The following is a 109,502-nucleotide window of genomic DNA, read 5'->3' on the forward strand; positions in this document are numbered from 1 at the left end:
AAGAGCAGTGCAACGCGGCTTTCGCTCACCGTTGCGAGGTGGCGTATATTACGCTTTCCTCTTTCAGAGTCAACCCGTTATTTTCACTTTTCTCTGTTGGCGTTCATCTCTGAACCCCGCTAACCCGGCGGCCTGTAAGCCGTTGTTCCGTGTCAGTGGAGGCGCATTATAGGGAGTTCTCAGACGTTGACAACCCCTCTTTTAAAAAAAACTTTCAACCGTCTCTTTTTTGCTCAAAACCGTGCTACAGCGCCAGTTTTTCGAGCGTTTCAAAGCCATAACGGCGTAAAACGGGTAAAAGTTGCTCAGTCTCTTTCGTGATAGCCATGCAAAATGCGATATTTGCATCGGTAGATTTCGCATCCGGCGCTTCATGCTCCAGCAGCCAGGCCGTACGACGGGCGATCGCCGCACCAGAATCCACCAGCCGCGTCCCCTCCGGAAGCACTTCTAATAGCTCTTCCTGCAAGAGAGGGAAGTGGGTGCAGCCCAGCACAACCGTATCCGGTGGTTCGGGCATCCGCAGCCACGGACGAAGAATACGACGCAGCTCTTCGAGCGATACCGTCTCGCCGTGCAGTTTCGCTTCCGCCATCTCCACCAGCTCTGCGGAGCCAAGCATTGCAATCTGGCATTCGTTAGCAAAACGGTCGATCAGCTCGCGGGTATAAGGACGCTTCACCGTGCCACGCGTAGCCAGCAAGCCCACGATACCGTTCGCCGTCAGGCGCGCGGCAGGCTTTATGGCAGGAACAACGCCCACAACCGGGAACTGGAATTTTTCACGCAGGGCGGGAAGAGAAACGGTGCTCGCCGTATTACAGGCAATGACCGCCAGCGCAAGGGGATAGCGCTTTTGTACCGCGGTGACGATTTCAACCACGCGCTCAACGATAAAGTCCTCACTCTTTTCCCCATACGGAAAAGCGACGTTATCGAAGGCGTAGATGTAATGGAGATCCGGCAGGAGATGCCGAATCTCATCGTAGACCGAAAGCCCACCAACGCCGGAATCAAACACCAGCACGGTAGGGCGCGGATTAGAAGGTGTAGCTGCCAGACAAGGTATATTCCCGTCCTGCAGTTTGGTAGCCATAAACTGTCTCGTAATCTTTATCGAACAGGTTGGCTATTTTACCACGAACTGTGAGGTGTGAGGTGACCGGATATGAAACTGCGACATCCCACAGGCTCACACCGTCCATTTTCACTTTTTCTGACGGATAAGAACCAAAATCAGTGTCGTAACGCGTGCCGAGATAATGATACGTCAGGCTCCAGTCGAAATCATAGATCTGCGTATCGAGCTGATATTTCACCTGCTGCTTAGCACGCCGGTCCAGAAGTTCGTTGGTCGCCGCATTTCGGGCATCCACATAGTCGTAGCCAACGGTATGCGTCAACGGACCTGTATCAAACGACGCCGTCGCTTCCACACCCTTAATGCGTGCTTTACCGACGTTGTAATATTCCTGAAGGTTATTATTGAAGTCGATGAGATTATCAACGTCATTACGATAGCCGGACACGCGCCAGCTCACGCCTGCCGTCAGGCCTTCAAACGCCCCTTCCCACTGCTTGCTCTCTTCAGGATCAAGATGGTCATTGCCATAGAAGCCATAGAGTTGACCCAGATTCGGGGCCTTATAGGCCGTACCATAAGAAGCAATGAAGCGGTAACCGTCCACGAACTCCCACGCTGCACTGCTTTGCCAGGTGCCATGGCGACCAAACTGAGAGTTGTCATCGCTGCGAACCGCCCCTTCCAGAGTGAAATCGCCCAGCTGCTGCAGCCCGGTCAGGTAGACGCCGGTGTTACGCAGGTCGTAGCCGTTGGTCACGTAGTTTGTACCCGGCTCGGTGCTCTGCTTCTGCCAGTCAACGCCCGCACCAATGTTCCCGTGCCCCACATCAACGGAATTGATCCACTGAACGTTGTACTGTTTGATTTCATCCAGCGTGGCCGTCGAATCGTAACGGCCCAAATTAGGGTCGTAGTTATAGTCTTTGCTGTGGCTATAGCTGGTGAGCAGCTGTGAATGGAATATATCCTCGTTGAAGCGTAATCCTGCGTCCCAGGTCTGGCTATAGAGCTGGCGGGTATCGACCAGTACGTCAGGAGTAAATGAGCTGTAATAACCGTCATAGGCCGTACGGTTGCTGTAGCCAAAGCCGCGAACAAATCCGCTCCACTGGTCTGAGAATGCGTGATCCACCGCACCGTAGAGCGTTTTATTCATAAAGCCGTCGCGATCGGTCTGGGCAAGGCCACCATTGTTGCCGTCCGCAACCACATCGAAACCTTTGGTATAGGTGTAATCCCCCGCCAGCGTGACGCGCGTGCTGTCGCCCAGCGTTTGCTGGGTACTGCCGCCATAATTCTGATAACCGTGCGACCCTACGCCGGCATTCAGCGTCGTACCGTCCTTCGCGCGGGTAGTAATAATGTTGACTACACCGCCAATCGCATCCGAGCCGTATACCGCCGAACGCGGTCCACGCACATATTCGATACGCTGCACCAGGGAGATCGGGAACTGGCTGAGATCGGACGACCCCGTGACGCCCGCCTGGTTAAGGCGGATGCCGTCAACGAGAATCAGGACGTGGCTGGAGTTGGTGCCACGGATAAAGAGAGAAGAGAGTTGCCCCATCCCGCCATTTTGCGCCGTGTCCACGCCGGGCAGGCGACGCATAACGTCCAGCACCGAGGTTGACTGCCAGCGGTCAATATCGGCACGCGTAACCACCGACGTTGCTGCCAGAATAGTTTTTTCAGGTTGTTCAAAACGATTTGCCGTCACCACCAACGAGTCAGCGCTATCCTGCGCCCAGCCCGAAAATGCCGTGACGGACAGCGCCGTCAACAGCGATACTTTTTTAATCATTGTTAAAGCATCCACAATATAAGAAGGATGCCGCAGGCCTCATCTATAGCACGCGATGATGAAACCAAATGCGACGTGATCCCGGCAGGTCTTCGGGCTAGGTGGCGTTATACGGATGAAGACTTCCCATTTTCACAGTGTCTACAGCTCTCATCCCGCCAGTCTTTACCGCTGCGCGTCAGCTCCAGATTTTCACTGGATTCCCTTTTCACTCTCAGGAGACCGGAAACAGAATGCTACAATTAGACACGTATAGATGTCCAGACAGCTATTGGCCATTAAATCTGGACATCCCCTGAACAATCCCTACAATCCCCGCGTAATTCTTTATCACTCAGGACGCATCATGACCCCAGAACACCTCCCGACAGAACAGTACGACGCGCAGCTGGCCGAGAAAGTTGTCCGCCTGCAAAGTATGATGACGCCTTTCAACGCGCCCGTTCCCGAGGTGTTCCGCTCCCCTGTCAGCCACTACCGCATGCGCGCCGAGTTCCGCATCTGGCATGACGGCGACGACCTGTACCACATCATTTTCGATCAGCAGACCAAATCGCGCATTCGCGTGGACAGCTTCCCGGCAGCGAGCGAGCTTATCAACCAGCTGATGACGCTGATCATTGAAGGCGTGCGCAACAATCCGGTGCTGCGCAACAAGCTGTTCCAGATTGACTATCTGACCACGCAAAGCAATCAGGCGATTGTCTCTCTGCTGTACCACAAAGCGCTGACCGACGAATGGCGCGAGCAGGCCGAAGCCCTGCGCGATGCGCTGCGTGCGCAGAACATCAACGTGCACCTGATTGGCCGCGCGACCAAAACCAAAATTATGCTGGATCAGGATTACGTCGACGAGCGTCTGCCGGTGGCGGGTAAAGAGATGGTTTACCGTCAGGTGGAGAACAGCTTCACCCAGCCGAATGCCGCGATGAACGTGCAGATGCTGGAGTGGGCGCTGAAGGCGACGGAAGGGTCTAAGGGCGATCTGCTTGAGCTGTACTGCGGTAACGGCAACTTCTCGCTGGCGCTGGCGCGTAACTTCGAACGCGTGCTGGCAACGGAAATCGCCAAGCCGTCGGTAGCGGCCGCGCAGTACAACATCGCCGCTAACCATATCGATAACGTGCAGATCATTCGCATGGCGGCAGAAGAGTTCACCCAGGCCATGAACGGTGTACGCCAGTTTAACCGCCTGGAAGGGATCGATTTGAAGAGCTATCAGTGTGAGACGATTTTTGTCGACCCGCCGCGTAGCGGCCTGGACAGCGAAACCGAGAAGATGGTGCAGGCGTACCCGCGTATTTTGTACATCTCCTGTAACCCGGAGACGCTGTGCAAGAATCTGGAAACATTAAGCCAGACGCACAAGGTTGAACGTCTGGCGCTGTTCGATCAGTTCCCGTATACACACCATATGGAGTGCGGTGTACTGCTCACGGCGAAGTAACTAGTCGGCGTTTTCGGCAGGTGGCGCTTCGCTTACCTGCCCTACTCAGACCTCATTACTCTGGCAGTTGGCTCTTGCGGCTACGCATGCGCGAGCCAATCCAGAACACCAGCGCCACGGACAGTACCGCAGGGAAGAAGTTAGAGCCGATATCCGGATACTCCGCGCGCACCACGGTGCTATACAGCAATACGCCCAGAATAAAACAGGCAGCGGCCAGCCCCGGTAACCCAACCGGCATCGTACGGTTCAGGTAACGCTGATGCAGGCAGTAGACCGTCAGCACCAGCGCAATAAGCGGGAAAATCGAAAATGGCACGATGGAGCTAAAAATAGCGGCAAACGTGCCATTAATGGATAAGCCAGCGATCAATGCCAGCAACAGCGTCCCTTTATCCTGACCTGACTGTTTCATTACTCACCTTCACTCTTCGGTTTGATGTGCCAGTTTCTCTTGTTCACGGCGATACCAGTAGTACGCGCCTTTGGAGATCATCCTGAGCTGCAATACCAGTCGCTCTTCAAGCTGCTTGCGTTGTTCAATGCTGACGTCCAGCGCTTCGGCACCCGCGCTGAACACAATCGTCACCATCGCCTCGGCCTGTGCTTCAGTAAAGGCACGCGGCATATGGTTTTCGAGTTCAAGATAGTCGGCAAGTTCCGCGATGAAGTGCTGAATTTCCCGCGCGACGGCGGCACGAAACGCTGCCGATGTGCCCGAACGTTCGCGCAGAAGCAGACGAAACGCGTTGGGGTTATTGCCGATAAATTCCATAAACGTCGACACGGAGGTGCGGATCACGCTGCCACCTTTGGCGATACGCTGACGCGCCTGGCGCATCAGCTGGCGCAGCATCAAACCGCTCTCGTCGACCATGGTCAGGCCCAGTTCATCCACATCACGGAAGTGACGATAGAAGGACGTTGGCGCAATCCCGGCCTCGCGTGCGACTTCGCGCAGGCTCAAACTGGCAAAACTCCGCTCAGCACTCAGTTGACTGAATGCGGCTTCCACCAGCGAACGCCGGGTTTTCTCTTTTTGTTGTGCTCTTACGCCCATCACGATAGTTGAATCCTTCCAAAGGCCTGATGGCACTATACCAGAGAATAAAATTAATCTGTTTGCTCAGCTTTGTGAATGATTGTTTACGTGCGGTTTGTGCTCCACTGCCGGAAAAAAGCACAACGATAATTGGGTTACCCTGGCAATGATGTTATGATTCTGTTGCTTTTATGTATAAGAACAGGTAAGCCTTGCCATGCCACATTCCTACGATTACGACGCAATAGTTATTGGTTCCGGCCCCGGCGGCGAAGGTGCTGCTATGGGTCTGGTGAAACAGGGAGCCAGAGTAGCGGTCATCGAGCGCTACCATAATGTCGGCGGCGGTTGCACCCACTGGGGCACCATACCATCGAAAGCCCTCCGCCACGCCGTTAGCCGCATTATCGAATTTAACCAGAACCCTCTTTACAGCGACCACTCCCGACTTCTTCGTTCCTCCTTTGCCGACATCCTGAATCACGCGGATACCGTCATTAACCAGCAGACGCGCATGCGTCAGGGCTTTTATGAGCGTAACCATTGCGAAATCCTGCAGGGCAACGCGCATTTTGTGGATGAACACACCCTGGCACTCGAATGCCACGACGGTTCGATTGAGACGATCACCGCTGAAAAATTTGTTATTGCCTGCGGTTCACGCCCTTACCATCCGGCCGACGTCGACTTCTCACACCCACGCGTCTACGACAGCGACTCCATTCTGAGTCTGCACCATGAACCCCGCCACGTCATTATCTATGGCGCAGGGGTCATCGGCTGCGAATACGCGTCGATCTTCCGCGGAATGGATGTCAAAGTTGACCTGATTAACACCCGCGATCGCCTGCTGGCGTTCCTCGATCAGGAAATGTCAGACTCCCTCTCCTACCACTTCTGGAACAGCGGCGTGGTGATTCGTCACAACGAAGAGTACGAGAAAATAGAAGGCTGCGATGACGGTGTGATCATGCACCTGAAGTCCGGTAAGAAGCTGAAAGCCGACTGCCTGCTGTACGCCAACGGCCGTACCGGCAATACCGATTCACTGCGGCTGGAAAATATCGGGCTTGAAACAGACAGCCGCGGTCAGCTGAAGGTCAACAGCATGTATCAGACCGCGCTGCCGCACGTATACGCGGTGGGCGACGTAATTGGCTACCCGAGCCTGGCCTCCGCCGCTTACGATCAGGGCCGCATTGCCGCTCAGGCGCTGGTGAAAGGCGAAGCGACGGCGCATCTGATCGAAGATATCCCGACGGGGATCTACACCATTCCGGAAATCAGTTCCGTGGGAAAAACCGAGCAGCAGCTGACGTCAATGAAGGTGCCTTACGAGGTAGGTCGTGCGCAGTTTAAACATCTGGCGCGGGCGCAGATCGTGGGGATGAGCGTAGGTACGCTGAAAATTCTGTTCCATCGCGAGACGAAAGAGATCCTCGGGATTCACTGCTTTGGTGAACGCGCGGCGGAAATCATTCATATCGGCCAGGCAATCATGGAGCAGAAAGGTGGTGGTAACACCATTGAGTACTTCGTTAACACCACCTTTAACTACCCGACCATGGCAGAAGCCTATCGGGTAGCCGCGCTGAACGGCTTAAACCGCCTGTTTTAACGCGCTGTCGAAATGGCCATCCATCGCACCGCGGATGGCCTCTGCCAGCTGCTCATAGCGGCTGCGCAGCGGTGACCCTGGGCGATACACCAGGCCAATGGTGCGACGCGGCTCCGGCTTAATGCACGGCAGGTACACCACGCCATCACGCTTACGCTCGCGCGGTACGGCCAGCGCAGGCAGCAACGTAATACCGCTTCCCGCCGCCACCATATTACGCAGCGTTTCCAGACTGGTTGCGCGGAAGTGGGTATCTTCGTCAGCGCCCGCTTCGAAGCAGAAGCCCATCGCCTGATCGCGCAGGCAGTGACCGTCTTCCAGCATCAGCAGCTTTTCACCGGCCAGATCGGCCATCGGCACGCGATCGCGGTTCGCCCACGGGTGATCTTCATAGATCGCCAGCATCATCGGCTCATCGAACAGCGGTACTTCAATAAACGCTTCGCTCTCTTTTACCAACGCCAGAATGGCGCAGTCGAGCTTGCCGCTGTCCAGCTGCGCCAGCAGCTGATGGGTTTGCGCTTCGTGCAGGTACATTTCGAGTTTCGGGAACGTCTGGTGCAGCATTGGAATGATGTGCGGTAACAGGTACGGGCCAACGGTTGGGATCAGGCCAATATGCAGCGGGCCGGACATGGCCTCTCCCTGCTGGCTTGCCATTTCCTTGAGCACTTTGACCTCGCGCAGCACGGTGCGCGCCTGATCCACCAGCAGAAGACCGGCCTGGGTGAACAGCACCTTACGGCTGGTGCGCTCCAGCAGCATCACGCCCAGCTCGTCTTCCAGCTTGCGGATCTGCCCGCTCAGCGTCGGCTGGCTGACGTGGCAGGAATCTGCCGCGCGGCGAAAGTGACGATGCTCGGCTAACGCTACCAGGTATTCAAGATCACGAATATTCATTATTCATCCTCCGTCGCCACGATAGTTCATGGCGATAGATAGCATAGCAATGAACGATTATCCCTATCAAGCATTCTGTTGAATAATACACCACATAGACGAGGCGGCCGTGTTTGACCCTTGACGTCCCCGCACCGTCAGCGAGTTTCTCTCAAAACTCGAACAACTAAAGCCAACGTGAACTTTTGCGGACCCCGTGGTCCGCTTTTTTTTTTGCATAAAAAAGCCCGGCACCAAGCCAGGCTCCGTTTTTCTCCCTCTCCCGGTGGGAGAGGGCCGGGGTGAGGGCACCAGCCCGCACGGTTCAAATCAGGCGGTTTTTCGCATCCGCAATCGCCTGCGCCACCTGCTTCGGCGACACGCCGCCTTTCGCCGCACGTTTATCCAGGCAGGACTGCAGCGCCAGAATCGGATATACATCCTCCCCGATCGCCGCGCTGAATTTTTGCAGGTCGGCAAGCGCCAGCTCTTCAAGGGCTTTACCCTGACGAATCGCTTCCACCACCGCTTCGCCCACAATATGGTGCGCTTCACGGAACGGTACGCCCTTCGCGACAAGGTAGTCCGCCAGTTCGGTAGAGTTGGCATAGCCCTGCTGCGCCGCTTCCTGGCAGCGCGGACGTTTCACCTGAATGCCGTCCAGCACCAGCGCGCCCATGTGCAGGCAGTCAAGCCAGGTGTCGAGCGCGTCGAACAGCCCTTCCTTGTCTTCCTGCATATCTTTGTTATACGCCAGCGGCAGCCCTTTCAGGGTCATCATCATGCCGGTCAACGCGCCCTGCACGCGGCCACATTTCCCGCGGATCAGCTCCAGCGCGTCCGGGTTTTTCTTCTGCGGCATCAGGGATGAGCCTGACGTCACGCGATCGGACAGCTCAACGAAGCCCGCTTCGCCGGAGTTAAAGAAGATCAGATCTTCAGCAAAGCGCGACAGGTGCACCATCCCGATAGAGGCATTGGAGAGCAGCTCCAGCACGTGGTCGCGGTCAGAGACGCTGTCCAGGCTGTTGCGGGTGGCGGAAGCAAAGCCCAGCCATCCTGCCAGCTGCTCGCGGTCGATTTCATACGCCGTACCGGCCAGCGCACCGCTGCCCAGCGGGCTGACGTCCAGACGCTTCAGGGTATCCTGCAGACGGCTTTCGTCACGCGCCAGCATCTCAACGTAGGCCAGACACCAGTGCGCAAAGGTCACCGGCTGCGCGCGCTGCAGGTGGGTATAACCCGGCATCACCGCGTCCTGATTGTTCTGCGCGGTCTCTACCAGCGCACTTTGAAGCTGACGGTTGGCCGCCAGCAGTTCGCCAACGGTCTCTTTACACCACAGCTTAAGGTCGGTGGCGACCTGGTCGTTACGGCTACGGCCGGTGTGCAGCTTTTTACCCAGCTGGCCGACTTTGTCGATCAGCTTGCCTTCCACCCAGCTGTGAATATCTTCGGCATCGCTCTGCAGGATTTGCTGCGGATCCAGACGCACCTCTTCCAGCAGGTTGTTCAGCGCCTCTTCCAGCTGCTGCTGTTCGTCTGCGGTCAGTACGCCAACGGTCACCAGCGCTTTGGACCAGGCCACAGAGCCGACAATATCCTGTTCGGCCAGGCGGTAGTCGAAGCGCAAAGAGTCGTTGAACTGTTTGAACCGCTGATCCGCTGCCTGTGTAAAACGCCCACCCCAAAGTGCCATAACATCGTTCCTTTATTCGTTAGTTCCGCCGGGTGCGCTTCGCTTACCCCGGCCTACGGTCATTCAATAAAAAACTTACGCTAAAATACGCGTGCCAATCGGCGTGCCGTTAAACAGCGCCGGGAGCTGCTCCGCGTGACGCCAGGAGGCGATATCCACCGGGCGGCCCAGCGTGCGCGCCGCATCCAGCGCAGCGTTCACTTTGACGATCATGCCGTCGGTAATAATGCCCTGAGCGATCAGCTGCTCGGCTTTGGCGGCGGTCATTTCCGCTATGCGCTGGCCTTTACCGTCGAGAATGCCGCTCACGTCGGAGAGCAGGATCAGGTCTGCGCCCAGCGTGGCCGCCAATGCGGTTGCCGCCTGGTCAGCGTTAACGTTCATCAGCTCGCCCTCTTCGGTCACGCCGATAGAGCTCACCACCGGCAGGAAACCGCCTTCCAGCAGGGTGTTAATCAGCTTAGGCGAACCCGGCTGCGCCAGTCCAACATGGCCGAGCGCTTCGTCGAGCTGGGTCACTTTTACGCTGTCACCGTCGCCCAGGTAGAGGCCAACGGACGCAATATGGTGTTTCTTCGCCCATGCCAGCAGCGTTTTGTTCGCCGTGCCCGCCAGCGCGCCGGTAATGATGTCAATCTGGTCAGCAGGCGTGACGCGCAGGCCATTTTTCTTTTTCACCGGCAAATTCAGCCCTTTCATCAGCTCATCCACCACGCAGCCGCCGCCGTGCACAATCACCAGCGGACGCTGGTGCGATTCGCGATAGTTCACCAGCGCGGTAAACAGGCGCGCCAGCGCTTCTTCGCTGTCCAGCAGTACACCACCGAGTTTGATAATTAATGGGTTCATCATCACACCTTAAATAAGAGCCTGCGTTTCAGGGAAGCCGAAACGAATATTTGCACACTGCATTGCCTGTGCGGCAGCGCCTTTGAGTAAGTTATCTTCTGCGGCGACCACAATCAGATGCTCGCCCTGTACGGCAAAGCCGATATCGCAGAACGGCAGGCCAACCACGTTTTTGAGCGCCGGCACGCCTTTGTCGTACAGACGCACCAGCGGCTTATCCGCATACGCCTGCGAGAAGGCCTCGCTCACCTGCTCTTTCGTCACGCCCGACTTCAGGCGACAGGTGATGGTTTCGAGGATCCCGCGCGGGAAGCTACCCAGGTGCGGGGTAAAAATCACCTCCGCGCCCAGATGGGTGGTGATTTCAGGATGATGGCGGTGATTAAACACGCCATACGGCTGAAGGCTCACTTCGCAGAAGCTGTTGGAGATAGCGGCCTTGCGCCCCGCACCGCTCACGCCGCTGGTGGCGTTGATCACCGGCCACTGGCTCAGATCCAGCAGACCGGCGTCGATCAGCGGCTTCAGGGAGAGTTGCGCCGCCGTCGGGTAGCAGCCAGGCACGGCAATCAGGTTCGCTTCTTTCAGTTTATCCGCACTCCACTCCGCCAGGCCGTACACCGCTTTTTCAAGCAGATCCGGATGCTGATGAGTGAAGCCGTAATATTTTTCGTAGAACGCGCCGTCGTTAACGCGGAACGCGCCGGAGAGGTCGAAGACCACGCAGCCGGCCGCCAGGAACTGCGGCGCCAGGTCGTGGCTGACCTCGTGCGCGGTGGCTAAAAACACCACGTCGACGCCGTCGGTAAACTCGCTGATGTCAGACATCGGCTGCAGCGGCAGATCGACCATGCCCTTAAGCTGCGGATGCAAATCGGAAATTAACTTTCCTGCATCATTGCTTTGCGCTGACACGGTCAAAGCGGTTATGGTCATATGAGGGTGGCGATTTACGTAGCTTACAAGCTCTGCGCCCGCATAACCGCTAGCGCCTACAATCAGCGTATTCAACATCGGGTTCCTTTATGCTCAACGTTAATGTATTTTTATTCACATTTATTGCATGAATATTGATACTATCACGACCTAAGGTGTGTCAACAATGAAAATGAACTTACCGCCATTTATCGAGATCTACCGCGCCCTGATTGCCACACCGTCCATCAGTGCGACCGAAGAAGCGCTGGATCAGAGTAATGAGTCTTTAATCAATCTGCTGGCGGGTTGGTTTAGCGATCTTGGGTTTAACGTTGAGGTTCAGCCCGTCCCCGGAACACGCCACAAATTTAACCTGCTCGCCAGCACCGGAACCGGCGCGGGCGGTCTGCTGCTGGCCGGCCATACCGACACCGTACCGTTTGACGATGGCCGCTGGACGCGCGATCCGTTCACCCTGACCGAGCATGACAACAAGCTCTACGGTCTGGGCACCGCCGACATGAAAGGCTTCTTCGCCTTTATCCTCGACGCGCTGCGTGACGTGGACGTGACGAAGCTGAAAAAACCGCTCTACATTCTGGCAACCGCCGATGAAGAGACCAGCATGGCGGGCGCACGTTATTTCTCTGAAAACACGTCGATTCGTCCGGACTGCGCGATCATCGGTGAACCGACCTCTCTGCAGCCGATTCGTGCGCACAAAGGCCATATTTCTACCGCGGTGCGCGTGCTGGGCCAGTCCGGTCACTCCAGCGATCCGGCGCGCGGCGTGAACGCCATTGAGCTGATGCACGACGCCATTGGCCGCATTATGACCCTGCGCGACGACCTGAAAGAGCGGTATCACTACGAGGCATTCACCGTGCCGTATCCGACGCTGAACCTCGGTAGCCTGCACGGCGGCGATGCGTCCAACCGCATCTGCGCCTGCTGCGAACTGCATATGGATATACGTCCGCTGCCGGGCATGACGCTGAGCGATCTGGATGGCCTGCTGAATGAAGCGCTGGCCCCGGTGAGCGAGCGCTGGCCGGGACGCCTGACGGTCTCCGAACTGCATCCGCCAATCCCGGGCTACGAATGCCCGCCAGACCACCAGCTGGTTCAGGTGGTGGAAAAACTGCTCGGCGAGAAAACCGACGTGGTGAACTACTGCACCGAAGCGCCGTTTATTCAAACGCTTTGCCCGACGCTGGTCCTCGGCCCTGGCTCCATTAATCAGGCCCACCAGCCGGATGAATATCTTGAAACCCGCTTCATCAAGCCCACCCGCGAGCTGATTACCCAGGTTGTGCATCACTTCTGCTGGCATTAAAACCGCACCGAATAGTCCCCTCTCCCACGTGGAGAGGGCAACAAATCGCATGATCGCCGTCACATTTCCATAAGCATCTCTTATCTGACGCAATGCGAATTAAATTTCGTAAATTGCCCGCATTTATTCGTTTGCTGAACCGTTTTCGCAGCAATTGACGACGGGGGTTTTACGTGGCTTTATAAAGGGAGATGACAAAATAATGTCCAGAAGATTTTCGCCTGGGCATAAACAAAAATGATGGGGTGACTGGGTTTTTATGAACGAACAATATTCCGCGTTGCGTAGTAATGTCAGCATGCTCGGCAAAGTGCTTGGAGATACCATCAAAGACGCGCTGGGGGAGAACATCCTCGACCGCGTTGAAACCATCCGCAAGCTGTCTAAATCTTCCCGTGCCGGTAACGAGGCCAGTCGTCAGGAGCTGCTCACCACCTTGCAGAACCTCTCTAACGATGAGCTGCTGCCCGTTGCCCGCGCCTTCAGCCAGTTCCTGAACCTGGCAAACACCGCTGAGCAATACCACAGCATTTCGCCAAACGGCGAAGCGGCCAGCAACCCGGAAGTCATTGCCCGCACCCTTCGTAAACTGAAAGACCAGCCAGACCTCAACGAAGCCACCATCAAAAAAGCGGTGGAGTCCCTTTCGCTGGAGCTGGTGCTGACCGCACACCCAACCGAAATCACCCGTCGTACGCTGATCCACAAGATGGTGGAAGTAAACAGCTGCCTGAAGCAGCTGGATAACAAAGACATTGCCGACTACGAGCGCAACCAGCTGATGCGCCGTCTGCGCCAGCTGATTGCCCAGTCCTGGCATACCGATGAAATTCGTAAGCATCGCCCAAGCCCGGTCGACGAAGCCAAATGGGGCTTTGCGGTGGTGGAAAACAGCCTGTGGGAAGGGGTACCAAACTACCTGCGCGAGCTGAACGAACAGCTGGAAGAAAACCTGGGCTATCGTCTGCCGGTAGACTTTGTGCCGGTGCGCTTCACCTCCTGGATGGGCGGTGACCGCGACGGCAACCCGAACGTGACCTCGGAAATCACCCGTCACGTCCTGTTGCTGAGCCGCTGGAAAGCGACCGACCTGTTCCTGAAGGATATTCAGGTGCTGATCTCCGAGCTGTCGATGGTTGAAGCGACGCCGGAACTGCGCGCGCTGGCCGGTGAAGAAGGTGCCAGCGAGCCGTACCGTTTCCTGATGAAAAAGCTGCGCGGTCAGCTGATGGCCACCCAGGCGTGGCTGGAAGCGCGCCTTAAAGGCCAGCGCCTGCCGAAGCCGGAAGGTCTGCTGAGCCAGAACGAACAGCTCTGGGAGCCGCTGTACGCCTGCTATAAATCACTCCAGGCCTGTGGCATGGGCATCATCGCCAACGGCGAACTGCTCGATACCCTGCGCCGCGTGAAGTGTTTCGGCGTACCGCTGGTGCGTATCGACGTGCGTCAGGAAAGTACCCGCCATACTGAAGCGCTGGGCGAGCTGACCCGCTATCTCGGCATCGGCGACTATGAAAGCTGGTCAGAAGCCGACAAGCAGGCGTTCCTGATCCGCGAATTGAACTCCAAGCGCCCTCTGCTGCCGCGCAACTGGGAGCCAAGCAACGACACCCGCGAGGTGCTCAACACCTGTAAAGCGATCGTCGATGCGCCGAAAGGATCGGTGGCCGCCTACGTGATCTCCATGGCGAAAACCCCGTCCGACGTGCTGGGTGTTCATCTTCTGCTGAAAGAAGCGGGCATCGACTACGCCCTGCCAGTCGCCCCGCTGTTTGAGACCCTCGACGACCTGAACAACGCCAACGACGTCATGACCCAGCTGCTTAACATCGACTGGTATCGCGGCTTTATTCAGGGCAAGCAGATGGTAATGATTGGCTATTCCGACTCCGCGAAAGATGCGGGCGTGATGGCGGCGTCCTGGGCGCAGTATCAGGCTCAGGATGCGCTGATCAAAACCTGCGAGAAAGCCGGTATCGAGCTTACCCTGTTCCACGGTCGCGGCGGCTCCATTGGCCGCGGTGGCGCGCCTGCTCACGCGGCGCTGCTCTCTCAACCGCCGGGAAGCCTGAAAGGCGGCCTGCGCGTCACCGAGCAGGGCGAGATGATCCGCTTCAAGTATGGCCTGCCGGAAGTGACCATCAGCAGCCTGTCGCTCTATACCAGCGCGATCCTGGAAGCGAACCTGCTGCCACCGCCGGAGCCAAAAGAATCCTGGTGCCGCATCATGGACGAGCTGTCAGACATCTCATGCGATCTGTACCGCGGCTACGTGCGTGAAAACAAAGACTTCGTGCCTTACTTCCGTTCAGCAACGCCTGAGCAGGAGCTGGGTAAACTGCCGCTGGGCTCGCGTCCGGCCAAGCGTCGCCCGACCGGTGGCGTTGAATCCCTGCGCGCCATTCCATGGATCTTCGCCTGGACGCAGAACCGCCTGATGCTACCCGCCTGGCTGGGTGCCGGTGCCGCGCTGCAAAAAGTGGTGGAAGACGGCAAACAGAACGAACTGGAAACCATGTGCCGCGACTGGCCCTTCTTCTCTACCCGTCTTGGCATGCTGGAGATGGTCTTCTCGAAGGCCGACCTGTGGCTGGCGGAATACTACGACCAGCGGCTGGTGAAACCAGAGCTGTGGGCGTTGGGTAAAGAACTGCGCGAGCTGCTGGAAGGCGACATCAAAGTGGTGCTGGATATCGCCAACGACTCCCACCTGATGGAAGACCTGCCGTGGATCGCCGAGTCAATCCAGTTGCGTAACATCTACACCGACCCGCTGAACGTTTTACAGGCTGAACTGCTGCACCGTTCCCGCCTGGCGGAAGAGGAAGGTAAAGAGCCGGATCCTCGCGTTGAACAGGCACTGATGGTGACGATTGCGGGCGTTGCGGCGGGTATGCGTAACACCGGGTAATGCTTTATGCCGGGCAGGCGTTTTTAGCGCCGCCCGGCACGTTTCGGTAGTCTTCTCATGTATTCCGATATCACCCAAATTTTGACTGACCTGGTGAACCGTACGTTACCGCTGGGCCAGATTCATTTCTCAGCGCTGGCTGAACAGCATCCCCGAACATCTCCCTGCCTCGTCATTACACTTGCTACCCCCTGTGAGGCGATATTTTCATCCTTTGGACACATCACGCTTCCACCGCCTAACGCCCTGAGCATACATTTCGGTAAGCAGCAGCTGACTCTCGATTTACAGCGTGACAACGCGTTTTTGCAGCAGCTACAGGTTCCCCGGCGTGGCCCGCGAACGGGTGCTTTTCTTCTGCAAGCGCTCACCGAATTACAGATGCAGCCAGACGAGCAAGACACAGCCATGCTGGTGGTATTAAGCTTGCTCAGCCACTGCCGGGATCTGCTTGGCAGTGACATCCACACCGCTAACCGCAGCCGGGCACTATTCGAAGCCGTTCGTAACTATATCGAAGAAAATTACGCCTCTTCGTTAACACGCGAATCCGTGGCACAGGCGTTCTACATCTCGCCGAATTACCTTTCCCATCTCTTTCAGAAGATCGGCCACGTGGGGTTCAACGAGTATCTGACGCAAACGCGGCTGGAACATGCACGCCAGCTGCTGAAAGGCTACGATCTCAAAATTAAAGATATTGCCTCACGCTGCGGATTTCCTGACAGCAACTACTTTTGTCGCCTCTTTCGCAAGCACACCGAGCGTTCCCCTTCCGAATATCGTCGCCAGTATCACAGCCAGCTTATCGCCAAAAAATAGCATTGTGATCGCTATCGCACTTCGCTAAGGACATTACATTTCTCCAGTATTTGGCAAAATTGACCTGTATCCGCCGCACTCAGCCGGGCCTTATCCTTTATTCAACCTTTCTGACTTAAGGAAAAATAATGGAACTGTATCTGGATACCGCGAACGTGGCGGAAGTGGAACGCCTTGCACGCATCTTCCCCATCGCGGGCGTCACCACCAACCCAAGCATCATTGCCGCCAGCCGTGAATCCATCTGGGACGTGCTGCCGCGGCTGCAAAAAGCCGTCGGGCCGAACGGTACGCTGTTTGCACAAACCATGAGCCGCGACGCCGAAGGCATGGTGGCGGAGGCCAAACGCCTGAGTAACGCCATCCCGGGTATTGTGGTGAAAATTCCGGTCACCGCGCAGGGGCTTATCGCCATTAAAGAGCTGAAAAGAGAGGGTATTACCACGCTGGGCACCGCCGTTTACAGCGCCGCTCAGGGTTTACTGGCCGCGCTGGCAGGCGCGAAATACGTTGCGCCGTACGTCAACCGCGTCGACGCACAGGGCGGCGACGGTATTGGCATGGTACAGGAGCTGCAGTCCCTGCTGGAATTGCATGCGCCGGAAAGCATGGTGCTGGCTGCCAGCTTTAAAACACCGCGTCAGGCGCTGGACTGCCTGCTGGCCGGATGCGAGGCAATCACGATCCCCTTAGACGTAGCGCAACAAATGCTCGGTACCCCAGCGGTAGAGTCGGCCATAGAAAAGTTCGAGCAGGACTGGAAAAACGCGTTTGGTAACCTCAATCTCTAAGGGAGAAGAGGTTCGCAAAAAGAACTCGAACGCCTGAAAAAGCGGGTGGCAGCTACGCCTTACCCCGCCTGGATGACTGGCAAAAAAATCCCCGCCGTGGCGGGGATTGCTTTTACTTCACGTCAAACCGATCCAAATCCATCACCTTCGCCCATGCGGCAACGAAGTCACGGACAAACTTCTCGTGCGCATCGCTGCTGGCGTAAACCTCGGCCAGCGCGCGCAGGACGGCGTTCGAACCGAAGACCAGGTCGGCGCGGGTCGCGGTGTATTTCACTTCACCGCTGGCGCGATCGCTACCGGCAAACAGCTCGTTTGAATCGTCGGTCGCTTTCCACTGCGTGTTCATGTCCAGCAGATTCACGAAGAAATCATTGCTCAGCACGCCTTCGCGGTTGGTGAACACGCCGTTCTTACTGCCATCAAAGTTCGTGCCCAGCACGCGCAGGCCGCCGATCAGCACCGTCAACTCAGGTGCGGTCAGGGTCAGTTGCTGGGCTTTGTCGATCAGCAGCGACTCGGTGGTAGACACATCCACCTGTGCGCGATAGTTGCGGAAGCCGTCGGCAATCGGTTCGAGCAGGTTAAACATCTCGATATCCGTCTGATCCTGACGTGCATCCACACGGCCCGGCGTGAACGGCACGTTGACGTAAACGCCCGCGGCTTTCGCCGCCTGCTCAACGCCCACAACGCCCGCCAGCACGATGATATCCGCCAGCGAGGCTTTATTGGTGGTGCGCTGAATTGCTTCCAGAGCCGGTAACGCACGTACCGCCGCGGCGTTCACATCCCAGTCGCGCTGAGGCGCCAGCGCCAGACGCGCGCCGTTGGCGCCGCCGCGCTTGTCGCCACCGCGGAAGGTCGATGCAGACGCCCATGCCACTGAAACCAGCTCGCTCACGGAGAGGCCAGAGGCCGCGATTTCCGCTTTCAGGCTTTCAATGTCTTCCTGCGTCGGATGGAACACCGGCTGAGGCAGCGGATCCTGCCAAATCAGATCTTCTTTCGGCACTTCCGGGCCGATGTACCGCGCTTTTGGCCCCATATCACGGTGGGTCAGTTTGAACCACGCGCGCGCGAAGGCTTCGTTAAAGGCCTGCGGATCGTTCAGGAAGCGACGGGAAATTTTCTCGAATTCCGGGTCGAAACGCAGCGTCAGGTCGGTGACCAGCATGGTTGGCTTACGTTTTTTCGACGGGTCAAACGGGTCTGGCATGATTTCCGGCGCATCCACGGCTTCAAACTGAATCGCGCCTGCCGGGCTGCGGGTCTGCACCCATTCGTATTTGAACAGGTTCTCGAAGAAGTAGTTGCTCCACTGGGTCGGAGTTTGCGACCAGATGACTTCCAGCCCGGAGGTGATGGCGTCAGCGCCAATACCGGTGCCGTGCGTGCTGGCCCAGCCTAAGCCCTGCGCTTCAATCGGCGAGGCTTCCGGATCGGTACCTACGTGCGTGGCTTCACCCGCGCCGTGGGTTTTACCGAGCGTATGGCCGCCGGCAATCAGCGCGACGGTCTCTTCGTCGTTCATACCCATGTTGCCAAAGGTGGCGCGGATTGCCGCAGCCGCAGACAGCGGTTCACCGCTGGCGTTTGGCCCTTCCGGGTTCACGTAAATCAGCCCCATTTCGGTGGCCGCCAGCGGGCGCTTCGCCAGAGCTTCCGGGTCACGGTGGGTCAGCCAGGCTTTTTCATCACCCCAGTTCACGTCCAGATCCGGTTCCCAGACGTCTTCACGACCGGCGCCAAAACCAAAGGTGCGGAAGCCGGAGTTCTCCAGCGCCACGTTACCCGCGAGAATAAACAGGTCGGCCCAGGAGATTTTTTGTCCGTATTTTTGCTTGATTGGCCACAGCAGGCGGCGCGCTTTATCCAGGCTGACGTTATCAGGCCAGGAGTTCAGCGGCGCAAAGCGCTGTTGGCCGCGTCCGGCGCCGCCGCGTCCGTCAACGGAGCGGTAAGTACCGGCACCGTGCCAGGCCATGCGAATAAACAGACCCGCGTAGCTGCCCCAGTCGGCAGGCCACCACGGCTGTGAATCGGTTAACAGGGCTTTGAGATCGCCCTTGAGGGCGGAATAGTCGAGCTTGCTGAATTCTTTGCGGTAGTCGAAGTCTTCACCCAGCGGGTTCGAACGGTTGGAATGTTGGTTTAGAAGATCGATGCGGAGTTGTTTAGGCCACCACTCTTTGCTGCCGGTACCTGCGCCCGCGCTGTGATCGACGCCGCCCTGATGGAACGGACATTTGCCGGCGGATGCCGCGTTATTGGTCTCGTCTGACGTGCTCATCGCTATGCTCCCTTTACAGTGATACCGTTACGATATACACCACTAGCAATAAGATATAGTTGAATTAATCCACAGATTCGATAGTTAATACCTTTTAACTTTTTATCTGATTAAAAAGAGCTCACTTTATGAGGGCTTTTTGCTGATTACGCTGGACGAACGCCCAGCGTATGACAAATGGCGTAGCTCATCTCCGCGCGGTTAAGCGTGTAGAAGTGGAAGTCTTTCACCCCTTCGCGGCTTAAGATCTTAACCATGTCCATCGCGATATTGGCCCCCACCAGCTTGCGGGTTTCCGCGTCATCGTCCAGCCCTTCGTACATTTTGGACATCCACAGCGGAATGCGAACGTTGGTCATATCGGCGAACTTCTTCGCCTGTTTGAAGTTAGAGACTGGCAGAATGCCCGGGATAATTTCGACGTCGATACCTGCCGAGACGCAGCGGTCGCGGAAGCGCAGATAGCTTTCCACGTCAAAGAAGAACTGGGTGATGGCGCGGTTGGCACCGGCCTCCACCTTACGCTTCAGGTTAAGCAAATCCGCCTGGGCGCTTTTCGCTTCCGGGTGGACTTCAGGGTAGGCGGCCACGGAGATATCAAAATCAGCAACGTCTTTCAGCAGCGCGACCAGATCGGTAGCGTACATGTCCGGCTTGCCGCTTCCCGGCGGCAGATCGCCACGCAGGGCAACGATATGGCGAATCCCGTTGTTCCAGTAGTCCTGGGCAATGGCGCGCAGCTCATCGCGGGTGGCGTCAATACAGGTCAAATGCGGCGCTGCTTCCAGACCGGTTCTGTCCTTAATGCCTTTAATAATGCTGTGCGTGCGGTCGCGCTCGCCGGAGTTCGCACCGTAGGTTACGGAGACAAACTTCGGCTTCAGGCTGCTCAGGCGATCGATAGAGCTCCACAGGGTTTGCTCCATTTCACTGGTGCGCGGCGGGAAAAATTCAAAAGAGACGTTAATCTGGCCGTTTACTTCGGCCAGGCTCTGATTCAGTGCTTCCCGCTGGTTGGCGTGAAAAAAGCTCATACCTTACCTCTATCTTTCGCGTGTCATTGTCTGTTGTGTTGTGAACTTCTATACGTTTAGACGTCCAGATGTAAAAATGACGGAAAAGCGGCGTGACGTCAACAGAAATAATCACAATAACGGTGAGGTTTGCTCAGGGAAGATGAAGGGAGTTCATGATGGGGGTGAGCACGGTCTGATGCCCTCACCCTAACCCTCTCCCACAGGGAGAGGGAAATTCAATTTTTACAGCAGCTTAGCCAGACGGTTAATATCGGACTGGATAGCCCCAGCGGTGACGTCGCGCCCCGCGCCCGGGCCGCGGATCACCAGCGGGTTATCGCGGTACCAGCGGCTTTCAATGGCGAAGACGTTATCGCACGGCAGCAGGGCCGCCAGCGGATGGTCAGGACGCACCGCCTCGACACCCACGCGCGCCTTACCGTTCGCCTCGAAACGCGCCACGTAGCGCAGCACCAGCCCCATCTCGTTTGCCGCTTCCAGACGCTGCACCATCTGGTCATTCAGCTCGTCGCCGTTTTCGAAGAAGTGGTCAACAGAACCTTCTTCGCAGCCTGCAGGCACCAGCGACTCGACGCGGACGGAATCCGGCTCGATGTCATAACCGGCTTCACGCGCCAGGATCACCAGCTTGCGCATCACGTCTTTACCGGAGAGGTCAACGCGCGGATCGGGCTCGGTTAAGCCCTGCTGCCACGCCTGATCCACCAGGTCGGTGAACGGTACGGTGCCGTCAAACTGCAGGAACAGCCAGGAGAGCGTGCCGGAGAAGATCCCGCTCAGCGCCAGAATGCTGTCGCCGCTTTCAATCAGGTCACGCACGGTATGGTTAACCGGCAGGCCCGCGCCAACGGTGGCATTGTAGAGCCAGTGGCGGCCCGTTTTTTCAAACGCGTCGTGGATCTGACGGTATTTATCGGTGCTGCTCGCCCCCGCCAGCTTGTTGGCGCTGATGACGTGGAAACCGTGGCTGGCGAAATCCAGATACTGATCGGCAAGCTGTTCGCTGGCGGTGACGTCCAGCACCACCAGATCGTCATACGGGTGCGCGCGCATCCACAGGAACAGCGACTCTTCATCCTGCTCAACCGCTTCATCGTTAAAGAAGGCAAGCGCCCGGCTGGCATCCAGCCCTTCGTAGTTCAGCAGGCTGCGGCGGCTATCCACCACGCCCGCAAGAATAAATTCAAACCCGGTACGCGCCGAAAGCGTGACCTGTTCGCGGGCGAACAGCTCCAGCCAGCGGGAACCGATGTTACCCTTGCCAAACAGCACCAGGCCGATACGTTTTTCCGCGCGGAACAGCGAGGTGTGCAGACCCTGAATCAGGCTTTCGGTTGGGCCTTTACGCAGCACGGCGACCAGGCTGATGCCCTCTTCCGACTGCCAGGTGAACTCCACCGGCTGGCCCTTCAGCTGCTGCCAGAAGCGGTGGCAGTGCAGCGGGTTACGGGTGACGCCCGCGCCGACCATCGCCACCAGCGCCAGCCCCTGACGCAGGCGAAGCTCGCCCGGCAGGCCCGCTTCGTCGAGAATTTTCAGCGCGCTGTCCGCCACTTCGGCGGTATAGCAGAACTGCAGCAGCTGGCGATCGTTATGCACGCCAACGGCCAGCGGACGCACCTGGGCGCGTTTCAGGATCGTGTCGATATCTTTATGCGCCAGCCTGAAGTCCTGACCCGCAGGGACCTGGAACTCAATCAGGCAGATGTCGTCGTGGCTGGTGACAATGCGCGCGCCCGTGCCGGACGCCAGCACGCGCTCAATACGGGTAGACCCCTGATCCGGCGTATAGCTACAGCGCAGCTGCAGGTCAATATCGCTGCCGGAAACCGGCTGCAGCGTACGGGCGTGCAGAACCGGTGCCGCCAGACGCGCCAGCTCGCTCGCTTCGTCGAGACGCAGCAGCGGAAGCAGGCAGGCATCTTTCACTTTACGCGGGTCCGCGCTGTAGACACCGGCCACGTCGCTCCAGATGGTAACGCGGGACACGCCCGCCAGGGCACCGATCTGCGTTGCCGAGTAGTCCGAGCCGTTACGGCCCAGCAGCACGGTTTCACCGGCGTTGCTGCGGCTGATAAAGCCGGTGACGACAATACGTTTGCCCGGATGCTGCACCAGCAGCTGTTGCAGCAGCGGATAGGACAACCCTTCGTCCACCTGCGGCTGCGCGGCGCGTTCCGCACGCAGGAAATCACGCGCGTCGAGCCAGGCCGCGTCTACGCCCAGGTGTTGCAGTACGGCGGCCATCAGGCGCGCGGACCACACTTCACCGTGGCCCACCACTTCGGCATACACCGCGTCGGTAATCCCGCTGTCCAGCAGAGCAGCCAGACGCTCAAGGTCATGGGTGAAGGCGCTGATCAGCCCATCCGCCACGTCCGCAGGCAGCAGGCCGGCAATCAGCTCGCTCTGGTAACGACGTAAGGACTGTTGCACCTGATGCGCAGAAAGGCGATCGGTCTGGCTCAGTTTCAGCCAGCTAATCAACTGGTTGGTGGTGCTGCCCGCCGCCGAGACAACCATCATGTCACCCGGCTGTGAATATTCGGTCATGATCCCTGCGACGCGCAGATAACATTTCACATCAGCAAGACTACTACCACCAAACTTGTGCAGCTGACGACCCTTCGCCCCTGCCTGCGCTATCACACTCATGATTACCCCTTGGCTGCGACCCGGAAGCCATTTTCCAGATCGGCAATTAAATCTTCAGAATCTTCAATACCGGTCGAGATACGCAGCAGCGTCTCGGAAATCCCGGCGGCGGCACGTGCTTCCGGTGCCATACCTGCGTGCGTCATGGTCGCGGCGTGGGAGATCAAGCTTTCAACCCCACCTAAGGATTCCGCCAGCGTAAACAATGACAGCCCGCTCAGTAAGCGACGCAGCGTTTGCTCGTCACCGTCCAGTTCAAAACTTAACATCGCGCCAAATCCCTTCTGCTGGCGCGCGGCAATCTCATGCCCCTGGTTTTCCGGCAGCGACGGGTGATAAAGCTTCTTCACCAGCGGCTGGGTTTTCAGGAAATCGACAATCGCCTGGGCATTACGCTGCGCCACGTCCATGCGCGGCGACAGCGTGCGGATGCCGCGCAACAGCAGGTAGCTGTCGAACGCGCCCGCGGTGACGCCGATGTTATTAGCCCACCATGCCAGTTCCGTGACAACGTCGGGATCTTTTGCAATCACCACGCCCGCCACCACGTCAGAATGGCCGTTCAGATATTTAGTGCATGAATGCAATACCAGATCCGCACCCAGTGCTAACGGGTTCTGAAGGGCCGGACTGAGGAAGGTATTATCCACTACACTTATCGCTCCCGCATCCCTTGCGAGCTGACAAATTTTCGCAATGTCGACAACGCGCAACAATGGGTTGCTTGGACTTTCCACCAGAACCAGCTTCGGCTTCTCTGCCAGCGCCTGTTTCAGCGCCTGTTCGTCGTTTTGATCGACAAACAGCACGCGGTAGCAGCCGCGCTTTGCCAGGCTATCAAACAGACGATAACTACCGCCATAACAGTCATGCGGCGCAACCAGCAGATCGCCAGGCTTCAGGAACACCGTGGTCACCAGGTGAATGGCAGACATACCGGTATTGGTTAATACCGCACCCGCGCCGCCTTCCAGTTCCGCCAGCGCGCGCTGGGTTACATCACGCGTAGGGTTGCCGCGACGCGAGTAGTCATGCGCGCGCGGTTCATTAAATCCGGTGAAATTGTAGGTGCTGGAAAGATGAATGGGCGGGACAACGCAGCCGTACTGCTCGTCATCATTTAATCCGCTACGCACTGCGATCGTGGCCTGTTTACGCGTCATGGTGAGGGCTTCCTGGCGAATGAGGTGAAAAGTCAGCCACCAGAGTAAACATTGAAAGTATGGACGTCAATACATCTGGACATCTAAACTTCTTTGCGTATAGATTGAGCAATGCGCAAATAGCCGTTAAAATTATATGCTTTAGTGCACGCTGCAGCGGCAATATCCGTGCCACGGTATCGTCTCTACGGTAAACTACGCAAGATTACGGTTCAAAACGGGCAGTGACCGGTTTGCACCTTTAGATTAATGACTGAGAGGATTAAAGGTATCTCATGGCTGAATGGAGCGGCGAATATATCAGCCCATACGCTGAGCACGGTAAGAAGAGTGAGCAAGTAAAGAAAATTACGGTTTCCATTCCTCTGAAGGTGTTGAAGATCCTCACCGATGAACGTACGCGTCGTCAGGTGAACAACCTGCGTCACGCGACCAACAGCGAACTGCTGTGCGAAGCGTTCCTGCATGCGTTTACCGGCCAACCGTTGCCGAACGATGACGATCTGCGCAAAGAGCGTAGCGACGAAATCCCGGAAGAGGCGAAGGTGATCATGCGTGAACTGGGTATTGACCCGGAGACGTGGGAATACTGAGAAGCGGATACAAAAAAGGCACCTTGCGGTGCCTTTTTTTCGGGAAACTTATTTAGCGCCCGGGATGCTGAAACGCTTGTTGAAGCGGTCAACACGGCCACCGGTTGCAACATCACGCTGCTTACCAGTGTAGAACGGGTGGCATTTGCCGCACACGTCCAGGTTCAGATCGTGACCCACGGTAGAGCGGATCTGGATAGAGTTACCGCAAGAGCAGTTTGCAGTAATCATTTCGTATTTCGGGTGAATATCTTTTTTCATGGGAGAACCTCAGTTAAGGCCGCGTCGCTCTTCCAGCCCTAACGCCAGACACCACGCGATGTTGAATGTAAGTTCTTTGGCGTAAAGTACACCAAAGGCGGCGAATCATACAGAATTTAACCAACGTATGCAAACTGATCCGCACGCCGCTTTTACTAATGTGTATACTAACGCGCCACTTTTCAAGTCAGGAAGATTCGATGCCCGTCGCTCACGTTGCCCTGCCCGTTCCGCTTCCCCGCACCTTTGACTACCTGCTGCCCGACAGCATGAGCGCCAAAGCGGGCTGTCGCGTGACCGTGCCGTTTGGCAAACAGCAGCGCGTGGGGATCGTCGTCTCCGTCAGCGATAAAAGCGAATTGCCCCTCAATGAACTGAAATCGGTGGTTGAGGTGCTGGACAGCGAGCCGGTTTACTCCACCAGCACCTGGCGACTGCTGCTGTGGGCGGCAGATTATTATCATCACCCGATTGGCGACGTCCTGTTCCACGCCCTGCCGATCCTGCTGCGCCAGGGCAAGAGCGCCAGCCACGCCCCGATGTGGTACTGGTTTGCCACCGAACAGGGGCAGGCCGTGGACATCAACAGCCTGAAGCGTTCGCAGAAACAGCAGCAGGCGCTGGCGGCGCTGCGCCAGGGAAAAATCTGGCGGCACCAGGTCGACGAGCTTGAGGTCAGCGAAACGGCGCTACAGGCATTAAGAAAGAAAGGGTTGAGCGAGCTGGCCAGCGAAGCGCCCGCCCTTCACGACTGGCGCGACGGCTTCTCCGTCTCGGGCGATCGCCTGCGCCTGAATACCGAGCAGGCTACCGCGGTAGGCGCTATTCATAGCGCCTCGGACCACTTTTCCGCCTGGCTGCTGGCGGGCGTGACGGGCTCCGGCAAGACCGAAGTCTATCTGAGCGTGCTGGAAAACGTGCTCGCGCAGGGCAAACAGGCGCTGGTGATGGTGCCGGAAATCGGCCTGACGCCGCAGACCATTGCCCGCTTCCGCGAGCGCTTTAACGCGCCCGTTGAGGTGCTGCACTCCGGGTTGAACGATAGCGAGCGCCTCAGCGCCTGGCTGAAAGCGAAAAACGGCGAAGCGGCGATTGTGATCGGCACCCGCTCGTCGCTGTTTACGCCGTTTAAAAACCTCGGTGTCATCGTCATCGACGAAGAGCACGACAGCTCCTATAAACAGCAGGAAGGCTGGCGCTATCACGCCCGCGATCTGGCGGTCTACCGTGCGCACAGCGAGCAAATCCCTATTATTCTCGGATCCGCCACGCCTGCGCTCGAAACGCTGCACAACGTGCGCCAGCGTAAATACCACATGCTGCGCCTGACGCGCCGCGCGGGGAATGCCCGCCCGGCCATTCAGCACGTGCTGGATCTCAAAGGCCAGCAGGTGCAGGCCGGCTTAGCGCCCGCCTTGATTTCCCGCATGCGCCAGCATTTGCAGGCGGGGAACCAGGTCATCCTGTTCCTGAACCGTCGCGGATTCGCCCCCGCCCTGCTGTGCCACGACTGCGGCTGGATTGCCGAGTGCCCGCGCTGCGACCACTACTACACCTTCCATCAGGCCCAGCGACATTTGCGCTGCCACCACTGCGACAGCCAGCGTCCCGTGCCTCGCCAGTGCCCGTCATGTGGTTCCACGCATATCGTGCCGGTGGGGCTGGGAACGGAACAGCTGGAACAGGCGCTTGGCCCTTTCTTCCCGGACGTGCCTATTTCCCGAATCGACCGGGACACCACCAGCCGCAAGGGGGCGCTGGAGCAGCAGCTGGCGGAAGTGCATCGCGGCGGCGCGCGCATCCTGATAGGCACCCAGATGCTGGCCAAAGGGCACCACTTCCCGGACGTGACGCTGGTCGCCCTGCTCGACGTCGACGGCGCGCTGTTCTCGGCAGATTTCCGCTCCGCCGAGCGCTTCGCCCAGCTTTATACCCAGGTTGCCGGGCGTGCCGGACGCGCGGGTAAACAGGGCGAGGTAATACTGCAAACGCATCACCCTGAGCACCCGCTGCTACAGACTCTGCTGCACAAAGGTTATGACGCCTTTGCCGAGCAGGCGCTGGCCGAACGCCAGACCATGCAGCTGCCGCCGTGGACCAGCCACGTCATCATCCGCGCGGAGGATCATAACAACCAGCAGGCGCCGCTTTTCCTGCAACAGCTGAGGAATCTCCTGCAGGCCAGCCCGCTGGTGGATAACCAGCTGTGGATCCTGGGCCCGGTGCCGGCGCTGGCACCAAAACGCGGTGGACGTTTCCGCTGGCAAATTTTGCTTCAGCACCCCTCGCGTATTCGCCTGCAGCACATCGTCAGCGGCACGCTGGCGCTCATCAATACCCTGCCGGAAGCGCGTAAAGTGAAGTGGGTACTGGACGTCGATCCCATCGAAGGCTGAAGACGGATCGAAAAATTTAACGCGCCTCACACTTTTTATGAAAATTCTGTAACCGATTCCATTAACTATCTGTAAAAATGGTGATGTCCGCAGTTCGGTGTTCAGGCGAGGAGAAGACGTTGAAGTCCAGGAAAGAGGTTGCCACGGCGACCATGAAAGACGTTGCCGAGAAAGCACAAGTCTCAACGGCAACCGTGTCCCGCGCATTAATGAACCCGGATAAAGTCTCCCAGGCGACCCGTAACAAGGTTGAACAGGCGGCGCTGGAAGTGGGGTATTTCCCGCAGGCGATGGGGCGGAACGTCAAGCGCAATGAATCTCGGACCATCCTGGTAATAGTGCCGGATATCTGCGATCCCTTCTTCAGCGAAATCATTCGCGGTATCGAAGTGACGGCGGCGGAGCAGGGCTATCTGGTGCTGATTGGCGACTGCGCTCACCAGAACCAGCAGGAAAAAACCTTTATCGACCTCATTATCACCAAGCAGATTGACGGCATGCTGCTGCTTGGCTCGCGCCTGCCGTTTGATGCCAGCATCGAAGAACAGCGCAATTTACCGCCAATGGTAATGGCCAACGAATTTGCGCCTGAGCTTGAGCTGCCGACGGTCCACATTGATAACCTCACCGCCGCGTTCAACGCCGTAAACTATCTCCAGGAGCTGGGACATAAGCGGATTGGCTGCATTGCCGGGCCGGAAGAGATGCCGCTGTGCCACTACCGCCTGCAGGGCTATGTTCAGGCGCTGCGCCGTACCGGTGCGATTGTCGATCCGCACTATATTGCGCGCGGTGATTTTACCTTTGAAGCGGGCGGACAGGCGCTGGAGAAACTGCTGGCGCTGCCGGAACCGCCAACGGCGGTGTTCTGCCACAGCGACGTGATGGCGCTGGGTGCGCTTTCACACGCCAAGCGCCGTGGCTTACGCGTGCCGAAAGATTTGTCGATTATCGGATTCGATAACATTTCACTTTCAGAGTTTTGCGATCCACCGCTCTCCACCGTTTCACAACCGCGCTATCAGATTGGCCGCGAAGCGATGCTGCTTCTGCTGGATCAGCTGCAGGGTCAAACGGTTAGCAGCGGCTCGCGTTTGCTGGACTGCGAGCTGATTATTCGCGGCTCTACCCAGGCATTGACTTAAAGTAAACGCCTTTCGGACACCCTTATCTGGTCAAAGCCCCGCCGCTTAAGTAACATGGCGGGCTGACGAACGAATAAATACAGCGAAACGATAGTGGCACAACGAGATTATGTACGTCGCGGCCAGCCGGCACCTTCGCGACGCAAAAAGAGCAGTTCAAAAAGCAAGCAGCGTAATCTGCCTGCGGTCTCGCCAGCAATGGTCGCTATTGCTGCGGCCGTGCTGGTGGCCTTTATTGGCGGCCTGTACTTCATCACGCACCATAAAAAAGAAGAGTCCGAGGCCCTTCAGGGCAACAAAGTGGTGGGAAATGGTCTGCCGCCGAAACCTGAAGAGCGCTGGCGCTATATTAAAGAGCTGGAAAGTCGTCAGCCCGGCGTGCGTGCGCCTACTGAGCCCTCAGCCGGTGGCGAAGTGAAGAATGCCGATCAGCTGACGGACGAGCAGCGCCAGCTGCTGGCACAGATGCAGGCCGATATGCGCCAGCAGCCGACGCAGCTGAATGAAGTGCCGTGGAATGAACAAACGCCAGCGCAGCGTCAGCAAACGTTGCAGCTGCAGCGTCAGCGCCAGGCACAAATTCAACAGCAGCAACAGCAGCAACAGCAGCAGTGGACGCAAACTCAGCCGGTACAGCAGCCGAAGGCCCAGCCATACCAGCAACCGCAGCAGCAGACGCGTACGGTGCAGTCGCAGCCTGTTCAACAGCCAAAAGCGCAGCCGCCAAAGCAAGCGGCGCAGCCGTATCAGGATCTGCTCCAGACGCCAGCGCATACCACCGCGCAGCAGCCGAAAACGCAGCAGGCCGCGCCGGTGACCAAAGAGACCGAAGCGCCGAAGCAGACGGCAGAGAAAAAAGACGAGCGCCGCTGGATGGTGCAGTGCGGTTCGTTTAAAGGTGCCGAGCAGGCGGAAACGGTACGTGCTCAGCTGGCGTTCGAAGGATTTGATTCACGCATTACCACCAATAACGGCTGGAACCGCGTGGTGATCGGCCCGGTTAAAGGCAAAGAAAACGCAGACGGCACCATTTCCCGTTTGAAAGTGGCTGGGCACACAAACTGCATTCGACTCGCCTCCGGGGGTTGAAACCCCCAAAATCCCCCCCATCTATCATTTAATTCAGCCCTGAGCACAGGCTCAGGGCTTCTGTTTCCCGAATCTGTAACCAGGGGGTCTGCTCGTGACAACAATAGTAAGTGTACGCCGTAACGGCCAGGTGGTAATTGCCGGTGATGGCCAGGCCACGCTGGGTAATACCGTCATGAAAGGCAACGTGAAGAAAGTCCGTCGTCTCTACAACGACAAAGTGATCGCCGGTTTTGCAGGCGGCACGGCGGATGCCTTCACGCTGTTTGAACTGTTTGAACGCAAGCTGGAAATGCACCAGGGTCATCTGGTGAAAGCTGCCGTTGAGCTGGCAAAGGACTGGCGTACCGACCGTATGCTGCGCAAGCTCGAAGCGCTGCTGGCGGTCGCGGATGAAACCGCTTCGCTTATCATCACCGGTAACGGTGACGTGATTCAGCCGGAAAACGACCTGATTGCCATCGGCTCTGGCGGCCCTTATGCCCAGGCTGCAGCCCGCGCGCTGTTGGAAAATACCGACATGAACGCGCGTGATATCGCGGTGAAGGCGTTGGATATTGCAGGTGATATCTGCATCTATACCAACCACAACCACACCATCGAAGAATTGACCTCCAAAGCGTAAGGATCTCCCATGTCTGAAATGACCCCACGCGAAATTGTCAGCGAACTGAACAAACACATTATCGGCCAGGATAACGCCAAGCGCTCCGTGGCCATCGCGCTGCGTAACCGCTGGCGTCGTATGCAGCTTGACGAAGAGCTGCGTCACGAAGTCACCCCGAAAAACATTCTGATGATCGGCCCGACCGGCGTCGGTAAAACCGAAATCGCCCGTCGTCTGGCGAAGCTGGCGAACGCGCCGTTCATCAAAGTTGAAGCCACCAAGTTCACCGAAGTGGGCTATGTGGGTAAAGAAGTGGACTCTATCATCCGCGACCTGACCGATTCTGCGATTAAGATGGTCCGCGTCCAGGCGATTGAGAAAAACCGCTACCGCGCGGAAGAGATGGCCGAAGAGCGTATTCTCGACGTGCTGATCCCACCGGCGAAAAACAACTGGGGCCAGGCTGAACAGCAGGCTGAGCCTTCAGCCGCGCGTCAGGCGTTCCGCAAAAAACTGCGTGAAGGCCAGCTGGACGACAAAGAGATTGAGATCGACCTCGCGGCCGCGCCGATGGGCGTGGAAATCATGGCGCCTCCGGGCATGGAAGAAATGACCAGCCAGCTGCAGTCCATGTTCCAGAACCTGGGCGGCCAAAAGCAGAAAGCGCGTAAGCTGAAAATCAAAGACGCGATGAAGCTGCTGATTGAAGAAGAAGCGGCGAAGCTGGTGAATCCGGAAGAGCTGAAGCAGGACGCTATCGACGCGGTTGAGCAGCACGGTATCGTGTTTATCGACGAAATCGACAAAATTTGTAAGCGCGGCGGCAACAGCTCTGGTCCGGACGTGTCCCGCGAAGGCGTACAGCGCGATCTGCTGCCGCTGGTTGAAGGCTGCACCGTCTCTACCAAGCACGGCATGGTGAAAACGGACCACATTCTGTTTATCGCTTCCGGTGCATTCCAGGTAGCCAGCCCGTCGGATCTGATCCCCGAACTGCAGGGTCGTCTGCCTATCCGCGTTGAGCTGCAGGCGCTGACCACCGAAGATTTCGAGCGCATCCTGACGGAGCCAAACGCCTCTGCTACCGTACAGTACAAGGCGCTGATGGCGACCGAAGGCGTGAACCTCGAGTTCACCGAAGACGGTATCAAGCGTATCGCCCAGGCCGCATGGCAGGTCAACGAAACCACCGAGAACATCGGTGCGCGTCGTCTGCACACCGTGCTGGAACGCCTGGTAGAAGACATCTCATATGACGCGAGCGACCTCAACGGTCAAACCATTACCATCGACGCAGACTATGTGAGCAAACATCTGGATGCGTTAGTGGCAGATGAAGATCTGAGCCGTTTTATCCTATAATCGCGGTTACTGCATTCTCATCACTGTTAATGGGGGCTAAGGCCCCCATTTTTATTGGCTAAATTACTATGACTGATATCAGCCGTACTCAGGCGTGGCTCGAAAGTCTGCGCCCTAAAACGCTTCCTCTGGCTTTTGCCGCCATTATTGTCGGCACCGCGCTTGCCTGGTGGCAAGGGCATTTCGATCCGCTGGTGGCAGGTCTGGCACTCATTACCGCCGGGCTGCTGCAAATCCTCTCTAACCTCGCGAACGATTATGGCGATGCGGTAAAAGGCAGCGACAAGCCTGACCGTATCGGGCCGCTGCGCGGGATGCAAAAGGGGGTGATCACCCAGGCACAGATGAAGCGTGCGCTGACTATCACCGTGGTGCTGATTTGCTTATCTGGCCTGGCGCTGGTGACGGTCGCCTCGAAAACTACCAGCGATTTCATTGGCTTCCTGGTGCTGGGCCTGCTCGCCATCATCGCGGCCATCACCTACACCGTCGGCACGCGCCCTTACGGCTATATTGGCCTTGGGGATATCTCTGTGCTGGTGTTCTTCGGCTGGCTGAGCGTAATGGGGAGCTGGTACTTACAGGCGCATACGGTGATCCCTGCCCTGTTCCTCCCGGCGACCGCCTGCGGCCTGCTGGCGACGGCGGTACTCAATATCAATAATCTACGCGATATCGACAGCGATCGTGAGAACGGTAAGAACACGCTGGCGGTGCGTCTGGGGCCGGTGAATGCGCGCCGCTATCATGCCTGCCTGCTTATTGGCGCGCTGGTTTGCCTGGCGCTGTTTAACCTAATTTCCCTGCACAGTCTGTGGGGCTGGCTGTTTGTGCTTGCCGCGCCGCTGCTGGTTAAGCAGGCCCGCTTTGTGATGCGTGAACTCAGCCCGGCAGCCATGCCGCCGATGCTGGAGCGAACGGTAAAAGGCGCGCTGCTGACTAACCTGTTGTTCGTCATTGGGATTGTGTTAAGCCAGACGCTCAGTTAGCTGATAAATATCAATTAACAATTGATGATTTTGCCAACAACGCATTTCGCACGATATACTGAACACATTCGCAGCAACTGAGCGTTAAACCTATGAAATACGATACCTCCGAGCTTTGTGACATCTACCAGGAAGATGTCAACGTCGTTGAACCGCTGTTCTCCAACTTTGGTGGGCGGTCGTCGTTTGGCGGTCAAATCGTCACGGTGAAATGTTTCGAGGACAACGGGTTGCTGTACGATCTGCTCGAACAGAACGGCCGTGGCCGCGTACTGGTGGTTGACGGCGGCGGGTCCGTGCGTCGCGCACTGATTGATGCTGAACTGGCCGGCATTGCCGTCCAGAACGAGTGGGAAGGCATCGTGGTGTACGGCTCCGTGCGTCAGGTGGACGATCTCGAAGACCTGGATATCGGGATTCAGGCCATCGCGGCCATACCGGTAGGGGCCGCGGGTGACGGTATCGGCGAAAGCGACGTGCGCGTTAACTTCGGCGGCGTGACCTTCTTCTCAGGCGATCATCTCTACGCCGATAATACCGGCATTATCCTTTCTGAAGATCCGCTGGATATCGAGTAATAAAACCATAAGCGTGAACCATAAAAAAACCGCCAACAGCAATGTGGCGGTTTTTTTGTCCCTCGGGATTCGCGGTCCATTGGGAAGTCTTACAGACTAACACCAAGGAACTTCATCATACTCTCGTCTAACCTTGGGCAATCCCTTAGAACCTTTATAAAATCCTAATTGTGTTCGCGATAAATATAAAAAAGCCGGGTGGCGGCGTCGCCTTACCCGGCCTGTTCAGTTCATCCCCAGTGGGAATCAGACTTCTTCCATACGTCCCAACAGAGCCTGCAGGCGATCCTGCCAGCCGTTCTGCTGTTCACGCAGCTGGTTGTTTTCGCGCTCCAGTTCTTCGCGGCCGTGCTGAGCGTTCTGAACTTCCTGCGCCAGGCTGTTGTTCTTCTCTTTCAGCTCTTCAATTTCCATCTGCAGCAGCGTGATGGTGTCAATCGCCTGCTGTACTTTCGCTTCCAGTTTCTCAAACACTTCTAAAGACATGATCCTACCTCTCCTGAATTGCAAGGCGACGCTTTAACGTAAACGCGCACAACATATGTTCCGATTGTATGGAGCGCAGTCGCCCCTGTCCAGCGGCATGCCACGCAGATCGCGGTTTGCAACACTTTTCGGCCTCGTCCTGGTGCGTTCGCGGCATATACCTCTAAGTTGTTAACCCATTCGTTAAAAAAATGATTCAGCTCACCGTGCGCGACTGATGCAAAAACGCGCTTTATGGCGCGAAAACGCTCATTTTATTGACACAGACCACACATTTTAATTTCGATATTTCTCGTTTTTGCTCGTTAACGATAAATTAACACTATGTCTACAGGGCATCGTGGCTGTCACGGGCGGCCACGCTAACAATAAACATCAATTTCTTCAGGATTCCGATTATGAGTCAGACATCAACCTTAAAAGGCCAGTGCATTGCCGAGTTCCTTGGTACCGGGTTGTTGATATTCTTCGGAGTGGGCTGTGTCGCTGCACTGAAAGTGGCGGGTGCCAGTTTTGGTCAGTGGGAAATCAGTATCATCTGGGGTCTGGGCGTGGCGATGGCCATCTACCTGACTGCAGGGGTCTCTGGCGCACATCTTAACCCGGCGGTGACTATCGCACTGTGGCTGTTCGCGTGCTTCGACGGACGCAAAGTTGTTCCCTTCATTATTTCTCAATTTGCCGGCGCGTTTTGCGCAGCGGCGTTAGTTTACGGGCTTTATTACAATCTTTTCATCGACTTCGAACAGACGCATCATATGGTGCGCGGCAGCGTCGAGAGTCTGGATCTGGCAGGCATCTTCTCAACCTACCCTAACCCGCATATCAATTTTGTGCAGGCGTTCGCAGTTGAAATGGTGATTACCGCTATTCTGATGGGCGTCATTATGGCTTTGGGCGATGATGGTAACGGCATTCCGCGTGGCCCGCTGGCGCCATTGCTGATTGGCCTGCTGATCGCCGTCATCGGTGCGTCCATGGGGCCGTTAACAGGGTTTGCGATGAACCCGGCGCGTGACCTGGGTCCAAAAACCTTCGCCTTCTTTGCAGGATGGGGCGACGTGGCTTTCACCGGCGGCAAAGATATTCCTTACTTCCTGGTACCGCTGTTCGGACCAGTCGTAGGGGCGGCACTGGGTGCATTTGGCTATCGCAAATTAATTGGTCGCCACTTACCGTGCGACACCTGTGTGGAAGAGGAGAAGGAAACGACTTCTACCGCACAACAAAAAGCTTCGCTGTAATCTGACTACGGGACACATACCATGACCGAAAAAAAATATATCGTTGCGCTCGACCAGGGCACTACCAGCTCCCGCGCTGTCGTAATGGATCATGACGCGAATATCGTCAGCGTGTCACAGCGCGAATTTGAGCAAATTTATCCGCGTCCAGGCTGGGTAGAACACGACCCGATGGAGATCTGGGCGTCACAAAGCTCCACGCTGGTGGAAGTGCTGGCGAAAGCCGATATCAGTTCCGACGAGATTGCCGCTATCGGTATTACCAACCAGCGTGAAACCACCGTGGTGTGGGAACGCGAAACCGGTAAGCCTATTTACAACGCCATCGTCTGGCAGTGCCGCCGTACGTCAGAGATCTGCGAACAGCTTAAGCGTGACGGGATGGAAGAGTACGTGCGTAGCGCCACCGGCCTGGTGGTTGACCCGTACTTCTCCGGCACCAAAGTGAAGTGGATCCTCGACCACGTAGAAGGTTCACGCGAGCGTGCAAAACGCGGCGAGCTGCTGTTCGGTACCGTCGATACCTGGCTTATCTGGAAGATGACTCAGGGACGTGTCCACGTTACTGACTACACTAACGCCTCGCGCACCATGCTGTTCAACATCAACACCCTGGAGTGGGATGACAAGATGCTGGACGCGCTGGATATTCCGCGCGCGATGCTGCCTGAAGTGCGTAAGTCGTCTGAAGTCTACGGCCAGACCAACATCGGCGGTAAAGGCGGCACCCGTATTCCTATCGCCGGTATCGCCGGTGACCAGCAGGCGGCGCTGTTCGGCCAGCTGTGCGTCAAGGAAGGGATGGCGAAGAACACCTACGGCACCGGCTGCTTTATGCTGATGAACACCGGCGAGAAAGCGGTGAAATCAGAAAACGGCCTGCTGACCACCATCGCATGCGGGCCGCGCGGCGAGGTGAACTATGCCCTGGAAGGTGCGGTGTTTATGGCGGGCGCATCTATTCAGTGGCTGCGCGACGAGATGAAGCTGATCAGCGATGCGTTTGACTCCGAGTACTTCGCGACCAAAGTGAAAGACACCAACGGCGTGTACGTGGTGCCAGCGTTCACCGGTCTGGGCGCACCGTACTGGGACCCGTATGCCCGCGGCGCAATTTTCGGCCTGACGCGCGGTGTGAACTCAAACCACATCATCCGCGCCACCCTGGAATCCATCGCCTACCAGACGCGCGACGTGCTGGAAGCGATGCAGGCTGACTCCGGCATTCGTCTGCACGCCCTGCGCGTGGACGGTGGCGCGGTGGCCAACAACTTCCTGATGCAGTTCCAGTCCGATATTCTGGGCACCCGCGTTGAGCGCCCGGAAGTACGTGAAGTGACGGCACTGGGCGCGGCGTATCTTGCGGGTCTCGCGGTCGGCTTCTGGCAGAACCTGGACGAGCTGCAGGAGAAAGCGGTCATCGAACGCGAATTCCGCCCTGGCATCGAAACCACCGAGCGCAACTACCGCTACAGCGGCTGGAAGAAAGCGGTGAAACGCGCCCTGGCGTGGGAAGAGCACGAAGAGTAAGCCAATATTCCCTCTCCCCTGGGGAGAGGGTTAGGGTGAGGGGCTCCAACAGCACCGGTCCCCTCCCCCTTCCCCACTCTGTGATAAACTTCGTGCAATTCCTTTTGATTGTACGAGTCCCTCATGAAACGTGAACTTGCTATCGAGTTTTCCCGCGTCACCGAAGCAGCCGCCCTTGCAGGCTATAAATGGCTGGGTCGTGGCGACAAAAACACCGCAGACGGCGCGGCCGTCCACGCCATGCGCATTGTGCTTAACCATGTCAACATCGACGGCACTATCGTCATCGGTGAAGGCGAGATCGACGAAGCGCCGATGCTCTACATCGGTGAAAAGGTCGGGACCGGCAAAGGCGATGCGGTGGATATCGCGGTGGACCCGATCGAAGGCACGCGCATGACGGCGATGGGCCAGGCCAACGCCCTGGCGGTGCTGGCCGTGGGCGATAAAGGCTGCTTCCTCAACGCGCCGGACATGTACATGGAAAAGCTGATTGTCGGCCCTGGTGCGAAAGGTGCAATCGATCTCAGCCTGCCGCTGGACGCCAACCTGCGCAATATCGCGGCGGCGCTGGCTAAACCGCTCAACGAACTCACCGTGACCATTCTGGCCAAACCGCGCCATGACGCCACCATCTCTTATCTGCAGGCACTCGGCGTGCGCGTGTTTGCCATTCCGGATGGCGACGTTGCCGCCTCTATTCTGACCTGCATGCCGGACAGCGAAGTCGACGTGCTTTACGGCATCGGCGGCGCGCCGGAAGGCGTGGTCTCTGCGGCGGTGATCCGCGCGCTGGACGGCGATATGCAGGCGCGCCTTCTGCCGCGCCATGAGGTGAAAGGCGACAGCGACGAAAACCGTCGTATCGGTGAGGACGAGCTGGCGCGCTGCGCAGCGATGGGCATCGAAGCCAATAAAGTACTGGCGCTGAACGACATGGCGCGCAGCGATAACGTCGTCTTCTCTGCAACCGGCATCACCAAAGGCGATCTGCTGGACGGCATCACCCGCAAGGGCAACATGGCGACCACTGAAACGCTGCTGATCCGCGGTAAATCGCGCACCATCCGACGCATTCAGTCCATTCACTATCTCGACCGTAAAGACCCGGACGTGCAGACGCACATTCTGTAAAACCGTTTGATCGATAGAGCTTTCCGGCCCGAAGGGGCTGGAAATGTTTCCCACAAGTACGGAAGATAGAACAGAGAAACAGCACAGGAGAAGATCATGGCGGACTGGGTAACAGGTAAAGTCACAAAGATAGAATTCTGGACCGATGCGCTATTTAGTCTCACCCTGCATGCTCCCGTTCACCCGTTTAAGGCCGGGCAATTTGCCAAGCTGGGTCTGGATGTCGACGGCGAGCGCGTGCAGCGCGCCTACTCTTACGTTAACGCGCCGGATAACCCGGATCTCGAGTTCTATCTGGTCACCGTTCCTGACGGTAAGCTCAGCCCGCGCCTTGCCGCCCTTCAGCCCGGCGACGATGTGCAGATTGTGAGCGAAGCGGCAGGCTTCTTTGTGCTCGAAGAGATCCCTGACTGCGACACGCTCTGGATGCTGGCAACCGGCACGGCCATCGGTCCGTATCTCTCTATCTTGCAGTACGGTAAGGATCTGGAGCGCTTCAAAAACATCGTGCTGGTGCACGCCGCACGCTATGCCGCAGATTTAAGCTATCTCCCGCAGATGCAGGCGCTGGAACAGCAGTACGGCGGAAAGTTAAAGATTCAGACGGTAGTCAGCCGCGAAACCGTAGCAGGAGCGCTTACCGGTCGCGTACCGGCGTTAATTGAGAGCGGCGCACTGGAAGACGCGATGGGTTTACCGATGACGGCCGAAACCAGCCACGTCATGCTGTGCGGTAACCCGCAGATGGTCCGGGACACGCAGCAGCTTCTGAAGGATACCCGGCAGATGACGAAACATCTTCGCCGCCGGCCGGGCCATATGACCGCCGAACACTACTGGTGATCAGCGGTATTTCACCTCGACGGTATCTTTACCGTATTTATTTTCGCTCTGGGTGCCGATAAACGCGCCCAGATCGACAATCATCATCACGAAGATGACCGACGGCAGCAGCCTGCCCACGACCCACGGCAGGATGGAAGGCAGCATCGCCCAGTTCCCTGCCACCAGCATCCACGCCAGTATGATCAAAAATGCCCACGCGCCTGAGCGGCCGCGATCGTGCAGCCGTTTCACGACGACAGCCGCCGTTGGCCATAGCAGGCAGACCAGTGCAAATGCCGCCGTTTGCGTGCTCAGCCAGGCGTTATAAGCAACGAAAAAAAGAAGCAGCATGGCGACGACCCACGTCACCATCCAGACCCAGAAATCACGGCGTCCAATACGCCCTTTGAATGAAAACAGCCACTGCTGTATGGTCATGTAAGGTTCCTTATTATCGTTTAGCCCGCATTTTACCCTGGAGTTGTGACCTTTTGACAAGCCGACCAGATATCGTTTTAATCATGAGCACTTACGGCCAGGTGCAATGTTGATGAAAAATTCGGCACATTCTCTTTTCCTGTGTTTAGCGATGCTCGGCGCGGGTTTTCCGCTGCACGCCGCCAACACCGCGGCCCCCACCACTGCGCCGTATTTGCTGGCGGGCGCACCGTCTTTCGATCAGTCCATCAGCCAGTTTCGCGAAGCTTTCAATCAGGCCAACCCAGGGCTGCCGCTGGATGAGTTTCGCGCCATTGATAGCTCGCGCGATACCCCTACACTGACCCGTGCAGCGAGCAAGATTAACGAGAATTTGTATGCTTCCACGGCGCTGGAGCGCGGTACGTTAAAAATCAAAAGTATGCAAATCACTTGGCTGCCGATTCAGGGGCCAGAACAGAAAGCGGCTAAATCGAAGGCGCTTGATTACATGAGCGCGGTGCTGCAGGCGTTTACGCCTGCGCTGACGAAAAAGCAGAGCCAGCAAAAGCTGCAAAAGCTGCTGGCCGCCGGTAAAAACAAGCGGTACTACGCCACAACCGAAGGCGCGATTCGCTATGTAGTGGCGGATAACGGCGAAAAAGGACTGACCTTCGCCGTTGAACCGATTAAGCTGGCGCTATCTGACACTCTTGGCGGGGCCAATTAATGACAAAAAGCAAAGCCTTTCGAGGGAAAATCTCTATACTGATTCACAGACCATGCTGCCCGACAGGGCGGCCATATTCCTTAATTCGCTTATTTAGCGTGGAGAATTGAAATGCGACATCCTTTAGTGATGGGTAACTGGAAACTGAACGGCAGCCGCCACATGGTAAACGAACTGGTTGCAAACCTGCGTAAAGAGCTGGCTGGCGTGACCGGCTGCGCGGTTGCTATCGCTCCGCCGGATATGTACCTGGATCTGGCTAAACGTGCCGCTGACGGCAGCCACATCGTGCTGGGCGCGCAGAACGTTGACGTTAACCTGTCTGGCGCGTTCACCGGTGAAACTTCCGCTGAAATGCTGAAAGATATCGGCGCGAAATACATCATCATCGGCCACTCCGAGCGTCGCACCTACCACAAAGAATCTGACGAGTTCATCGCGAAGAAATTTGCCGTGCTGAAAGAGCAGGGTCTGATCCCGGTTCTGTGCATCGGTGAAACCGAAGCGGAAAACGAAGCGGGCAAAACCGAAGAAGTGTGTGCACGTCAGATCGACGCCGTGCTGAAAACGCAGGGCGCGGCAGCGTTCGAAGGCGCGGTTATCGCTTACGAGCCAGTCTGGGCGATCGGTACCGGCAAATCTGCTACCCCTGCGCAGGCTCAGGCAGTTCACAAATTCATCCGTGACCACATTGCTAAAGCCGACGCGAAAGTGGCTGAGCAAGTGATCATCCAGTACGGCGGCTCCGTAAACGCCTCCAACGCTGCTGAGCTGTTCACCCAGCCAGATATCGATGGCGCGCTGGTTGGCGGTGCATCCCTGAAAGCGGACGCTTTCGCGGTGATCGTTAAAGCGGCAGAAGCGGCTAAACAGGCGTAATGCTGTTGTGGCGGGGGGCGCTTGCGCTTACCCGCCGCTACAAACGCCCTAACACGCTAAACCACAGATAATCCAGCGGCAGCAGCACCAGATACGTCGCAATCGCCAGCGCCAGGCAGAGCACCATCCCCGCCCTTGCAGGCACCTTTCCTAGCCCCATCGCCACCACAATCGGCGACGCCTGATACGGCAGCAGCGGCGTGGAATAGCCCAGTACCTGAATCATGATCACCGACAGCAGCGGGAAACCGGTCGCATCCGAGAAGCTCTGCGCCAGCGTGGTGTACAGCGCCGGAACGCCGTTGGCAGTCATAATGAAGTTGAGTGCCGTAGTCATTCCGGTCAGCGCCAGGAAGCTGGTGAATGGTTTGTCCGCATCCAGCGGCATTATGCGCAGCAGCGCCTCGCCTACGGCCGCTCCGATACCCGTTTGCGTCACGACGATCGCCAGCCCGAGAATACCCGCAACGTAAATGCAGGTGCGCATATTTACCCCCGCCGAGAACTCCTCGCCGGTGATAAAACCAATGCGCGGCAGCATAACGATAATCGAGGCCGCCAGCCCCGTCCACGCCGGCCCCACGCCGTGCCAGCTCTCCGTCACCCACATCATCAGCACCACCACCAGCAGCCAGGCGAGTCGTTTTTCGTCACGCCCCATCGGTTCAGACAGCGTGAAATCCTTCGCCGGTTTCGGGCTGCCGGGGAACAGCCAGCAGATGAGGCCAATCAGAATCAGGCCTTTGAGAATACCGAGTACCGGCGTGTGCAGCAGCAGATACGGGACATAGTTCAGGTGAATGCCGTACGAGCCTTCCGCCGCGCCGCTCATGACCAGGTTAGGCACGTTGGCGGGCAGAATGGTGGCCGAGAGCTGGAAGGTACCGAAGCCGACTGCCAGCGCAAGGCCGAACCAGGCGCGGGAGCCGTCGGCGATACCGGCGCGTTTCGCCATCGCCGCGACAATGGGCATCAGCAGCGCAATACGCCCCATGTTTGACGGCATCACAAACGCCAGCGCGTAGCTGAGCAATACCACGCTCGCCACCATCAGCATCCAGGAGTCGGTGAGCTTTGCCGACAGCGCCCGGGCGGCCCTGTCCGCCAGACCGGTTTTACGGATCGCCACGCCGAGCACAAAGCCGCTGAAGACCAGCCAGAAAGCCGACGAGGCAAAACCGCCAAAAATCACCTCCGGCGGGGCGATTCTGGCGGTCATCGCCGCCGTGAAAAACAGCAGCGCGGTGATAAATTCCGGCAACAGCGACGTCGCCCACAGCACGATGGTGACGCCGACGATCAGCGAGGGCAGCAGCAGAGGATGCGTTAACCAGAGCGACATACCTGTCTCCTGTAGATTTTTTCAGCAAGTCTACGGTGACAGGCAGCCTGAGTAAACGCGATTTATAGTGGGGTTACTTCAGGATAGCGCATTGATGATCCTGCAATTCCTCTGCCGACGCGCGGTTAAGCGTGAGCAGGTTACGCTCGGTCGCCAGCAAAACAAACGAACCATCCGACTGCTGTGCCATCGCCAGCGCGAAGCGTCCCATATGGTCGCGCGCCTCCGGCAGCTCTTCCGCCAGCATCATAAACGGACTGCGCTGGACCAGTTCATTCTCCGTCACCCGGCGTGCGAGGTACTCATGCCCTTCCAGCCCACCCGGGAACGGTAGCCACTGGGTGCTGATGTCTCCCTGCGCCGCGTTGAGCTTCTCGCGCACGTCCGGGCGCAGGCAGGAGATATGGATATGGAAATGGTTTTGCGTGCGTCCGGTCGGTGAGTTAATCGTCAGCGAAATAGCGCTGTCCGGCACTTCAGAGCCACGCTTCAGGGTCATAAAGCTGCGCGACTGCCACGCCAGCCAGAAGAAGTTTGGCGTATGAGGCTCGGTCAGGAGCGGGCTTTCGGTGCCGTTGATGCGGTACGTTGGCATCAGCAGATACTGCAGCGGCCCGTTGCGGTCCTTGAATACCACATAGCCCGCGTCAGGCTTCACCTGCGCGCAGGGTGCCGGGTTACGGTGTTGCAGCTGATTAGGCAGACACTGGTCGAGGACGATATGGCGCAACGCATTCGGATTACCCGCTTTTATCCAGTACACGCCGCCTGCGGCAAGGGCGATGACAATCAGGATCAATAAGATAATTTTTTTCACAACGCGTTCCCTGTTTTCAATAGAGGCAAAAGAGTAACGCAAAATGATGACCAAATAAAAAACCCGGTGGATTTCTCACACCGGGTCGCCGTGTCGTTTGCTAACCGTTAGCGCTGGCTAATCTGGTCGAAGGTGCCGCCATTAGAGAAGTGCTCTTTCTGCGCTTTCGTCCAGCCGCCGAACACATCATCAATGGTGAAGAGCTTCAGTTTCGGGAATTCGCTGTCGTATTTCTTCGCGACAGCCGCATCGCGTGGACGATAGAAGTTCTTCGCCGCGATTTCCTGGCCTTCAGGCGAGTAGAGATACTTCAGGTAGGCTTCCGCCACCGCTTTGGTGCCTTTCTTATCAACGACCTTATCGACCACGGAAACGGTCGGCTCGGCGAGGATGGATTCGCTCGGAGTCACGATCTCAAACTTGTCTTTACCCAGTTCGTGGGTCGCCAGCAGGGCTTCGTTTTCCCAGGCAATAAGCACGTCGCCAATTCCGCGCTCGACGAAGGTGTTAGTGGCACCGCGCGCGCCGGAGTCCAGCACTTCAACGTTTTTGTACAGGGATTTGACGAACTCCTGTGCTTTAGCCTGGTCACCGTTGTTGTGGTGCAGCGCGTAGCCCCAGGCCGCCAGGTAGTTCCAGCGTGCGCCGCCGGAGCTTTTCGGGTTCGGTGTAATCACAGAAACGCCAGGTTTGATCAGGTCGTTCCAGTCCTTAATCTGTTTCGGGTTGCCTTTACGGACCAGGAAAACGATGGTCGAGGTGTAGGGTGCGGAGTTATCCGGCAGGCGCTTGATCCAGTTTTTGTCGATACGGCCGCGCTCGGCGATAGCGTCGACATCATAGGCCAGCGCCAGGGTAACCACGTCGGCTTCAATACCGTTAATCACAGACGTTGCCTGCTTACCGGAGCCACCGTGCGACTGACGAACCACCACGTTATCGCCGGTTTCCTGCTTCCAGTGCGCCGCGAAGGCTTTGTTGTATTGATCGTACAGCTCACGCGTCGGGTCGTACGACACGTTGAGAAGTTGAATGTCCTTTGCCAGCACGCTGGTCGATGCCAGCAATAATGTTAACCCCACGCCCCATTTATTCATCGCCCAGCTCTCTTGTTTAGTGTTTTGATGAATGCAGCGTGCCAGAAAGCGAATCGATGATTAAAGAATAAAAAAAGATTGGCTATAACGTGAAGGAATAAAAGCCCTCTTCAGAAAGAAGAGGGCTCGAAGGATCAGTACAGTTTTTTCGCGCAGTCCAGCCAGTCACCTTTGAACGGACGCTTCATGTTTTCAATTGCGTCGATGATGTCATGGTGAACCAGCTGTTCGTTCTGAATACCGACGCAGCGGCCACCGTGGCCCTGCAGCAGCAGCTCGATAGCGTACGCGCCCATGCGGGACGCCAGAATACGGTCGTACGGGCCAGGGGAACCGCCGCGCTGGATGTGGCCCAGAACGGTCGCGCGGGTTTCGCGTTTGGTTTCGGTTTCGATGTACTTCGCCAGCTCGTCAACGTCACAGATGTGCTCGGTGATAGCCACAATCGCGTGTTTCTTACCTTTCGCGATACCGGCTTTGATCTCAGCAACCAGATCTTCGCGGCTGAATTCCACTTCAGGAACCACCACAAACTCACAACCACCGGCGATAGCCGCTGCCAGGGTCAGGTCACCGCAGTAACGGCCCATCACTTCAACGATAGAGATACGCTGGTGAGAAGAAGAGGTGTCACGCAGGCGGTCAATGGCTTCCACAACGGTGCCCAGCGCGGTGAAGTAACCGATGGTGTAGTCAGTGCCTTTGATGTCGTTGTCTATGGTGCCCGGCAGGCCGATGCACGGGAAGCCCATTTCGGTCAGACGTTTTGCACCCATGTACGAGCCGTCACCGCCGATAACGACCAGCGCGTCCAGACCACGCTTTTTCATGTTCTCGATAGCCACTTCACGGATGTGTTCGTCACGGAATTCCGGGAAGCGCGCAGACCCAAGGAAGGTACCGCCACGGTTGATCATGTCAGACACGCTGTAGCGGTCGAGCTGAACCATACGGTCTTCATACAGACCCAGGTAACCATCATAGATACCAAAAACTTCCAGACCTTCCGTCAGCGCTGCACGGACAACCCCACGAATTGCCGCGTTCATGCCCGGCGCATCACCGCCGCTTGTCAACACACCGATTTTCTTAATCATGACTACCTCTGAACTTAGGAATGCAAAATTGAAATCTGTTGCCGGAAGAAACTTATCGACCAACGAATACTGCAAATAGTATATCAATCCCTTCTGGCTGAATTGATTCAGGTCAGACCAAATGGCGGTAATTTATACACAAAATGCTGGCCTGGCTCACTTTTTTACAACGAATTACGAAAGCCCAACATGTCCGGGTACAACCGAGCAGGGATCCTGGTGAATGATGACGTCTGAACCAGGAAAACGCTGCAAAATCGCCTGCTCGACCTGCTCAGCAATAACGTGAGCCTGTACCAGTGGCAGGTTGTCTTCCATTTCAATATGAATCTGAATAAAGCGGGTCGGCCCTGACTGCCGCGTTCGAAGATCGTGTGCACCGCTGACGCCGGGCCAGGAGGTCACGATAGAAAAAATTTCGTTACGTTCTGAGTCCGGAAGAGCGCGATCGAGCAGTGATTGCACCGCGTCATACCCCATCCGCAGGGCGCTATATAAAATATAGATACCAATCCCTAACGCAAACAACGCATCGGCCCGATGCCAGCCATACCAGGCCAGACCGAGCGCAATAAGAATAGCCCCATTCATCATAACATCAGATTGATAATGAAGCATATCCGCCCGTACAGCCTGACTTTGCGTTTTGCGAACGACCCAGCGCTGGAACGTTACCAGAACAAGTGTGCTTATAAGTGCAATGACCGTGACGACCACGCCGACACCGGGATTGTTCATCGGTGAAGGTGAAACCAGATGCTGGATACCGGTCAAAAACAGGAACAGTGCAGAGCCAGAAATGAACATACTTTGCGCCAGCGCCGCAAGCGATTCCGCCTTGCCGTGCCCAAACGTGTGCTCTTCATCCGCCGGCTGCAGCGAGTAACGTACCACCAGGAGGTTGGTCAGCGAGGCGGCGATATCGACCAGTGAATCCACCAGCGCCGCCAGAATACTGACCGAGCCGGTATACCACCAGGCAAAGATTTTGATCAGCAGCAGGCCAGAGGCCATGACGGTCGCCGCAATGGCAGCCCGGCTTACCAGCCTTCCATAGGATTGATTCATAAACGCTCCTGTCATGTCATGCCGCTAGTATAACGGAAGCATGGGGAGGCAAAGGATGAATAAACGGTTAACAAATCAGAATGCGGGGCAAAAAAAACCCCCACATCATGTGGGGGAAGACAGGGATGGTGTCTATGGCAAGGAAAACAGGGTTTACTGGTTACTACGGGTACTGCTATTGCTACTGAAAAACGTCGCTTCTGAGCTTCGCTGCATCCGTGCAACCTCACGCAGCTGGTCCATACGCTGCTGATGTTTGGCATTCAAAACCGCTTGCTGCTCGGGCGTTAGCAGGTGGAACATCTGGTTGCGGACCTTCGCCATTTCTACCTGGCGGGCAACCTGTTCCTGTGCCATTTTTTCGGCCTGAGCGCGAACAGCGCTTTCGTCAAAATTTTCTGCGGTGACAAGGCGATGCATTGTCTCCATTTCGCTAACATTAACAGGGGGCTGGTCGTGTCGTGCCCTCTGCATCAGATCTCGCATCTGTTGACGCTGATGTTCGGTTAAACTTATGCCGTCAAACATATGGCTTTGGCTGCTGTGCTGCGTTGCGCCCTCTTGCGAGGAACCGTTATCGCCGATGATAGCTACAGCAGCCTGGCTAAACGCACTGAACGCCAGCGTTGAGGCCATGACGGCAGCGGTAACTTTGCGCATCACTTGCTCCCAAAATCTTTCGTGTCGCGATTCAACGAGAGACAGTCTACGATTCAGGCTGCAAACATGCGTCAGGGGGTGTAAAACAACGTAAAGTCATGGATTAGATAGCCTTGATGTCGTAATTTCTGCCTCGGAGGTATTTAAACAATGAATAAAATCCTGTTAGTTGACGATGACCGAGAGCTCACATCCCTTTTAAAGGAGTTGCTCGACATGGAAGGTTTCAACGTCCTGGTTGCCCATGATGGCGAGCAGGCGCTGAGTCTCCTTGACGACAGCATCGATCTACTTTTGCTCGACGTAATGATGCCAAAGAAAAACGGTATTGATACGCTGAAAGAGCTTCGCCAGACACACCAGACCCCCGTTATCATGCTGACCGCCCGCGGCAGCGAGCTTGACCGCGTTCTCGGCCTTGAGCTGGGTGCGGATGACTATTTACCGAAGCCGTTCAACGACCGTGAACTGGTGGCCCGTATTCGCGCGATCCTGCGCCGTTCCCACTGGAGCGAGCAGCAGCAGAATACCGACAACAGCTCGCCAACGCTGGAAGTGGACTCCCTGAGCCTGAACCCGGGCCGTCAGGAAGCAAGCTTCGACGGCCAGACGCTGGAGCTTACTGGCACCGAGTTCACACTGCTGTATCTACTGGCGCAACATCTTGGCCAGGTGGTATCGCGTGAACATTTAAGCCAGGAAGTGCTGGGCAAACGCCTCACGCCGTTTGACCGCGCCATCGACATGCACATCTCTAACCTGCGCCGCAAGCTGCCGGAGCGTAAAGACGGTCACCCATGGTTTAAAACCCTGCGTGGTCGCGGTTATCTGATGGTTTCTGCTTCATGATAGGCAGCTTAACCGCCCGCATCTTCGCCATCTTCTGGCTGACGCTGGCACTGGTTTTAATGCTCGTTTTGATGTTGCCAAAACTCGACTCACGCCAGATGACGGAGCTGCTCGACAGCGAGCAACGTCAGGGCGTGATGATCGAGCAGCACGTGGAAGCGGAGCTGGCAAACGATCCGCCGAACGATTTAATGTGGTGGCGCAGGCTGTTTCGCGCTATCGACAAGTGGGCGCCGCCAGGACAACGTCTTTTGCTGGTTACCAGCGAAGGCCGCGTGATTGGCGCCGATCGCAATGAAATGCAGATCATCCGCAACTTTATTGGCCAGGCGGATAACGCCGATCACCCACAGAAAAAGAAATATGGTCGGGTAGAGATGGTCGGCCCTTTCTCGGTACGGGATGGGGAAGATAACTACCAGCTCTACCTGATTCGCCCTGCGAGCAGTTCCCAGTCCGACTTCATCAACCTGCTGTTTGACCGTCCGCTTCTGCTGCTGATCGTCACGATGCTGGTCAGTTCCCCGCTGCTGTTATGGCTGGCGTGGAGCCTGGCGAAACCGGCGCGTAAGCTGAAAAATGCGGCGGACGAAGTGGCACAAGGCAATCTCAGACAGCATCCGGAGCTGGAATCCGGGCCGCAGGAGTTTCTGGCCGCCGGCACCAGTTTTAACCAGATGGTCAGCGCGCTTGATCGGATGATGACGGCCCAGCAACGCCTGCTGTCGGACATCTCACACGAGCTGCGTACGCCGCTCACGCGCTTACAGCTGGGCACCGCCCTGCTGCGTCGCCGCAGCGGGGAAAGCAAAGAGCTGGAGCGTATTGAAACGGAAGCGCACCGTCTGGACAGCATGATTAACGATCTGCTGGTGATGTCGCGCAACCAGCAGAAAAACGCGCTGGTGAGCGAAACGGTGAAAGCCAATCACCTGTGGCACGAGGTGCTGGACAACGCGGCGTTCGAAGCGGAGCAGATGGGGAAATCGTTCACCGTCAACTTCCCGCCGGGCCCGTGGCCGCTGTACGGTAACCCCAACGCGCTGGAAAGCGCGCTGGAGAATATCGTGCGTAACGCCCTGCGCTACTCGCACACGAAGATTGAAGTGGCGTTTTCGGTGGATAAAGACGGGATCACCGTCATTGTCGATGACGATGGTCCAGGCGTCAGCCCGGAAGATCGCGAGCAGATTTTCCGTCCGTTCTACCGCACCGACGAAGCGCGCGACCGCGAGTCCGGCGGCACGGGGCTGGGGCTGGCGATTGTAGAAACCGCCATGCAGCAGCACCGCGGCTGGGTGAAAGCCGACGACAGCCCGCTGGGCGGGCTGCGGTTAACGCTGTGGCTACCGCTGTATAAGCGTTCGTAACGGTATGTGCCGGGTGGCGGCTTCGCCTTACCCGGCCTACTTTCTACGGAACCTATTTCCCCCACAACCTCCGCGAACTACTCTCGATCTTCCCGCTTAAACGCCGCTTCTGCATCGTTCTTGTCCAGCTGGTAGACAACCCCGCCGCCGACAGCAGGCGATGATACTGTTCATCGTCAAACGGCATATGCCAGGCAATCGCGCAGGCGTCGTAAACGGACACGTCGCTCAAACGCGACGCGAGCTCAAGCGGGGCATCCGCAGATACTTGTCCTGCAAGCACCACGCGGTACAGCCAGCCGGTTTTACCCGCGTTTTGCAGCTGGGCCGACATATCCTGAATACCGAAATGGTAGTTGAGCTTAAAGCACGGCGAGCGCGGCTGGGTGACCTGAATCAGGGCATCGCCCCAGCGGTAAATATCGCCAATAAAGACGTTCTTTTCCGTCAGCCCTTCCGTTGAGAGATTTTCGCCAAACGCGGGCGCGACGAAGAGGTCCGCCTGCTCAGGAAATTCGGTTTTCCAGTGCTGATAGTGCTCGCGCGGATAGTGGCACAGCGCGCGATCGGGTCCGCCGTGGATTTTCTTTTCGGCCTGCTGGTCGCCCACCAGCCCGAGCTCGGTCAGCGACAGCTCACCGTCGACCTGCACTTTGGCGATGGCGCTCGGGCGGCTGCCGTCGTACTCCCTTACCTTGCCTGTAAACACGTTCACCGGGTAATGCATCGCTGCCTCCATTACGCAGATACAAAAAAAGCGAGTCATCAGACTCGCTTCTCACAGGCGTCAATGCAACCTTATTTTTTAGCGGCGAAACGCGCTGCTGCTTCGTCCCAGTTCACGACATCCCAGAACGCTTTGATGTAGTCAGGGCGACGGTTCTGGAACTTCAGGTAGTAAGCGTGTTCCCACACGTCCAGACCCAGGATTGGGAAACCGGATGCGCCAGAGATCGCTTCACCCATCAGCGGGGAGTCCTGGTTAGCAGTAGAAACCACTGCCAGCTTGTCACCTTTCAGAACCAGCCACGCCCAGCCAGAGCCGAAGCGGGTTGCAGCGGCTTTTTCGAATTCCGCTTTGAAGTTGTCTACGGAACCGAAGTCGCGCTCGATAGCCGCTTTCAGGTCGCCCTGCAGGGTGGTACCGGTTTTCAGGCCTTTCCAGAACAGGCTGTGGTTAGCGTGACCGCCCGCGTTGTTACGCAGTACGGTTTTCTTGTCTGCTGGCAGCTGGTCCAGCTTGGTGATCAGCTCTTCAACAGGCAGATTAGCGAACTCTGGCAGGCTTTCCAGCGCAGCATTCGCGTTGTTCACGTAGGTCTGGTGGTGTTTAGTGTGATGGATTTCCATCGTCTGCTTGTCGAAATGCGGTTCCAGTGCGTCGTAGGCATACGGCAGGGATGGCAGTGTATAACTCATAATCCTCTCCATTATTGTCGGGCGGCACAGCTGTTAATGCCGCGTAAGCAGTTGGTTCATTATAGTTAATTAAATGATATTGAAAATGATTATCAATGCCGTAGTTTTTATAAGGTTATTCGGTTTTTGAGAAATAAAAGAATTGTGAGTCTGCTCACGCGCTTAACGTGCTGATTGCCATTCAAAACAAAAGTGCGGCAACCTTCTGAAGGTTCCTGAACAGCCTAATTTTTACACTCATCAAGTCGGGGGGAAGCCTCCGGCTATAAAAACGATGAGGACGTAAAAATGAATCATGCGATTACGATGGGTATCTTCTGGCATTTAATAGGCGCAGCCAGTGCAGCCTGTTTCTATGCCCCGTTCAAAAAGGTGAAAGGCTGGTCGTGGGAAACCATGTGGTCCGTTGGCGGTACCGTGTCCTGGCTGATTTTGCCGTGGACAATCAGCGCCATGCTGCTGCCCGATTTCTGGAGCTACTTCTCCTCCTTCAACGCTTCCACCCTGCTGCCGGTATTCCTGTTCGGCGCGATGTGGGGCATCGGCAACATCAACTACGGCCTGACCATGCGCTACCTCGGGATGTCGATGGGTATCGGCATCGCGATTGGCATTACGCTGATAGTGGGCACCCTGATGACGCCCATTCTCAACGGCCATTTCGACATGCTGATCAACACCCAGGGCGGGCGAATGACGCTGCTGGGCGTGCTGGTAGCGGTGATCGGCGTGGGGATCGTCACCCGCGCAGGCCAGCTAAAAGAACGCAAGATGGGCATCAGGGCCGAAGAGTTCAACCTGAAGAAAGGGCTGCTGCTGGCGGTGATGTGCGGGGTCTTCTCGGCGGGCATGTCGTTCGCCATGAACGCCGCCAAACCGATGCACGACGCCGCTGCGGCGCTGGGCGTTGACCCGCTGTATGTTGCCCTGCCAAGCTATGTGGTGATCATGGGCGGTGGCGCGCTGGTAAACCTCGGTTTCTGCTTCATTCGTCTGGCAAAAGTGAAGAACCTGTCGGTAAAAGCCGACTTCTCGCTGGCAAAACCGCTTATCCTCACCAACGTTCTGCTCTCCGCACTCGGCGGCCTGATGTGGTATCTGCAATTCTTCTTCTACGCCTGGGGCCACGCCAGCATTCCGGCGCAGTATGACTATATGAGCTGGATGCTTCACATGAGCTTCTACGTGCTGTGCGGCGGTCTGGTTGGGCTGGTGCTGAAGGAGTGGAACAACGCCGGACGTCGTCCGGTTGGCGTACTGAGCCTGGGCTGCGTGGTGATTATCATTGCGGCCAATATCGTCGGCCTCGGCATGGCGAACTGATTACGCTGCTTTTCGACTGCGATGACGCCACTGAACCGGCGTCATCCCCACCTCACGGTTAAACACCACCGAAAAGTAGTTACTGTCCTCAAAGCCGCAGCGCATCGCCACTTCACTGACCATCAGCTCCGTATGCTGTAACAGATACTGGGCGTGGCAGATGCGCAGCTGGCGCAGGTAATGGTTTATCGTCATCCCCGTCTGGGTGCGGAACTGCTGGCGCAGCGCGCGCTCGCTGCACTGCTCCTGCTCGCAGAATTTTTCCAGTACGAAACTCTTGTTCAGACTGCCCGCAAGCCGGGCGATCAGCTTATCCAGCAGCGCTTCCTGCGTGGTGGCGGAGGGATTATCCGTGGCGTAACGATGACGCTTCAGGGTCATCACCAGCTGGGCGAATAGCAGCTCCGACATCTGGTTTGCCACCGGGTCGCTCTTCTGGCTCTCCTGCTCCAGCTGGGAAATCGTCTGGCGCACCTGAGCCATGCCGCTGCTGCTTAAGCGCCAGTGCGGTTCGCCTCCGGCATTCAGAATGCCCGGAATGTTGCTCGCCCAGTCGACATTCAGTTTAAGCCTGTCAGGGCAGTAGATGACGTTCTGCAACACCAGATCGTTAACCGAGGCGTAGGCGTGTTTGTCTTCGGCGCGAATGTAAAACAGATCCCCGCGCGTGATGCGGTAGGGCCGGTCGTTGAGGACGTGCAGGCCGTTGCCGCGCCACACCAGCACCAGCTCGCAGAACTCATGGGTGTGCTCGGCAAAGACATTTTGCGGGTAACGGTCGGCCACCGCGACGGCCTGACTCGCGGAGGCAAAAAAATCATCTTTGCGAAGAATCAACTGAGCGGCCACACCACAACCTCTACGGCGAATAACCGGGCATTATTAGCTTTTTTGCGGCCTGAAAACGGTGACTGCCCTCGCGTTACTGAAGCAACGCGTCTTTCCCCTGACGAATATCGCGCGGCGACCAGCTAAATTCCCGGCGAAATAGCGTCGAAAAGTGATTACTGTCGCCGAAACCGCAGCGATAAGCAATTTCCGTAACGCTTTCGTCGGTATGCCGTAAAAGGTGACGCGCTTTGATCAGGCGCAGACGGTTAAGGTAACGCTGCGGCGTGAGCCCGGTATGCTGCTTGAGCTGACGATGCAGCGTGCGCAGCGAGAGCGAAAAGTCGTCCGCCAGCGTTTCCCAGCAGACATCTTCAGCGAAATGATCTTCCAGCCAGGCCATGAGCTGGTTCAGCCGTGCGTCGTTATTTTCCATCCCTTCCACCAGGTTGCTGCGGCGCAGCAGCACCAGCAGCTGCATAAACAGCAGCTCGCGGGTGGCAATCGCGTGCGTCTCCTGCCCGTCCTCGCTCTGCTCCATCTGGCTCACCAGCTGACGCACCTGCTGTAACGTGGATTGATTCACCCGCCAGTGCGACGGGTAGTGGCCGTCCTTCTCCTGCGGCAACAGCTGATTCAACCCGGAGAGAAACTGGAACGCGTCCGGGGAACGATAGAGTACGTTGGTCAGACACAGGTTGTCGGTATGTTCATACAGGTGCCTGTCGTGGTCACGCACGAAGCACACCGTACCGCCGCTGATGGTATACGGCTGACCGTTGAATACGTGGATGCCCGTTCCGTGCTCAACAATCACAATCTCATGAAAATCATGATGATGCTCCGGGAACGCAGCCTGAGGAAGCCGTGGCTCAATCGCGACGGGAGAAGCCCCCGAAGGAAAAAAATCGACGCTGTGCAGTACGGTCATAACGGCCCCCACCAATGAGAAAAGTTCTCAAAATAGTAATTAAGGCCCTCCACGCTCACCTTAAATTTTTGACAGTAAACCGCGCAAAAGCTGCCGATTTTTCAAGAAACAGGCGGAAAGATCGGGAAATGCGGTCAGCGTCACACTGCCAGCAAACCCCGCCATTACTGGAAACTGTGAACTCCCTCACGTTCACCTTTGCTTTCTTGCCAGCGCGAGATTTGGGCTGTCAGTGGCGAGAAGGTGGCTATTTCTTCCCTTTCTTACACTCATCGCTAATGACTTAAGAAAGGACCCGACCATGACTTTTCGCCATTGTGTGGCTGTCGATTTAGGCGCATCCAGCGGCCGTGTAATGCTCGCCACCTGGGACTGTGACCAGCACACCCTTACGCTTCGCGAAATGCACCGTTTCGCCAATTGTCTGCAAAAACAGGACGGTTTTGTGACCTGGGATATCGATGCGCTGGAGGCGGAGATCCGCACCGGACTTCACAACGTCTGCGAAGACGGTATCCGCATCGACAGTATCGGCATTGATACCTGGGGCGTGGATTACGTGCTGCTGGACAGTCACGGCGAACGCGTTGGCCTGCCCGTCTCCTACCGCGACAGCCGCACCGATGGGCTGATGGCGCACGCCATCGCGCAGCTTGGCAAAGAGAATATCTATGGTCGCAGCGGCATTCAGTTTCTGCCGTTTAACACGCTGTACCAGCTGCGCGCGCTGGTGGAGCAACAGCCAGAGCTGGTTGAAAAGGTGGCGCATGCGCTGCTGATCCCGGACTACTTAAGCTATCGTCTGACCGGCAACATGAACTGGGAATACACCAACTCCACCACCACGCAGCTGGTCAATATCAACACCGATAACTGGGATGAACACCTGCTGGCATGGACGGGCGCCTCGCCGTTCTGGTTCGGCACGCCAACCCATCCGGGCAATGTCATCGGCCAGTGGATTTGCCCGCAGGGGAATGAAATTCCCGTTGTCGCCGTCGCCAGTCACGACACCGCAAGCGCGGTCATTGCTTCGCCGCTCGCCAGCAAAGACGCGGCCTATCTCTCCTCCGGCACCTGGTCGCTGATGGGTTTTGAGAGCAAAACGCCTTACACCAGCGACGCCGCGCTGGCCGCCAATATCACCAACGAAGGCGGTGCCGAAGGACGCTACCGCGTGCTGAAGAACATCATGGGCCTGTGGCTGCTCCAGCGGGTGCTGAAAGAGCAGAACGTCACCGACCTGCCCGCACTTATTGCGGAAACCGAAAAGCTGAAGGCCTGCACCTTCCTGATTAACCCGAACGACGACCGCTTTATTAACCCGGTGCACATGAGCGCTGAGATCCAGGCCGCCTGTTTTGACGCGGGGCAGCCGGTACCTTCCCGCCCCGCCGAGCTGGCGCGCTGTATTTTTGACAGTCTCGCCCTGCTCTATGCCGACATCCTGAGCGAGCTGGCGAGCCTTCGCGGTAAACCGTTCAGCCAGCTGCACATCGTGGGCGGCGGCTGCCAGAACCAGCTGCTGAACCAGCTCTGCGCCGATGCCTGCGGCATTACCGTGGTGGCAGGTCCCGTAGAGGCTTCCACGCTCGGCAACATTGGCATTCAGTTGATGACGCTGGACGAACTATCAAACGTCGACGATTTCCGTTCGGTGGTGACGGCGAATAACAGCCTGACCACCTTCACCCCCAATCCCTGCCATGACATTGCCCGCTACCGGGCGCAGTTTCAGCAAAAACGACTGACTAAGGAGCTTTGCGCATGACCACTCAACTTGAACAAGCCTGGGATCTGGCTAAACAGCGTTTCGCCGCCGTCGGCGTGGATGTCGAAGAGGCGCTGCGCCAGCTCGACCGTCTGCCCGTCTCCATGCACTGCTGGCAGGGTGATGACGTCGCCGGTTTCGAGAACCCGGGCGGTTCCCTGACGGGTGGCATTCAGGCAACGGGTAACTACCCGGGCAAAGCGCGCAACGCCACCGAACTGCGTGCGGATCTTGAAATAGCGTTGAGCCTGATCCCGGGGCCAAAACGCCTGAATCTGCACGCGATTTATCTCGAATCCGACGCGCCGGTCGCGCGTAACGAAATCAAACCGGAACACTTTAAGAACTGGGTGGAGTGGGCAAAGGCCAACCGGCTGGGACTGGATTTTAACCCGTCCTGCTTCTCGCACCCGCTGAGCGCGGACGGGTTTACCCTTGCACACGCCAACGACGAAATCCGGCAGTTCTGGATCGACCACGTGAAGGCCAGCCGCCGCGTCTCCGCGTATTTCGGCGAGCAGCTCGGCACGCCGTCGGTGATGAATATCTGGATCCCGGATGGCATGAAGGACATCACCGTAGACCGACTGGCGCCACGCCAGCGCCTGCTGGCCGCGCTGGATGAAGCCATCAGCGAGAAGCTGGATCCGGCGCACCATATCGACGCGGTGGAGAGCAAGCTGTTCGGCATTGGCGCAGAAAGCTACACCGTCGGCTCAAACGAGTTCTACATGGGCTACGCCACCAGCCGCCAGACCGCGCTGTGCCTGGATGCTGGCCACTTCCACCCAACGGAAGTCATCTCCGACAAAATCTCCGCCGCCATGCTCTACGTGCCGCGCCTGCTGCTGCACGTCAGCCGTCCGGTGCGCTGGGACAGCGACCACGTGGTCCTGCTGGACGACGAAACCCAGGCGATTGCCAGCGAGATCGTCCGTCACGATCTGTTTGACCGCGTGCACATCGGGCTCGACTTCTTCGACGCCTCCATCAACCGCATCGCGGCATGGGTTATCGGCACCCGAAACATGAAAAAAGCCCTGCTGCGTGCCCTGCTGGAGCCAACTGCCGCGCTGAAACAGCTGGAAGAGAGCGGCGATTACACCGCGCGTCTGGCGCTGCTGGAGGAGCAAAAATCCCTGCCGTGGCAGGCGGTATGGGAGATGTACTGCCAGCGTCACGATGCGCCTGCAGGCAGCCAGTGGCTGGACAACGTGCGGGCGTATGAGAAGGACGTGCTCGCCGCTCGTCAGTAAAAAATATCGCCCGGCGGCGCGTTGCTTGCCGGGCCTACAGGTAAAAGCAGGCCGGGTAAGCGTAACGCCACCCGGCATTTTCAAAGGAAACACAGTATGCAGACCATCACCACCTCCTGGTTCGTCCAGGGCATGATCAAAGCCACCTCCGACGCCTGGCTGAAGGGCTGGGACGAGCGCAACGGCGGCAACCTCACGCTGCGCCTGGACGATGGGGACATCGAGCCCTACGCCGCCGATTTTCACCAGAAGCCGCGCTATATTGCCCTGAGCCAGCCGATGCCGCTGCTCGCCAACACGCCGTTTATCGTTACCGGTTCCGGCAAGTTCTTCCGTAACGTTCAGCTGGACCCGGAAGCCAATCTCGGCGTCGTGAGGGTAGACAACGACGGCGCGGGATACCACATTCTGTGGGGGCTAACGGACGACGCGGTGCCGACCTCTGAACTGCCGGCGCACTTCCTCTCCCACTGCGAGCGCATCAAGGCGACCAACGGCAAAGACCGCGTGATCATGCACTGCCATGCCACTAACCTGATCGCCCTGACCTACGTGCTGGAAAATAATTCTGATTTCTTTACCCGCAAGCTGTGGGAAGGCAGCACCGAGTGTCTGGTGGTGTTCCCGGACGGCGTCGGCATTCTGCCGTGGATGGTGCCGGGTACCGACGAAATCGGTCAGGCGACCGCGACGGATATGCAAAAGCACGCCCTGGTGCTGTGGCCGTTCCACGGCGTCTTCGGCAGCGGTCCGACGCTGGATGAAACCTTCGGCCTGATCGACACCGCCGAGAAATCCGCAGAAGTGCTGGTGAAGGTCTATTCCATGGGCGGCATGAAGCAGACCATCCCCCGGGAAGAGCTGATCGCGCTGGGCAAACGTTTTGGCGTTACCCCGATGCAATCGGCCCTGGATTTATACGCGTAACGCCACAGGCGATAGTTAAGGAGAATTATCATGAGCTTTATGTTGGCACTTCCCAAAATTAGCCTGCATGGCGCGGGTGCAATCGGCGATATGGTCACCCTGGTGGCGACCAGGCGGTGGGGCAAAGCGCTGATTGTCACAGACGGCCAACTGGTGAAACTGGGCCTGCTCGACAGCCTGTTTACCGCGCTGGACGCCCATCAAATGTCATATCAACTGTTCGATGAGGTGTTTCCGAACCCGACGGAAGCGCTGGTGCAAAAAGGATTTGCGGCTTACCGGGACGCGGAGTGTGATTACATCATCGCCTTTGGCGGCGGCAGCCCGATTGATACCGCCAAGGCGATTAAAATCCTCACCGCTAATCCAGGCCCGTCTACCGATTACTCCGGCGTCGGCAAGGTGAAAAACGCAGGCGTGCCGCTGGTGGCGATCAACACTACCGCAGGCACCGCGGCAGAGATGACCAGCAACGCGGTGATCATCGACTCCGCGCGTCAGGTGAAAGAGGTGATTATCGACCCGAACATCATCCCGGATATTGCCGTGGACGATGCCAGCGTGATGCTTGATATTCCGGCCTCCGTGACCGCCGCAACCGGCATGGATGCGTTAACGCACGCCATTGAAGCCTACGTGTCCGTTGGCGCGCACCCGCTGACCGATGCCAATGCGCTGGAGGCGATTCGCCTGATCAACCTCTGGCTGCCGAAAGCGGTTGACGACGGTCATAACCTGGAAGCGCGCGAGCAGATGGCCTTCGGTCAGTACCTGGCGGGTATGGCGTTTAACAGCGCCGGGCTGGGGCTGGTACACGCTCTGGCGCACCAGCCGGGCGCAACGCACAACCTGCCTCATGGCGTATGTAATGCCATCCTGCTGCCGATCATCGAAAACTTTAACCGCCCGAACGCGGTCGCGCGTTTTGCCCGCGTGGCGCAGGCAATGGGCGTTGACACGCGCGAAATGAGCGACGAGGCCGCCAGCATGGCAGCGATTCAGGCGATTCGTGACCTGAGCGCCCGCGTCGGCATTCCGTCCGGCTTCAGCCAGCTCGGCGTCACCAAAGCCGACATTGAAGGCTGGCTGGATAAAGCCCTCGCCGATCCGTGCGCGCCGTGCAACCCGCGCACCGCCAGCCGCGACGAGGTCCGCGAGCTGTATCTGGAGGCATTATGATCCGCAAAGCGTTTGTGATGCAGGTAAACCCGGACGCGCACGAAGAGTACGCGCATCGCCACAATCCGATTTGGCCCGAGCTTGCAGCGGTGTTGAAAGACCACGGCGCGCACCACTACGCCATTTATCTCGACAGAGAACGCAACCTGCTGTTTGCGACGGTGGAGATTGAGTCGGAGGAGCGCTGGAACGCGGTGGCGAATACCGACGTGTGCCAGCGCTGGTGGAAATATATGGCTGACGTCATGCCGTCGAACCCGGATAACAGCCCGGTGAGCGCCGGGCTGAAAGAGGTGTTTTACCTGGAGTGATGCGTTAACGCTGCCGCCCCTGTGGTGGCAGCAATCTCCCGCCTGCTGCTCAGCGTAAACGCCGATACCACCGTAATCGCCAGCACGAAACAGCCCAGCATCAGATACGTCTCCTGAAAGCCGATCCGGTCATACATATTTCCGGCAAAGGCGGAGAGGAAAATCGCTGCCGACTGTTTGGCAAACTGAAAACCAATCAGGTAGATGGTGGCCGACAGGCGCGTATCAAACACTCCGGTAATGTATTTGAATGCCCCCACCAGCAGGAACGGGACTTCCAGGGCATGCAGCATCTTGAGGGCGATGACCTCCACGGCAGTGGTGGCAAACGACGAGCCGATAATGCGCGTCGCCATAATCACCCCGGCGATCAGCAGCGTGTTCTTCGCGCCGATGCGGTTAATGATCCACGGCGAGCAGAACATGATGATGGCGTTACAAATCTCCCCCGCCGTGGTGGCAAAACCAAAGGCGCGGGTCCCTTCCTGCGGCGTGGCGAAGAAGGTTTTAAAGAAGGTGGCAAACTGCTGGTCGAAAACGTCATACACGCAGGCCACGCCAATCACGTACAGGATGAACATCCACATTCTGCGCTGGCGGAACAGGTTGAACACGGTTTTAGCGGTGATCTGCGGCTGGTTCGCGCCCAGGGCGTTCATCACCTGCGCCGTCTGGTTGGGTTTCGGTTTCGCGACCACCAGCAACAGCATCAGCAAAAGCGCCGCCGCCGATCCCATCCAGAAAACATACGACGGGTCGATGCCGAACAGGATGCCGCCCGTTGAGGCGCACAGCCCCCAACCGAGGCAGCCAAACATGCGCGCCTTGCCGTATTCAAAGAGGCTGTTGCGGCTCACGCGTTCAATGTAGGCCTCAATGGCCCCGGATCCGGCTGAAAAAACAAAGCCGATATACAGCCCGCCGCTCAGCGCGCCCAGCCAGATATTGGTTTTCAACAGCGGCGCGAAGACGTACAGGAAAAACGGCGCGAACAGAAACAGCAGCACCGAGATGATCCACAGCAGATGTTTTTTCAGCCCCAGCTTGTCCGAAATGACACCCAGCACCGGCTGGAAGGCAATGGCCGACAGCGAGATGCAGGAGAAGACAATCCCGGTATGGGTTTTGTTCAGACCGATGATGTCCGACAGCCAGATTGGCAGGAACGGAAAGCAGGTGGCCATGATGAAGAAGTAGAGAAAGAAGAACAGCCCGAAGATCCAGAAATTGGGGTTGTCTTTGTGGGTACAGGTTGTTGTGTTCATTATTTTTATCCTCAACGGAGGGCCGGTTGCCCGGCCCGTCACCTTTACACGCGTTCTACGCCAATAAGAATGGCGGTTTCCGGATCCAGAATCGGCAGCGCAATACCCGCCCGCATCAGCCATTCGCCGCTTGCCGTTTGCGGGGCTTCCATCCACGCCGGCAGCTTGCGCATGGTGTGCCCGCCCTCGCCCGTGATCTGAATGTTCGGGTGATCCAGCAGCGTGATGCGGTACTGCGCGCTGGCGTCTAACCCCGGCATGCGCAGCGGCATCATCAAGGTGTAATCCGGCATCGCGAGCTGGCTGACCAAAAATAGCCCCTGCGTTTTGTCTTCGCTCACTATACCCTGCGCCAGCGTGGTGGCATCCGGCATGTCCACGCGCCACTGGGTACCGTGATGAATCACCTCACGCCACCGCTTATACAGCGCGGCATAATGGCGATAGCCCTCACGCTCCTGCGCATCGACGGTGAGCGGATCCAACTCCAGCCCCATGTGCCCAAACAGCGCCGTCAGCCCACGGAAAGCGATGCTGTGCTGGCGGAAGGTAGCGTGACATTTATGATGACCGATATGCGCCCCCATCACCTCCGGCGGGAAGAAGTAGCTCATGCCGCGCTGGATCGTGTTGCGCTCCAGCGCGTCGTTGTTGTCGGAAGCCCAGAAGCGATGGCTGCGGGTCAGCACTTCATAATCGATTCGCCCGCCTCCGGAGGAGCAGGATTCAAATTCAATGTGCGGAAAACGCTCGCCCAGCACGTCCAGCAGGCGGTAAAACTGGCGGGTCTGCGCGTCGGCGGCAGCTTTACCGTTGTGCCCGGGCTGCACCAGCTCGCGGTTCATGTCCCATTTCACATAGTCAACCGCATGCTCGCCCAGCAGCCAGCTCATGCGCTCCACCAGGTAATCAAAGGCCTGCGGGATGTTGAGATTGAGCACCAGCTGGTGTCGTCCGGTCGCCTGGGGATAGCCCGGCAGCGCCAGCACCCAGTCAGGATGCGCGCGATAGAGATCGGAATCCGGGTTAATCATCTCCGGCTCGATCCAGATGCCAAACTCCATGCCGAGCCGTTTAACGTGACTGATTACCGGCGTCAGGCCGTTCGGGTATTTTTTCTCATCCAGGTACCAGTCGCCCAGCGCGGCATGGTCGTCGTTGCGGCCTTTGAACCAGCCGTCGTCAATGATAAAGCGCTCCACGCCCAGCGCGGCGGCCTCGTCGGCCATGCGCATGATGTACTCCGGATCGTGGCTGAAGTAGATCCCCTCCCAGGTATTGAGGTGTACCGGGCGCGGTTTGTTTTCCGGGAAGCGGATGATGCTGTCGCGCAGATAGCGGTGGAACTGCTGGCTCATGCCGTTCAGCCCGTGCGGGGAGTAGCTGGCATACAGGCGCGGCGTCCAGAGCGTTTCGCCCTCTTGAATCGCCATTTCACCCGGCAGGTAAAGCGCTTCGGCCTGTATATAACGGCGACCATCGGTTTTCGCTTCGGCGCGCAGGCGGTGGTTGCCGCTCCAGCCCAGATGCACGCCCCAGACGTCGCCCTGCATTTCGCTGAACGATGGCGTACCGGCGATCAGCGCCGGAAAATGTTCGTGGGACGTTTTACCCCGACGGTTTTCAATGATAAAGCTGTCGTGTTCAAGCGTGACGCGGTGCGGCTGAAATTCTCTGATCCAGCGTCCGTGAAAGGCCATAACCTCCTGCGCGCGCTCGGCCACCGGCAGCGTGACGGCGAATCGGTCCACCTGCCACGCCTGCGCTTTCAGGTTGGTTACTCCATGGCGCACCACCAGCACGCCGCTGGCCTCCAGCGTCAGCTCGCTGGTCAGACGCAGTCCCGCGCATTCATCTTCGGCGGTTATCGTCAGGGTGTTTACGTCCTGCTGCACCTGCGTGGTTTTAAACACCGGGGAACCGTCCAGCCCCTGGCGATGCCCCTCAATACCGGGCGAGCCAAACAGCCCGTGCCCCAGCTCGGCCATCAGCGTTACCGGGGAGTCCACATCCAGCCTGCCGTTTGCCACCGGCCGCGCCAGCGTAGCGACATTCTGCGGCGAAAAGTGCTGAAGGTGCGGCCCCCAGTAGAGAATTTCGGCGAACGGTTGGGTTTTTATCACCACGTCAACCGTGGTGCTTTCGAGTCGTAAAATGGCATCTTGCATCAGACATCTCCTGTCGTCGGGATGCCTTGAGTGTTGATCCGAAACGTTTCGGATACAAACCAAAACGTTTCGGATCTGTGATCGGGTTTGGAAATTTACGCGGTTTAGGCCGTCTGGCCCGGGAAGAATTCCGGCTGCCAGAGCACCTGGAGCCGTTCGATGTCGTCGCCGTTAATCAGTTGGCGCACCATATCGGCAATCTGTTTTCCGACGCCCTGACGAGTGGACTGGATCACTGCCGCCACGTCAGCATCAACGATGCTGTCCTGCGGAAGTCCGTCATAAACCACCAGCGCAACGGCGTTCTCGCCTGTCAGGCGGCCCAGTTCCGCCAGCGCCATCGCCGCGCCGTCGCCGTGGGTGTTGCAGTCGGTAATGATGGCCGTGGGGGGCTGCGGCAGGGAGAGAAGTTCTTTCGTGGTGGCATACCCCACGCGGCGCGAAGGGGGCATAGCGCGCAGCCATTCGCTGGAGAGCCCGGCTTCACGCAGCGCGTCCAGGTAGCCCTGTCGCCGCTGGGTGATGAATGCCTGATTATTGCTTTCGCCCAGCAGGGCGATGCGCTGATGGCCTTTCTCAATCAGCCAGCGGGTGGACTGGTACGTGCCAGCATAGTTGTCGAAGTCGAACCACGCGTACGGCTGCGGTAGCTGGCTGCGGCCAAGCGCCAGAAAAGGGAATCCGACGGCCTGTAACTGTTCAAGTCGCGGATCGTGATCCAGCGTGTGGGCCACAATCAGCGCATCCACGCGGCGGCTTTGCACCATGCGCATATAGCTGTGCTTATCCGCCAGATCATCGTCGGCGATGAGCAGCAGGTCGATCTCATGTCGCGCCAGTTCGTGGCTAATTTCGCCGACCATGTCCATAAAAACGCTGTTATTGAGCGGAACAGGATGCACGGGAAAAACGAGGCCGACGGCATCAATTTTGCCCATCTTCAGGCGGCGCGCAAACGTATTAGGTCGGTAACCACGGCGCTGGGCCTCCGCCTCCACGCGGGCGCGCGTCTCAGCAGAAACATCGTCATACCCGTTGAGGGCGCGGCTGACGGTAGTGACGGACAGCCCCAGTTCTTTAGCAATGGCTTTGAGCGACATGATTTTCCGTATCTTCGTTAATTTTGTTCCGCCACCAGAAGGGCGTGGGTGTCTGGCTCCAGCGCCTTAAAGATATGCGGCTGATCGGCAGGGTAGCAAATGTAATCGCCCGGGCCGAGTTCTTCCGCCGCGTCGATCAGGCCGACCATCGCCCGCCCCTGGGTCACGATAATATGCTCAACCGACCCCGGCGGATGCGGCTGGGAAATACGGTCTGCGCCCGGCTGCGTCAGCAGCAGATAGATATCACGACGCGCGCCCGGCGGACACGCCGCCAGCAAAATCGCCTCGTAGTTTGCCTGCCCGGCAACCACCTTGGTGCCCTCACCGCGGCGGATCACCTGCGTGACGGGCTGCTGCGGCTCCAGTAACCGGGCAAACGGGATATCCAGCGCCACGCAAAGCGACCAGAGCGTTTCCAGGCTAGGATTGCCGTTGCCAGACTCCAGCTGAGAAAGCGTAGATTTGGCGATCCCGGCACGGCGGGCAATTTCCGCCAGTGACAGCCCGGTTCGCAGGCGTTCCCGCACCAGGCTTTTGGCGATCACGCTGATTGGCTGCGTCATAAAAACGGCCTCTGTCTCTCTATAACGAACGATTCGTTCATCTTGTAAAACGATTTTGATGCGTTCATTATAATGGAAATACGTTCGATATGGCTAAAATGATATGAAGAATCCCCTCTCTTGCCTGAAAGGCGACACGATAAAAGCGATAATTTTGGTCTGCCTCGCGGTAGGCGTGGTCGGCATGTCTTACGGCTCCCTGGCGATGGCCTACGGTTTTCCGCTGTGGGTGCCGTTTGTGCTTTCCCTCACGGTGCTGGCGGGCGCATCCGAGTTTATGTTTATCGGCATTGTGGCAAGCGGAGGTAACCCGCTGGCGGCAGCGGCCGCCGGTTTGCTGGTCAACGCGCGCCATGTGCCGTTTGGCGTGACGGTGCGTGAACTGGTGGGCAAACGGGGTTTGAGCTATCTCGGCTGTCACATCATGAACGATGAAAGCGTGGTGTTTGGCCTGTCGCAAAAAACGCCCGAGCAGCGTAAAGCGGCCTACTGGCTGTGCGGTTTAGGCGTGGCGATTATCTGGCCGGTGGGGGCGCTGTTGGGTGCCATGGTCGGTAAACTGCTGCCGGACCCGGAGACCATCGGGCTGGACGCGGTGTTTCCGGCGATCCTGCTGGCGTTAGTGGTACCCGCGTTTAAAAACCGTACCACGCTGATCCGCGCCTGCAGCGGTGCCGCGCTATCACTGGCTGCCGTGCCGTTTGCCCCGGTGGGTTTACCGGTTCTGCTCTCGTTACTCGGTCTCGCTGCGAGGAAAAAATAATGGAAAACATGACGTTTTTTATTCTCGGCATCGCCATTCTTTCTGCCGGAACCTACCTGATGCGTCTCGGCGGGGCAAAGCTGGGCAACCGGCTGGCTCTCTCTGAACGATCGCAGGCGCTGCTTTCCGATGCGGCTACCGTTTTGCTGTTCTCCGTCGCGCTGGCGACCACGTTTTATGAAGGGGAACATTTTGCGGGCATGGCGCGCGTGCTGGGTGTGGGGTTCGCGGTGTTCCTGGCATGGCGAAAAATGCCGTTAATTGTGGTGATCGTCGCGGCGGCGGTGGTGACGGCGCTGCTGCGTCTGGCGGGTATAAACTAAAAAAGCGCCCCAGGGGCGCTCTTTCGACGGTATAGCGAAATTATTTGTTCAGTTCAGCGGTCATGTGTACGCGGTTACCGGTGAACGCCTGGGTAATTTTGTAGGATGACGCGCCCGCTTCCTGAGCCTGAGCCGCGATTTTCGCTTCTGCGCTATCAATGGTGGAAGCAGAGGCGGTCACTGTCTGTGCAGCGAAAGAACCGAAAGAAGTAGCCAGAGCGATTACAGCGACAAAAGTTTTGATGCTTTTCATGATATAAACCCTTTCATTAAGTTGTTTAGGTAAGGCACCGTGCCTTGATGAGATAAATACTAGCCCTCATCCTGAACAACTAAAAGCGGAAGGATTTGCTATTATCGTTCAAAATTACTGATCAACCATTAACCGCTGCGGATGGGTATAAATCGTCGCCCTGCCCGGCTTGCAGAACCCCACCAGCGTCAGATTGCAGCGCTCCGCCACCTCCACCGCCAGCGTGGTTGCCGCCGACACCGCAAACAAAATTTCCACGCCGCACATCGCGGACTTCTGCACCATCTCATAGCTGGCGCGGCTGGAAACAAGCGCCGCGCCCTGCTGCCAGAGATCGCTCTCCCCCGCACGACGGCCTAATAGCTTGTCGAGCGCGACGTGGCGGCCCACGTCCTCATGCCCTCCAGCAATATCTCCTGACGGCAATACCCACGCCGCCGCGTGCGTGCAGCCGCTCAGTTGGCCGATGGGCTGAACATCGTTGAGATTTTCCAGCGCACGGTCGAGATGTGCCAGATTGAAGGTCTGGGTAAACGGCAGTGGCGCAACGGGCTTGCCAATATCATTAAGCTGCTCAACACCACAGACACCGCACCCGGTACGCCCGGCCAGCGCGCGGCGGCGCTCTTTCAGCCCCATAAAGCGGCGGCTGGAGAGTTCGATTTGCACTTCAAGACCGTTAAACGCCTGAACCACGTCCATGCCGTAGATCTCCTGCGGGTGCGAAATGATGCCTTCTGAGAGGGAAAAACCGATGGCGAACAGTTCGAGATCTTTGGGTGAGGCCATCATCACCACGTGCGAAATACCGTTGTAAACGAGGGCAACGGGCACTTCTTCAGCCAGAAAATCGGGTGTGGCATGGGTAATGTGGGGCGGTCTGCGTACCGACATTTCCACAATGCCCGCAGGCAGTGGCGATGAGCGGGTAGCACGGTTTTGTTTAGACACAGCGGTATTCCTGAACAACCACGGAAGTAAGCCTGCTATTGCAGCATAAACCGCAGGCCTTACGCATAGTATGGATCAACTTTTCGACACTCATTGTCCTACTCATTAAGAAGAGGTGCAACTCGACCCCCGCTACACCCCTTTAACATGCAGAGCTTATAGTGTGATCAGTGTCACACTTTATAATCAACACAGTGATAATACGTTCACTTTGTATTAACGCCGTTGGAACAGGTATACCGACATTGTGGTATTCTGATGATATCCCTCGGAGAAATGAGGGATTAACGCAAATTTTTCTCCTTTGCGGTCAATTCTCAACCGCGAAGTTAAAACTACATATATAAGCAATGTCGAACAAGGAGTGACCCATGCAGGTCAGCAGAAGGCAGTTCTTTAAGATCTGCGCTGGCGGTATGGCAGGCACCACGGCGGCGGCACTGGGCTTTGCGCCCGGCGTAGCGCTGGCGGAAACGCGGCAGTACAAACTGCTGCGCACCCGCGAAACCCGTAACACCTGTACGTACTGCTCCGTCGGCTGTGGGCTGTTGATGTATAGCCTCGGCGACGGTGCGAAAAACGCCAAAGCGTCTATTTTCCATATCGAAGGCGACCCGGACCATCCGGTCAACCGCGGCGCGCTGTGCCCGAAAGGGGCCGGTCTGGTGGACTTTATCCACTCCGAAAGCCGTCTGAAATTCCCGGAATATCGCGCGCCTGGCTCCGATAAATGGCAGCAAATCAGCTGGGAAGAGGCGTTTGACCGCATCGCAAAACATATTAAAGAAGACCGCGATGCCAACTTTATTGAGAAGAACGCCGACGGCGTCACGGTCAACCGCTGGCTCTCCACCGGGATGCTGTGTGCTTCTGCCTCCAGCAACGAAACCGGCTATTTAACCCAGAAATTCACGCGCGCACTCGGTATGCTCGCGGTCGACAACCAGGCGCGTGTCTGACACGGACCAACGGTAGCAAGTCTTGCTCCAACATTTGGTCGCGGTGCGATGACCAACCACTGGGTCGACATCAAGAACGCCAACCTCATTGTGGTGATGGGCGGTAACGCCGCTGAAGCGCACCCGGTCGGGTTCCGCTGGGCGATGGAAGCCAAAATCCACAACGGTGCGAAACTGATTGTGATCGATCCCCGCTTCACGCGTACTGCGTCAGTGGCGGATTTCTACACCCCTATTCGTTCAGGTACTGACATTACTTTCCTGTCAGGCGTACTGCTGTACCTGATAACCCACGAAAAATACAACCGCGAATACACCGAAGCCTATACCAACGCCAGCCTGATCGTGCGTGAGGATTACCACTTCGAAGATGGCCTGTTTAGCGGTTACGACGCTGAAAAACGCAAGTACGACAAAACCAGCTGGAACTACGAGCTGGATGAGAAAGGCTTTGCGAAGCGCGACACCACTCTTCAACACCCGCGCTGCGTATGGAACCTGCTGAAAGAGCACGTTTCCCGCTACACGCCGGACGTTGTTGAGAACATCTGCGGCACGCCGAAGGCGGACTTCCTGAAGGTCTGCGAGCTGATCGCGGAGACCAGCGCGAAGGACAAAACCGCGTCGTTCCTGTATGCACTCGGCTGGACGCAGCACTCCATCGGCGCGCAGAACATCCGTACGATGGCAATGGTGCAGCTGCTGCTCGGCAACATGGGGATGGCAGGCGGCGGCGTGAATGCCCTGCGCGGTCACTCTAACATCCAGGGTTTGACCGACCTCGGCCTGCTGTCTCAGAGCCTGACGGGTTACATGAACCTGCCAAGCGAGAAACAGACTGACCTGCAGACCTACCTGACGGCCAGCACGCCAAAACCGCTGCTCGAAGGCCAGGTGAACTACTGGGGCAACTATCCGAAGTTCTTCGTCTCGCTGATGAAAGCCTTCTACGGCGACAAAGCGACGGCGGAAAACAGCTGGGGCTTTGACTGGCTGCCGAAGTGGGACAAAGGTTACGACGTTCTCCAGTACTTCGAAATGATGCACCAGGGCCAGGTCAACGGCTATATCTGCCAGGGCTTTAACCCGGTGGCGTCGTTCCCGAACAAGAACAAGGTTGTCGAGTCTCTCTCGAAGCTGAAGTTCCTGGTAACGATTGACCCGCTCAACACCGAGACCTCGACCTTCTGGCAGAACCACGGCGAGTCGAACGACGTCGATCCGTCGAAGATTCAGACCGAAGTGTTCCGCCTGCCGTCTACCTGCTTCGCGGAAGAGAACGGTTCTATCGTCAACTCCGGCCGCTGGCTGCAGTGGCACTGGAAAGGCGCGGACGCCCCGGGCATCGCCATGAACGACGGCGAGATCCTGGCCGGTATCTTCTTACGCCTGCGTAAGATGTATGCGGCAGAAGGCGGCGCGAACCCTGAGCCGGTGCTGAACATGACCTGGAACTACTCGACGCCGGAAAATCCTGCGCCGGAAGAAGTGGCCATGGAGAGCAACGGTAAGGCGCTGGCGGACGTTATCGACCCGGTCACCGGCGCGGTTCTGGCGAAGAAAGGCGACCAGCTCAGCACCTTCGCCCACCTGCGCGATGACGGTACCACCTCCAGCGGCTGCTGGATCTTTGCCGGTAGCTGGACGCCGAAAGGCAACCAGATGGCCAACCGTGACAACGCCGACCCGTCGGGCCTCGGCAATACGCTGGGCTGGGCATGGGCATGGCCGCTGAACCGCCGCATCCTCTATAACCGTGCCTCCGCTGACCCGCAGGGTAACCCGTGGGATCCGAAGCGTCAGTTGCTGAAGTGGGACGGCGCGAAATGGGGCGGCGTGGATATTCCGGACTACAGCACTGCCGCACCAGGCAGCGACGTCGGGCCGTTTATCATGCAGCCTGAAGGGATGGGCCGTCTGTTTGCTATCGATAAGATGGCGGAAGGGCCGTTCCCGGAACATTACGAGCCGTTTGAGACGCCGCTGGGCACCAACCCGCTGCACCCGAACGTGGTCTCTAACCCGGCAGCGCGTATCTTCAAGGGCGACTTTGAAGCGCTGGGTAAAAAAGACAAGTTCCCGTACGTGGGCACCACCTACCGTCTGACCGAACACTTCCATTACTGGACCAAGCACGCGCTGCTTAACGCCATCGCGCAGCCGGAACAGTTTGTGGAGATCGGCGAGAAGCTGGCGAACAAGCTCGGCATTGCCCATGGCGATACCGTGAAGGTCTCCTCTAACCGCGGCTACATCAAGGCCAAGGCGGTGGTGACCAAGCGTATTCGCACGCTGAACGTTCACGGTCAGCAGGTGGATACCATCGGCATCCCAATTCACTGGGGTTATGAGGGCGTGGCGAAGAAAGGGTTCATTGCGAACACCCTGACGCCGTTCGTCGGTGATGCGAACACGCAGACGCCGGAGTTTAAGGCCTTCCTCGTGAACGTGGAAAAGGTGTAACGGAGACGACTTATGGCTTATCAATCTCAAGACATTATCCGTCGTTCCGCGACTAACGGTTTCACGCCCGCGCCTCAGGCGCGGGACCACCAGCAGGAAGTGGCGAAGCTGATCGACGTGACCACCTGTATCGGCTGTAAAGCCTGTCAGGTGGCCTGCTCTGAGTGGAACGACATCCGTGACGAAGTGGGTCACAACGTCGGGGTGTACGACAACCCGGCAGACCTGACCGCCAAGTCCTGGACGGTAATGCGTTTCTCGGAAGTGGAGCAGAACGACAAACTGGAATGGCTTATCCGCAAAGACGGCTGTATGCACTGCGCGGATCCGGGCTGCCTGAAGGCGTGTCCGTCAGAAGGGGCTATCATTCAGTATGCCAACGGCATCGTCGACTTCCAGTCCGAGCAGTGCATTGGCTGCGGCTACTGCATCGCGGGCTGTCCGTTCGACGTGCCGCGCCTGAACCCGGAAGACAACCGCGTCTACAAATGCACCCTGTGCGTGGACCGCGTTAACGTGGGCCAGGAGCCTGCATGCGTGAAGACCTGCCCAACCGGCGCTATCCACTTTGGCTCCAAAGAGGATATGAAAACGCTGGCGGCAGAGCGCGTGGGCGAGTTGAAAACCCGTGGTTACGACAACGCGGGCCTGTACGATCCGGCCGGGGTTGGCGGTACGCACGTGATGTACGTGCTGCACCACGCCGACAAGCCGAACCTGTATCACGGCCTGCCGGAGAACCCGGAAATCAGCGCCACCGTGAAGTTCTGGAAAGGCATCTGGAAACCGCTGGCCGCGGTGGGCTTTGCTGCCACCTTCGCAGCGAGCATCTTCCACTACGTCGGCGTCGGTCCGAACCGTGCGGAAGAGGAAGACGACAACCTGCATGAAGAGAAAGACGAGGTGCGCAAATGAGAAAACGTGACACCATCGTGCGCTACACCGCGCCGGAACGCATCAACCACTGGGTCACCGCCTTCTGCTTCATGCTGGCGGCGATAAGCGGGCTGGGGTTCTTCTTCCCCTCCTTCAACTGGCTGATGCAGATCCTGGGCACGCCGCAGCTGGCGCGCATCCTTCACCCGTTCGTGGGTGTGGTGATGTTTGCCTCGTTTATCATCATGTTTTTCCGCTACTGGCACCATAACCTAATCAATCGGGATGATATCTTTTGGGCGAAGAATATTCGTAAGATCGTCGTCAACGAGGAAGTGGGTGATACCGGGCGTTATAACTTCGGCCAGAAATGCGTATTCTGGGCGGCGATTATCTTCCTGGTCCTGTTGCTGGTGAGCGGCGTGATCATCTGGCGTCCGTACTTTGCGCCTGCTTTCTCAATCCCGGTGATCCGATTTGCGCTAATGCTGCATTCATTTGCCGCAGTGGCGTTAATTGTGGTTATCATGGTGCATATTTACGCCGCCCTCTGGGTGAAAGGCACCATTACCGCGATGGTGGAAGGATGGGTAACCAAAACGTGGGCGAAGAAACATCACCCGCGCTGGTACCGTGAAGTCCGCCAGAAACAGGAAAAGTCATCTGAATGAGTATTCGCATAATCCCGCAAGATGAGCTGGGGTCGAGCGAGAAACGTACGGCGGAGTATATTCCGCCGTTGTTATTCCCCAGACTCAAGAACCTCTACAACCGCCGCGCAGAGCGTCTGCGCGAGCTGGCAGAGAACAACCCGCTGGGCGATTTTCTGCGCTTTGCCGCGCTGGTCGCCCATGCGCAGGAGGTGGTGCTGTACGACCACCCGCTGCAAATGGACCTGACCGCGCGCATCAAAGAAGCTAACGAGCAGGGCAAGCCGCCGCTGGATATTCACGTCCTGCCGCGCGACAAGCACTGGCATAAGCTGCTGCATTCGCTGATTGCCGAGCTGAAGCCGGAGATGAGCGGCACGGCGCTGGCGGTCATCGAGAATCTGGAAAAAGCCTCCGACCTGGAGCTGGAAGAGATGGCGAGCGCGCTGTTTGCCTCCGACTTCTCGCTGGTCAGCAGCGATAAAGCGCCGTTTATCTGGGCCGCGCTGTCGCTCTACTGGGCGCAAATGGCGAGCCTGATGCCGGGCAAAGCCCGCGCCGAATACGGCGAGGCGCGCCAGTTCTGCCCGGTCTGCGGCTCAATGCCGGTCTCCAGCATGGTGCAGATTGGGACCACGCAGGGGCTGCGCTACCTGCACTGCAACCTGTGTGAAACCGAGTGGCACGTGGTGCGCGTGAAGTGCAGCAACTGCGAGCAGACTCGCGATCTCAACTACTGGTCGCTGGAAAATGAAGACGCGGCGGTGAAAGCCGAAAGCTGCGGCGACTGCGGAACCTACCTGAAGATCCTGTATCAGGAAAAAGACCCGAAAGTCGAAGCGGTGGCGGACGATCTCGCCTCGCTGATTCTGGATGCGAAGATGGAGCAGGAGGGCTTTGCCCGCAGCTCGATCAACCCGTTCCTGTTCCCGGGTGAAGGGGAGTAATCTCCATAAAAGCCCGGTGAGCCTCAGTGCAACCGGGCTAATTACTGCGATAGCGCAGGGATGACATGTTGAGGATCGTTAGCAATAGCGCGCAAAAGCGCTTTAGCCGGGCCTGTAGGCGAGCGTCTGCCTTGTTCCCAGTTACGCAATGTATCAACGCTGACAGAGATTAAGGTCGCGAATTTACTCTGCGACAACCCGGATGCCTGACGAATTTCTTTTATTTTCATCGCCTCGATTTGAAAGATACGCGACGGCTCGCGTTGGCCCTCGGCAATCTCGTTCATTTGCCCAACGCTTTGGGTTAATCGCTCAAACAGCGCCTTATCCATTTACCACCTCTCTATCATCTTTTTCAGAATAGCTTTCTCCCCCGCAGACAGGTCATCTTTAATCCCTTTGCGATAGATGAGCAGCAGTCTGATTTCAAACTCACACGTACGGTAAAAATAGATAACTCTGACTCCACCACGCTTTCCCTTTCCGCCAGCAAGCCAGCGAATCTTTCGCAAGCCTCCCGTATTCTGGATAACATCGCCGTACTCCGGTTGTGTCGCCAGGAATATCTGGAACCGATGATATTCGTCGTCATCCAGTAACGTTTTGACGTCTTCTGTGAAAATGTCCGTTTCAATGAATAGCATTAAACATACGCCATTGGCTTATAGTAACAAATGTCTAATGTACGTCAATGACGTACCCCTTGCTGATTACGTTAATGGGATACGCCGAATAAAGCGAAGGATACGTCCTGCTACGATGTGTATTTGCGAGCCGCTTTCCAGAAGACCGTTATTCTTCCTCGTTCCCCCCCTCTTCATACGCCCCATACGGCTTCGCAGGAAGAACGATATAGGTGCCTTCAAACACCGCGCCCGGCGTTTCATCGCCGAACAGCTCAACCTGCATCTGCACGCGCGCTTTGCGGCCACGTGCCAGACGATCAAGATCGCCGCCCAGCGCGCCAAGGTCCGCCACCGCGCTCGGCTTGCCGCTGATAGGCGCACTGTAGCGGATGTGGGCATCGGCCAGAATAATGGTGCCGCCAAGATGCCGCTCGCGCAGCATTAGCCAGATCAGCCCCCAGCCGGTGAGCGTCGCCAGGGAAAACAGGCTGCCGGCAAACAGGGTGTGGTGAGGGTTCTGATTGCCGGTTTCCGGCATGGTGGTAATGAATTTTTGCCCGGTGTACTGCTGAATGCGCACGCCCATCTTTTCACTCAGAGGGATGTGTTCATACCAGGCCTGCTGCAGCTGCCCGCACCAGTCCGCGCGATGAAGAATATCGTCCAGCGTGGCGATGGGTTTGATCATCAAAAAGTGGCGAATCGGCGTGGTTTGCGGAGCGGTGATTTCACCCTGGTTAACAAAACCGAGTTTGGCAAAAAACTCCACGGCATCTTCCCGGGCGCTACAGGTGACGCGCTTAACGCCTTCCTGACGGGCGACGGACTCCAGCGTCATCGCCATTAGCGTCCCCAGCCCTTTATCCTGCACGGAAGGGTGAACCGCCATAAAACGAATCGACGCTTCGTTATCAGCGTTGATATACAGTCGCCCGACGGCGACGAGGTTACCCTCTTCGTCCATCACCATCTGATGATGGGCCATCGCATCCCAGGCGTCGCGTTCAGATCCTTTTGGCTGATGCAGTGGCTTGCGCAGCATTTCCCAGCGGAACTGGTAATACGCTTCTAACTCTTCTTCCGTTTGCGGTACTCGAAGGTGATACATAGCTGTACTCTCTCTTGTTACCCGCGGCCATGCCGTAAGTATGCTCATACCTGGAGCCAGAATGTGACGGGGCCATCGTTCACCAGCGAGACCTGCATATCTGCAGCGAATCGTCCGGTTTGCGTATTCATTTCCTGTTGGCGACAACGCTCAACAAAATATTCGTAAAGTGCTTCTGCACGATCCGGCGCGGCGCCTTTAGAGAAACTCGGGCGCATGCCGCGCTCGGTATCCGCTGCCAGCGTAAACTGGGAAACCACCAGCACGCTGCCGCCCGCCTGCTGGACGTTCAGATTCATCTTGCCTTCCGCATCGCTGAATATGCGGTAGCCCAGCACGCGCTCGCATAAGCGGTTCGCTTTTTGTTCGTCATCATCCTTTTCGACACCTAACAACACCAAAAGTCCTGGGCCAATTTCACCCGTCACCTCTCCCTCCACGGTGACGCTGGCACGGGTTACGCGCTGTATCAATGCAATCATGGTTGGTCTGCTTCTAATTGTTTTTCAGCTTCTGCTGCTTTTTTAAGTTCGCGGTATACGCCGAGAGTGACAGTTATTTCGGCACCAAGCAAGACGATACACCAGGTCCAGTAAACCCAGACAAACAAAATGGGGATCACCGCCAGCACGCCGTAAATCAGCTGATAAGACGGGAACATGGTGATGTAAAGGGCAAACCCTTTTTTACCCAGTTCAAAAAGCACTGCCGCCACCAGCGCCCCAACTACCGCATCGCGGTTAGGCACGCGCGTGGTCGGTACAACGCTATAGAGCAGCCAGAACGAGAGCCAGGACAGGATCAGCGGAAAAATACGCAGCACGTTATCAATCACGCTGTTTAAATCACTCGCCCAGCGCAAGGAGAGAAGATACGAACTGATTGCCAGGCTCGCCCCAGCCAGCAACGGCCCCAGCGTTAAAATCATCCAGTAGACGGCAAAGGAATAGACCTTAGGACGGATTTTTTTGCTTCGCCAGATGGTGTTAAGCGCGCTGTCGATGGAGTACATCAGCAGCAACGCGGTGACGATAAGGCCGCACGCCCCCACCGCCGTCATTTTGCTGGAGTTGGCAACAAACTGCTCGATGTAGTTCTGGATAACATCCCCGGTGGCAGGGATGAAGTTCGCGAAGACGAAATGGCGAAGCTGCAGGCTAACGTCCGCGAACATCGGGAAAGCGGAAAAGAGCGCAAAGATAACCGCCACCAGCGGCACTAATGAGAGCAACGACACGTAGGCGAGGTTACCCGCCAGCGTGGTCATGTTGTCCTCATCAATGCGGTGCCAGAGCAGCTTCAGCCAGGCCCTCAGCGGGCGAGTATGATGCGTGGCTTTTTGATGAACGGTTTTTAGCATAACTGCTTCGCAAAGTAGTTCGGTATCGTCTCTTTTCCGGTCACCAGAATTGACGTGATACCCAACTGGTTAGCTCCCTCTATATTATCGGCGTTGTCATCGAAAAAGACCGCATCGGCCGCGGTGAATCCCTCTGCCTGCAAAACAGCCTGATAAATTCGCGCTTCAGGCTTACGCATACCCATCTCTTGCGAAAGATAGATCTTATCTGCCGCCGCCTTAACTTCGGGGTATTCCTCTGGCCAGAAGGTCGTGTGCAGACGGTTGGTGTTAGACAGCACGACCACCCGGTGCCCCTGCTCGCGCAGTTTGTGCATAATGTCGATCACTTCCGGACGGATCGCGACGAATACCGCCTGCCAGCCGTGAGAAAATTGTTCATAGCTTAACGAAAGCCCCATCTCCTGGCAGAAGCGTTCAGCAAACTCTTCATCGCTAATCTCGCCGCGTTCATGCTGATGGAAGGTCTCACCCATCGCGAAATCCTGCTTTAACGTCGCCAGCGGCACACGGCTAAAGTCGCTCCAGGCACCCAGCACCCGGTTAAAATCGATATCGACGATTACGTTTCCTAAGTCAAAGATATAAAGCATGTTTATCTCCTTTCGCCGTGGAGAGATAACTGTAGCGGGAATCACGAGATTTGACTATGCGTGCCGTCTAAGGTGTGCGAATGATTTTTACGGCGCGTTTTTACGGCAGTACAGCGAAGGGACGTTTGACGCGGCAAAAAGCCACGCTCCACGGTACTCATCAATCATCAGGCTCAGATCTCTTCCCGGCGTGCGATAAAAACCCGGTAGCGTTGCATTGATATCAGCCTCATCCGCACTATCGGCGAAGGTTTTAACAATACGATCGTTATTTAATACGCGCGCGTTCTGGTGATCGCTGTAGTGGAAATAGATGGTGCGGTTGACTTCAGAAATCACGTGACCAAACAGTTTACCGTTAATGACAGCGGTCCCTTCCCGATGCTGCATACGCCATGAAACTGTACCTACAAATCGATTTTTACCAATCGTCCACTCCACATCACCTGTACAGCGTATCGGCGCACTCGAAAAATGCGAATACGCTAGCCAGCCGCTGGTAATAGCAGCCCCCAGCAACGCCGCCAGCAAAAAAATACGATTCCCGAGTGTCATCATTGCTCATGCGCCCAAAAATAATGCGTGGTACATAACGCTGCCGCGTCATGTCGCGCATCGTTATTACAGACAAACGCCGCGATTCGCTCCGTTTTACTATAGCCGATGAGAAAAACGTATCGGTTTCCGGCACACAGGCTGGGATAATTTTTTAACAAGCGAAGGTAATGGTCCTGCATATGTTCATTAGGTGCATAAAAGAGTTGGCAAGCGTTGGTCGTGCTGCCCATTGAAAGTGGAATGTAGTGACTAAACGGCATGTTCTGGTGATGTTTATATAATATGACCCCGTTAATAAGCGCGATCAGAAAAAGCGTAGCGGTGGCTATTATTAACCACGCCGGCTTCTTCATCGCGGTGCCTTCGGCTATTGCCGCGTCTTCACTGGCAATTACCGGCTCGGCGGTTGGGGTAAATACTTCAACCTGGGTGGCTTCGGAAAGCGTCAGCCCGCGACGCGAAATCGTTTTTACCGTATCGCGCGGTAACCCCACCTCAGCCAGCGCATTGCGCAATGTCAAAATGGCCTGGTAAAAGGTATTCGGTGTGGTGACATCGTTACGCTCACCCCATCCCACCACCATTAACTGATTTTGCGAAATTATTTCGCCAGGATGGGTAACGAGATAAAGAAAGCAGAGATTGGCAGGAAGCTGCAAATGTATCGTGCGCCCGGTAATATGATTCGCCAGGGTTTTGTTTTCCGGGTCATACTCGACCAGCTTGTTAATAAGATACAATTTTACTTTCCTCTGCAATAACAATATTTAACCCCACAAACCCAAAAAACATACGTATATTTAACAACAGTATAGGTCAGAAGGATCAGAGCGCGACACACCTGTACCTAAGATTAGAAACATCGCATTATTTTTCAATTGATTACAAGTCGGTTTTCTTAGGTGAGCCTCAGCTAAAAGGACATAATGAGATTTCATTACACTTCACCAGGCCAAATAATTATATTGAGCCACACGTTGAGAAAAGACTGACGTTCAGGCAGATCGAGGTGACGAATCTTTAGCTATTAGTGCTATTTCGTCAATTTCCTTCCGGGGTTGTTTTTGCCGAATAATCTTAATGGGTTGATGAATATTCCTGGGTAAGGTCTGACAATCAATGTTCTGTCGCTATGTCTGCGGCCTGCAAGAATTGAGACAGCCAGGAATTTATTTTCTTTGGCATTATTTCTCATAAATACGACATAAACGCTGGATATGTTTCAAGATTGACACATTTGAAAGGCAGTGAAATATTGATAATGAAAATAAGACAGGAGTGGACTGGATGATAACATCGTCTCAAAAGGTTGTCCGCTGTATAAGCTGCGAATTGTCCTGTCAGTTATTTCCGGATAACACGGTGCGCTCACAATACTGTGGCAGCGCCTCCTTCGCAGTTTGGCCGGTGGGAAATCATTTCCTGCAACTTGCAGTAGAAAATAAAATATTGTCTGGGAACAAGAATCATTTATTACGCGGATTTATTTTTGTGGATTTTTCGATGTATAACCTGCGCCTGCTTGTCGATCCGCAATGGATTGAACATCTGGCGATGACTAACATGCACATCGTGCTTATCGCGGACCGTAAACTGGAGGCGTTGGCTCACTATTTTTTCGCTCACCACAGTGAAATAAAGGGAATTATTTATTCAGATGACGATGACGCTATATTGCAGGAAAAAATTAACCATCTTTTTTCCGGCAGGCGAGTGAGCAGCAGGCGTGGTAATACCCTGAACACTGTTGAATTCACTTTACTTAACAGACTTATTTCAGGGGTGTGCCTCCGGGAGATAATAAAAACAACCAGCATTGATGTAAAAAAAATTTACGTTCATAAAATACGATTAGAGAGGAAGTTAGGTACCAGCATTCATAAAATACTCGTTTCTATTTTGTAATTTCAACTTCTTAACATGCCCACATTTAATGGTGTGGAGGATGTTTTACGCCTGAAAGAAAGGGGGCAGTTATGCCATATTTATTGAAACATTCACCTGTCGCCGTTGCGATTTCGCTGGCACTATCGTCAGCGCTATTTACCGCGAATGCTGCAGTTATCGATTTTGCTAATTTACCAGCCACCGGAGCAGTAACGGATTTGCCTGCGGAAATACAGGCGCTGATTCCTGCAACGGCAAACGCGAACTTTAGCAAAAATACCAGCGATCCTAACTATGTCTACCAGTACAGCCCTGGCAATATTCCAGTCTACGGGGATGGGATCACTCTCGAAGGGCCGGGGGCGGAAGCCTTTGAGCACTCCGTGACCGTTATTCAGAACTCCACGTCCGGCAGCCCGGGGGTGATATTTGGTGACGACCTGACTATTCGTACCCAGTCAAAAGTGGCTGCCAATAACGGTAAAGATGTCGACGGTATTCGTACCCACGGTATGAACACGCCGAATAATCCGGTGTTTATCATTACCGGCGACCGCACCCACATTTACGTTAATGGCCAAAGCGGCGATGGCATCAATGCCGGGTACAGCTCCTTCAGCCAGGGTTCTCTCGGCTCCGCCAATATTTATGTGGGTGACGATCTCTATATCGAAACCACCGGCAGTACCGGTCGCGGTATTAGCGCCTATGCACTGAATGATGCCTCGAAGGCCAAAAATAACATTGTCGTCGGCGATCGTGCGCATATTGTGACGCGGGGTACCTACGCCGAGGGGATTCGTACCAACCAGAGCGGCTCATCCGTCCGTCTGGGGGATGAGGCCACCATCGAAACGTATGGCACCTCGGCCTACGGCCTGTATGCGGGTTCTGCCTCCAGAATCGAGCTGGGAAAAAAAGCGACCATTACCACCGACGCAGCCAATGCCTCCGGCGTGTACTCTACCGGCTCGTCAACCATCACCCTTGATGAAGGCGCGACCATCACCACCAACGGTGCCAGCGCGCATGGCATCTACGCTTACACAGCAGCGGTAAATGTGGGAGATAACGTCACCATTGCGGTCAACAGCAGCGAGAAAACCAGCAGCTCCGCCCAGGCGCCGCACGGGATGTATGCCTGGTCACGCGGCGTGATAACGCTCGACGGTGGGGCAACCATTACCACCGCAGGCCAGCGCGACCAGGGTAGCTATGCCCTGAACGCCAGCAATGGCGGAATTATTGATGCCTCTGCAGGCGGAAAATTCCTCCTTAACGGCGATATCCTCGCCGCAGGTGGCGTCGCGGCCAATAGTACCCTTCCGGCACAAAACAGTACCATTACGCTGACAATGGGTAACAGCTCGCTGTGGAACGGAGCATCGTACATAGAAAGCAACACTGCCGGGACCGGTACTCTCGCGCTTACGATGAATGATGCCGTCTGGAATATGCGCGACAGCTCAACGCTGACCAGCCTGACCCTGAACGCGGGCGGCACGATAAATTTCCAGCATGCTGAGGACGCGGCCTGGCAAACCCTGACCATCAACGAGGATTACACAGGCAACGGCGGCAAGCTGGTTTTCAATACCGTGCTGTCTGACGATACCTCTGAAACTGACAGGCTGATTGTTGAAGGAAACACATCCGGTCGTACCGCGGTTGACGTAAACAACATTGGTGGTGCAGGCGCACAAACCGTTGAAGGGATTGAAATAGTCAGCGTTGGCGGCAACTCGGAGGGAACGTTTGAGAAGGCCAGCCGTATCGTAGCGGGGGGTTATGACTATAACGTTGTGCAGAAAGGTAAGAACTGGTTTCTGACCAGCCTGGCTGAACCCGTTGACCCACCAATCGACCCGGTAGATCCTCCTGTTGACCCGGTAGATCCGCCAGTTGAACCGGTAGACCCGCCTGTTGACCCGGTGGATCCACCTGTTGACCCTGTCGACCCGCCTGTCGTCCCGGTAGATCCGCCTGTCGTCCCGGTAGATCCGCCCGTCGACCCGGTGATTCCGCCGCAAGAACCGGTACCGCCACCTGCGCCGCCGAAAAGCGAGCATCAGTATCGCCCAGAATTTGGCAGCTATCAGGCAAACAGCTATGCGGCAAATACGCTGTTTATGACCCGCCTGCACGATCGTCTGGGTGAAACGCAGTACACCGACATGCTCACCGGCGAGCAAAAAGTGACGAGCCTTTGGATGCGAAACGTCGGCGGGCATGCGCGTTTCAACGACGGCAGCGGCCAGCTAAAAACGACAGCCAACCGTTACGTGCTGCAGTTGGGTGGCGATATCGCCCAATGGAGCACAGATGGCCTGGACCGCTGGCATCTTGGCCTGATGGTGGGCTACGGTAACAGCCAAAGCCGGAGCGCCTCCAGCCTGACCGGATACCACTCACGTGGCGAAGTGAATGGCTATAGCGTAGGTCTGTACGGTACCTGGTACGCAAACGAAGCCGATAAAAGCGGCACCTACGTTGATAGCTGGGTGCTGTATAACTGGTTTGACAATAAGGTGATGGGGCAGGACCAGGCGACCGAGCGTTATCGCTCCAGCGGCATAACCGCCTCTGTCGAAGCGGGCTATAGCGTTAAGGTGGGTGAAAGCGGCCGCAACAGCTACTGGATCCAGCCGAAGGCGCAGGCCGTTTGGATGGACGTGCAGGCTGACGACCATCGCGAGCGTAACGGCACGCGGGTGAAAGACGAAACCCAGGGCAACCTGATGACGCGTCTCGGCGTGAAGGCCTATATCAGCGGACATAACGCGATGGATGACGCTAAATCACGCACCTTCCAGCCGTTTATTGAAGCGAACTGGATCCACAATACCCAGACCACGCGCATCCGCATGGATGACGTTAGCAATGAGATGCGCGGTACGCGCAATATTGGTGAGTTAAAGATGGGCGTAGAGGGGCAGATTACCCCGCAGCTTAGCGTCTGGGGCAATGTGGCACAGCAGATTGGCGATAAAGGCTACAGCGATACGCAGGGAATGCTGGGAATAAAATACAGCTTCAAATAACAAAAAAGCCGCTGAGAAATCAGCGGCTTTTTGCTTCAGGCGATATCATCGCTGGTACAGGCCAGCACCGTTTCAACCTTGCTGGATTTCAGATGATTTTGCAGCGCCGAGCCGGGCATCTCATCGGTGAAAAGAGCCGTTGTCTGCGCCACGTTGCCAATTTCCACCGCGGCGGATGCGTTAAATTTCGTATGATCGGCCGCCAGCAAAATGTGGCGAGAGTGGGCCATCATGGTTTTCACCACGCTGGCTTCATTCACGTCAAACTCCATCATCGCGCCGTCGTGCTCAATCGCACCGACGCTGGTCACGAGATAGTCCGCCCGAAAACCAGACACAAACGCCGTCGCCGCAGGCCCGATAATGCCGCCGTTGTGCGGGCGCAGCGTGCCGCCCGGCACCATCACTTCAAAGCGCGGGTTCTTATACAGAATATGCGCCACCCGCAGGCTGTTGGTGATGATGCGCAGATGATTATGGTTAAGCAGCGCCCGGGCAACGTGCTCTACGGTCGTGCCGATGGTGATGAAAATAGTTGAGCCATCGGGAATATAGTCCGCAATGGCTTCGGCTATCGCCCGCTTCTCTTCGGTAAGCGACACTTCGCGCTGCTCGAACGCCGTGTTTACCACGCTGGATGCCCTGCCCGCGCCGCCGTGATGACGCGTGATCAGCCCCTGCTCGCTGAGCTTACGGATATCCCGGCGCACCGTTTGCGTCGACACGTCCAGCAGCTGCGCCAGTTCATCAATGTTCATATAGCCGCGATCGGCAATCAGCGTCAGCAGCTGATCGTGACGCGGGTTGCCGGTCAGTTCGGTAAGGCTCATGGGCTGTCCTCTGAAAACCATCACGCTCCGCATTTTATACAAAAAGTGACAAAAAAGAGCGGGTTTGATCACAGTCGGGTATACCCGCGCGCCCGCCGGGCTTTGTGCATTTCAGGGCTGCGACGGCGCTGGCAAAACGCACGGCGTCTGCGGCGGTGGATTGCTGTCCCAGGCTGAACGCCAGCGCGCCGTGGAAAACGTCGCCCGCGCCGGTGGTATCCACCACGTTCACCTCAAAGCCGGATTGATGACACAAGGCGCTGTTTTCCAGCCAGTAGCAGCCGTCTCGCCCCTGAGTGACATACACATGTCCATTTGTGAGCATTTGTGCTTTTTTAAGAGCATCTTCTGCTTTATCCAACTGAGTTAGTCGCCGCAGGCCCGGCGCGGAGAAGGCCGCGTGGTCGCTTAAGGCTATCAGCTCCGCGATGTCCTGCGGGGTAACGTCGGCATCAAGCAAAGTAGGAACGCCCTGCTGACGGGCCAGGGTAAACGCCTGTTTTGCCCCGTCATGCCAGCGCACGTCTGCTAACACGATATCCCATTGCGAGAAGTCGATTTCATGCAGCCAGTCTGCCGTGGCAGGGAGATCGGGGCTGGGATAGTTGGCAATCACTCGTTCTCCGCCCGCGTCCACCAGCACCGCCGATTGTGACGATCGGGCACCCTTAAATACGCGGGTGTAACGGGTCTTCACCCCCAGGGATTCCAGCTCCGCAAGCAGCCGTCTGCCGGTATCGTCGTCCCCCACCCGGCCAATAAAATCCACTTCCGCACCCAGTTTTGCCGCCGCCACAGCCGCAGTTGCCGCCGGGCCGCCCCCCACTTCCGTATAGTCCTTTGCGACATATTTCCCACCTTCCTTAGGTAAATCATCGAGATACCAGATGCGATCCAGCACGGTAATGCCGACACAAACGATGCGAGTCATGGTGATTCCTTCTGCGATTTCTGATGCCTTCATTTTAATTTCACCAAATGTTTAAAAAGTGACCCGTGTCAATTTTTTGACTATAAATTACAAATACGATCAAAAACAGACAACACAAACGCGCAGAAATTGACACGATGTGACAGGAGAGAGGCATGTCAGCAATCGCATTTATCGGTTTAGGGCAGATGGGCGCGCCAATGGCGAAGAATCTGTTGAATCAAGGCCACCAGCTTAACGTGTTTGACGTGAACCCGCAGGCGGTTCAGGCGCTGGTAGAGAGCGGCGCACGGGCGGCGGCTACGCCTGCTCAGGCCGCAACGGATGCCGAATTCGTCATCACCATGCTGCCAAACGGCGACCTGGTGCGCAGCGTGCTGTTCGGCGAGCACGGCGTGTGCGAAGGGTTATCCCGCGACGCGCTGGTGATTGATATGTCCACCATCCACCCGCTGCAAACCGACGCGCTGATCCGCGACATGGCTGAACGCGGCTTCAGCCTGATGGACGTGCCCGTGGGACGCACGTCCGACCATGCCATCGCCGGCACGCTGCTTCTGCTGGCAGGCGGCACCGCGCAGCAGGTGGAACGCGCCACCCCCGTCTTAATGGCGATGGGCAGTGAGCTGATTAACGCCGGCGGGCCGGGCATGGGCATCCGCGTAAAGCTCATTAATAACTACATGAGCATCGCCCTGAACGCGCTTTCCGCCGAGGCGGCCGTGCTATGTGAAGCACTTGGCCTCTCCCTTGAGGTGGCGCTGAAGGTGATGAACGGCACGCCGGCGGGTAAAGGTCACTTCACCACCTCATGGCCGAACAAGGTGCTGAAAGGCGATCTTTCACCCGCCTTCATGATCGACCTTGCGCATAAAGATCTGGGGATCGCCCTGGACGTGGCTAACCAGCTCCACGTTCCGATGCCGCTGGGCGCGGCGTCCCGCGAAGTTTACAACCAGGCTCGCGCCGCCGGGCGCGGGCGCGAAGACTGGACGGCCATTCTTGAACAGGTTCGCGCATCTGCCGGGCTGAAAAAATCACACTGATACGAAAGGACTGAGGAATGACGATGTACACCCTGAAAGATATCACCCGACCTTCCGGCGGTTTTGCAATGCTGGCCGTGGATCAGCGCGAAGCGATGCGCCTGATGTTTGCCGCCGCAGGCGCGCCGGTGCCAGTAACCGACCAGCACCTGACGGATTTTAAAGTCAACGCGGCGAAGATTCTGTCGCCGTACGCCTCTGCCATTCTCGTCGACCAGCAGTTCTGCTATCGCCAGATTGTGGAGCAGCAGGCCGTAGCCAACAGCTGCGCGATGATTGTGGCCGCTGACGAATTTATCCCGGGGAACGGTATTCCGGTCGACAGCGTGGTGATCGACAAAAGCATCGACGCCCAGGCGGTCAAACGCGACGGCGGCAAGGCGCTGAAGTTGCTGGTGCTGTGGCGTAGCGATGAAGATCCGCAGCAGCGCCTGGAGATGGTGAAAGCGTTCAATACGCTGTGCCACGACAACGGGCTGCTGAGCATTATCGAGCCTGTGGTGCGTCCGCCGCGTCGCGGAGCCGAATTTAACCGCGAACAGGCGATTATCGATGCGGCTAAAGAGCTGGGCGACAGCGGTGCCGACCTCTACAAGGTGGAGATGCCGCTGTTTGGTAAGGGCACGCAGCAGGAACTGCTGGCGGCCTCGCAGAAGCTGAACGAGAACATCGCCATGCCGTGGGTGATCCTCTCCTCCGGTGTGGACGATAAGCTGTTCCCGCGCGCCGTGAGCGTGGCGATGCAGGCAGGGGCATCGGGCTTTTTAGCCGGTCGCGCCGTCTGGTCATCGGTGATTGGCCTGCCGGATACCGAGCTGATGCTGCGTGATATTTCCGTACCAAAACTTCAGCGTCTGGGTGAGATCGTCGACGAAATGATGGCTCGCCGTTAAGAAAGGACCCGAACATGAAATGGTTTAACACCCTGAGCCACAACCGCTGGCTCGAACAAGAGACCGACCGCATTCTTGCTTTCGGCAAAAACGCCGCCGTACCGACCGGCTTTGGCTGGCTGGGCAATAACGGGCAGGTGCGCAGCGATATGGGCACCCATCTTTGGATCACCGCCCGCATGCTTCACGTGTACGCGGTGGCGGCGAACATGGGCCGTCCCGGCGCGTATGCCCTGGTTGAACACGGCATTAATGCCCTCAACGGCCCGCTGCGCGACAAACAGCACGGCGGTTGGTACGCCTGCGTAAACGATGAGGGCGTCATTGACGCCTCCAAGCAGGGCTATCAGCACTTCTTCGTCCTGCTGGGCGCGGCGAGCGCCGTCACCACAGGACACCCGCAGGCACGCAAGCTGCTGGACGATGCCATCGAGGTGATTGAGCGCTACTTCTGGAGCGAACAGGAGCAAATGTGCCTTGAGTCCTGGGATGAAGCCTTCAGAAAAACGGAAGATTACCGCGGCGGTAACGCCAACATGCACGCCGTGGAAGCCTTCCTGATCGTTTATGACGTGACCCACGACCGCAAATGGCTCGACCGCGCCCTGCGCATCGCCTCGGTGATTATTCACGACGTAGCGCGCAAAGGTGAGTATCGCGTTAACGAGCATTTCGACACCGACTGGAACCCGATCCGCGATTACAACATCGATAACCCTGCTCACCGCTTCCGCGCCTACGGCGGCACGCCGGGGCACTGGATTGAGTGGGGCCGCCTGATGCTGCACCTGCGCGCCGCGCTGGAAGCGCGCTTTGAAACCCCGCCGGAGTGGCTGCTGGAAGATGCAAAAGGTCTGTTCCACGCCACCATCCGCGACGCCTGGGCACCCGACGGCGCCGACGGGTTTGTCTACTCCGTGGGCTGGGACGGCAAGCCTATCGTCCGCGAACGCGTGCGCTGGCCGATCGTTGAGGCGATGGGCACAGCTTACGCGCTTTACACCGTCACCGGCGAGGCGCAGTACGAAGCCTGGTATCAGAAGTGGTGGGATTACTGCATCAAGTACCTGATGGATTACGAAAACGGTTCCTGGTGGCAGGAGCTGGACACCAATAACGAAGTGACCACCAAAGTCTGGGACGGCAAGCAGGATATTTACCATCTGCTGCACTGCCTGGTGATCCCCCGCCTGCCGCTGGCGCCGGGCTTAGCGCCTGCCGTCGCCGCCGGATTGCTGGACAGCCAGGCCAAATAATAAAGACGGAGTTTTTATGCGTACCCTACACAATATTGACCTGAAAAATAACGAACGAGGCTTCACCCTGCGCTGGCAGGATCGCTTGATTTTGTCCCACTCTGAAGAAGCGCCTTGCCTGTGGATCGGCGCAGGCGAGGCCGATATCGAGATGTTTCGCGGCAACTTCAGCATTAAAGACAAGCTCAACGAAAAGATTGCCCTGACGGACGCGACCGTCACGCAGCAAAGCGTGGGCTGGGCCATCCGCTTTACCCGCGGCGATGCGGTGAGCGCCACCCTGCTGGTGGCCGTGGATGCGGAAGGCCGTCTGGAGCTGAAGCTGAAAAATGATGCTCCCGGCCATAACCGCATCTGGCTGCGGCTGGCGGCGCAGCCGGAAGATCATATCTACGGCTGCGGCGAGCAGTTCTCGTACTTCGACCTGCGCGGCAAGCCGTTCCCGCTTTGGACCAGCGAGCAGGGCGTGGGGCGCAACAAGCAGACCTACGTCACCTGGCAGGCCGACTGCAAAGAGAACGCGGGTGGTGACTACTACTGGACCTTCTTCCCGCAGCCTACCTTCGTGAGCACCCAGAAGTACTACTGCCACGTGGATAACAGCTGCTACATGAACTTTGACTTCAGCGCGCCGGATTTCCACGAGCTGGCGTTCTGGGAAGATAACGCCACGCTGCGCTTCGAATGTGCGGAAACGTACGTCGATCTGCTGGAAAAACTGACCGGCCTGCTGGGACGTCAGCCGGAGCTGCCGGACTGGGTTTACGACGGCGTGACGCTGGGCATCCAGGGCGGCACCGAGGTGTGCCAGCAGAAGCTCGACGCCATGCGCGAGGGCGGCGTGAAGGTGAACGGCATCTGGGCGCAGGACTGGTCCGGCATCCGCATGACCTCCTTCGGCAAACGCGTGATGTGGAACTGGAAGTGGAACAGCGAGCTCTATCCGCAGCTTGATGAGCGGATCGGGCAGTGGAAGCAGGAGGGCGTACAGTTCCTCTCCTATATCAACCCGTACGTCGCCAGCGATAAAGATCTCTGCGAAGAGGCGGCGAAACGCGGCTATCTGACCAAAAACGCCAACGGTGAGGACTACCACGTTGAATTCGGCGAGTTCTACGCGGGCGTTATCGACCTGACCAACCCGGAAGCCTACGGCTGGTACAAAGAGGTCATTAAAAAGAACCTGATCGAACTGGGCTGCGGCGGCTGGATGGCCGATTTCGGGGAATATCTGCCGACCGACACCTTCCTGCATAACGGCGTGAGCGCAGAGATCATGCATAACGCCTGGCCTGCCCTGTGGGCCAAATGTAACTACGAAGCGCTTCAGGAGACCGGCAAGCTCGGGGAGATCCTGTTCTTCATGCGCGCGGGCTACACCGGCAGCCAGAAGCACTCGGTGATGATGTGGGCGGGGGATCAGAACGTCGACTGGAGCCTGGACGACGGCCTGGCGTCCGTCATCCCTGCGGCGCTGTCGCTGGCGATGACCGGGCACGGCCTGCACCACAGCGACATCGGCGGCTATACCACCCTGTTCGAGATGAAGCGCAGCAAGGAACTGCTGCTGCGCTGGTGCGACTTCAGCGCCTTTACGCCGATGATGCGTACCCACGAGGGCAACCGCCCTGGCGACAACTGGCAGTTCGACGGCGATGCGGAAACCATCGCGCACTTCGCGCGCATGACCACCGTCTTTACCACCCTGAAGCCGTACATCAAAGCTGCGGTTGCGCAGAACGCGAAAAGCGGCCTGCCGGTGATGCGTCCGCTGTTCCTGCACTACGAGGACGACGCGCGCGCCTACACGCTGAAATACCAGTACCTGTTTGGCCGCGATCTGCTGGTGGCACCGGTTCATGAAGAGGGCCGCCGGGACTGGTCGCTCTATCTGCCGCAGGACAGCTGGGTCAATGCGTGGACCGGGGAAACCTGCCAGGGCGGTGACGTGACCGTTGATGCCCCGATCGGCAAGCCGCCGGTCTTCTATCGCCAGCACAGCGAATGGGCAGATCTGTTTAGCACCTTACGTGATATCTGATAAGGCTCGCCCGCAGGGAAACCTGCGGGCAGACGGAGAACAATAATGAGTCAACATACTTCCGATCCGGCAACCCTACGCCTGCCGTTTAAAGAAAAACTCGCCTACGGGATGGGCGATCTCGGCTCTAACATCCTGCTGGATATCGGCACGCTCTATTTGCTGAAGTTTTACACCGACGTGCTGGGGCTGCCCGGCACCTACGGCGGGATCATCTTCCTGATTGCCAAATTCTTTACCGCCTTCACCGATATGGGCACCGGGATCATGCTCGACTCCCGGCGCAAGATTGGCCCGAAAGGGAAATTCCGCCCGTTCGTGCTATATGCCGCCTTCCCGGTGACCTTACTGGCGATTGCCAACTTCGTCGGTACGCCATTTGAGATGACCGGCAAAACGGTGATGGCGACGGTGCTGTTCATGCTGTACGGCCTGTTCTTCAGCATGATGAACTGCTCCTACGGCGCGATGGTGCCCGCCATCACCAAAAACCCGGACGAGCGCGCCTCGCTGGCGGCCTGGCGTCAGGGCGGCGCCACGCTCGGACTGCTGCTCTGTACGGTGGGTTTTGTTCCGGTGATGAACCTGATTGAGGGTAACGACCAGCTTGGCTACATCTTTGCCGCCACCCTCTTCTCGCTGTTCGGGCTGTTCTTTATGTGGTGGTGCTATAAGGGCGTTACCGAGCGTTACGTCGAGACGCAGCCCGCTAACCCGGCGCAAAAGCCGGGGCTGCTGCAGTCGTTTCGCGCCATTGCCGGGAACCGTCCGCTGTTTATCCTGTGCATCGCGAACCTGTGCACGCTGGGCGCGTTTAACGTTAAGCTCGCCATTCAGGTCTACTACACGCAGTACGTGCTGAACGACCCGATCCTGCTGTCGTACATGGGCTTCTTCAGCATGGGCTGTATTTTTATCGGCGTCTTTATGATGCCGGGCGCGGTGCGGCGCTTCGGCAAGAAAAAGGTCTACATCAGCGGGCTGATGATTTGGGTGGCGGGCGATCTGCTCAACTACTTCTTCGGCGGCGGCTCGGTGAGCTTTGTGGTGTTCTCCTGCCTGGCGTTCTTCGGCTCCGCGTTTGTGAACAGCCTGAACTGGGCGCTGGTGTCCGATACCGTGGAGTACGGCGAGTGGCGCACCGGCGTACGCTCCGAAGGGACGGTCTATACCGGCTTTACCTTCTTCAGGAAGGTCTCGCAGGCGCTGGCCGGCTTCTTCCCGGGGATCATGCTCACCCAGATCGGCTATGTGCCCAACGTGGTGCAGTCCGCCGGGACGGTTGAAGGGCTGCGGCAGCTGATATTTATCTACCCGAGCCTGCTGGCGGTCATCACCATCGTGGCGATGGGCTGCTTCTACAACCTCAACGAGAAGATGTATGTGCGCATCGTGGAAGAGATCGAACTGCGCAAACGTACGGCCTAAATGACGAGATAGAGCGCCCTGCGGGGCGCTCTGAGGATCGACCATGACATACAATACTGATCCGTTAACCCTGAAATTGAGCCTGCGAGAAAAGTGCGCCTACGGGATGGGCGATTTTGGCTCGAACCTTATGCTGTGTATTGGCACGCTGTACCTGCTGAAGTTTTATACCGATGAACTGGGGATGCCCGCGTTCTACGGCGGCATAATTTTCCTGGTGGCGAAGTTTTTTACCGCCTTTACCGACATGCTGACCGGGGTGCTGCTGGACTCCCGGCGAAACATTGGCGCGCGAGGAAAATTCCGGCCATTCATACTTTACGCCTCCGTCCCGGTGGCGCTGGTCGCGACGGCGCAGTTTATGGCCAACGACTTTAGCCTGACGGTCAAAACGGCCATCGCCACCGTGCTCTTCATGATGTTTGGGCTTTGCTACAGCCTGATGAACTGCGCCTACGGTGCGATGGTCCCTGCCATCACCAAAAACCCGAACGAGCGCGCGCAGCTGGCGGCGTGGCGACAGGGCGGCGCCACGGTGGGGCTGTTGCTCTGCACCGTCGGCTTTATGCCCATTCAGGCGCTGTTCGTCCACCAGCCCTCCCTCGGCTATCTGGTGGCTGCGCTGGTGTTCGCCACCGGCGGCCTGTTCTGCATGTGGTGGTGCTACAGCGGGGTGAAAGAGCGCTATGTCGAGATAACGCCCGATCACCATAAGCCCGGCATTCTGAAATCGTTCTGCGCGATTTTTCGCAATCCGCCGCTGCTGGTGCTGTGCATTGCCAACCTGTGTACTCTCGCCGCGTTCAACATCAAGCTGGCGATTCAGGTCTATTACACCCAGTACGTGCTGAACGATCTGCATCTGCTGTCGTGGATGGGCTTTTTCAGCATGGGCTGCATTCTGATTGGCGTGTTTCTGGTGCCCGGCGCGGTGAAGCGCTTTGGCAAGAAGCCCGTCTATCTGGGCGGGCTGGCGCTGTGGGCGGTGGGCGACGTGCTGAACTTCTTCTGGGGAACCAGCTCCCTGCTGTTCGTGCTGTTTTCCTGCATGGCCTTTTTCGGCACCGCGTTTGTGAACAGCCTGAACTGGGCGCTGGTGCCGGATACCGTTGATTACGGCGAGTGGAAAACCGGCATTCGCGCCGAGGGATCGGTTTACACCGGCTACACTTTCTCGCGCAAAATCTCCGCCGCTCTCGCCGGCTTCCTGCCCGGCATCATGCTGACCCAGATCGGCTACGTTCCTCACGCCGTGCAGAGCGCGGGCACGCTGCTGGGTTTGCGTCAGCTTATTTTCCTCTGGCCGTGCGGCCTGGCAATCGTCGCCGCCGTGACCATGGGGCTGTTTTATAAACTCAACGAAGCGCGCTTCGCCTTTATTATCGAGGAGATTGGAAAACGGAAAAAACAGTCAGCGAATACCCCTGAGATAACACCCAACAATAAAGCGTCAGCAGTCACTTTATAACAATAATTCGGCCAGTATTTCCTTCCTGTTCATCAGGAGGGAGGCCTTTCTGTACCTGATACATGGACAAATTATGAAAAGAATCATCACTGTACTGATCGTGTCGTCTGTGTCCTGCCCGGTATTCGCCGGGGCCTATGTTGAAACCCGTGAAGCCTACAATACGGCCTCTGAGCTGCACGAAGTGATCCTGCGTGCCGGCTATAACTTCGATATGGGCGCGGGGCTGATGTTCACCAACGCCTACAACGTGGGGAGATGGGATGAGCTCAAGCACAGCTATAACGAAATAGAGGGGTGGTATCCGCTCTTTAAACCGACCGACAAACTCACCTTCCAGCCGGGCGGGTTGATCAACGACAGCAGCGCCGGTTCGGGTGGCGCGGTTTATTTAGATACCAACTATAAATTCACGGACGGGTTTAATCTGACGTTCCGCTATCGCTATAACCATAACAATTACGATACGCCGGACTATAACGGGCAGATGGATAAGAACGACACGCACGAAATCGCCAACTACTGGAATTTCAAGGTGACGGATGCGTTTTTCTATACCTTTGAGCCGCACTTTTTCCAGCGGATAAATGATTACCACAGCAAAAATGGTAAAGACCATCACTGGGAAATTACCAACAAGTTCAGCTATAAGATCGACAGAAACTGGCTGCCGTACCTCGAACTCCAGTGGCTGGACAGATGGAATGATTACAACCGCGAGCAGTACAGGATCCGCCTGGGGTTACGTTATTCGTTCTAATAAAAAAGCCGCTGATTTCTCAGCGGCTTTTTTTACTACGGATTGACCGTATTAGTCTTCTTTCGCACCGCGCATAGCACGTTTACGATCGTTCTCGGTCAGGTGACGTTTACGGATACGAATTGACTGTGGAGTCACTTCTACCAGTTCGTCATCATCAATGAACTCCAGAGCCTGCTCCAGGGTCATCTTGATCGGTGGAACCAGAACCGTTGCTTCGTCAGTACCGGACGCACGCATGTTGGTCAGCTTCTTACCGGTCAGGCAGTTTACCGTCAGGTCGTTAGAACGGCTGTGAATACCGATGATCTGGCCTTCGTAAACTTCAGCACCGTGACCCAGGAACAGCTTACCGCGATCCTGCAGACCGAACAGCGCAAACGCAACCGCTTTACCCTGACCGTTGGAGATCAGTACGCCGTTGTTACGCTGGCCCACTTCGCCCGGACGAACGTCGTCGTAGTGGCTGAAGGTGGAGTACAGCAGGCCGGTACCGGAGGTCATGGTCATGAACTCAGAACGGAAGCCGATCAGGCCACGGCTTGGGATCACGTAGTCGAGACGTACGCGGCCTTTGCCATCTGGATTCATGTTTTTCAGGTCGCCTTTACGCTCGCCCAGTGCCTGCATCACAGAACCCTGGTGCTGCTCTTCTACGTCCAGCGTTACGTTTTCGAACGGCTCTTGTTTACGGCCATCGATTTCACGGAAGATTACTTTCGGACGGGAAACCGCCATCTCGAAACCTTCACGACGCATGTTTTCGATCAGAACAGACAGGTGCAGCTCACCACGACCGGAAACGCGGAATGCGTCAGCGTCTTCGGTTTCTTCAACGCGCAGCGCAACGTTGTGCACCAGCTCTTTGTTCAGGCGGTCAAGGATCTGACGAGAGGTAACGAACTTACCTTCTTTACCACAGAACGGAGAGGTGTTGACGTTGAAGAACATGGATACGGTTGGTTCATCAACGGACAGGGCTGGCAGCGCTTCGACGTTCTGCGGATCGCAGATGGTGTCGGAGATGTTCAGTTCACCCAGACCGGTGATCGCGATGATGTCGCCCGCTTCAGCGATGTCGCTCTCGATACGCTCAAGACCCAGGTGAGTCAGGACTTTACCGACTTTACCGTTACGGGTTTTGCCTTCGCTATCGATGATAGTGACCTGCTGGTTAGGCTTCACTTTACCGCGCTTGATACGGCCAATGCCGATAACGCCAACGTAGTTGTTGTAGTCGAGCTGGGAGATCTGCATCTGCAGGGTGCCTTCCAGATCAACGTTTGGCGCAGGAACACGGTCAACAATCGCCTGATACAGCGGGGTCATGTCTTCAGCCATGTCTTCGTGGTCCAGACCTGCGATACCGTTCAGCGCAGAGGCGTAAACGATAGGGAAGTCCAGCTGCTCGTCGGTCGCGTCGAGGTTAACGAACAGGTCGAAGACCTGGTCAACAACCCAGTCAGGACGCGCGCCAGGGCGGTCAACTTTGTTGATAACAACGATTGGCTTCAGACCATGGGCAAAAGCTTTTTTGGTCACGAAGCGCGTCTGTGGCATTGGGCCATCCATTGCGTCAACGACCAGCAGAACGGAGTCTACCATGGACATTACACGTTCAACTTCACCACCGAAGTCGGCGTGCCCTGGGGTATCAACGATGTTGATACGGTAGTCATTCCATTTAATCGCGGTGTTTTTCGCGAGGATGGTAATCCCACGCTCTTTCTCCAAATCGTTGGAGTCCATCACGCGTTCTTGGGTTTCGGCACGCGCATCAAACGTACCGGATTGCTGCAGCAGCTTATCAACCAGGGTAGTTTTACCATGGTCAACGTGCGCGATGATGGCGATGTTACGCAAATTTTCGATCACAACTTTGCCTCAGGCATTTAGAAATAGCGCGTTATTGTACACGGATTAATCGCACTACAAAACAGGATCACAAACATCCCCCGCAAACAAGTATTGCAGAGATGCTTTGTGATCGCTTTCACGGAGCGGTAAAAGGGCACTTTAACGTAAATTGCACCAATATGGTGCCTAATATTCACATTGAAGCACTATACTGGTGCAACAAATCCATCATGGTGCAGCCCTTTTGCACTATGGTGCGCATGATAACGCCTTTTTGGGGTGTTTTAAAAGTTGGCACAGATTTCGCTTTATAAAAAATACATGGCAACAGCCAGTACCAACAGAAATTGAAGACCTCGTTACCACGACGACAATGACCAATCTGGAGAGTTAAGTATGTCCGCTGAACACGTTTTGACGATGCTGAACGAACATGAAGTGAAGTTTGTTGATCTGCGCTTCACCGATACCAAAGGTAAAGAACAGCACGTCACAATCCCTGCTCATCAGGTGAACGCCGAATTCTTTGAAGAAGGCAAAATGTTTGACGGCTCCTCCATTGGTGGCTGGAAAGGCATTAACGAATCCGACATGGTTCTGATGCCAGACGCAACCACAGCGGTCATTGATCCGTTCTTCGAAGAACCAACTCTGATCATTCGCTGCGACATCCTCGAGCCAGGCACGCTGCAGGGCTACGACCGCGACCCACGTTCTATCGCAAAACGCGCTGAAGAGTACCTGCGTTCTACCGGCATCGCGGACACCGTTCTGTTCGGGCCAGAGCCAGAGTTCTTCCTGTTCGACGACATCCGCTTCGGTGCCTCTATTTCTGGCTCCCACGTGGCTATCGACGACATCGAAGGCGCATGGAACTCTTCCACCAAATACGAAGGTGGTAACAAAGGTCACCGTCCTGGTGTGAAAGGCGGTTACTTCCCGGTTCCTCCGGTCGACTCTGCGCAGGACATCCGTTCCACCATGTGCCTGGTGATGGAAGAGATGGGCCTGGTTGTTGAAGCGCACCACCACGAAGTGGCGACTGCGGGTCAGAACGAAGTGGCAACCCGCTTCAACACCATGACCAAAAAAGCGGACGAAATTCAGATCTACAAATACGTTGTGCACAACGTTGCGCACCGTTTCGGTAAAACCGCGACCTTCATGCCAAAACCAATGTTTGGTGACAACGGTTCCGGTATGCACTGCCACATGTCTCTGTCCAAGAACGGTACCAACCTGTTCTCTGGCGACAAATATGCCGGTCTGTCCGAGCAGGCGCTGTATTACATCGGTGGTGTTATCAAACACGCTAAAGCGATCAACGCCCTGGCGAACCCAACCACTAACTCCTACAAGCGTCTGGTCCCGGGCTACGAAGCGCCAGTCATGCTGGCCTACTCTGCGCGTAACCGTTCTGCTTCCATCCGTATCCCGGTGGTGGCGTCTCCGAAAGCGCGTCGTATCGAAGTGCGCTTCCCGGACCCAGCGGCTAACCCATACCTGTGCTTCGCAGCGCTGCTGATGGCCGGTCTGGACGGTATCAAGAACAAGATCCACCCAGGCGAAGCGATGGACAAAAACCTGTACGACCTGCCGCCAGAAGAAGCGAAAGAGATCCCACAGGTTGCTGGCTCTCTGGAAGAAGCCCTGCAGGCGCTGGATGCAGACCGCGAGTTCCTGACTGCGGGTGGCGTATTCACTGACGACGCTATCGATGCTTACATCGCCCTGCGTACTGAAGAGAACGACCGCGTGCGTATGACTCCGCATCCGGTTGAGTTCGAACTGTACTACAGCGTTTAATTTAGTTGTTTTACCCGGCGTCAAAAGCGCCGGGGGTAGTTGCCGTGGAAACTTTTAGCCCATCTCCGGATGGGCTTTTTTCTCCACCAACAACCTGATCTCACGCGCTTTTTACGCCGAAACCGCTATACTGCACTAAAACAGTGCAACGACTCCAGGAGACTGCTGAATGGCAACTGGCACGCTGCCCGATGCTGGGCAGATCCTCAATTCTTTGATTAACAGCATCCTGCTGGTCGACGACGAGCTGGCCGTCCATTACGCCAACCCGGCGGCTCAACAGCTGCTCGCCCAGAGTTCACGCAAACTGTTTGGCACCCCGCTTCCTGAGTTGTTGAGCTATTTCTCGCTGAATATTGGCCTGATGCAGGAGAGTTTGCAGGCCGGTCAGGGGTTCACCGATAACGAAGTCACGCTGGTGATCGACGGGCGCTCACATATTCTTTCCCTTACCGCGCAGCGTTTGCCGGAAGGACTGATCCTGCTGGAAATGGCGCCGATGGATAATCAGCGTCGCCTGAGCCAGGAGCAGCTTCAGCATGCGCAGCAAATTGCCGCCCGTGACCTGGTGCGCGGTCTGGCGCATGAAATCAAAAACCCGCTGGGTGGGTTACGCGGCGCGGCGCAGCTTCTGACCAAGGCGCTGCCCGATCCCGCGCTGGCGGAGTACACCAACGTCATCATTGAGCAGGCGGACCGCCTGCGTAACCTGGTCGATCGCCTGCTCGGGCCGCAGCAGCCGGGTATGCACGTTTCAGAAAGCATTCATAAAGTCGCTGAACGGGTGGTGAAGCTCGTCTCCATGGAGCTGCCGGAGAACGTCACGCTGGTGCGTGATTACGACCCAAGCCTGCCGGAACTGGCGCATGACCCGGACCAGATTGAGCAGGTTCTGCTGAATATTGTGCGCAATGCTCTGCAGGCGCTGGGGCCGGAAGGCGGCGAGATTATTTTACGCACCCGCACCGCCTTCCAGCTCACGCTGCACGGCGTGCGCTATCGACTGGCGGCACGCATCGACGTTGAGGATAACGGGCCCGGCATTCCTTCTCATCTGCAGGACACCCTGTTCTACCCGATGGTAAGCGGGCGCGAAGGCGGTACGGGACTGGGCTTATCTATCGCCCGCAGCTTGATCGATCAGCACTCCGGAAAAATTGAATTTACCAGTTGGCCGGGACATACCGAGTTTTCGGTTTTCCTGCCGATTAAAAAATAAAGGTGACGTTTATGCAACGAGGGATAGTCTGGGTAGTCGATGACGATAGCTCCATCCGTTGGGTGCTTGAACGCGCGCTCACAGGGGCAGGTTTAAGCTGCACGACGTTTGAGAGCGGCAGCGAGGTGCTCGACGCACTCACCACCAAAACGCCGGACGTGCTGCTGTCGGATATTCGCATGCCGGGCATGGACGGGCTGGCGCTGTTAAAGCAGATCAAACAGCGCCATCCTATGCTTCCGGTCATCATAATGACGGCTCATTCCGACCTGGATGCCGCGGTGAGCGCCTATCAGCAAGGGGCGTTCGATTACCTGCCCAAACCGTTCGATATCGACGAAGCGGTGGCGCTGGTTGAGCGCGCGATTAGCCACTACCAGGAGCAACAACAGCCGCGCCACGCGCCCGATTTTGGGCCAACCACCGACATCATCGGCGAAGCGCCGGCGATGCAGGACGTGTTTCGCATTATTGGCCGTCTGTCCCGCTCGTCCATCAGCGTGTTGATTAACGGGGAATCGGGCACCGGTAAAGAGCTTGTGGCCCATGCCCTGCATCGCCACAGTCCGCGGGCAAAAGCGCCGTTTATCGCCCTGAACATGGCGGCGATCCCGAAGGATTTGATTGAGTCCGAGCTGTTCGGCCACGAAAAAGGGGCGTTTACCGGCGCGAATACCATTCGCCAGGGGCGCTTTGAGCAGGCTGACGGCGGCACGCTGTTCCTGGATGAGATCGGCGATATGCCGCTGGACGTTCAGACCCGCCTGCTGCGCGTGCTGGCCGACGGGCAGTTTTACCGCGTGGGCGGCTATGCGCCGGTGAAGGTGGACGTGCGTATTATTGCCGCGACGCACCAGAACCTGGAGCTGCGCGTGCAGGAGGGCAAATTCCGTGAGGATTTATTCCATCGCCTGAACGTGATCCGCGTCCACCTGCCGCCGCTGCGCGAGCGTCGGGAAGATATCCCGCGCCTGGCGCGTCATTTCCTGCAGGTGGCGGCCCGCGAGCTGGGCGTGGAAGCCAAGCAGCTTCACCCGGAAACCGATGCTGCCCTCACCCGCCTGGCGTGGCCGGGCAACGTACGCCAGCTGGAAAACACCTGCCGCTGGCTGACCGTGATGGCCGCCGGACAGGAAGTGTTGATTCAGGATCTCCCTGCCGAACTGTTTGAGGCCACCGCGCCCGAAAGCAGCACCGGGCACGCGCTGCCGGACAGCTGGGCAACGCTGCTGGCGCAGTGGGCCGACCGCGCGCTGCGTTCCGGTCATCAAAACCTGCTGTCTGAGGCTCAGCCAGAGATGGAGCGTACGCTGTTGACCACCGCGCTTCGTCATACGCAGGGCCATAAGCAAGAAGCCGCGCGCCTGCTGGGATGGGGACGTAATACCCTGACGCGCAAGCTGAAAGAGCTGGGAATGGAGTGATCGTACGCCGCTGTGTAAAGGTTATTAATTGAGCGCAAATTGCCGTTATTTTGCGCTTTACTGTTCCGATGAGTTTTGTATGATCGTGCCCGGAAATTGGGGGGACCATCATGCTGGAATCATTAGTGACTTTACTGTCGAGCGGAGCAGCTGAAAGCCACACGCCGCAAACCGCTGTTGCTGCGGTATTATGTGCGGCGCTGGTTGGGCTGTTTAGCTAGCAGGTTGAAATGTAAAAGCCGGGTAGCGGCTTCGCCTTACCCGGCTTTGCTTCTTAAATCACCCTTGAAAACTGCTGCATACGCGCCTTCTGGCGCAGATACGCGTCAAAGCACATGCAGATATTACGGATCAACAGACGCCCTTTCGGCGTGACCTCAATCGCGTTCTCCGACACATCCACCAGCCCGTCTTTCGCCAGCGGCGCAATCAGCTTCAGGTCTTCTGCAAAATATTCGCTGAATGTCAGATCCCACTGTGCTTCCACGTCGCTAAAGTCGAGACGGAAGTTGCAGATAAGCGCCTTAATCACATCACGACGAATGCAGTCGTCTCGGGTCAGCGCGATGCCGCGCCATAGCGCGTTGCCGGTTGCATCAACCTGCTGGTAGTAGAGCTTCAGCTCTTTCTGGTTCTGCGCGTAGCAGTCACCGATCATGCTGATGGCGGAGACACCCATGCCGAGCAGATCGGTATCGCCCTGAGTGGTATAACCCTGGAAGTTACGGTGCAGTACGCCTTCGCGCTGGGCAATCGCCAGCTCGTCATCCGGACGAGCAAAGTGATCCATGCCGATAAATTGATAGCCGCTCTCCGTCAGAGAGGTGATGGTTTCCTGCAGGATATCCAGCTTCTGCTGGGCAGAAGGCAGATCCGCATCTTTGATTTTACGCTGGGCGGCGAATAGCGTCGGCAGGTGCGCGTAGTTAAAGACGCTCAGGCGGTCCGGGCTAAGTTCAGCCACGCGCTTCAGCGTGAAGGCGAAGCTCTCCGGCGTCTGCTTTGGCAGGCCGTAAATCAGGTCGATGTTGGTCGAGGTAAAGCCGATGTCGCGCGCGTGGTTGAGTAAGGCGAAGATAAATTCCTCGTCCTGCTCGCGGTTGACCAGACGCTGCACCTCTTTATTGAAATCCTGCACGCCCATGCTCAGACGATTAAAGCCTTCGGCGCGTAAATGATCCAGGACATCCAGTTCAATTTCACGCGGATCGACTTCGATCGAGATTTCGGCGTCATCGTTAAAATTGAAATTTCCGCGCAGCAGCGTCATCAGGCGGCTTATCTGCGCTTTGTTCAGATAGGTTGGCGTACCGCCGCCCCAGTGAAGCTGGCTGACGTGACGGCCTTTAAACAGCGGCGCACGATGCACAATTTCCTGTTCGAGCGCATCGAGGTATTGGTCGGCTTTATGCTGCTGACGGGTCACGATTTTATTGCAGCCGCAGAAGTAGCAGAGCTTGTGGCAGAACGGAATATGGACGTAGAGCGACAGCGGACGCTCTGGATAGCGCGCGACGGCCTGCTGAAAATCCCCCTCGCCGAAGGCATCGGAGAACTCCAGCGCAGTGGGGTATGAGGTATAACGCGGCCCGGAATAGTTATACTTCTGGATTAGGGCCAAATCCCAGTCGATAGTTGGTGCTGACATGCTCACTCCTTCCGTTGGTGTCGCGTTCGTATACGGCGGCCCGTTCTGGCCCCATCGCGGGCCATCATTCGGGTGCGCAGCCACTTCTGTCGCCGCGACAACCGCCGTAGTTTAACGAATAACCACACCAGATAACATATAACCGGAAGGGTTATAAGCAGGACTATCGTGCCTGCCGGGTGCAAATGTTAGTTTCCACCTTTCAGAAGACGCATCATATCTTCCTGCTTTTCTTCTTCCTCTTCGTCGTCTTCGTCATCGTAAGACAGACCCAGCTTCTGCATTAGCTCATCAATGCGGTCCAGTTTGGCATCTACCCATGACTGCTCTTCGGCGGTCAGGGTTTCACCCTCTTCAAGACGTTCCAGCAGCGCGTCCAGGCGCTCATCGTTCTCCAGCATATCCAGCTCAGCCTGCGGTGAAAGCATAGGTTTCTCGCTCTTTGGTTTGTGCTGCTTAGTGACCGGGGTGTCTGTCACGCCCAGTGGAATGGGAGTTTTACTGCCGATACGAGGGTCTTTCTGCTGTTTGCCTTTTGCAGAGGCGCCCGCTGCACCACCGCCGTTGGCACGGCTACCCGCAGCATGACCGCGATGTTTTTTGTCGCGTTTGCGGTCGCGCGCTTCCTGGTTCAGTTCTTCGCGCGTTTTGCGGCGTGCTTTTGCAGGACGTTTCGCGCCCGCAGCGGAGGTTGGTTTTTTCATGATGTTTTATCTTAAAGTCGTTTTCTTCAGTATAGAATTGCGGCGAAATCTAGCAGAAAGCAAGCAAAGAAAAAAGGCGACAGAGCAATCTGTCGCCTTTTTTCCTGACTCACAACCCTTAACGGGTCAGACATTCCATGTTTACCAACAACACACCCTGTTTATCCTTTGGCTGATACCGTCCGTGTATGGTTCCATTTCCTGTTAAAACGCCTCCAGGCGCTGGTCGTCCTGACTATCCTGCGTCTTCGCCTCCTGGCGCTCCTGACCCTAATCCTTAAGTTGAATTCCTGTTGGCTTCCTCGCCCTGACGCATACTTTACCTTGTTACGTTAAACTAACAAGCGACGAAACGGTACAAATACGGATTTTCAGATAATTACCTAGAAATAAGATTATGATTTAAAACAGTTTGCATTTTTTGACGCCTGCGAATTCTCTGAAATCTCCCATAGCAACATTAGCCGATCTCTTACAGCCGTTTGGGCATTCGCCTGCAAGCCTCGTGCAATCAGAAAAGCCTTTTGCCCGCATTCGGGTATAATCCCTCCAGATTACGATTTTTGGAGACGACCACGTGACTACCTGGAACTACCAACAGACGCATTTTGTCACCAGTGCGCCCGATATTCGCCACCTGCCTTCTGATACCGGTATTGAAGTGGCATTTGCTGGCCGCTCCAATGCGGGGAAATCCAGCGCCCTGAATACGCTGACCAATCAGAAGAACCTGGCGCGTACCTCAAAAACACCTGGCCGTACCCAGCTGATTAACCTCTTTGAAGTGGCTGAAGGCAAACGCCTCGTAGACTTGCCGGGATACGGTTATGCGCAGGTGCCTGAAGAGATGAAGATCAAGTGGCAGCGTGCGCTGGGCGAATACCTGGAAAAACGCATGTGCCTGAAAGGTCTGGTGGTGCTGATGGATATTCGTCACCCGCTAAAAGATCTCGATCAGCAGATGATCGACTGGGCCGTAGCAAGCGATATTGCCGTGCTGGTGCTGCTGACGAAAGCCGACAAGCTGGCAAGCGGCGCGCGTAAAGCGCAGGTGAATATGGTTCGCGAAGCGGTACTGGCCTTCAATGGCGATGTACAGGTTGAGCCTTTCTCTTCGCTGAAAAAACAGGGCGTGGACAAGCTGCGTCAGAAGCTCGACAGCTGGTTTAACGAGCTGGAACCCGCGACGGAAGCGGAAGAAGAGTAATACCGAGCGCGGCGATGTCCGCGCTTTTTTTTGCCCGAACTTTTCTTTGCCGCAATAAAAAACGCCCCAGTCATTACTGACTGGGGCGGCTAAAATATTCAGCCAAATCCGATTACGTGAAGTAAAAGGTCTGAAAGATAGAACATCTTACCTCTGTACCCTACGTCGATAACTCTACCCCTTTTTGTGCTGCAGAAAAAGCACTTTTTGTAGTTTTTTTTCATTCTTTACATAGGGAATTCTAATGATCGTCACAAAACGCGCTTTCTTATGTTGCAAACTTACATAAACAGCGCGTTATGCGAAGAACCTTTAGTGAGCCTGATCCCAGTTTTCACCACTTCCCACTTCCACCAGCAACGGCACGTCCAGCGTCATGCTGCTTTCCATCAGTTCGTGGATCTTTTTCGACACAATATCGAGATCGTCTTTGTGCACTTCAAATACCAGTTCATCGTGTACCTGCATGATCATTTTCACGCGCGGCTTCTCTTTCTCCAGCCAGGCATCAACAGCGATCATTGCGCGCTTGATGATGTCCGCTGCGGTACCCTGCATCGGGGCGTTGATCGCCGCACGCTCTGCGCCAGCGCGGCGCGCCGCGTTGCTGGATTTGATGTCCGGGAGATAGAGACGACGGCCATCCAGGGTTTCAACGTAACCTTTCTCTTTCGCCTGCGCGCGGGTGCGTTCCATATATTCCAGAACGCCCGGATAACGCTCGAAGTAAAGATCCATATACTTCTGCGACTCTTTGCGCGGAATGTTTAGCTGGCGTGAAAGGCCAAACGCGCTCATGCCGTAGATTAGACCGAAGTTGATCGCTTTTGCACTGCGGCGCTGTTCGTTGGTCACGTTGTCCAGCGGTAAACCAAAGACCTCCGCCGCGGTCGCCCGGTGGATGTCTTTTCCTTCCGCAAATGCCGTCAGCAGACCTTTATCGCGGGACAGGTGCGCCATAATGCGCAGTTCAATTTGCGAGTAGTCAGCCGAGACAATCAGGTAGTCATCAGGAGCTATAAAGGCCTGACGAATGCGGCGCCCTTCCTCATTACGCACCGGAATGTTCTGCAGGTTAGGATCGGTTGACGAGAGACGCCCGGTTGCCGCTACCGCCTGATGATACGACGTGTGCACACGGCCCGTTTTCGGGTTGATCATCAGTGGAAGTTTGTCCGTGTAGGTAGACTTCAGCTTCGCGAGACCGCGGTACTGCAGAATCACTTTTGGCAGCGGGTAGTCCAGCGCCAGCTCTTCCAGCACCTCTTCAGAGGTTGACGGCGCGCCGCCAGGGGTTTTCTTCAGCGGCTTGATGCCCTGCTTTTCAAACAGAATGGTTTGCAGCTGCTTCGGTGAAGAGAGGTTAAACGGCTCGCCTGCAAGCTCATGCGCTTTCTGCTCGAGCTCGGTCAAACGCTGCGCGAGCTCGCCAGAGTGGTTATGCAGCACCGTTGGATCGATCTTAACGCCATTGCGTTCGATACGGGACAGAACGGGCACCAGCGGCATTTCAATATGCTGGAATACGTTCAGCGGACCTTCGTGCTTCTGCAGTTTCGGCCACATCTTCAGATGCAGTTGCAGCGTGACGTCGGCATCTTCCGCCGCGTAGCGCCCTGCTTCTTCAAGAGCAATCTGGTTAAAGGTGAGCTGATTTTTCCCTTTACCGGCAATCTCTTCAAAGGTAATGGTTTTGTGCTTGAGCCAGCGGTCAGATAAGGAATCCATATCATGACGGCCCGCCACGCTGTCCAGAATGTAGGATTCGAGCATAGTGTCAAAGGCAATCCCGCGCAGCTCAATGCCGTAGTTCTGCAGAATGCCGCGGTCGTACTTGAGGTTTTGCCCAACCTTCAGCGCCTTTTCGTCTTCCAGAATCGGCTTCAGTAGCTCGAGCGCGCGCTCGCGGGAGATCTGCTCCGGCGCATCCAGGTAGTCGTGCGCCACGGGAACGTAGGCGGCAATACCCGGCTCTGTCGCAAAGGACAATCCCACCATATTGGCTGAGATGTTGTCGAGGCTGTCTGTTTCGGTGTCAAAGGCAAAGACCGGCGCTTTTTTCAGTTTCTCGATCCAGGCGATCAGCTGTGACTCTTCCAGAATGGTTTCGTAGTTGTCGAAGGAGAGCGCTGCGGCTTCTTCTTCCGCCTGATCTTCGGCATCAACGACAATCGTCTCTTTCGGCTTAGCAGCAGGTTTGGCCCCTTTAGCCTGCAGCCATTTACCGGCTTCCACGTCAGTGGTCCAGCGCTTGAATTCGTATTTCTTAAACAGGCTCAGCAGGTCGTCAGCGGAAGGCTGTTGCACTTCCAGCTGCTCACAGCCCAGCTCCAGCTCCACATCGGTTTTGATTGTTGCCAGCTTATAGGAGAGATAAGCCACCTCTTTGTTCTCTTCCAGCTTCCCGGCCATGGTTTTTGCGCCACGGAAGGAAAGTCCGGCGATTTTGTCGGATTCCGCGTAGAGCGTGTCCAGACCACCCAGCCCCTGAAGCAGCGCCTGCGCGGTTTTTTCACCGACGCCAGGAACGCCAGGAATGTTATCCGAGGAGTCGCCCATCAACGCGAGGAAGTCGATAATCAGCTCTGGCGGCACGCCATACTTAGTGACTACTTCTTCTGGCCCCAGAATGGTGTTGGTCATGGTGTTGATCAGGGTAATACCTGGCGTCACCAGCTGCGCCATATCTTTATCACCGGTGCTGATCAGCACCGGACGGCCCATTTTTTCAGCTTCACGCGCCAGCGTACCGATGACGTCGTCAGCCTCCACGCCAGAGACGGCCAGCAGCGGCAGGCCCATTGCTTTCACCATGGCGTGCAGTGGCTCAATCTGCGCACGCAGATCGTCAGGCATTGGCGGACGATGGGATTTGTAATGTTCGAACAGCTCATCGCGGAAGGTTTTGCCTTTCGCATCAAAAACGACAGCCGCATGGGTGGGCTGATATTGAAGAATCAGGCTGCGCAGCATATTCAGCACGCCGTACATCGCGCCGGTAGGTTCCCCTGCGCTATTGGTCAGAGGAGGAAACGCATGGTACGCCCGATACAGGTAAGAAGAGCCGTCGACGAGAATAAGTGGGTTTTCTGGGATCTGAACCATAATGTCCGTGCCTTTAATCAATTTATGCGTAAAGGATGCCACAGAAGGATGAAAACATCAGTTATTCAGGTTCGATACAGGAAAAGATTTTGCGATCGTGAGGATCGCTTGCAAAATTCAAACTGTGGATAAGTTTGTGAATATTTTCACTTCAAATGAAAAACAGATACTAAAAGCAGGCACGCGTTGATAATAAATTATTACATATCATAATGTTAACAACTAACACTGCATGAAAATAGCCTGCTGATGGCAATTTAGTCTATGTGGATATAAGTTCTGATTAGCGCACAATAATAGAGAAATCTTCTGCTTCAGGGGAAAAGCCGTCTATTGACGATATGAAAGCGCCATAATTTTGTCACTTTTCTGATAAAATCAGCCCCCAGCGCCGTATCATCGGCGGGTCCATTAAAGCTAACCATCTGAAAAAGCTCATCATGTCGAGATTGCTCGCTGCAATAACATTACCGCTAAGCATCATTTTAACTATTCTGGTGACGATTGCGTGTTCTGTGCCAATCATTATCGCCGGGATCGTTAAACTTCTGCTGCCTGTGCCTGCGGTGTGGCGATCCGTCTCTGCGTTTTGTAATTTCATGATGTATTGCTGGTGTGAAGGGTTAGCGATCCTGCTGTGCCTGAATCCGCATCTTAAGTGGGATGTCGAAGGGCTGGAGAGCCTCAACAAAAAGAACTGGTACCTGCTGATTTGCAATCATCACAGCTGGGCGGACATCGTGGTGTTATGCGTGCTTTTTCGCAAACATATCCCGATGAACAAGTACTTCCTGAAGCAGCAGCTCGCCTGGGTGCCCTTTATCGGGCTGGCCTGCTGGGCGCTTGATATGCCGTTTATGAAACGCTATTCGCGCAGCTATCTGATTCGTCATCCGGAGCGTCGCGGTAAGGATGTGGAAACCACCCGCCGCTCCTGTGAAAAGTTTCGCGCACATCCAACGACCATCGTGAACTTTGTTGAAGGCTCACGGTTTACGGAAGATAAACGTCAACAAACACGCTCCCCTTATCAGAACCTGCTTCCGCCAAAGGCGGCGGGTATTGCGATGGCGCTTAACGTGCTGGGTGCACAGTTCGATAAACTTCTGAACGTTACGCTCTGCTATCCGGAAAATGACAGGACGCCATTTTTCGATATGCTCAGCGGCAAGCTGACTCGCATTGTTGTTCGGGTGAATTTAGTGCCGATCGATGCCGGGCTGCACGGTGACTACGTTAACGATAAGAATTTCAAACGTGGTTTCCAGCAGTGGCTTAATACGCTCTGGAAAGAGAAAGACGAACAGATAGACAGCATTAAATCTTCATACAAAAACGCCGGTCAGTGACCGGCGTTTTCATATCAACGAAATTACTTCTTCTCAACCAGGTATTTCACGGTGTCAGCATACTGCTGTACGAAAATATCCATGCTGCTGGTGTCCATGCCCTGCATGTTCAGCTGATATTTGCCGTTAACAAACATCGCCGGAACGCCCTGAAGCTGCAGATCAGCGGCCGCTTTTTCCTGCTGAGCAACCAGAGATTTCACTACAAAGCTGTTCCACGCGGCGTCGTACTCTTCACCTTTCACACCGGCATCAACGAACACTTTGCGGATATCCGCAGTGGTTTGAACGGTCTGGGTTTTCTGTACGGCTTCGAACATTGGAGCAGTGATTTTATCTTCCACGCCCAGCGCCATCGCAACCGCCCACGCCTGAGTCAGGTCTTTACCCAACGGGCCCAGGAACTCAACGTGGTACTTGGTCATTTTGGTGCCTTCCGGCAGCTTCTTCTTCACGTTGTCAGAAACATGCAGCACCTCTTCGAATTGATAGCAGTGCGGGCAATAGAATGAGAAGAACTCCAGCACCTGTGGCTCGCCAGCAACCGGCTTTTCCAGCGTGATAAACTGTTTACCGTCGGTAAACTGCGCAGCAGAAGCGCTAAATGCCAGAATCATACCTGCCAGCGCCAGCCAAATTTTTTTCATGATTAACTCTCTCCTGGGTGTGTCCAATTAATACATCGGCGTTAATTGCAGAGGGGGTTCCTGAAGAACCTTAACCTGCTGAGTGAATGTAGATATCTGGCTGCGCCAGTAATCTTCTCCGGTAAGCCACGGGAAATTACGAGGAAATGCGGGGTCGTCCCAACGCCTGATTAACCATGCGAGATAATAAACAAAACGCATCGCACGTAAAGGCTCAATCAGGGCAATTTCGTCTGAATTAAACGGGCTAAATTCTTCATAGGCTTCAATAATCGTTTCAAGCTGCATACGCTGCTCGGCTTTGTCGCCATTGAGCAGCATCCACAGATCCTGAACCGCTGGTCCCATGCGAGCATCGTCGAGATCGACAAACAGCGGACCATCGCGCCAGAGAATATTTCCGGCATGACAATCGCCATGCAGGCGTAGAACGGAAATATCATCACGCCAGCAGGTTTTCACCGCAGCAATAAGCTTATCGGTGGCGTTAAGGAAATCATCCTTTAACGCAGCGGGGATCAGCGCAGACGTTTCGAATATCTGACGTGGTTCGGTGAGATATTCATGAATCCCGATCGTTGGTCGGGCAGTGAACGCTGTTTTACGTCCCGTCTGATGAATGCGTCCCAGATAGCGAGCAACCCACTCCATCTGATCGATATTATCCGCTTCAAACTGGCGGCCACCCAGACTGGGGAATACGGCGTAGTAAAACCCTTCATGCGTGAGCAGCGTTTGGTTATTGAACTTTATCGGCGCGGCAACGGGGACGTCATCAACCAGCAGATCGTGAGCAAACTGGTGCTCCTCCTGAATTTGCTGTGCAGACCAACGTTCAGGGCGATAGAACTTTACGACGAAGCGCTGACGATCCTCGTCCTGAAACTGATAGACGCGGTTTTCGTAGCTGTTTAACGGAGTTAGCCCGGAATCCACACGAATACCCTGTTCAAACAGGGCATCCATAATGGTATCCGGGTGTAGTGTCTGGAAAGTAAAAGCCTGGTCGTTCATCCGATCATCCGGAAATTATACGAATGATTCAGGATATCATCTTGTAGCGATTTCGGTGGCTCCGCTTACAAGCTTTTACTCTTTAATTACGCCTCGGGCGCGCAGCAATGCAGTTTTAAAATCTTCCTCATAATCCTTCTGAATACCAGGAATAACAGCATCTTTGGCTGAGTCGCGCATTTTGAGGTGGTAGATCAGGATGTCGTCAGAAAGGTCTGCCAGATCGCCGTCAAAACCTGACTCTTTTGCCAGTTTCTGTAAGAATTGCATCAGATTCAGCTCTGGCTCTTTTTGCCAGGCCGGCTGGAGGAGTTCAATGACTTCATTCAGACGTTTACATTTCATGGTGGTGCTCCTTTCATTTAGAGTGACACGTTAGCAGGGTCAATCCCACAATAAAAGAGGCGATATTCGTGAATCTTAGCCTGGAAATCACTGGGGTCGTTCTGGCAGGCGGCAGAGCTACACGGATGGGCGGGGAAGATAAAGGACTACAGCTCCTGAAAGGCAAGCCCTTATGGCAGCATGTCGCTGATACGCTTGTCGATCAGGTATCGGCAATGGCGCTGAGCGCAAATCGCCATATCGATATTTACCAGCGCAGCGGGTTTCCCGTTTATCAGGATAATCTCGCAGATTTTCCGGGGCCGCTGGCCGGTATGCTTTCGGTGATGCAGCAGTCGCAGGGAGAGTGGTTTCTCTTTTGTTCGTGTGATACGCCTTTTATACCCACCTGCCTGGTGGAACGGATGGTGCAACAGCGAGGTGATTCACCCGTGGTCTGGGTGCATGACGGCGAGCGCGACCACCCAACTATCGCGCTCATTAACCGATCCATGATTCCTGCTATGAGCGACTATCTGGCTTCCGGAGAACGAAGAGTGATGGTGTTTATGCGTAAGGTCGGCGGACATGCTGTTGATTTTAGCGACATGAAAACATCGTTCGTGAATGTGAACACAATAGAAGATTTACAGGCCATGCAGGAGAAGAGATGAACGCTGTTTTAGCCATTTCCGCCTGGAGTGGGACAGGAAAAACCACGTTGCTGAAAAAACTGATACCCGCGCTGTGCGCCCGCGGTATTCGTCCTGGCTTGATTAAGCATACTCACCATAATATGGATGTCGATAAGCCGGGCAAAGATAGCTATGAGCTGCGCAAAGCGGGTGCCGCGCAGACAATGGTAGCAAGCAACCAGCGTTGGGCATTGATGACAGAAACGCCGGATGAGGCACCGCTGGATCTCGCGTATCTGGTGAGCCGGATGGATCACTCCACGCTGGATCTGGTGCTGGTTGAGGGATTTAAGCATGAGGCCGTGCCTAAGATCCTACTGTTCAGAAGTGATGCCGGGCACGATATCAGCGAGTTAACGCTGGATGAGCATGTGATTGCGGTGGCCAGCGATGTTGCTCTCGATATTGAGGTTCCGGTGCTGGATTTAAATGATGAGGATGGGATTGCTGAGTTTATTGTGAAGTGGTGTGCGGTCTGACTTGCCGGGTGGCGGCTTTGCCTTGCCCTGCGTACGGTTTGTGCAGCGCAGAAACG

Annotated in this window: 99 protein-coding genes and 1 riboswitch; of the genes, 51 read left to right on the forward strand and 48 right to left on the reverse strand. The window is 56.4% G+C overall.

Annotated features, from left to right (window positions below):
- Positions 1-244 precede the first annotated feature (244 nt).
- Positions 245-1,096: a glutamate racemase gene (gene murI / locus INF73_RS00505; RefSeq protein WP_059357419.1), complete on the reverse strand. Its 852-nt coding sequence runs from the start codon at positions 1,094-1,096 to the stop codon at positions 245-247.
- Entirely contained in the window at positions 1,041-2,888 is a 1,848-nt protein-coding gene (btuB, locus tag INF73_RS00510) for a TonB-dependent vitamin B12 receptor BtuB (RefSeq protein WP_193542590.1), read from the reverse strand. The genes murI and btuB overlap by 56 nt, the downstream gene beginning before the upstream one ends.
- A gap of 65 nt (positions 2,889-2,953) precedes the next feature.
- A riboswitch (cobalamin riboswitch) is annotated at positions 2,954-3,130 on the reverse strand.
- Between the two features lie 104 nt (positions 3,131-3,234).
- Between btuB and trmA the strand changes: the two genes are divergently transcribed.
- The gene (gene trmA, locus INF73_RS00515; protein ID WP_045260263.1) at positions 3,235-4,335 is read left to right on the forward strand and encodes a tRNA (uridine(54)-C5)-methyltransferase TrmA; all 1,101 of its coding nucleotides are present in this window, start codon (positions 3,235-3,237) and stop codon (positions 4,333-4,335) included.
- A 55-nt stretch (positions 4,336-4,390) separates the two neighbouring features.
- On the opposite strand, the gene INF73_RS00520 is transcribed toward trmA, so the two are convergent.
- Both INF73_RS00520 and fabR read right to left on the reverse strand, forming a co-directional pair.
- A complete protein-coding gene (locus INF73_RS00520; RefSeq protein WP_008501783.1) occupies positions 4,391-4,750 on the reverse strand; it encodes a YijD family membrane protein in 360 nt (119 codons plus the stop codon).
- 9 nt (positions 4,751-4,759) lie between these two features.
- Positions 4,760-5,398 (reverse strand): HTH-type transcriptional repressor FabR, encoded by a 639-nt coding sequence (fabR, locus tag INF73_RS00525; RefSeq protein WP_008501784.1) that lies wholly within the window; start codon positions 5,396-5,398, stop codon positions 4,760-4,762.
- 196 nt (positions 5,399-5,594) lie between these two features.
- Between fabR and sthA the strand changes: the two genes are divergently transcribed.
- Positions 5,595-6,995, forward strand: coding sequence for a Si-specific NAD(P)(+) transhydrogenase (sthA, locus tag INF73_RS00530; protein ID WP_045260262.1), 1,401 nt, complete (start codon positions 5,595-5,597; stop codon positions 6,993-6,995).
- On the opposite strand, the gene oxyR is transcribed toward sthA, so the two are convergent.
- From oxyR to argC, 4 genes are all read right to left on the reverse strand, one after another.
- Positions 6,978-7,895, reverse strand: a complete 918-nt coding sequence (gene oxyR, locus INF73_RS00535) for a DNA-binding transcriptional regulator OxyR (RefSeq protein WP_025758848.1) — start codon at positions 7,893-7,895, stop codon at positions 6,978-6,980. The two genes, sthA and oxyR, sit on opposite strands and share 18 nt — an antisense overlap.
- 304 nt (positions 7,896-8,199) lie before the next feature.
- Positions 8,200-9,573 carry an argininosuccinate lyase gene (gene argH, locus INF73_RS00540; protein ID WP_047366806.1) on the reverse strand — a complete coding sequence of 458 codons (1,374 nt, stop codon included), beginning with the start codon at positions 9,571-9,573 and terminating at the stop codon, positions 8,200-8,202.
- 75 nt (positions 9,574-9,648) lie between these two features.
- Positions 9,649-10,425 (reverse strand): acetylglutamate kinase, encoded by a 777-nt coding sequence (gene argB, locus INF73_RS00545; RefSeq protein ID WP_193066488.1) that lies wholly within the window; start codon positions 10,423-10,425, stop codon positions 9,649-9,651.
- 6 nt (positions 10,426-10,431) lie between these two features.
- Complete coding sequence (gene argC / locus INF73_RS00550; RefSeq protein WP_028014829.1) at positions 10,432-11,436, reverse strand: N-acetyl-gamma-glutamyl-phosphate reductase; 1,005 nt, start codon at positions 11,434-11,436, stop codon at positions 10,432-10,434.
- Positions 11,437-11,524: 88 nt separating this feature from the next.
- Here argC and argE point away from each other — a divergent pair, with 88 nt between their 5' ends.
- The 4 genes from argE to fsa all read left to right on the forward strand — a co-directional run bounded on the left by argE (position 11,525) and on the right by fsa (position 17,200).
- A complete protein-coding gene (gene argE, locus INF73_RS00555) occupies positions 11,525-12,676 on the forward strand; it encodes an acetylornithine deacetylase (protein ID WP_028014830.1) in 1,152 nt (383 codons plus the stop codon).
- 259 nt (positions 12,677-12,935) lie between these two features.
- Complete coding sequence (gene ppc, locus INF73_RS00560; RefSeq protein WP_193542588.1) at positions 12,936-15,587, forward strand: phosphoenolpyruvate carboxylase; 2,652 nt, start codon at positions 12,936-12,938, stop codon at positions 15,585-15,587.
- A gap of 57 nt (positions 15,588-15,644) precedes the next feature.
- Positions 15,645-16,409 carry an AraC family transcriptional regulator gene (locus tag INF73_RS00565; protein ID WP_193542586.1) on the forward strand — a complete coding sequence of 255 codons (765 nt, stop codon included), beginning with the start codon at positions 15,645-15,647 and terminating at the stop codon, positions 16,407-16,409.
- A 128-nt stretch (positions 16,410-16,537) separates the two neighbouring features.
- The gene (gene fsa, locus INF73_RS00570) at positions 16,538-17,200 is read left to right on the forward strand and encodes a fructose-6-phosphate aldolase (protein WP_193542584.1); all 663 of its coding nucleotides are present in this window, start codon (positions 16,538-16,540) and stop codon (positions 17,198-17,200) included.
- Between the two features lie 112 nt (positions 17,201-17,312).
- On the opposite strand, the gene katG is transcribed toward fsa, so the two are convergent.
- From katG to metB, 4 genes are all read right to left on the reverse strand, one after another.
- The gene (gene katG, locus INF73_RS00575; RefSeq protein ID WP_028014834.1) at positions 17,313-19,493 is read right to left on the reverse strand and encodes a catalase/peroxidase HPI; all 2,181 of its coding nucleotides are present in this window, start codon (positions 19,491-19,493) and stop codon (positions 17,313-17,315) included.
- Between the two features lie 146 nt (positions 19,494-19,639).
- Positions 19,640-20,527 (reverse strand): methylenetetrahydrofolate reductase, encoded by an 888-nt coding sequence (metF, locus tag INF73_RS00580; protein ID WP_041911801.1) that lies wholly within the window; start codon positions 20,525-20,527, stop codon positions 19,640-19,642.
- A 225-nt stretch (positions 20,528-20,752) separates the two neighbouring features.
- Complete coding sequence (locus INF73_RS00585; protein ID WP_041911800.1) at positions 20,753-23,185, reverse strand: bifunctional aspartate kinase/homoserine dehydrogenase II; 2,433 nt, start codon at positions 23,183-23,185, stop codon at positions 20,753-20,755.
- Positions 23,186-23,187: 2 nt separating this feature from the next.
- Positions 23,188-24,348, reverse strand: a complete 1,161-nt coding sequence (gene metB / locus INF73_RS00590; RefSeq protein ID WP_193542582.1) for a cystathionine gamma-synthase — start codon at positions 24,346-24,348, stop codon at positions 23,188-23,190.
- A 275-nt stretch (positions 24,349-24,623) separates the two neighbouring features.
- On the opposite strand from metB, the gene metJ reads away from it, so the two are divergent.
- A complete protein-coding gene (metJ, locus tag INF73_RS00595; RefSeq protein ID WP_003862042.1) occupies positions 24,624-24,941 on the forward strand; it encodes a met regulon transcriptional regulator MetJ in 318 nt (105 codons plus the stop codon).
- A 48-nt stretch (positions 24,942-24,989) separates the two neighbouring features.
- On the opposite strand, the gene rpmE is transcribed toward metJ, so the two are convergent.
- Positions 24,990-25,202: a 50S ribosomal protein L31 gene (gene rpmE / locus INF73_RS00600; RefSeq protein WP_003862040.1), complete on the reverse strand. Its 213-nt coding sequence runs from the start codon at positions 25,200-25,202 to the stop codon at positions 24,990-24,992.
- Between the two features lie 200 nt (positions 25,203-25,402).
- Between rpmE and priA the strand changes: the two genes are divergently transcribed.
- The 7 genes from priA to rraA all read left to right on the forward strand — a co-directional run bounded on the left by priA (position 25,403) and on the right by rraA (position 33,368).
- Positions 25,403-27,598, forward strand: coding sequence for a primosomal protein N' (gene priA / locus INF73_RS00605; RefSeq protein WP_045260255.1), 2,196 nt, complete (start codon positions 25,403-25,405; stop codon positions 27,596-27,598).
- A gap of 119 nt (positions 27,599-27,717) precedes the next feature.
- The gene (gene cytR / locus INF73_RS00610; RefSeq protein ID WP_041911797.1) at positions 27,718-28,743 is read left to right on the forward strand and encodes a DNA-binding transcriptional regulator CytR; all 1,026 of its coding nucleotides are present in this window, start codon (positions 27,718-27,720) and stop codon (positions 28,741-28,743) included.
- A 93-nt stretch (positions 28,744-28,836) separates the two neighbouring features.
- Entirely contained in the window at positions 28,837-29,832 is a 996-nt protein-coding gene (gene ftsN / locus INF73_RS00615; protein ID WP_136484728.1) for a cell division protein FtsN, read from the forward strand.
- Positions 29,833-29,926: 94 nt separating this feature from the next.
- Positions 29,927-30,457 (forward strand): ATP-dependent protease subunit HslV, encoded by a 531-nt coding sequence (hslV, locus tag INF73_RS00620; protein ID WP_014072345.1) that lies wholly within the window; start codon positions 29,927-29,929, stop codon positions 30,455-30,457.
- A 9-nt stretch (positions 30,458-30,466) separates the two neighbouring features.
- The gene (gene hslU / locus INF73_RS00625; RefSeq protein WP_028014840.1) at positions 30,467-31,801 is read left to right on the forward strand and encodes an HslU--HslV peptidase ATPase subunit; all 1,335 of its coding nucleotides are present in this window, start codon (positions 30,467-30,469) and stop codon (positions 31,799-31,801) included.
- A 62-nt stretch (positions 31,802-31,863) separates the two neighbouring features.
- A complete protein-coding gene (gene menA, locus INF73_RS00630) occupies positions 31,864-32,790 on the forward strand; it encodes a 1,4-dihydroxy-2-naphthoate polyprenyltransferase (RefSeq protein ID WP_193542593.1) in 927 nt (308 codons plus the stop codon).
- A gap of 92 nt (positions 32,791-32,882) precedes the next feature.
- On the forward strand, positions 32,883-33,368 hold the full coding sequence (gene rraA / locus INF73_RS00635) for a ribonuclease E activity regulator RraA (protein ID WP_014885702.1): 486 nt from the start codon (positions 32,883-32,885) through the stop codon (positions 33,366-33,368).
- 246 nt (positions 33,369-33,614) lie between these two features.
- On the opposite strand, the gene zapB is transcribed toward rraA, so the two are convergent.
- Complete coding sequence (gene zapB, locus INF73_RS00640) at positions 33,615-33,854, reverse strand: septal ring assembly protein ZapB (RefSeq protein WP_028014842.1); 240 nt, start codon at positions 33,852-33,854, stop codon at positions 33,615-33,617.
- 398 nt (positions 33,855-34,252) lie between these two features.
- Here zapB and INF73_RS00645 point away from each other — a divergent pair, with 398 nt between their 5' ends.
- From INF73_RS00645 to fpr, 4 genes are all read left to right on the forward strand, one after another.
- Positions 34,253-35,098, forward strand: a complete 846-nt coding sequence (locus INF73_RS00645) for an MIP/aquaporin family protein (RefSeq protein WP_028014843.1) — start codon at positions 34,253-34,255, stop codon at positions 35,096-35,098.
- Between the two features lie 21 nt (positions 35,099-35,119).
- The gene (gene glpK / locus INF73_RS00650) at positions 35,120-36,628 is read left to right on the forward strand and encodes a glycerol kinase GlpK (protein ID WP_028014844.1); all 1,509 of its coding nucleotides are present in this window, start codon (positions 35,120-35,122) and stop codon (positions 36,626-36,628) included.
- Between the two features lie 123 nt (positions 36,629-36,751).
- Entirely contained in the window at positions 36,752-37,762 is a 1,011-nt protein-coding gene (gene glpX / locus INF73_RS00655; RefSeq protein WP_193542579.1) for a class II fructose-bisphosphatase, read from the forward strand.
- Between the two features lie 96 nt (positions 37,763-37,858).
- Positions 37,859-38,605 (forward strand): ferredoxin--NADP(+) reductase, encoded by a 747-nt coding sequence (fpr, locus tag INF73_RS00660; protein ID WP_193542577.1) that lies wholly within the window; start codon positions 37,859-37,861, stop codon positions 38,603-38,605.
- On the opposite strand, the gene INF73_RS00665 is transcribed toward fpr, so the two are convergent.
- A complete protein-coding gene (locus INF73_RS00665; protein ID WP_028014847.1) occupies positions 38,606-39,025 on the reverse strand; it encodes a DUF805 domain-containing protein in 420 nt (139 codons plus the stop codon).
- 112 nt (positions 39,026-39,137) lie between these two features.
- On the opposite strand from INF73_RS00665, the gene INF73_RS00670 reads away from it, so the two are divergent.
- Positions 39,138-39,734 (forward strand): DUF1454 family protein, encoded by a 597-nt coding sequence (locus INF73_RS00670; protein WP_041911791.1) that lies wholly within the window; start codon positions 39,138-39,140, stop codon positions 39,732-39,734.
- A gap of 111 nt (positions 39,735-39,845) precedes the next feature.
- Positions 39,846-40,613 (forward strand): triose-phosphate isomerase, encoded by a 768-nt coding sequence (gene tpiA / locus INF73_RS00675; RefSeq protein ID WP_006808674.1) that lies wholly within the window; start codon positions 39,846-39,848, stop codon positions 40,611-40,613.
- A 37-nt stretch (positions 40,614-40,650) separates the two neighbouring features.
- On the opposite strand, the gene INF73_RS00680 is transcribed toward tpiA, so the two are convergent.
- The 6 genes from INF73_RS00680 to cpxP all read right to left on the reverse strand — a co-directional run bounded on the left by INF73_RS00680 (position 40,651) and on the right by cpxP (position 46,694).
- Entirely contained in the window at positions 40,651-41,955 is a 1,305-nt protein-coding gene (locus INF73_RS00680) for an SLC13 family permease (protein WP_136484724.1), read from the reverse strand.
- A gap of 73 nt (positions 41,956-42,028) precedes the next feature.
- Positions 42,029-42,772, reverse strand: a complete 744-nt coding sequence (locus INF73_RS00685; protein ID WP_045630631.1) for a CDP-diacylglycerol diphosphatase — start codon at positions 42,770-42,772, stop codon at positions 42,029-42,031.
- Between the two features lie 107 nt (positions 42,773-42,879).
- A complete protein-coding gene (locus INF73_RS00690; protein ID WP_028014851.1) occupies positions 42,880-43,869 on the reverse strand; it encodes a sulfate ABC transporter substrate-binding protein in 990 nt (329 codons plus the stop codon).
- Between the two features lie 134 nt (positions 43,870-44,003).
- Entirely contained in the window at positions 44,004-44,966 is a 963-nt protein-coding gene (gene pfkA, locus INF73_RS00695) for a 6-phosphofructokinase (RefSeq protein WP_028014852.1), read from the reverse strand.
- A gap of 174 nt (positions 44,967-45,140) precedes the next feature.
- Positions 45,141-46,034 (reverse strand): CDF family cation-efflux transporter FieF, encoded by an 894-nt coding sequence (gene fieF, locus INF73_RS00700; RefSeq protein ID WP_028014853.1) that lies wholly within the window; start codon positions 46,032-46,034, stop codon positions 45,141-45,143.
- Positions 46,035-46,187: 153 nt separating this feature from the next.
- Positions 46,188-46,694, reverse strand: a complete 507-nt coding sequence (cpxP, locus tag INF73_RS00705) for a cell-envelope stress modulator CpxP (RefSeq protein WP_028014854.1) — start codon at positions 46,692-46,694, stop codon at positions 46,188-46,190.
- A gap of 150 nt (positions 46,695-46,844) precedes the next feature.
- Between cpxP and cpxR the strand changes: the two genes are divergently transcribed.
- Together cpxR and cpxA are read left to right on the forward strand one after the other, a co-directional pair.
- Complete coding sequence (cpxR, locus tag INF73_RS00710; protein WP_006179159.1) at positions 46,845-47,543, forward strand: envelope stress response regulator transcription factor CpxR; 699 nt, start codon at positions 46,845-46,847, stop codon at positions 47,541-47,543.
- The gene (gene cpxA, locus INF73_RS00715) at positions 47,540-48,913 is read left to right on the forward strand and encodes an envelope stress sensor histidine kinase CpxA (protein WP_003862003.1); all 1,374 of its coding nucleotides are present in this window, start codon (positions 47,540-47,542) and stop codon (positions 48,911-48,913) included. Before cpxR ends, cpxA begins: the two co-directional genes overlap by 4 nt.
- A gap of 52 nt (positions 48,914-48,965) precedes the next feature.
- Here the strand turns inward: cpxA and yiiM are convergent, their stop codons facing one another.
- Together yiiM and sodA are read right to left on the reverse strand one after the other, a co-directional pair.
- Positions 48,966-49,640: a 6-hydroxyaminopurine reductase gene (yiiM, locus tag INF73_RS00720; protein WP_069733790.1), complete on the reverse strand. Its 675-nt coding sequence runs from the start codon at positions 49,638-49,640 to the stop codon at positions 48,966-48,968.
- A gap of 71 nt (positions 49,641-49,711) precedes the next feature.
- On the reverse strand, positions 49,712-50,332 hold the full coding sequence (sodA, locus tag INF73_RS00725) for a superoxide dismutase [Mn] (RefSeq protein ID WP_003861999.1): 621 nt from the start codon (positions 50,330-50,332) through the stop codon (positions 49,712-49,714).
- A 288-nt stretch (positions 50,333-50,620) separates the two neighbouring features.
- On the opposite strand from sodA, the gene rhaT reads away from it, so the two are divergent.
- Positions 50,621-51,655 (forward strand): L-rhamnose/proton symporter RhaT, encoded by a 1,035-nt coding sequence (gene rhaT, locus INF73_RS00730; RefSeq protein ID WP_193542575.1) that lies wholly within the window; start codon positions 50,621-50,623, stop codon positions 51,653-51,655.
- Here rhaT and rhaR read toward each other — a convergent pair whose 3' ends face one another.
- Together rhaR and rhaS are read right to left on the reverse strand one after the other, a co-directional pair.
- A complete protein-coding gene (rhaR, locus tag INF73_RS00735; protein ID WP_028014857.1) occupies positions 51,656-52,504 on the reverse strand; it encodes an HTH-type transcriptional activator RhaR in 849 nt (282 codons plus the stop codon).
- Positions 52,505-52,577: 73 nt separating this feature from the next.
- A complete protein-coding gene (gene rhaS / locus INF73_RS00740) occupies positions 52,578-53,414 on the reverse strand; it encodes an HTH-type transcriptional activator RhaS (RefSeq protein WP_193542574.1) in 837 nt (278 codons plus the stop codon).
- Between the two features lie 301 nt (positions 53,415-53,715).
- Between rhaS and rhaB the strand changes: the two genes are divergently transcribed.
- The 5 genes from rhaB to rhaM all read left to right on the forward strand — a co-directional run bounded on the left by rhaB (position 53,716) and on the right by rhaM (position 58,858).
- A complete protein-coding gene (rhaB, locus tag INF73_RS00745; RefSeq protein ID WP_193542572.1) occupies positions 53,716-55,185 on the forward strand; it encodes a rhamnulokinase in 1,470 nt (489 codons plus the stop codon).
- Positions 55,182-56,441 carry an L-rhamnose isomerase gene (rhaA, locus tag INF73_RS00750; protein WP_193542570.1) on the forward strand — a complete coding sequence of 420 codons (1,260 nt, stop codon included), beginning with the start codon at positions 55,182-55,184 and terminating at the stop codon, positions 56,439-56,441. The genes rhaB and rhaA overlap by 4 nt, the downstream gene beginning before the upstream one ends.
- Positions 56,442-56,537: 96 nt before the next feature.
- The gene (gene rhaD, locus INF73_RS00755) at positions 56,538-57,368 is read left to right on the forward strand and encodes a rhamnulose-1-phosphate aldolase (protein ID WP_193542568.1); all 831 of its coding nucleotides are present in this window, start codon (positions 56,538-56,540) and stop codon (positions 57,366-57,368) included.
- Positions 57,369-57,398: 30 nt separating this feature from the next.
- Positions 57,399-58,547, forward strand: coding sequence for a lactaldehyde reductase (gene fucO, locus INF73_RS00760; RefSeq protein ID WP_193542566.1), 1,149 nt, complete (start codon positions 57,399-57,401; stop codon positions 58,545-58,547).
- Complete coding sequence (rhaM, locus tag INF73_RS00765) at positions 58,544-58,858, forward strand: L-rhamnose mutarotase (RefSeq protein WP_059357404.1); 315 nt, start codon at positions 58,544-58,546, stop codon at positions 58,856-58,858. Before fucO ends, rhaM begins: the two co-directional genes overlap by 4 nt.
- Here the strand turns inward: rhaM and INF73_RS00770 are convergent.
- The 4 genes from INF73_RS00770 to INF73_RS00785 all read right to left on the reverse strand — a co-directional run bounded on the left by INF73_RS00770 (position 58,846) and on the right by INF73_RS00785 (position 63,957).
- Entirely contained in the window at positions 58,846-60,123 is a 1,278-nt protein-coding gene (locus INF73_RS00770; RefSeq protein ID WP_059357403.1) for an MFS transporter, read from the reverse strand. The genes rhaM and INF73_RS00770 overlap by 13 nt on opposite strands.
- A gap of 44 nt (positions 60,124-60,167) precedes the next feature.
- On the reverse strand, positions 60,168-62,291 hold the full coding sequence (locus INF73_RS00775) for an alpha-galactosidase (RefSeq protein ID WP_193542564.1): 2,124 nt from the start codon (positions 62,289-62,291) through the stop codon (positions 60,168-60,170).
- 104 nt (positions 62,292-62,395) lie between these two features.
- Positions 62,396-63,391 carry a LacI family DNA-binding transcriptional regulator gene (locus INF73_RS00780; protein WP_193542562.1) on the reverse strand — a complete coding sequence of 332 codons (996 nt, stop codon included), beginning with the start codon at positions 63,389-63,391 and terminating at the stop codon, positions 62,396-62,398.
- Between the two features lie 17 nt (positions 63,392-63,408).
- Complete coding sequence (locus tag INF73_RS00785) at positions 63,409-63,957, reverse strand: helix-turn-helix domain-containing protein (protein ID WP_003861973.1); 549 nt, start codon at positions 63,955-63,957, stop codon at positions 63,409-63,411.
- Positions 63,958-64,060: 103 nt separating this feature from the next.
- Here INF73_RS00785 and INF73_RS00790 point away from each other — a divergent pair, with 103 nt between their 5' ends.
- Both INF73_RS00790 and INF73_RS00795 read left to right on the forward strand, forming a co-directional pair.
- Positions 64,061-64,720 carry an AzlC family ABC transporter permease gene (locus INF73_RS00790; protein WP_028014867.1) on the forward strand — a complete coding sequence of 220 codons (660 nt, stop codon included), beginning with the start codon at positions 64,061-64,063 and terminating at the stop codon, positions 64,718-64,720.
- Entirely contained in the window at positions 64,720-65,043 is a 324-nt protein-coding gene (locus tag INF73_RS00795) for an AzlD domain-containing protein (protein ID WP_193542560.1), read from the forward strand. Before INF73_RS00790 ends, INF73_RS00795 begins: the two co-directional genes overlap by 1 nt.
- 40 nt (positions 65,044-65,083) lie before the next feature.
- On the opposite strand, the gene INF73_RS00800 is transcribed toward INF73_RS00795, so the two are convergent.
- Positions 65,084-65,296, reverse strand: coding sequence for a DUF1471 domain-containing protein (locus INF73_RS00800; RefSeq protein WP_028014869.1), 213 nt, complete (start codon positions 65,294-65,296; stop codon positions 65,084-65,086).
- 114 nt (positions 65,297-65,410) lie between these two features.
- Positions 65,411-66,247, reverse strand: coding sequence for a formate dehydrogenase accessory sulfurtransferase FdhD (gene fdhD, locus INF73_RS00805; RefSeq protein ID WP_193542558.1), 837 nt, complete (start codon positions 66,245-66,247; stop codon positions 65,411-65,413).
- 371 nt (positions 66,248-66,618) lie between these two features.
- On the opposite strand from fdhD, the gene fdnG reads away from it, so the two are divergent.
- The 4 genes from fdnG to fdhE are packed head-to-tail and all read left to right on the forward strand — an operon-like array spanning position 66,619 to position 72,142.
- Positions 66,619-69,669: a formate dehydrogenase-N subunit alpha gene (gene fdnG, locus INF73_RS00810; protein ID WP_193542555.1), complete on the forward strand. Its 3,051-nt coding sequence runs from the start codon at positions 66,619-66,621 to the stop codon at positions 69,667-69,669.
- 12 nt (positions 69,670-69,681) lie between these two features.
- Entirely contained in the window at positions 69,682-70,584 is a 903-nt protein-coding gene (gene fdxH / locus INF73_RS00815; protein WP_014072386.1) for a formate dehydrogenase subunit beta, read from the forward strand.
- The gene (gene fdoI / locus INF73_RS00820; protein ID WP_015569914.1) at positions 70,581-71,216 is read left to right on the forward strand and encodes a formate dehydrogenase cytochrome b556 subunit; all 636 of its coding nucleotides are present in this window, start codon (positions 70,581-70,583) and stop codon (positions 71,214-71,216) included. Before fdxH ends, fdoI begins: the two co-directional genes overlap by 4 nt.
- On the forward strand, positions 71,213-72,142 hold the full coding sequence (fdhE, locus tag INF73_RS00825) for a formate dehydrogenase accessory protein FdhE (protein ID WP_193542554.1): 930 nt from the start codon (positions 71,213-71,215) through the stop codon (positions 72,140-72,142). Before fdoI ends, fdhE begins: the two co-directional genes overlap by 4 nt.
- Positions 72,143-72,183: 41 nt before the next feature.
- Here the strand turns inward: fdhE and nadS are convergent, their stop codons facing one another.
- The 8 genes from nadS to INF73_RS00865 all read right to left on the reverse strand — a co-directional run bounded on the left by nadS (position 72,184) and on the right by INF73_RS00865 (position 77,127).
- Positions 72,184-72,474: a NadS family protein gene (gene nadS, locus INF73_RS00830; RefSeq protein WP_193542552.1), complete on the reverse strand. Its 291-nt coding sequence runs from the start codon at positions 72,472-72,474 to the stop codon at positions 72,184-72,186.
- On the reverse strand, positions 72,475-72,786 hold the full coding sequence (locus tag INF73_RS00835) for a hypothetical protein (RefSeq protein ID WP_047366784.1): 312 nt from the start codon (positions 72,784-72,786) through the stop codon (positions 72,475-72,477).
- Between the two features lie 148 nt (positions 72,787-72,934).
- Positions 72,935-73,876: a fatty acid biosynthesis protein FabY gene (gene fabY / locus INF73_RS00840; protein WP_028014875.1), complete on the reverse strand. Its 942-nt coding sequence runs from the start codon at positions 73,874-73,876 to the stop codon at positions 72,935-72,937.
- A 44-nt stretch (positions 73,877-73,920) separates the two neighbouring features.
- Entirely contained in the window at positions 73,921-74,358 is a 438-nt protein-coding gene (gene dtd / locus INF73_RS00845) for a D-aminoacyl-tRNA deacylase (RefSeq protein ID WP_008501836.1), read from the reverse strand.
- Positions 74,355-75,236, reverse strand: a complete 882-nt coding sequence (locus INF73_RS00850; RefSeq protein ID WP_045260235.1) for a virulence factor BrkB family protein — start codon at positions 75,234-75,236, stop codon at positions 74,355-74,357. The genes dtd and INF73_RS00850 overlap by 4 nt, the downstream gene beginning before the upstream one ends.
- A complete protein-coding gene (gene yihX, locus INF73_RS00855) occupies positions 75,230-75,829 on the reverse strand; it encodes a glucose-1-phosphatase (protein WP_045260234.1) in 600 nt (199 codons plus the stop codon). The genes INF73_RS00850 and yihX overlap by 7 nt, the downstream gene beginning before the upstream one ends.
- Before the next feature lie 87 nt (positions 75,830-75,916).
- Positions 75,917-76,387 carry a hypothetical protein gene (locus INF73_RS00860; RefSeq protein ID WP_193542550.1) on the reverse strand — a complete coding sequence of 157 codons (471 nt, stop codon included), beginning with the start codon at positions 76,385-76,387 and terminating at the stop codon, positions 75,917-75,919.
- Entirely contained in the window at positions 76,384-77,127 is a 744-nt protein-coding gene (locus tag INF73_RS00865) for a winged helix-turn-helix domain-containing protein (protein ID WP_048959977.1), read from the reverse strand. Before INF73_RS00865 ends, INF73_RS00860 begins: the two co-directional genes overlap by 4 nt.
- Positions 77,128-77,674: 547 nt before the next feature.
- Here INF73_RS00865 and INF73_RS00870 point away from each other — a divergent pair.
- Positions 77,675-78,292, forward strand: coding sequence for a transcriptional regulator (locus tag INF73_RS00870; protein ID WP_049001388.1), 618 nt, complete (start codon positions 77,675-77,677; stop codon positions 78,290-78,292).
- 71 nt (positions 78,293-78,363) lie between these two features.
- Positions 78,364-81,315, forward strand: coding sequence for an autotransporter outer membrane beta-barrel domain-containing protein (locus INF73_RS00875; RefSeq protein ID WP_193542548.1), 2,952 nt, complete (start codon positions 78,364-78,366; stop codon positions 81,313-81,315).
- Between the two features lie 35 nt (positions 81,316-81,350).
- Here the strand turns inward: INF73_RS00875 and INF73_RS00880 are convergent, their stop codons facing one another.
- Positions 81,351-82,145, reverse strand: coding sequence for a DeoR/GlpR family DNA-binding transcription regulator (locus INF73_RS00880; RefSeq protein ID WP_032644939.1), 795 nt, complete (start codon positions 82,143-82,145; stop codon positions 81,351-81,353).
- A gap of 34 nt (positions 82,146-82,179) precedes the next feature.
- The gene (locus INF73_RS00885; protein WP_193542546.1) at positions 82,180-83,076 is read right to left on the reverse strand and encodes a sugar kinase; all 897 of its coding nucleotides are present in this window, start codon (positions 83,074-83,076) and stop codon (positions 82,180-82,182) included.
- Positions 83,077-83,231: 155 nt separating this feature from the next.
- Here INF73_RS00885 and yihU point away from each other — a divergent pair, with 155 nt between their 5' ends.
- The 7 genes from yihU (at position 83,232) to ompL (ending at position 91,968) form a co-directional block, all read left to right on the forward strand.
- Positions 83,232-84,122: a sulfolactaldehyde 3-reductase gene (yihU, locus tag INF73_RS00890; RefSeq protein WP_193542544.1), complete on the forward strand. Its 891-nt coding sequence runs from the start codon at positions 83,232-83,234 to the stop codon at positions 84,120-84,122.
- Between the two features lie 17 nt (positions 84,123-84,139).
- A complete protein-coding gene (gene yihT / locus INF73_RS00895; protein WP_045260226.1) occupies positions 84,140-85,015 on the forward strand; it encodes a sulfofructosephosphate aldolase in 876 nt (291 codons plus the stop codon).
- 14 nt (positions 85,016-85,029) lie between these two features.
- A complete protein-coding gene (yihS, locus tag INF73_RS00900) occupies positions 85,030-86,271 on the forward strand; it encodes a sulfoquinovose isomerase (protein WP_193542542.1) in 1,242 nt (413 codons plus the stop codon).
- Positions 86,272-86,287: 16 nt separating this feature from the next.
- A complete protein-coding gene (locus INF73_RS00905; protein WP_193542540.1) occupies positions 86,288-88,312 on the forward strand; it encodes an alpha-glucosidase in 2,025 nt (674 codons plus the stop codon).
- Between the two features lie 45 nt (positions 88,313-88,357).
- Positions 88,358-89,740, forward strand: coding sequence for an MFS transporter (locus INF73_RS00910; protein WP_193542538.1), 1,383 nt, complete (start codon positions 88,358-88,360; stop codon positions 89,738-89,740).
- A 43-nt stretch (positions 89,741-89,783) separates the two neighbouring features.
- A complete protein-coding gene (locus INF73_RS00915; protein WP_193542536.1) occupies positions 89,784-91,208 on the forward strand; it encodes an MFS transporter in 1,425 nt (474 codons plus the stop codon).
- Between the two features lie 73 nt (positions 91,209-91,281).
- Positions 91,282-91,968 (forward strand): porin OmpL, encoded by a 687-nt coding sequence (gene ompL / locus INF73_RS00920; protein ID WP_193542535.1) that lies wholly within the window; start codon positions 91,282-91,284, stop codon positions 91,966-91,968.
- A 51-nt stretch (positions 91,969-92,019) separates the two neighbouring features.
- Here ompL and typA read toward each other — a convergent pair whose 3' ends face one another.
- Positions 92,020-93,843: a ribosome-dependent GTPase TypA gene (typA, locus tag INF73_RS00925; RefSeq protein WP_028014891.1), complete on the reverse strand. Its 1,824-nt coding sequence runs from the start codon at positions 93,841-93,843 to the stop codon at positions 92,020-92,022.
- Between the two features lie 378 nt (positions 93,844-94,221).
- On the opposite strand from typA, the gene glnA reads away from it, so the two are divergent.
- From glnA to INF73_RS00945, 4 genes are all read left to right on the forward strand, one after another.
- Positions 94,222-95,631, forward strand: a complete 1,410-nt coding sequence (gene glnA, locus INF73_RS00930; RefSeq protein WP_008501856.1) for a glutamate--ammonia ligase — start codon at positions 94,222-94,224, stop codon at positions 95,629-95,631.
- Between the two features lie 169 nt (positions 95,632-95,800).
- Positions 95,801-96,850 carry a nitrogen regulation protein NR(II) gene (glnL, locus tag INF73_RS00935; RefSeq protein WP_014172250.1) on the forward strand — a complete coding sequence of 350 codons (1,050 nt, stop codon included), beginning with the start codon at positions 95,801-95,803 and terminating at the stop codon, positions 96,848-96,850.
- Between the two features lie 11 nt (positions 96,851-96,861).
- Positions 96,862-98,274 carry a nitrogen regulation protein NR(I) gene (gene glnG, locus INF73_RS00940; protein WP_028014893.1) on the forward strand — a complete coding sequence of 471 codons (1,413 nt, stop codon included), beginning with the start codon at positions 96,862-96,864 and terminating at the stop codon, positions 98,272-98,274.
- Between the two features lie 110 nt (positions 98,275-98,384).
- On the forward strand, positions 98,385-98,495 hold the full coding sequence (locus tag INF73_RS00945) for a YshB family small membrane protein (RefSeq protein WP_017382667.1): 111 nt from the start codon (positions 98,385-98,387) through the stop codon (positions 98,493-98,495).
- A gap of 53 nt (positions 98,496-98,548) precedes the next feature.
- Here INF73_RS00945 and hemN read toward each other — a convergent pair whose 3' ends face one another.
- Together hemN and yihI are read right to left on the reverse strand one after the other, a co-directional pair.
- Positions 98,549-99,922 carry an oxygen-independent coproporphyrinogen III oxidase gene (hemN, locus tag INF73_RS00950; RefSeq protein WP_193542533.1) on the reverse strand — a complete coding sequence of 458 codons (1,374 nt, stop codon included), beginning with the start codon at positions 99,920-99,922 and terminating at the stop codon, positions 98,549-98,551.
- Positions 99,923-100,110: 188 nt separating this feature from the next.
- The gene (gene yihI / locus INF73_RS00955) at positions 100,111-100,626 is read right to left on the reverse strand and encodes a Der GTPase-activating protein YihI (RefSeq protein ID WP_028014895.1); all 516 of its coding nucleotides are present in this window, start codon (positions 100,624-100,626) and stop codon (positions 100,111-100,113) included.
- Between the two features lie 577 nt (positions 100,627-101,203).
- On the opposite strand from yihI, the gene yihA reads away from it, so the two are divergent.
- Positions 101,204-101,833: a ribosome biogenesis GTP-binding protein YihA/YsxC gene (gene yihA, locus INF73_RS00960; RefSeq protein WP_014885764.1), complete on the forward strand. Its 630-nt coding sequence runs from the start codon at positions 101,204-101,206 to the stop codon at positions 101,831-101,833.
- Positions 101,834-102,145: 312 nt separating this feature from the next.
- Here the strand turns inward: yihA and polA are convergent, their stop codons facing one another.
- Positions 102,146-104,938 carry a DNA polymerase I gene (gene polA / locus INF73_RS00965; RefSeq protein WP_028014897.1) on the reverse strand — a complete coding sequence of 931 codons (2,793 nt, stop codon included), beginning with the start codon at positions 104,936-104,938 and terminating at the stop codon, positions 102,146-102,148.
- Between the two features lie 440 nt (positions 104,939-105,378).
- Between polA and INF73_RS00970 the strand changes: the two genes are divergently transcribed.
- Positions 105,379-106,287 (forward strand): acyltransferase, encoded by a 909-nt coding sequence (locus INF73_RS00970; RefSeq protein WP_045630627.1) that lies wholly within the window; start codon positions 105,379-105,381, stop codon positions 106,285-106,287.
- Positions 106,288-106,310: 23 nt separating this feature from the next.
- Here INF73_RS00970 and dsbA read toward each other — a convergent pair whose 3' ends face one another.
- The 3 genes from dsbA to INF73_RS00985 form a co-directional block, all read right to left on the reverse strand.
- Positions 106,311-106,934, reverse strand: a complete 624-nt coding sequence (gene dsbA / locus INF73_RS00975) for a thiol:disulfide interchange protein DsbA (RefSeq protein ID WP_028014899.1) — start codon at positions 106,932-106,934, stop codon at positions 106,311-106,313.
- A gap of 27 nt (positions 106,935-106,961) precedes the next feature.
- Positions 106,962-107,948 carry a serine/threonine protein kinase gene (locus INF73_RS00980; protein WP_047366771.1) on the reverse strand — a complete coding sequence of 329 codons (987 nt, stop codon included), beginning with the start codon at positions 107,946-107,948 and terminating at the stop codon, positions 106,962-106,964.
- A gap of 75 nt (positions 107,949-108,023) precedes the next feature.
- Positions 108,024-108,293 carry a YihD family protein gene (locus tag INF73_RS00985; protein WP_008501866.1) on the reverse strand — a complete coding sequence of 90 codons (270 nt, stop codon included), beginning with the start codon at positions 108,291-108,293 and terminating at the stop codon, positions 108,024-108,026.
- A 68-nt stretch (positions 108,294-108,361) separates the two neighbouring features.
- Here INF73_RS00985 and mobA point away from each other — a divergent pair, with 68 nt between their 5' ends.
- Both mobA and mobB read left to right on the forward strand, forming a co-directional pair.
- Positions 108,362-108,946: a molybdenum cofactor guanylyltransferase MobA gene (gene mobA, locus INF73_RS00990; RefSeq protein ID WP_048959966.1), complete on the forward strand. Its 585-nt coding sequence runs from the start codon at positions 108,362-108,364 to the stop codon at positions 108,944-108,946.
- A complete protein-coding gene (mobB, locus tag INF73_RS00995; protein WP_182034732.1) occupies positions 108,943-109,446 on the forward strand; it encodes a molybdopterin-guanine dinucleotide biosynthesis protein MobB in 504 nt (167 codons plus the stop codon). The genes mobA and mobB overlap by 4 nt, the downstream gene beginning before the upstream one ends.
- The last annotated feature ends 56 nt before the right edge of the window (positions 109,447-109,502 follow it).

The sequence above is a fragment of the Enterobacter cloacae complex sp. P6RS genome (genome assembly GCF_014982245.1).
GTDB lineage: Bacteria > Pseudomonadota > Gammaproteobacteria > Enterobacterales > Enterobacteriaceae > Enterobacter > Enterobacter bugandensis.

Bases quoted from the DNA above. Each gene is read 5' to 3' on its own strand.
- murI (WP_059357419.1), bottom strand. From the start codon at position 1,096: ATGGCTACCAAACTGCAGGACGGGAATATACCTTGTCTGGCAGCTACA.
- btuB (WP_193542590.1), bottom strand. From the start codon at position 2,888: ATGATTAAAAAAGTATCGCTGTTGACGGCGCTGTCCGTCACGGCATTT.
- trmA (WP_045260263.1), top strand. From the start codon at position 3,235: ATGACCCCAGAACACCTCCCGACAGAACAGTACGACGCGCAGCTGGCC.
- INF73_RS00520 (WP_008501783.1), bottom strand. From the start codon at position 4,750: ATGAAACAGTCAGGTCAGGATAAAGGGACGCTGTTGCTGGCATTGATC.
- sthA (WP_045260262.1), top strand. From the start codon at position 5,595: ATGCCACATTCCTACGATTACGACGCAATAGTTATTGGTTCCGGCCCC.
- oxyR (WP_025758848.1), bottom strand. From the start codon at position 7,895: ATGAATATTCGTGATCTTGAATACCTGGTAGCGTTAGCCGAGCATCGT.
- argH (WP_047366806.1), bottom strand. From the start codon at position 9,573: ATGGCACTTTGGGGTGGGCGTTTTACACAGGCAGCGGATCAGCGGTTC.
- argB (WP_193066488.1), bottom strand. From the start codon at position 10,425: ATGATGAACCCATTAATTATCAAACTCGGTGGTGTACTGCTGGACAGC.
- argC (WP_028014829.1), bottom strand. From the start codon at position 11,436: ATGTTGAATACGCTGATTGTAGGCGCTAGCGGTTATGCGGGCGCAGAG.
- argE (WP_028014830.1), top strand. From the start codon at position 11,525: ATGAAAATGAACTTACCGCCATTTATCGAGATCTACCGCGCCCTGATT.
- ppc (WP_193542588.1), top strand. From the start codon at position 12,936: ATGAACGAACAATATTCCGCGTTGCGTAGTAATGTCAGCATGCTCGGC.
- INF73_RS00565 (WP_193542586.1), top strand. From the start codon at position 15,645: ATGTATTCCGATATCACCCAAATTTTGACTGACCTGGTGAACCGTACG.
- fsa (WP_193542584.1), top strand. From the start codon at position 16,538: ATGGAACTGTATCTGGATACCGCGAACGTGGCGGAAGTGGAACGCCTT.
- katG (WP_028014834.1), bottom strand. From the start codon at position 19,493: ATGAGCACGTCAGACGAGACCAATAACGCGGCATCCGCCGGCAAATGT.
- metF (WP_041911801.1), bottom strand. From the start codon at position 20,527: ATGAGCTTTTTTCACGCCAACCAGCGGGAAGCACTGAATCAGAGCCTG.
- INF73_RS00585 (WP_041911800.1), bottom strand. From the start codon at position 23,185: ATGAGTGTGATAGCGCAGGCAGGGGCGAAGGGTCGTCAGCTGCACAAG.
- metB (WP_193542582.1), bottom strand. From the start codon at position 24,348: ATGACGCGTAAACAGGCCACGATCGCAGTGCGTAGCGGATTAAATGAT.
- metJ (WP_003862042.1), top strand. From the start codon at position 24,624: ATGGCTGAATGGAGCGGCGAATATATCAGCCCATACGCTGAGCACGGT.
- rpmE (WP_003862040.1), bottom strand. From the start codon at position 25,202: ATGAAAAAAGATATTCACCCGAAATACGAAATGATTACTGCAAACTGC.
- priA (WP_045260255.1), top strand. From the start codon at position 25,403: ATGCCCGTCGCTCACGTTGCCCTGCCCGTTCCGCTTCCCCGCACCTTT.
- hslU (WP_028014840.1), top strand. From the start codon at position 30,467: ATGTCTGAAATGACCCCACGCGAAATTGTCAGCGAACTGAACAAACAC.
- rraA (WP_014885702.1), top strand. From the start codon at position 32,883: ATGAAATACGATACCTCCGAGCTTTGTGACATCTACCAGGAAGATGTC.
- zapB (WP_028014842.1), bottom strand. From the start codon at position 33,854: ATGTCTTTAGAAGTGTTTGAGAAACTGGAAGCGAAAGTACAGCAGGCG.
- INF73_RS00645 (WP_028014843.1), top strand. From the start codon at position 34,253: ATGAGTCAGACATCAACCTTAAAAGGCCAGTGCATTGCCGAGTTCCTT.
- glpK (WP_028014844.1), top strand. From the start codon at position 35,120: ATGACCGAAAAAAAATATATCGTTGCGCTCGACCAGGGCACTACCAGC.
- glpX (WP_193542579.1), top strand. From the start codon at position 36,752: ATGAAACGTGAACTTGCTATCGAGTTTTCCCGCGTCACCGAAGCAGCC.
- fpr (WP_193542577.1), top strand. From the start codon at position 37,859: ATGGCGGACTGGGTAACAGGTAAAGTCACAAAGATAGAATTCTGGACC.
- INF73_RS00665 (WP_028014847.1), bottom strand. From the start codon at position 39,025: ATGACCATACAGCAGTGGCTGTTTTCATTCAAAGGGCGTATTGGACGC.
- INF73_RS00670 (WP_041911791.1), top strand. From the start codon at position 39,138: ATGAAAAATTCGGCACATTCTCTTTTCCTGTGTTTAGCGATGCTCGGC.
- tpiA (WP_006808674.1), top strand. From the start codon at position 39,846: ATGCGACATCCTTTAGTGATGGGTAACTGGAAACTGAACGGCAGCCGC.
- INF73_RS00680 (WP_136484724.1), bottom strand. From the start codon at position 41,955: ATGTCGCTCTGGTTAACGCATCCTCTGCTGCTGCCCTCGCTGATCGTC.
- INF73_RS00690 (WP_028014851.1), bottom strand. From the start codon at position 43,869: ATGAATAAATGGGGCGTGGGGTTAACATTATTGCTGGCATCGACCAGC.
- pfkA (WP_028014852.1), bottom strand. From the start codon at position 44,966: ATGATTAAGAAAATCGGTGTGTTGACAAGCGGCGGTGATGCGCCGGGC.
- fieF (WP_028014853.1), bottom strand. From the start codon at position 46,034: ATGAATCAATCCTATGGAAGGCTGGTAAGCCGGGCTGCCATTGCGGCG.
- cpxP (WP_028014854.1), bottom strand. From the start codon at position 46,694: ATGCGCAAAGTTACCGCTGCCGTCATGGCCTCAACGCTGGCGTTCAGT.
- cpxR (WP_006179159.1), top strand. From the start codon at position 46,845: ATGAATAAAATCCTGTTAGTTGACGATGACCGAGAGCTCACATCCCTT.
- cpxA (WP_003862003.1), top strand. From the start codon at position 47,540: ATGATAGGCAGCTTAACCGCCCGCATCTTCGCCATCTTCTGGCTGACG.
- yiiM (WP_069733790.1), bottom strand. From the start codon at position 49,640: ATGCATTACCCGGTGAACGTGTTTACAGGCAAGGTAAGGGAGTACGAC.
- sodA (WP_003861999.1), bottom strand. From the start codon at position 50,332: ATGAGTTATACACTGCCATCCCTGCCGTATGCCTACGACGCACTGGAA.
- rhaT (WP_193542575.1), top strand. From the start codon at position 50,621: ATGAATCATGCGATTACGATGGGTATCTTCTGGCATTTAATAGGCGCA.
- rhaS (WP_193542574.1), bottom strand. From the start codon at position 53,414: ATGACCGTACTGCACAGCGTCGATTTTTTTCCTTCGGGGGCTTCTCCC.
- rhaB (WP_193542572.1), top strand. From the start codon at position 53,716: ATGACTTTTCGCCATTGTGTGGCTGTCGATTTAGGCGCATCCAGCGGC.
- rhaA (WP_193542570.1), top strand. From the start codon at position 55,182: ATGACCACTCAACTTGAACAAGCCTGGGATCTGGCTAAACAGCGTTTC.
- rhaD (WP_193542568.1), top strand. From the start codon at position 56,538: ATGCAGACCATCACCACCTCCTGGTTCGTCCAGGGCATGATCAAAGCC.
- fucO (WP_193542566.1), top strand. From the start codon at position 57,399: ATGAGCTTTATGTTGGCACTTCCCAAAATTAGCCTGCATGGCGCGGGT.
- rhaM (WP_059357404.1), top strand. From the start codon at position 58,544: ATGATCCGCAAAGCGTTTGTGATGCAGGTAAACCCGGACGCGCACGAA.
- INF73_RS00770 (WP_059357403.1), bottom strand. From the start codon at position 60,123: ATGAACACAACAACCTGTACCCACAAAGACAACCCCAATTTCTGGATC.
- INF73_RS00775 (WP_193542564.1), bottom strand. From the start codon at position 62,291: ATGCAAGATGCCATTTTACGACTCGAAAGCACCACGGTTGACGTGGTG.
- INF73_RS00780 (WP_193542562.1), bottom strand. From the start codon at position 63,391: ATGTCGCTCAAAGCCATTGCTAAAGAACTGGGGCTGTCCGTCACTACC.
- INF73_RS00785 (WP_003861973.1), bottom strand. From the start codon at position 63,957: ATGACGCAGCCAATCAGCGTGATCGCCAAAAGCCTGGTGCGGGAACGC.
- INF73_RS00790 (WP_028014867.1), top strand. From the start codon at position 64,061: ATGAAGAATCCCCTCTCTTGCCTGAAAGGCGACACGATAAAAGCGATA.
- INF73_RS00795 (WP_193542560.1), top strand. From the start codon at position 64,720: ATGGAAAACATGACGTTTTTTATTCTCGGCATCGCCATTCTTTCTGCC.
- INF73_RS00800 (WP_028014869.1), bottom strand. From the start codon at position 65,296: ATGAAAAGCATCAAAACTTTTGTCGCTGTAATCGCTCTGGCTACTTCT.
- fdxH (WP_014072386.1), top strand. From the start codon at position 69,682: ATGGCTTATCAATCTCAAGACATTATCCGTCGTTCCGCGACTAACGGT.
- fdoI (WP_015569914.1), top strand. From the start codon at position 70,581: ATGAGAAAACGTGACACCATCGTGCGCTACACCGCGCCGGAACGCATC.
- fdhE (WP_193542554.1), top strand. From the start codon at position 71,213: ATGAGTATTCGCATAATCCCGCAAGATGAGCTGGGGTCGAGCGAGAAA.
- nadS (WP_193542552.1), bottom strand. From the start codon at position 72,474: ATGGATAAGGCGCTGTTTGAGCGATTAACCCAAAGCGTTGGGCAAATG.
- INF73_RS00835 (WP_047366784.1), bottom strand. From the start codon at position 72,786: ATGCTATTCATTGAAACGGACATTTTCACAGAAGACGTCAAAACGTTA.
- fabY (WP_028014875.1), bottom strand. From the start codon at position 73,876: ATGTATCACCTTCGAGTACCGCAAACGGAAGAAGAGTTAGAAGCGTAT.
- dtd (WP_008501836.1), bottom strand. From the start codon at position 74,358: ATGATTGCATTGATACAGCGCGTAACCCGTGCCAGCGTCACCGTGGAG.
- INF73_RS00850 (WP_045260235.1), bottom strand. From the start codon at position 75,236: ATGCTAAAAACCGTTCATCAAAAAGCCACGCATCATACTCGCCCGCTG.
- yihX (WP_045260234.1), bottom strand. From the start codon at position 75,829: ATGCTTTATATCTTTGACTTAGGAAACGTAATCGTCGATATCGATTTT.
- INF73_RS00860 (WP_193542550.1), bottom strand. From the start codon at position 76,387: ATGATGACACTCGGGAATCGTATTTTTTTGCTGGCGGCGTTGCTGGGG.
- INF73_RS00870 (WP_049001388.1), top strand. From the start codon at position 77,675: ATGATAACATCGTCTCAAAAGGTTGTCCGCTGTATAAGCTGCGAATTG.
- INF73_RS00875 (WP_193542548.1), top strand. From the start codon at position 78,364: ATGCCATATTTATTGAAACATTCACCTGTCGCCGTTGCGATTTCGCTG.
- INF73_RS00880 (WP_032644939.1), bottom strand. From the start codon at position 82,145: ATGAGCCTTACCGAACTGACCGGCAACCCGCGTCACGATCAGCTGCTG.
- INF73_RS00885 (WP_193542546.1), bottom strand. From the start codon at position 83,076: ATGACTCGCATCGTTTGTGTCGGCATTACCGTGCTGGATCGCATCTGG.
- yihU (WP_193542544.1), top strand. From the start codon at position 83,232: ATGTCAGCAATCGCATTTATCGGTTTAGGGCAGATGGGCGCGCCAATG.
- yihT (WP_045260226.1), top strand. From the start codon at position 84,140: ATGACGATGTACACCCTGAAAGATATCACCCGACCTTCCGGCGGTTTT.
- yihS (WP_193542542.1), top strand. From the start codon at position 85,030: ATGAAATGGTTTAACACCCTGAGCCACAACCGCTGGCTCGAACAAGAG.
- INF73_RS00905 (WP_193542540.1), top strand. From the start codon at position 86,288: ATGCGTACCCTACACAATATTGACCTGAAAAATAACGAACGAGGCTTC.
- INF73_RS00910 (WP_193542538.1), top strand. From the start codon at position 88,358: ATGAGTCAACATACTTCCGATCCGGCAACCCTACGCCTGCCGTTTAAA.
- INF73_RS00915 (WP_193542536.1), top strand. From the start codon at position 89,784: ATGACATACAATACTGATCCGTTAACCCTGAAATTGAGCCTGCGAGAA.
- ompL (WP_193542535.1), top strand. From the start codon at position 91,282: ATGAAAAGAATCATCACTGTACTGATCGTGTCGTCTGTGTCCTGCCCG.
- glnA (WP_008501856.1), top strand. From the start codon at position 94,222: ATGTCCGCTGAACACGTTTTGACGATGCTGAACGAACATGAAGTGAAG.
- glnL (WP_014172250.1), top strand. From the start codon at position 95,801: ATGGCAACTGGCACGCTGCCCGATGCTGGGCAGATCCTCAATTCTTTG.
- glnG (WP_028014893.1), top strand. From the start codon at position 96,862: ATGCAACGAGGGATAGTCTGGGTAGTCGATGACGATAGCTCCATCCGT.
- INF73_RS00945 (WP_017382667.1), top strand. From the start codon at position 98,385: ATGCTGGAATCATTAGTGACTTTACTGTCGAGCGGAGCAGCTGAAAGC.
- hemN (WP_193542533.1), bottom strand. From the start codon at position 99,922: ATGTCAGCACCAACTATCGACTGGGATTTGGCCCTAATCCAGAAGTAT.
- yihI (WP_028014895.1), bottom strand. From the start codon at position 100,626: ATGAAAAAACCAACCTCCGCTGCGGGCGCGAAACGTCCTGCAAAAGCA.
- polA (WP_028014897.1), bottom strand. From the start codon at position 104,938: ATGGTTCAGATCCCAGAAAACCCACTTATTCTCGTCGACGGCTCTTCT.
- INF73_RS00970 (WP_045630627.1), top strand. From the start codon at position 105,379: ATGTCGAGATTGCTCGCTGCAATAACATTACCGCTAAGCATCATTTTA.
- dsbA (WP_028014899.1), bottom strand. From the start codon at position 106,934: ATGAAAAAAATTTGGCTGGCGCTGGCAGGTATGATTCTGGCATTTAGC.
- INF73_RS00980 (WP_047366771.1), bottom strand. From the start codon at position 107,948: ATGAACGACCAGGCTTTTACTTTCCAGACACTACACCCGGATACCATT.
- INF73_RS00985 (WP_008501866.1), bottom strand. From the start codon at position 108,293: ATGAAATGTAAACGTCTGAATGAAGTCATTGAACTCCTCCAGCCGGCC.
- mobB (WP_182034732.1), top strand. From the start codon at position 108,943: ATGAACGCTGTTTTAGCCATTTCCGCCTGGAGTGGGACAGGAAAAACC.